Source organism: Gilliamella sp. CG22 (genome assembly GCF_046635725.1).
In the GTDB taxonomy this organism is placed as follows: domain Bacteria; phylum Pseudomonadota; class Gammaproteobacteria; order Enterobacterales; family Orbaceae; genus Gilliamella; species Gilliamella apicola_I.
The window spans coordinates 115,343-230,685 of the sequence record NZ_JBIDFK010000003.1; the positions used below are offsets into that span (position 1 = coordinate 115,343).

At 36.6% G+C, this 115,343-nt stretch carries 122 protein-coding genes and 1 tRNA gene (2 of these 123 running past the window's edge); 57 read left to right on the forward strand and 66 right to left on the reverse strand.

Annotated elements, in window-relative coordinates; genetic code table 11:
* Positions 1-1,638: the 5' portion of a thiamine pyrophosphate-dependent enzyme gene (locus ACGH46_RS03755; protein ID WP_411604254.1), read on the reverse strand. The gene continues 84 nt to the left of window position 1, outside the view; the window shows 1,638 of its 1,722 coding nt (coding positions 1-1,638); the start codon lies at positions 1,636-1,638; the stop codon falls past the left edge of the window.
* 272 nt (positions 1,639-1,910) lie between these two features.
* Here ACGH46_RS03755 and ACGH46_RS03760 point away from each other — a divergent pair, with 272 nt between their 5' ends.
* Together ACGH46_RS03760 and fmt are read left to right on the forward strand one after the other, a co-directional pair.
* The gene (locus tag ACGH46_RS03760; RefSeq protein WP_411604389.1) at positions 1,911-3,767 is read left to right on the forward strand and encodes an SLC13 family permease; all 1,857 of its coding nucleotides are present in this window, start codon (positions 1,911-1,913) and stop codon (positions 3,765-3,767) included.
* A 115-nt stretch (positions 3,768-3,882) separates the two neighbouring features.
* Positions 3,883-4,845: a methionyl-tRNA formyltransferase gene (fmt, locus tag ACGH46_RS03765; RefSeq protein ID WP_267358892.1), complete on the forward strand. Its 963-nt coding sequence runs from the start codon at positions 3,883-3,885 to the stop codon at positions 4,843-4,845.
* Positions 4,846-4,888: 43 nt separating this feature from the next.
* Here the strand turns inward: fmt and tehB are convergent, their stop codons facing one another.
* Positions 4,889-5,749 carry an SAM-dependent methyltransferase TehB gene (gene tehB, locus ACGH46_RS03770; protein ID WP_411604257.1) on the reverse strand — a complete coding sequence of 287 codons (861 nt, stop codon included), beginning with the start codon at positions 5,747-5,749 and terminating at the stop codon, positions 4,889-4,891.
* Between the two features lie 194 nt (positions 5,750-5,943).
* Between tehB and fabI the strand changes: the two genes are divergently transcribed.
* The 4 genes from fabI (at position 5,944) to ACGH46_RS03790 (ending at position 8,749) form a co-directional block, all read left to right on the forward strand.
* Positions 5,944-6,732, forward strand: a complete 789-nt coding sequence (gene fabI, locus ACGH46_RS03775; protein WP_065558597.1) for an enoyl-ACP reductase FabI — start codon at positions 5,944-5,946, stop codon at positions 6,730-6,732.
* Positions 6,733-7,083: 351 nt separating this feature from the next.
* A complete protein-coding gene (gene slyD / locus ACGH46_RS03780; protein ID WP_267350317.1) occupies positions 7,084-7,653 on the forward strand; it encodes a peptidylprolyl isomerase in 570 nt (189 codons plus the stop codon).
* Between the two features lie 165 nt (positions 7,654-7,818).
* On the forward strand, positions 7,819-8,487 hold the full coding sequence (gene radC / locus ACGH46_RS03785) for a RadC family protein (protein ID WP_267350315.1): 669 nt from the start codon (positions 7,819-7,821) through the stop codon (positions 8,485-8,487).
* Between the two features lie 58 nt (positions 8,488-8,545).
* A complete protein-coding gene (locus tag ACGH46_RS03790; protein ID WP_267350314.1) occupies positions 8,546-8,749 on the forward strand; it encodes a SlyX family protein in 204 nt (67 codons plus the stop codon).
* A gap of 382 nt (positions 8,750-9,131) precedes the next feature.
* On the opposite strand, the gene rplQ is transcribed toward ACGH46_RS03790, so the two are convergent.
* The 35 genes from rplQ to iscR all read right to left on the reverse strand — a co-directional run bounded on the left by rplQ (position 9,132) and on the right by iscR (position 28,475).
* Positions 9,132-9,518 carry a 50S ribosomal protein L17 gene (rplQ, locus tag ACGH46_RS03795; RefSeq protein WP_065558593.1) on the reverse strand — a complete coding sequence of 129 codons (387 nt, stop codon included), beginning with the start codon at positions 9,516-9,518 and terminating at the stop codon, positions 9,132-9,134.
* 29 nt (positions 9,519-9,547) lie between these two features.
* Positions 9,548-10,537, reverse strand: coding sequence for a DNA-directed RNA polymerase subunit alpha (locus tag ACGH46_RS03800; RefSeq protein WP_065558592.1), 990 nt, complete (start codon positions 10,535-10,537; stop codon positions 9,548-9,550).
* Between the two features lie 25 nt (positions 10,538-10,562).
* Positions 10,563-11,183, reverse strand: a complete 621-nt coding sequence (gene rpsD, locus ACGH46_RS03805; RefSeq protein WP_065558591.1) for a 30S ribosomal protein S4 — start codon at positions 11,181-11,183, stop codon at positions 10,563-10,565.
* 43 nt (positions 11,184-11,226) lie between these two features.
* Complete coding sequence (gene rpsK, locus ACGH46_RS03810) at positions 11,227-11,616, reverse strand: 30S ribosomal protein S11 (protein ID WP_034948028.1); 390 nt, start codon at positions 11,614-11,616, stop codon at positions 11,227-11,229.
* A gap of 15 nt (positions 11,617-11,631) precedes the next feature.
* The gene (rpsM, locus tag ACGH46_RS03815; RefSeq protein ID WP_065558590.1) at positions 11,632-11,988 is read right to left on the reverse strand and encodes a 30S ribosomal protein S13; all 357 of its coding nucleotides are present in this window, start codon (positions 11,986-11,988) and stop codon (positions 11,632-11,634) included.
* A gap of 170 nt (positions 11,989-12,158) precedes the next feature.
* Positions 12,159-12,272, reverse strand: coding sequence for a 50S ribosomal protein L36 (gene rpmJ / locus ACGH46_RS03820; protein ID WP_025314403.1), 114 nt, complete (start codon positions 12,270-12,272; stop codon positions 12,159-12,161).
* 26 nt (positions 12,273-12,298) lie between these two features.
* Entirely contained in the window at positions 12,299-13,639 is a 1,341-nt protein-coding gene (gene secY / locus ACGH46_RS03825; protein WP_065558589.1) for a preprotein translocase subunit SecY, read from the reverse strand.
* Between the two features lie 8 nt (positions 13,640-13,647).
* Positions 13,648-14,082: a 50S ribosomal protein L15 gene (rplO, locus tag ACGH46_RS03830; RefSeq protein ID WP_065558588.1), complete on the reverse strand. Its 435-nt coding sequence runs from the start codon at positions 14,080-14,082 to the stop codon at positions 13,648-13,650.
* A 5-nt stretch (positions 14,083-14,087) separates the two neighbouring features.
* Positions 14,088-14,267, reverse strand: a complete 180-nt coding sequence (gene rpmD / locus ACGH46_RS03835; protein WP_267350311.1) for a 50S ribosomal protein L30 — start codon at positions 14,265-14,267, stop codon at positions 14,088-14,090.
* A gap of 6 nt (positions 14,268-14,273) precedes the next feature.
* Positions 14,274-14,774 (reverse strand): 30S ribosomal protein S5, encoded by a 501-nt coding sequence (rpsE, locus tag ACGH46_RS03840; protein ID WP_025314399.1) that lies wholly within the window; start codon positions 14,772-14,774, stop codon positions 14,274-14,276.
* A gap of 14 nt (positions 14,775-14,788) precedes the next feature.
* On the reverse strand, positions 14,789-15,142 hold the full coding sequence (rplR, locus tag ACGH46_RS03845) for a 50S ribosomal protein L18 (RefSeq protein WP_025314398.1): 354 nt from the start codon (positions 15,140-15,142) through the stop codon (positions 14,789-14,791).
* A 9-nt stretch (positions 15,143-15,151) separates the two neighbouring features.
* Positions 15,152-15,685, reverse strand: coding sequence for a 50S ribosomal protein L6 (rplF, locus tag ACGH46_RS03850; RefSeq protein WP_065558586.1), 534 nt, complete (start codon positions 15,683-15,685; stop codon positions 15,152-15,154).
* An 11-nt stretch (positions 15,686-15,696) separates the two neighbouring features.
* Positions 15,697-16,089 (reverse strand): 30S ribosomal protein S8, encoded by a 393-nt coding sequence (gene rpsH, locus ACGH46_RS03855; protein ID WP_065558585.1) that lies wholly within the window; start codon positions 16,087-16,089, stop codon positions 15,697-15,699.
* A 17-nt stretch (positions 16,090-16,106) separates the two neighbouring features.
* On the reverse strand, positions 16,107-16,412 hold the full coding sequence (gene rpsN / locus ACGH46_RS03860) for a 30S ribosomal protein S14 (RefSeq protein ID WP_025314395.1): 306 nt from the start codon (positions 16,410-16,412) through the stop codon (positions 16,107-16,109).
* A gap of 11 nt (positions 16,413-16,423) precedes the next feature.
* Entirely contained in the window at positions 16,424-16,963 is a 540-nt protein-coding gene (gene rplE, locus ACGH46_RS03865) for a 50S ribosomal protein L5 (RefSeq protein WP_065558584.1), read from the reverse strand.
* A 17-nt stretch (positions 16,964-16,980) separates the two neighbouring features.
* A complete protein-coding gene (rplX, locus tag ACGH46_RS03870; protein ID WP_065558583.1) occupies positions 16,981-17,295 on the reverse strand; it encodes a 50S ribosomal protein L24 in 315 nt (104 codons plus the stop codon).
* A 10-nt stretch (positions 17,296-17,305) separates the two neighbouring features.
* Entirely contained in the window at positions 17,306-17,677 is a 372-nt protein-coding gene (gene rplN, locus ACGH46_RS03875; RefSeq protein ID WP_025314392.1) for a 50S ribosomal protein L14, read from the reverse strand.
* A 196-nt stretch (positions 17,678-17,873) separates the two neighbouring features.
* On the reverse strand, positions 17,874-18,134 hold the full coding sequence (rpsQ, locus tag ACGH46_RS03880) for a 30S ribosomal protein S17 (protein ID WP_025314391.1): 261 nt from the start codon (positions 18,132-18,134) through the stop codon (positions 17,874-17,876).
* Position 18,135: 1 nt separating this feature from the next.
* A complete protein-coding gene (gene rpmC / locus ACGH46_RS03885; RefSeq protein ID WP_034902373.1) occupies positions 18,136-18,327 on the reverse strand; it encodes a 50S ribosomal protein L29 in 192 nt (63 codons plus the stop codon).
* Complete coding sequence (gene rplP / locus ACGH46_RS03890) at positions 18,328-18,738, reverse strand: 50S ribosomal protein L16 (RefSeq protein WP_025314389.1); 411 nt, start codon at positions 18,736-18,738, stop codon at positions 18,328-18,330.
* Between the two features lie 12 nt (positions 18,739-18,750).
* On the reverse strand, positions 18,751-19,488 hold the full coding sequence (rpsC, locus tag ACGH46_RS03895; protein ID WP_065558582.1) for a 30S ribosomal protein S3: 738 nt from the start codon (positions 19,486-19,488) through the stop codon (positions 18,751-18,753).
* 14 nt (positions 19,489-19,502) lie between these two features.
* The gene (rplV, locus tag ACGH46_RS03900) at positions 19,503-19,835 is read right to left on the reverse strand and encodes a 50S ribosomal protein L22 (protein WP_034884235.1); all 333 of its coding nucleotides are present in this window, start codon (positions 19,833-19,835) and stop codon (positions 19,503-19,505) included.
* A 13-nt stretch (positions 19,836-19,848) separates the two neighbouring features.
* Positions 19,849-20,127, reverse strand: coding sequence for a 30S ribosomal protein S19 (rpsS, locus tag ACGH46_RS03905; RefSeq protein ID WP_065558581.1), 279 nt, complete (start codon positions 20,125-20,127; stop codon positions 19,849-19,851).
* A gap of 19 nt (positions 20,128-20,146) precedes the next feature.
* Positions 20,147-20,971 (reverse strand): 50S ribosomal protein L2, encoded by an 825-nt coding sequence (gene rplB / locus ACGH46_RS03910; protein ID WP_065558580.1) that lies wholly within the window; start codon positions 20,969-20,971, stop codon positions 20,147-20,149.
* Positions 20,972-20,989: 18 nt separating this feature from the next.
* Positions 20,990-21,292, reverse strand: coding sequence for a 50S ribosomal protein L23 (rplW, locus tag ACGH46_RS03915; RefSeq protein WP_065558579.1), 303 nt, complete (start codon positions 21,290-21,292; stop codon positions 20,990-20,992).
* Positions 21,289-21,891 (reverse strand): 50S ribosomal protein L4, encoded by a 603-nt coding sequence (gene rplD / locus ACGH46_RS03920; RefSeq protein ID WP_065558578.1) that lies wholly within the window; start codon positions 21,889-21,891, stop codon positions 21,289-21,291. The genes rplW and rplD overlap by 4 nt, the downstream gene beginning before the upstream one ends.
* Before the next feature lie 16 nt (positions 21,892-21,907).
* On the reverse strand, positions 21,908-22,534 hold the full coding sequence (gene rplC / locus ACGH46_RS03925) for a 50S ribosomal protein L3 (RefSeq protein WP_065558577.1): 627 nt from the start codon (positions 22,532-22,534) through the stop codon (positions 21,908-21,910).
* A gap of 31 nt (positions 22,535-22,565) precedes the next feature.
* Positions 22,566-22,877, reverse strand: a complete 312-nt coding sequence (gene rpsJ / locus ACGH46_RS03930) for a 30S ribosomal protein S10 (RefSeq protein ID WP_006120582.1) — start codon at positions 22,875-22,877, stop codon at positions 22,566-22,568.
* Between the two features lie 383 nt (positions 22,878-23,260).
* Complete coding sequence (gene fdx, locus ACGH46_RS03935) at positions 23,261-23,599, reverse strand: ISC system 2Fe-2S type ferredoxin (RefSeq protein ID WP_065558576.1); 339 nt, start codon at positions 23,597-23,599, stop codon at positions 23,261-23,263.
* Between the two features lie 14 nt (positions 23,600-23,613).
* Positions 23,614-25,473, reverse strand: coding sequence for a Fe-S protein assembly chaperone HscA (hscA, locus tag ACGH46_RS03940; RefSeq protein ID WP_267358896.1), 1,860 nt, complete (start codon positions 25,471-25,473; stop codon positions 23,614-23,616).
* 37 nt (positions 25,474-25,510) lie between these two features.
* Entirely contained in the window at positions 25,511-26,029 is a 519-nt protein-coding gene (hscB, locus tag ACGH46_RS03945; protein ID WP_267358898.1) for a co-chaperone HscB, read from the reverse strand.
* Between the two features lie 14 nt (positions 26,030-26,043).
* A complete protein-coding gene (iscA, locus tag ACGH46_RS03950; protein ID WP_267350302.1) occupies positions 26,044-26,367 on the reverse strand; it encodes an iron-sulfur cluster assembly protein IscA in 324 nt (107 codons plus the stop codon).
* Complete coding sequence (gene iscU, locus ACGH46_RS03955; protein ID WP_065558572.1) at positions 26,367-26,753, reverse strand: Fe-S cluster assembly scaffold IscU; 387 nt, start codon at positions 26,751-26,753, stop codon at positions 26,367-26,369. The genes iscA and iscU overlap by 1 nt, the downstream gene beginning before the upstream one ends.
* A gap of 15 nt (positions 26,754-26,768) precedes the next feature.
* Entirely contained in the window at positions 26,769-27,983 is a 1,215-nt protein-coding gene (locus tag ACGH46_RS03960) for an IscS subfamily cysteine desulfurase (protein ID WP_065558571.1), read from the reverse strand.
* A gap of 42 nt (positions 27,984-28,025) precedes the next feature.
* Entirely contained in the window at positions 28,026-28,475 is a 450-nt protein-coding gene (iscR, locus tag ACGH46_RS03965; protein WP_065558570.1) for a Fe-S cluster assembly transcriptional regulator IscR, read from the reverse strand.
* 163 nt (positions 28,476-28,638) lie between these two features.
* On the opposite strand from iscR, the gene sltY reads away from it, so the two are divergent.
* Positions 28,639-30,576: a murein transglycosylase gene (sltY, locus tag ACGH46_RS03970; RefSeq protein ID WP_411604260.1), complete on the forward strand. Its 1,938-nt coding sequence runs from the start codon at positions 28,639-28,641 to the stop codon at positions 30,574-30,576.
* Positions 30,577-30,587: 11 nt separating this feature from the next.
* Positions 30,588-30,869, forward strand: coding sequence for a trp operon repressor (trpR, locus tag ACGH46_RS03975; protein WP_218837341.1), 282 nt, complete (start codon positions 30,588-30,590; stop codon positions 30,867-30,869).
* A 61-nt stretch (positions 30,870-30,930) separates the two neighbouring features.
* Here trpR and robA read toward each other — a convergent pair whose 3' ends face one another.
* The 3 genes from robA to ACGH46_RS03990 all read right to left on the reverse strand — a co-directional run bounded on the left by robA (position 30,931) and on the right by ACGH46_RS03990 (position 33,292).
* Positions 30,931-31,845, reverse strand: a complete 915-nt coding sequence (gene robA, locus ACGH46_RS03980) for an MDR efflux pump AcrAB transcriptional activator RobA (RefSeq protein WP_267350297.1) — start codon at positions 31,843-31,845, stop codon at positions 30,931-30,933.
* A gap of 94 nt (positions 31,846-31,939) precedes the next feature.
* Positions 31,940-32,515 carry a Fe-S biogenesis protein NfuA gene (gene nfuA, locus ACGH46_RS03985; protein ID WP_065558691.1) on the reverse strand — a complete coding sequence of 192 codons (576 nt, stop codon included), beginning with the start codon at positions 32,513-32,515 and terminating at the stop codon, positions 31,940-31,942.
* Between the two features lie 105 nt (positions 32,516-32,620).
* Complete coding sequence (locus tag ACGH46_RS03990; RefSeq protein ID WP_411604263.1) at positions 32,621-33,292, reverse strand: phosphoribosyltransferase family protein; 672 nt, start codon at positions 33,290-33,292, stop codon at positions 32,621-32,623.
* Positions 33,293-33,602: 310 nt separating this feature from the next.
* Here ACGH46_RS03990 and ACGH46_RS03995 point away from each other — a divergent pair, with 310 nt between their 5' ends.
* Entirely contained in the window at positions 33,603-34,166 is a 564-nt protein-coding gene (locus ACGH46_RS03995; RefSeq protein ID WP_267379647.1) for a peptidylprolyl isomerase, read from the forward strand.
* A gap of 100 nt (positions 34,167-34,266) precedes the next feature.
* Here ACGH46_RS03995 and ACGH46_RS04000 read toward each other — a convergent pair whose 3' ends face one another.
* Positions 34,267-34,869, reverse strand: a complete 603-nt coding sequence (locus ACGH46_RS04000) for a tetratricopeptide repeat protein (RefSeq protein WP_267358907.1) — start codon at positions 34,867-34,869, stop codon at positions 34,267-34,269.
* A 153-nt stretch (positions 34,870-35,022) separates the two neighbouring features.
* Entirely contained in the window at positions 35,023-36,315 is a 1,293-nt protein-coding gene (gene pepB, locus ACGH46_RS04005; RefSeq protein ID WP_411604392.1) for an aminopeptidase PepB, read from the reverse strand.
* Positions 36,316-36,409: 94 nt separating this feature from the next.
* Between pepB and ACGH46_RS04010 the strand changes: the two genes are divergently transcribed.
* Both ACGH46_RS04010 and ftnA read left to right on the forward strand, forming a co-directional pair.
* Positions 36,410-37,183, forward strand: coding sequence for a tyrosine-protein phosphatase (locus ACGH46_RS04010; protein ID WP_411604266.1), 774 nt, complete (start codon positions 36,410-36,412; stop codon positions 37,181-37,183).
* A gap of 107 nt (positions 37,184-37,290) precedes the next feature.
* The gene (gene ftnA, locus ACGH46_RS04015; RefSeq protein ID WP_267358913.1) at positions 37,291-37,809 is read left to right on the forward strand and encodes a non-heme ferritin; all 519 of its coding nucleotides are present in this window, start codon (positions 37,291-37,293) and stop codon (positions 37,807-37,809) included.
* A 51-nt stretch (positions 37,810-37,860) separates the two neighbouring features.
* On the opposite strand, the gene ACGH46_RS04020 is transcribed toward ftnA, so the two are convergent.
* Positions 37,861-38,499, reverse strand: a complete 639-nt coding sequence (locus ACGH46_RS04020; RefSeq protein ID WP_411604268.1) for a 4'-phosphopantetheinyl transferase family protein — start codon at positions 38,497-38,499, stop codon at positions 37,861-37,863.
* A 77-nt stretch (positions 38,500-38,576) separates the two neighbouring features.
* Here ACGH46_RS04020 and metC point away from each other — a divergent pair, with 77 nt between their 5' ends.
* Together metC and tilS are read left to right on the forward strand one after the other, a co-directional pair.
* On the forward strand, positions 38,577-39,794 hold the full coding sequence (gene metC, locus ACGH46_RS04025) for a cystathionine beta-lyase (RefSeq protein ID WP_411589592.1): 1,218 nt from the start codon (positions 38,577-38,579) through the stop codon (positions 39,792-39,794).
* A 32-nt stretch (positions 39,795-39,826) separates the two neighbouring features.
* The gene (tilS, locus tag ACGH46_RS04030) at positions 39,827-41,107 is read left to right on the forward strand and encodes a tRNA lysidine(34) synthetase TilS (protein ID WP_411604395.1); all 1,281 of its coding nucleotides are present in this window, start codon (positions 39,827-39,829) and stop codon (positions 41,105-41,107) included.
* Between the two features lie 91 nt (positions 41,108-41,198).
* On the opposite strand, the gene ACGH46_RS04035 is transcribed toward tilS, so the two are convergent.
* Positions 41,199-43,388 (reverse strand): heavy metal translocating P-type ATPase, encoded by a 2,190-nt coding sequence (locus ACGH46_RS04035; protein ID WP_411604271.1) that lies wholly within the window; start codon positions 43,386-43,388, stop codon positions 41,199-41,201.
* Between the two features lie 240 nt (positions 43,389-43,628).
* Here ACGH46_RS04035 and ACGH46_RS04040 point away from each other — a divergent pair, with 240 nt between their 5' ends.
* Entirely contained in the window at positions 43,629-43,955 is a 327-nt protein-coding gene (locus tag ACGH46_RS04040) for a winged helix-turn-helix transcriptional regulator (RefSeq protein WP_411604398.1), read from the forward strand.
* A 108-nt stretch (positions 43,956-44,063) separates the two neighbouring features.
* On the opposite strand, the gene suhB is transcribed toward ACGH46_RS04040, so the two are convergent.
* Positions 44,064-44,867 (reverse strand): inositol-1-monophosphatase, encoded by an 804-nt coding sequence (suhB, locus tag ACGH46_RS04045; RefSeq protein WP_411604273.1) that lies wholly within the window; start codon positions 44,865-44,867, stop codon positions 44,064-44,066.
* A 425-nt stretch (positions 44,868-45,292) separates the two neighbouring features.
* Between suhB and ACGH46_RS04050 the strand changes: the two genes are divergently transcribed.
* The 5 genes from ACGH46_RS04050 to ACGH46_RS04070 all read left to right on the forward strand — a co-directional run bounded on the left by ACGH46_RS04050 (position 45,293) and on the right by ACGH46_RS04070 (position 50,221).
* Positions 45,293-46,243, forward strand: a complete 951-nt coding sequence (locus ACGH46_RS04050; RefSeq protein WP_411596745.1) for a tetratricopeptide repeat protein — start codon at positions 45,293-45,295, stop codon at positions 46,241-46,243.
* A gap of 306 nt (positions 46,244-46,549) precedes the next feature.
* Positions 46,550-47,545 (forward strand): peptidase U32 family protein, encoded by a 996-nt coding sequence (locus ACGH46_RS04055; RefSeq protein ID WP_255556881.1) that lies wholly within the window; start codon positions 46,550-46,552, stop codon positions 47,543-47,545.
* 152 nt (positions 47,546-47,697) lie between these two features.
* The gene (locus tag ACGH46_RS04060) at positions 47,698-48,576 is read left to right on the forward strand and encodes a U32 family peptidase (RefSeq protein ID WP_411596746.1); all 879 of its coding nucleotides are present in this window, start codon (positions 47,698-47,700) and stop codon (positions 48,574-48,576) included.
* Positions 48,545-49,756 (forward strand): cysteine desulfurase CsdA, encoded by a 1,212-nt coding sequence (csdA, locus tag ACGH46_RS04065; RefSeq protein ID WP_411604274.1) that lies wholly within the window; start codon positions 48,545-48,547, stop codon positions 49,754-49,756. Before ACGH46_RS04060 ends, csdA begins: the two co-directional genes overlap by 32 nt.
* 69 nt (positions 49,757-49,825) lie before the next feature.
* Positions 49,826-50,221, forward strand: coding sequence for a SufE family protein (locus ACGH46_RS04070; RefSeq protein WP_267350271.1), 396 nt, complete (start codon positions 49,826-49,828; stop codon positions 50,219-50,221).
* Between the two features lie 49 nt (positions 50,222-50,270).
* On the opposite strand, the gene dolP is transcribed toward ACGH46_RS04070, so the two are convergent.
* The gene (dolP, locus tag ACGH46_RS04075; protein ID WP_267358932.1) at positions 50,271-50,849 is read right to left on the reverse strand and encodes a division/outer membrane stress-associated lipid-binding lipoprotein; all 579 of its coding nucleotides are present in this window, start codon (positions 50,847-50,849) and stop codon (positions 50,271-50,273) included.
* 229 nt (positions 50,850-51,078) lie between these two features.
* Here dolP and ACGH46_RS04080 point away from each other — a divergent pair, with 229 nt between their 5' ends.
* Positions 51,079-51,777 carry a DUF1266 domain-containing protein gene (locus ACGH46_RS04080; RefSeq protein WP_267379613.1) on the forward strand — a complete coding sequence of 233 codons (699 nt, stop codon included), beginning with the start codon at positions 51,079-51,081 and terminating at the stop codon, positions 51,775-51,777.
* Entirely contained in the window at positions 51,774-54,449 is a 2,676-nt protein-coding gene (locus ACGH46_RS04085) for a hypothetical protein (protein WP_411604275.1), read from the forward strand. The genes ACGH46_RS04080 and ACGH46_RS04085 overlap by 4 nt, the downstream gene beginning before the upstream one ends.
* Positions 54,450-54,524: 75 nt before the next feature.
* Here ACGH46_RS04085 and ACGH46_RS04090 read toward each other — a convergent pair whose 3' ends face one another.
* The 3 genes from ACGH46_RS04090 to xthA form a co-directional block, all read right to left on the reverse strand.
* Positions 54,525-56,195, reverse strand: coding sequence for a molecular chaperone HscC (locus tag ACGH46_RS04090; RefSeq protein WP_267358938.1), 1,671 nt, complete (start codon positions 56,193-56,195; stop codon positions 54,525-54,527).
* Positions 56,196-56,380: 185 nt separating this feature from the next.
* A complete protein-coding gene (xseA, locus tag ACGH46_RS04095; protein ID WP_411604278.1) occupies positions 56,381-57,712 on the reverse strand; it encodes an exodeoxyribonuclease VII large subunit in 1,332 nt (443 codons plus the stop codon).
* A gap of 29 nt (positions 57,713-57,741) precedes the next feature.
* Positions 57,742-58,548 carry an exodeoxyribonuclease III gene (xthA, locus tag ACGH46_RS04100; protein ID WP_411596791.1) on the reverse strand — a complete coding sequence of 269 codons (807 nt, stop codon included), beginning with the start codon at positions 58,546-58,548 and terminating at the stop codon, positions 57,742-57,744.
* 115 nt (positions 58,549-58,663) lie between these two features.
* Between xthA and tyrA the strand changes: the two genes are divergently transcribed.
* The 22 genes from tyrA (at position 58,664) to lysS (ending at position 80,915) form a co-directional block, all read left to right on the forward strand.
* On the forward strand, positions 58,664-59,785 hold the full coding sequence (tyrA, locus tag ACGH46_RS04105; protein WP_411604281.1) for a bifunctional chorismate mutase/prephenate dehydrogenase: 1,122 nt from the start codon (positions 58,664-58,666) through the stop codon (positions 59,783-59,785).
* 118 nt (positions 59,786-59,903) lie between these two features.
* A complete protein-coding gene (glmM, locus tag ACGH46_RS04110; protein ID WP_267358943.1) occupies positions 59,904-61,235 on the forward strand; it encodes a phosphoglucosamine mutase in 1,332 nt (443 codons plus the stop codon).
* Between the two features lie 258 nt (positions 61,236-61,493).
* Positions 61,494-62,276: a F0F1 ATP synthase subunit A gene (gene atpB / locus ACGH46_RS04115; protein ID WP_065558537.1), complete on the forward strand. Its 783-nt coding sequence runs from the start codon at positions 61,494-61,496 to the stop codon at positions 62,274-62,276.
* 34 nt (positions 62,277-62,310) lie between these two features.
* Positions 62,311-62,538, forward strand: a complete 228-nt coding sequence (gene atpE / locus ACGH46_RS04120) for a F0F1 ATP synthase subunit C (protein ID WP_370632135.1) — start codon at positions 62,311-62,313, stop codon at positions 62,536-62,538.
* Between the two features lie 24 nt (positions 62,539-62,562).
* Positions 62,563-63,033, forward strand: coding sequence for a F0F1 ATP synthase subunit B (gene atpF / locus ACGH46_RS04125; RefSeq protein ID WP_065558535.1), 471 nt, complete (start codon positions 62,563-62,565; stop codon positions 63,031-63,033).
* Positions 63,034-63,046: 13 nt separating this feature from the next.
* Positions 63,047-63,580, forward strand: a complete 534-nt coding sequence (atpH, locus tag ACGH46_RS04130) for a F0F1 ATP synthase subunit delta (RefSeq protein ID WP_267350255.1) — start codon at positions 63,047-63,049, stop codon at positions 63,578-63,580.
* 11 nt (positions 63,581-63,591) lie between these two features.
* On the forward strand, positions 63,592-65,133 hold the full coding sequence (atpA, locus tag ACGH46_RS04135; protein WP_220216303.1) for a F0F1 ATP synthase subunit alpha: 1,542 nt from the start codon (positions 63,592-63,594) through the stop codon (positions 65,131-65,133).
* 14 nt (positions 65,134-65,147) lie between these two features.
* On the forward strand, positions 65,148-66,017 hold the full coding sequence (gene atpG, locus ACGH46_RS04140) for a F0F1 ATP synthase subunit gamma (protein WP_065558532.1): 870 nt from the start codon (positions 65,148-65,150) through the stop codon (positions 66,015-66,017).
* A gap of 49 nt (positions 66,018-66,066) precedes the next feature.
* A complete protein-coding gene (gene atpD, locus ACGH46_RS04145; protein WP_065558531.1) occupies positions 66,067-67,449 on the forward strand; it encodes a F0F1 ATP synthase subunit beta in 1,383 nt (460 codons plus the stop codon).
* Between the two features lie 26 nt (positions 67,450-67,475).
* A complete protein-coding gene (locus ACGH46_RS04150; protein ID WP_220216301.1) occupies positions 67,476-67,901 on the forward strand; it encodes a F0F1 ATP synthase subunit epsilon in 426 nt (141 codons plus the stop codon).
* Between the two features lie 412 nt (positions 67,902-68,313).
* On the forward strand, positions 68,314-71,508 hold the full coding sequence (recC, locus tag ACGH46_RS04155; protein ID WP_411604282.1) for an exodeoxyribonuclease V subunit gamma: 3,195 nt from the start codon (positions 68,314-68,316) through the stop codon (positions 71,506-71,508).
* Between the two features lie 8 nt (positions 71,509-71,516).
* Positions 71,517-72,302: a TatD family hydrolase gene (locus tag ACGH46_RS04160; protein WP_411604285.1), complete on the forward strand. Its 786-nt coding sequence runs from the start codon at positions 71,517-71,519 to the stop codon at positions 72,300-72,302.
* Positions 72,303-72,673: 371 nt separating this feature from the next.
* A complete protein-coding gene (locus ACGH46_RS04165) occupies positions 72,674-74,077 on the forward strand; it encodes an MFS transporter (protein WP_411604287.1) in 1,404 nt (467 codons plus the stop codon).
* A gap of 4 nt (positions 74,078-74,081) precedes the next feature.
* Positions 74,082-74,714 (forward strand): MBL fold metallo-hydrolase, encoded by a 633-nt coding sequence (locus ACGH46_RS04170; RefSeq protein ID WP_411604290.1) that lies wholly within the window; start codon positions 74,082-74,084, stop codon positions 74,712-74,714.
* A gap of 151 nt (positions 74,715-74,865) precedes the next feature.
* A complete protein-coding gene (locus ACGH46_RS04175; RefSeq protein ID WP_267358952.1) occupies positions 74,866-75,453 on the forward strand; it encodes a biotin transporter BioY in 588 nt (195 codons plus the stop codon).
* A complete protein-coding gene (locus tag ACGH46_RS04180; RefSeq protein ID WP_411604293.1) occupies positions 75,437-76,012 on the forward strand; it encodes a YiiX/YebB-like N1pC/P60 family cysteine hydrolase in 576 nt (191 codons plus the stop codon). Before ACGH46_RS04175 ends, ACGH46_RS04180 begins: the two co-directional genes overlap by 17 nt.
* 95 nt (positions 76,013-76,107) lie before the next feature.
* Positions 76,108-76,183: transfer RNA gene (locus ACGH46_RS04185), tRNA-Asn, on the forward strand.
* Positions 76,184-76,392: 209 nt separating this feature from the next.
* Positions 76,393-77,121: a type 1 glutamine amidotransferase gene (locus ACGH46_RS04190; protein ID WP_411596753.1), complete on the forward strand. Its 729-nt coding sequence runs from the start codon at positions 76,393-76,395 to the stop codon at positions 77,119-77,121.
* Positions 77,122-77,259: 138 nt separating this feature from the next.
* Positions 77,260-77,370 (forward strand): VanW family protein, encoded by a 111-nt coding sequence (locus tag ACGH46_RS04195; protein WP_411604399.1) that lies wholly within the window; start codon positions 77,260-77,262, stop codon positions 77,368-77,370.
* A 106-nt stretch (positions 77,371-77,476) separates the two neighbouring features.
* Positions 77,477-78,103 carry a Fe-Mn family superoxide dismutase gene (locus tag ACGH46_RS04200; protein WP_220216282.1) on the forward strand — a complete coding sequence of 209 codons (627 nt, stop codon included), beginning with the start codon at positions 77,477-77,479 and terminating at the stop codon, positions 78,101-78,103.
* 168 nt (positions 78,104-78,271) lie between these two features.
* A protein-coding gene (gene prfB, locus ACGH46_RS04205; protein ID WP_324169805.1) for a peptide chain release factor 2 occupies positions 78,272-79,370 on the forward strand; the annotation gives its coding sequence in 2 pieces (ribosomal slippage) (positions 78,272-78,346 and positions 78,348-79,370; 1,098 coding nt in all).
* 30 nt (positions 79,371-79,400) lie between these two features.
* On the forward strand, positions 79,401-80,915 hold the full coding sequence (lysS, locus tag ACGH46_RS04210; RefSeq protein ID WP_267350243.1) for a lysine--tRNA ligase: 1,515 nt from the start codon (positions 79,401-79,403) through the stop codon (positions 80,913-80,915).
* 621 nt (positions 80,916-81,536) lie between these two features.
* Here the strand turns inward: lysS and ACGH46_RS04215 are convergent.
* Both ACGH46_RS04215 and upp read right to left on the reverse strand, forming a co-directional pair.
* Entirely contained in the window at positions 81,537-82,805 is a 1,269-nt protein-coding gene (locus ACGH46_RS04215) for a uracil-xanthine permease family protein (protein WP_411604297.1), read from the reverse strand.
* 86 nt (positions 82,806-82,891) lie between these two features.
* Positions 82,892-83,518, reverse strand: a complete 627-nt coding sequence (gene upp, locus ACGH46_RS04220; protein ID WP_065558519.1) for a uracil phosphoribosyltransferase — start codon at positions 83,516-83,518, stop codon at positions 82,892-82,894.
* Between the two features lie 260 nt (positions 83,519-83,778).
* On the opposite strand from upp, the gene ACGH46_RS04225 reads away from it, so the two are divergent.
* A complete protein-coding gene (locus tag ACGH46_RS04225; protein ID WP_267350239.1) occupies positions 83,779-84,138 on the forward strand; it encodes a DUF805 domain-containing protein in 360 nt (119 codons plus the stop codon).
* A 130-nt stretch (positions 84,139-84,268) separates the two neighbouring features.
* On the opposite strand, the gene ung is transcribed toward ACGH46_RS04225, so the two are convergent.
* A complete protein-coding gene (ung, locus tag ACGH46_RS04230) occupies positions 84,269-84,946 on the reverse strand; it encodes a uracil-DNA glycosylase (protein WP_267350237.1) in 678 nt (225 codons plus the stop codon).
* 203 nt (positions 84,947-85,149) lie between these two features.
* Here ung and grcA point away from each other — a divergent pair, with 203 nt between their 5' ends.
* The gene (gene grcA / locus ACGH46_RS04235; RefSeq protein ID WP_220216278.1) at positions 85,150-85,533 is read left to right on the forward strand and encodes an autonomous glycyl radical cofactor GrcA; all 384 of its coding nucleotides are present in this window, start codon (positions 85,150-85,152) and stop codon (positions 85,531-85,533) included.
* Positions 85,534-86,044: 511 nt separating this feature from the next.
* Here grcA and dnaJ read toward each other — a convergent pair.
* Positions 86,045-87,181 (reverse strand): molecular chaperone DnaJ, encoded by a 1,137-nt coding sequence (gene dnaJ / locus ACGH46_RS04240; RefSeq protein ID WP_220216276.1) that lies wholly within the window; start codon positions 87,179-87,181, stop codon positions 86,045-86,047.
* A 123-nt stretch (positions 87,182-87,304) separates the two neighbouring features.
* Positions 87,305-89,224: a molecular chaperone DnaK gene (dnaK, locus tag ACGH46_RS04245; protein WP_065558514.1), complete on the reverse strand. Its 1,920-nt coding sequence runs from the start codon at positions 89,222-89,224 to the stop codon at positions 87,305-87,307.
* A 233-nt stretch (positions 89,225-89,457) separates the two neighbouring features.
* Between dnaK and satP the strand changes: the two genes are divergently transcribed.
* A complete protein-coding gene (satP, locus tag ACGH46_RS04250) occupies positions 89,458-90,036 on the forward strand; it encodes an acetate uptake transporter (protein WP_065558513.1) in 579 nt (192 codons plus the stop codon).
* Between the two features lie 91 nt (positions 90,037-90,127).
* On the opposite strand, the gene asnB is transcribed toward satP, so the two are convergent.
* From asnB to polA, 6 genes are all read right to left on the reverse strand, one after another.
* The gene (asnB, locus tag ACGH46_RS04255) at positions 90,128-91,801 is read right to left on the reverse strand and encodes an asparagine synthase B (protein WP_220216275.1); all 1,674 of its coding nucleotides are present in this window, start codon (positions 91,799-91,801) and stop codon (positions 90,128-90,130) included.
* Between the two features lie 232 nt (positions 91,802-92,033).
* Positions 92,034-92,378 (reverse strand): YdbL family protein, encoded by a 345-nt coding sequence (locus ACGH46_RS04260; protein WP_220216274.1) that lies wholly within the window; start codon positions 92,376-92,378, stop codon positions 92,034-92,036.
* Positions 92,379-92,490: 112 nt separating this feature from the next.
* A complete protein-coding gene (locus ACGH46_RS04265) occupies positions 92,491-92,676 on the reverse strand; it encodes a YnbE family lipoprotein (protein ID WP_411604300.1) in 186 nt (61 codons plus the stop codon).
* Positions 92,677-92,690: 14 nt separating this feature from the next.
* Positions 92,691-94,301, reverse strand: coding sequence for a YdbH domain-containing protein (locus ACGH46_RS04270; RefSeq protein ID WP_411604303.1), 1,611 nt, complete (start codon positions 94,299-94,301; stop codon positions 92,691-92,693).
* A 59-nt stretch (positions 94,302-94,360) separates the two neighbouring features.
* Positions 94,361-95,791 carry a glutamate--tRNA ligase gene (gltX, locus tag ACGH46_RS04275; RefSeq protein WP_411604306.1) on the reverse strand — a complete coding sequence of 477 codons (1,431 nt, stop codon included), beginning with the start codon at positions 95,789-95,791 and terminating at the stop codon, positions 94,361-94,363.
* A gap of 263 nt (positions 95,792-96,054) precedes the next feature.
* Positions 96,055-98,829: a DNA polymerase I gene (gene polA, locus ACGH46_RS04280; RefSeq protein ID WP_411604309.1), complete on the reverse strand. Its 2,775-nt coding sequence runs from the start codon at positions 98,827-98,829 to the stop codon at positions 96,055-96,057.
* 203 nt (positions 98,830-99,032) lie between these two features.
* On the opposite strand from polA, the gene folE reads away from it, so the two are divergent.
* From folE to ispH, 6 genes are all read left to right on the forward strand, one after another.
* A complete protein-coding gene (folE, locus tag ACGH46_RS04285; protein WP_220216270.1) occupies positions 99,033-99,692 on the forward strand; it encodes a GTP cyclohydrolase I FolE in 660 nt (219 codons plus the stop codon).
* A gap of 14 nt (positions 99,693-99,706) precedes the next feature.
* Positions 99,707-100,219, forward strand: a complete 513-nt coding sequence (locus ACGH46_RS04290; RefSeq protein WP_220216269.1) for a hypothetical protein — start codon at positions 99,707-99,709, stop codon at positions 100,217-100,219.
* Between the two features lie 199 nt (positions 100,220-100,418).
* Complete coding sequence (gene ribF / locus ACGH46_RS04295; RefSeq protein ID WP_267350226.1) at positions 100,419-101,357, forward strand: bifunctional riboflavin kinase/FAD synthetase; 939 nt, start codon at positions 100,419-100,421, stop codon at positions 101,355-101,357.
* Between the two features lie 38 nt (positions 101,358-101,395).
* Positions 101,396-104,203: an isoleucine--tRNA ligase gene (ileS, locus tag ACGH46_RS04300; RefSeq protein ID WP_411604314.1), complete on the forward strand. Its 2,808-nt coding sequence runs from the start codon at positions 101,396-101,398 to the stop codon at positions 104,201-104,203.
* Between the two features lie 105 nt (positions 104,204-104,308).
* The gene (gene lspA, locus ACGH46_RS04305) at positions 104,309-104,779 is read left to right on the forward strand and encodes a signal peptidase II (RefSeq protein ID WP_267358974.1); all 471 of its coding nucleotides are present in this window, start codon (positions 104,309-104,311) and stop codon (positions 104,777-104,779) included.
* A gap of 1 nt (position 104,780) precedes the next feature.
* Positions 104,781-105,728, forward strand: coding sequence for a 4-hydroxy-3-methylbut-2-enyl diphosphate reductase (ispH, locus tag ACGH46_RS04310; protein ID WP_065558502.1), 948 nt, complete (start codon positions 104,781-104,783; stop codon positions 105,726-105,728).
* A 4-nt stretch (positions 105,729-105,732) separates the two neighbouring features.
* Here the strand turns inward: ispH and ACGH46_RS04315 are convergent, their stop codons facing one another.
* Positions 105,733-105,987: a YfhL family 4Fe-4S dicluster ferredoxin gene (locus tag ACGH46_RS04315; RefSeq protein WP_220216264.1), complete on the reverse strand. Its 255-nt coding sequence runs from the start codon at positions 105,985-105,987 to the stop codon at positions 105,733-105,735.
* Between the two features lie 265 nt (positions 105,988-106,252).
* Between ACGH46_RS04315 and ACGH46_RS04320 the strand changes: the two genes are divergently transcribed.
* Positions 106,253-107,449, forward strand: coding sequence for an efflux RND transporter periplasmic adaptor subunit (locus tag ACGH46_RS04320; protein ID WP_220216263.1), 1,197 nt, complete (start codon positions 106,253-106,255; stop codon positions 107,447-107,449).
* Position 107,450: 1 nt separating this feature from the next.
* The gene (locus ACGH46_RS04325; RefSeq protein ID WP_411604317.1) at positions 107,451-109,421 is read left to right on the forward strand and encodes a MacB family efflux pump subunit; all 1,971 of its coding nucleotides are present in this window, start codon (positions 107,451-107,453) and stop codon (positions 109,419-109,421) included.
* A 156-nt stretch (positions 109,422-109,577) separates the two neighbouring features.
* Here ACGH46_RS04325 and ACGH46_RS04330 read toward each other — a convergent pair whose 3' ends face one another.
* Together ACGH46_RS04330 and ACGH46_RS04335 are read right to left on the reverse strand one after the other, a co-directional pair.
* Positions 109,578-110,279 carry a DsbA family protein gene (locus ACGH46_RS04330; protein ID WP_411604319.1) on the reverse strand — a complete coding sequence of 234 codons (702 nt, stop codon included), beginning with the start codon at positions 110,277-110,279 and terminating at the stop codon, positions 109,578-109,580.
* Positions 110,280-110,295: 16 nt separating this feature from the next.
* Positions 110,296-110,562, reverse strand: coding sequence for a YihD family protein (locus ACGH46_RS04335; protein ID WP_065558498.1), 267 nt, complete (start codon positions 110,560-110,562; stop codon positions 110,296-110,298).
* A 286-nt stretch (positions 110,563-110,848) separates the two neighbouring features.
* On the opposite strand from ACGH46_RS04335, the gene mobA reads away from it, so the two are divergent.
* Complete coding sequence (gene mobA / locus ACGH46_RS04340) at positions 110,849-111,433, forward strand: molybdenum cofactor guanylyltransferase MobA (RefSeq protein WP_411604322.1); 585 nt, start codon at positions 110,849-110,851, stop codon at positions 111,431-111,433.
* A 24-nt stretch (positions 111,434-111,457) separates the two neighbouring features.
* Here the strand turns inward: mobA and ACGH46_RS04345 are convergent, their stop codons facing one another.
* Positions 111,458-112,486: a threonine aldolase family protein gene (locus ACGH46_RS04345; protein WP_411604325.1), complete on the reverse strand. Its 1,029-nt coding sequence runs from the start codon at positions 112,484-112,486 to the stop codon at positions 111,458-111,460.
* Between the two features lie 85 nt (positions 112,487-112,571).
* Between ACGH46_RS04345 and mobB the strand changes: the two genes are divergently transcribed.
* On the forward strand, positions 112,572-113,078 hold the full coding sequence (gene mobB, locus ACGH46_RS04350; RefSeq protein WP_411604327.1) for a molybdopterin-guanine dinucleotide biosynthesis protein B: 507 nt from the start codon (positions 112,572-112,574) through the stop codon (positions 113,076-113,078).
* A 92-nt stretch (positions 113,079-113,170) separates the two neighbouring features.
* On the opposite strand, the gene grpE is transcribed toward mobB, so the two are convergent.
* Entirely contained in the window at positions 113,171-113,755 is a 585-nt protein-coding gene (gene grpE / locus ACGH46_RS04355) for a nucleotide exchange factor GrpE (protein ID WP_267350211.1), read from the reverse strand.
* A gap of 157 nt (positions 113,756-113,912) precedes the next feature.
* Between grpE and nadK the strand changes: the two genes are divergently transcribed.
* Positions 113,913-114,791: an NAD(+) kinase gene (gene nadK / locus ACGH46_RS04360; RefSeq protein WP_220216258.1), complete on the forward strand. Its 879-nt coding sequence runs from the start codon at positions 113,913-113,915 to the stop codon at positions 114,789-114,791.
* Positions 114,792-114,900: 109 nt separating this feature from the next.
* Here the strand turns inward: nadK and ACGH46_RS04365 are convergent, their stop codons facing one another.
* Positions 114,901-115,343, reverse strand: the 3' portion of a protein-coding gene (locus ACGH46_RS04365; RefSeq protein WP_411604330.1) for a phosphatidylglycerophosphatase A. The gene runs 61 nt beyond the window's last position; 443 of the gene's 504 nt are visible here — the last part of the coding sequence; the start codon falls outside the window, past its right edge; the stop codon is at positions 114,901-114,903.

Below are 115,343 nucleotides of genomic sequence, written 5' to 3' on the forward strand. Positions count from 1 at the left end.
CATTCCCATCACTTGAGACGCTTGAATTTCCGGTGGCATAACCAGCTCATTAGCACTTGTTTTGACATCTAATAAGGCAGGTCCAGAATGTGCTAAAAATGATTGCATCGCTGCTTCAAGTAAATCTGAATCTTCTACTCTGATCGAAAACAGTCCCATTGCACTAGCCACTTTAGCAAAGTCAGGATTGTGTAAATCGGTGTAATGATCCACAATTCCTTCTACTTTTTGCTCTAATTCGACAAAGTTGAGAGAGCTGTTATTTAATACAATAATTTTTATCGGTAACTGTTCTTGAATAGTCGTCAGTAAGTCCCCTAATAGCATACTAATGCCACCATCACCCGATAGCGTTATCACTTGTCGGTTAGGAAATGCTTTTTGTACGCCTAAAGCTTGTGGCATAGCATTAGCCATGGTGCCATGTTTTAAACTGATGACCGTGCGTCTTTTTCCATTAGTATTAAAGTGTCGACAAGCCCAAACCATTGCTGAACCCACATCAGCACATAGAACAGCATCATCATTAGCATATTTATCAACTAATTCCGTTAAATATTGCGGATGAATCGTTGATTTTGAAGGCATGGCTTTTTTGTTCAATTTATCCATTGCTTTCATATATAATTGGCGGCATTTTTCTAAAAATGCAGCATCTTGTTTTTCTTCAACTAAAGGGATTAAAGCCGCCAAAGTAGGTTGACTACTTCCGACAACACCTACACTCACTGGATGACGTCGACCAAGGTGAGTTGCATCGATATCAACTTGAATAATGGTGGCATCATTTGGGTAAAATTGAGACCATGCAAAATCAGCGCCCAACATTAGCAGCACATCACACTCTTTAATGGCGGTTAATCCTGATTCAACGCCAAACATGCCCGTCATACCGACATTGTAAGGGTTATTGTATTCGACAAAATCCTTACCTCTTGATGTATGCACAATGGGCGATTTCAATTTTTCGGCAAGTGCTATTAATTCATCATGAGCGCCATTTGCACCTTGTCCGGCAAAAATAGCCACTTTTTGATTTTTATTTAAGATTTCTGCAATTTGGGTAAGCTCTGTATCTGATGGGCGAATGATCGGATTAGGATGATAAATTTTATGCCCACTTTTATCTTCCACTTTTTCTAAACTAATATTATAAGGAATAACCAGAACAGCAACGCCACGTTGATTTATTGCGGCTTGAACGGCAGCCGTCGTAATCTGTCTTGCTTGAGTAGGATCGTTAATTTGACGACAAAAGACAGAACAATTTTTATAAACAGACTCAAAATCAACTTCTTGCGGAAAATCTGTTCCCTGTTGTGAGGTAACCAGTTGACTGGCTAAGAGAATAACAGGTGCTTTATTGCGCTGAGCTTCATAAATACCATTGATAAAATGTAAGCTTCCCGGCCCACAAGAACCTGCACATGCAGTTAGCTGATTAGTCAGATAAGCCTCGGCTCCTGCTGCAAAAGCTCCAACTTCTTCGTGTCGAACATGCACCCACTCAATGTCACTTTTTTTAATGGCACTGGTAATATAATTGAGTGTATCACCCACAATACCATAACAGTGTTTAACACCAGCTTCCTCTAAGACTTCGATAATAATTTGTGCAACTGATTTTTTTAATGACATACTGTCTCCTAGACACAATTAACAGATTAAATAATCTAAGTTAACTAAATTACACCTAAGTTTTAATAAAGCGAATAGGTTATGAAAAAAAAAGCAAAAAATGTTAAAAATGTAATGTTCGTTAATTTTTTTGAGAATAAACTTTTTTGGAAAATATTCCCTATTACAATAAATCAAGGTATTATGGTTAAAATCCAATCGTTCTCATAGAGTGACTTTTTGTGGAAAATTTGTCATCCGGGCAAAATTTATTAACCTCTTTAACTGCATTTTTGCCTCATTACTTTATCGAATATTATCCACTTATTACTGTTTGTTTATTGCTATTGATTGCAATTTTAATGTTTTCATTCAGCAAATTAAGAATGGATATTATTGCATTGCTAACCATTACAGCTATTTCAGTCACGGGTATTTTAACGCCTGCTGAAGCGTTTTCGGGGTTTAGCGATCCTAATATCATTTTAATTGCATTATTGTTTATCATTGGTGAAAGTTTAGTCCGTACTGGCATTTCGTTCAAAATGAGCGAATATATTCTTAAGGTATCCGGAAAAAATGATGTTCGAATTATTACCTGTATTATGCTCGGTGTGGCGTTACTGGGTTCAATAATGAGTTCCACAGGCGTTGTCGCTATCTTTATTCCTGTTGCCATCAGTATTGCCAATCATACGGGTATTCATGTTAAAAAATTAATGATGCCACTGTGTATTGCCGCTTTAATTAGTGGCATGATGACATTGGTTGCAACCGCACCTAATCTGGTGGTTAATAGTGAGTTAAATCGAGCAAATTTAACCGAATTCGGTTTTTTCTCTATCACCCCTATTGGGTTAGGCGTGCTTGTTGTTGGCGTCATTTATTGTATATTAACACGCAATTGGTTATTAACAGCTCAACAAGTTTCTCCGACAAATACCCAGCCACAAAGAAGAAAAATCACAGATTTAATCAGAGACTATAAATTAATTGGTCGGGCACATCGTGCACAAATATTACCAGGCTCGCCTTTTGTTGGTCGTACGATTGATGGTCTACATTTACGAAGTGAACACGGTGTCAATGTTATTGGTATTGAACGTTGGCGAAAATTTCAAAAAGTATTAATCCCCGTAAATGGGGCAACAGAATTTCGGGAAAACGATATTTTATTATTAGATATGTCCCACTCCGAAGCCGATTATCGAACATTTTTATCGACCAATAATCTTGAACCTAAAGTTTTACGAGGTGAATATTTTTCGGAACAAGTGAAAGAAGTTGGCATGGCAGAAGTGGCGCTATTACCTGAATCGTCACTTTGTGGCAAAACACTCAATGAAATCGATTTTAGAGAAAAATACTTTTTAACCGTAATTGGAATTTGGCGTAATCATGCCCCTGTTGATACCAATAACTTATTCCAAGAACGTTTAGAAATGAGTGATACTTTACTGGTATGTGGGGATTGGGGATCGATTCAAAAATTACAAACTCGTACCAATGATTTTGTTGTTTTAGATTATCCGTCGGATATTGATGATGTTGCACCTGCAAGTTCTCAAGCATTTGCAGCATTAATTAATTTGACCATTATGATTATATTGATGGTAACGGGGCTTGTTCCTAATGTCGTAGCTGCCCTAATAGCTTGTCTTTTAATGGGAGCAACACGCTGCATCGACATGAATAGTGCTTATAAATCGATACACTGGCCAACACTCATTTTGATCATCGGTATGATGCCGTTTGCTTTAGCACTGAATAAAACCGGCGGCATTTCGCTCATATCGGCATGGTTAGAAATTCATTTACGTTCTTTCAGTCCGTATATGGTGCTGACCTTCATTTTCTTATTATGTTCAACTGTTGGTCTCTTTATTTCTAATACGGCTACAGCAATACTCATTGCCCCTCTTGCAATTGATCTGGCAATAAAATTTGGTTATTCACCTTATCCGTTTGCAATGACTGTGGCTATAGCGACCTCTGCTTCCTTTATCACGCCGGTCTCTTCGCCGGTAAAAACCATGGTCGTTGCGCCAGGTGGTTACAGCTTTAGTGACTTTGTAAAAGTCGGTGTACCTTTAACCTTTCTCGTTATGGCGGTGAATATTGCATTAGTACCTATATTTTTTCCTTTTTAATTATTAATTCATCATCAGTTTGATAAAACCAACATATCGATTCTTTTTGATTAAAGATTCTTAATGAAAATTAAGTTATAATTATCCGAGTTTTTTGATGATGGATTATAGACATATGCCACAAACAGCCAAGCCATTAAATATTATTTTTGCTGGTACTCCTGACTTTGCCGCAACCCATTTAAAAGCATTAATTGATGCTAAACATAATGTCATTGCGGTTTTTACTCAGCCCGATCGCCCTGCCGGACGTGGTAATAAATTAACCGCAAGTCCGGTTAAACAATTAGCAATTGAAAATCATCTTCCTGTTTATCAACCGGCAACACTCAAAACGGAAGAAAATCAAAAAATCATTGCGGAGCTAAATGCCGACATTATGATTGTGGTGGCATATGGTCTTATTTTACCGCAAGCTGTGCTTGATATGCCTAAACTAGGTTGTTTAAATGTGCATGGTTCATTATTACCAAGATGGCGAGGCGCAGCTCCTATTCAACGCGCTTGTTGGGCTGGAGATACTTTAACCGGTATCACAATTATGCAAATGGATGCTGGGCTTGATACGGGTGATATGTTATATAAACTCACCTGTCCAATTGAACCTTCTGATACAAGTACAACGTTATATAACAAACTGGCGCAATTAGGTCCACAAGGACTACTTGATACTTTAACACTCATTGCTGAAGGGAAAATCCAACCTGAAAAACAGGATCCATCACAGGTCACTTACGCTGAAAAATTATCTAAACAAGAAGCTAAACTTGATTGGAATTTATCGGCACAGCAACTTGAACGTTGTGTTCGCGCCTTTAATCCTTGGCCTGTTAGTTATTTTGAAGTTAATGGCGAACCAGTGAAAGTATGGCAAGCAGAAGTGGTATCCACTCACCACAATCAACCAGTCGGTACTATTTTACAAGCAGACAAAAAAGGGATATGCATTGCAACAAGCGATGGTGCATTAAATATGACACTGCTACAACCTGCCGGAAAAAAACCGATGTCAGCTCAAGATTTATTAAACTCTCGCAAAGCTTGGTTCGTTGTTGGTGAAAAACTAAGTACCAACTAATTAATCAATGTAAAAAATTACAGGATGAATCATCCTGTAATGATTATCTTTTTTTAGCCAGCAAAGTCGCAAATCTCAATTTAATTCGATTACCATGACTATCGGTTTTATGTAATTCTCCAACATTTTCGTTATATTTCAGTATTTCCCAATCCTGATAATATTCCCGCAATTCATTTTCTTTAAACGTAAATGAAAAACCCACAGAACAAGGATAATCAGAAGTAGACATAGCGCTTACAATAAGATTATAACCACCCGATTTAGTCAATTTTTGCATATTATCAATAATTTTAGGGATTTTTTCAGGTTGTAAAAACATCATGACAACCGTTGAAAGAACAAAATCATACTCACCCTCTAAATTTGCTTGATTGATATCATATACTTTTGCATTAATGTGCTTTAGGTTTTCATCATTGATGATTTGATTTAAATTACCAATACTTAATTCGGATTTATCAACTGCATTCACATCAAAACCAAGTAGCTGTAAATAGAGCGAATTGCGTCCCGAACCACAGCCTAAATCCAATACCTTTCCTAACGGGATAATTTTGCTTGCCGCTAGCACTTCAGAATGTGTTTTGGTCATTTGATACTTTTTAAAAGTATAGTCTTCTGGTAAACAGTAAAATGATAGTTGGCATTGTAAATTTTCAGATACCTGAGCGATACGATGCCATTGCTGAGGCAAAATAAAGGGTGGCTGGTGAGAAACATCATAATGATGTTGCGATATGATTTCCCCTTGTTCAGATAATATCTCAAAATCGATACTGCCCACTAGGATATTGAGCTTAGCCCAAGTGCCAACTTGCGTATTATGTTTTTCACAAAATGATTGAGGTAATGATTTAGCATTCCAAACAGGTAATGTTTTATAACAAATTAGGTTTTTCAAAATTTTATCACGAGTTAACTAAATTAATAGTTGACTATTATAGTCAATTATTGATGAGATAAACAACGTTTTGTTGGTAACTCAGCAACCAAAACAAAATCATTAAAAGTAAATTTATAGTAGCGAAGTTGACTTTATCAACATATAATCTTCATCATCCTAGACTGTATAGTAAAATAATAGAGGAAAACTTTATGGGATTTTTAACAGGTAAACGCATACTCGTTACCGGTGTTGCAAGTAATCGTTCTATTGCTTATGGTATTGCACAAGCAATGCATCGTGAGGGTGCAGAATTAGCATTCACTTATCAAAGTGATAAATTAAAAGCACGCGTTGAAGAATTTGCGGCTGACTTTGGTTCTAAAATCGTGTTACCTTGTGATGTTGCTCACGATGATAGTATTACTAACCTATTTACAGAACTGGCAAAAACATGGGATAAATTTGACGGTTTTGTCCATGCTATTGCTTTTGCGCCTGGCGATCAATTAGATGGTGACTATGTTAATGCCGTCACGCGTGAAGGTTTTGCTATCGCTCACGACATTAGTTCTTATAGCTTTGTTGCAATGGCTAAAGCATGTCGTTCGATGTTGAATCCAAATTCAGCGTTAGTGACCCTTTCTTATCTAGGTGCTGAACGAGCGATCCCTAACTATAATGTAATGGGTCTTGCTAAAGCATCTTTAGAAGCAAACGTACGTTATATGGCAAATGCTATGGGTCCAGAAGGAATTCGTGTGAATGCTATCTCTGCAGGTCCAATTCGTACTCTTGCTGCATCAGGCATTAAAGATTTCAAAAAAATGCTATCACATTGTGAATCGGTTACGCCAATTCGTCGTACAGTTACAATTGAAGACGTGGGTAATTCTGCGGCATTTTTATGTTCAAACTTAGCATCGGGTATTACGGGTGAAGTTGTGCATGTTGACGGTGGATTTAGCATTGCTGCAATGAACGAGTTAGAACTTAAATAATGGGTATTATTTAAAAAATAAAAAAAGGGCATCAATATTGATGCCTTTTTTATTCGTCTATTTTCTAATTTTTTAGGATTAAAAAGGGCAGTCCATACATTCATTTGATTTCATCCTTTAATTTTTGAATCTATTCAGATATATCGTAAGTTCCACACCTTTCTTGTAAGAATTCTTTATCGACTGTTTTTATCGTGTTAACACTAACACGATGTTAATCATTATTCATTTCATGATCTTTTATCATTTCATTGGTCAGTTTTAGTCAAAAATAAAAATTATGAATACTTATCCTTCATTTTCCGTTAAAATCTTAAGATGTTTGCTCAATACAAGTTTGTTGGAGAAAAAATGAAAATAGCAAAAAATACAGTAGTCAGTTTGGCATACCAAGTTCGCACTAAAGACGGGGTTTTGGTTGACGAAGCAACAACTGTTGCACCTCTAGAATATTTACAAGGTGCGGGTAATTTATTACAAGAGCTTGAAAATGCACTAGAAGGCCATCAAGTTGGTGATAAATTTGATGTTGAACTTATCAATGCTTACGGTGATTTTAATGATGCACTGGTGCAAAATGTGCCACGTGATGTATTTGTCGGGGTTGATGAACTTGAAGTTGGCATGCGCTTTTTTGCAGATACCGACCATGGCGCTTTACCCGTTGAAATTACCGCAATTGATGGGGATACTGTGACAATTGACGGAAATCACATGTTAGCGGGACAAGATTTAAAATTTAATGTTGAAGTATTAGCTATTCGTGAAGCAACAGAAGAAGAAATTGCGCATGGACATATCCATAGTGAACATGGTCACGAACATGGGCATGGTGGTTGTGGCTGTGGCGGACACGATCATGAAGATGAAGAAGATAGTGGTTGTTGTGGTGGCGGTCATGGAAGCTGCGGTTGCCATTAAGTCATCATATTAATTTACAAAAAAGCGCTTGATAGCGCTTTTTTGTCATCATGTGAAATATTATTCATTTTTTTGAGAAACAGTTCACAGTTTTCTCAATTTTCAATTCTTTTAAGCCAATTTTCTAAGAATAATTAGTTTTTTTATGAGTGGAATACAAATACTATGCATCCTTCATGTCCAAAACTGATGCCGAGAGAAAAACTTTTACAATTTGGTGTTGAAATGCTAAGTGATGCAGAACTGCTTGCGCTATTTTTACGGACAGGTACACGAAAATTACCTGTTTTAGAACTAGCTCAAAATTTATTAAATGAATTTGGCTCATTTTATCATTTAATGAACGCTACTCATGAGCAGTTTTGTAAAAAACATGGATTAGGTACCGTTAAATATACTCAGCTCAAAGCTGTCGTTGAATTATCGCACCGATATTTGAAAGTAAAAATGACAAATGAAAATTATCTCACTTCACCTTCGTTAACTCACCATTATTTAGCTAGTCGCTTAGCTAACAAAGATCGTGAAATCTTCATGGTTATTTTTCTGGACAATCAAAATCACGTCATTACATCTGAAGAAATGTTTATTGGTACTTATAACTGTGTAGAAGTTCATCCCAGAGAAGTAGCCAGAAAAGCATTACAATATAATGCTGCCTCTTTAATTTTAGCCCACAATCACCCTTCTGGTTTAGCAGAACCAAGCCAAGCAGATCGGAATTTAACGCGCAAGTTGGATCAAGTTTGTGAATTAATCGATATCCGTATTATTGATCATATTGTAATTGGTAAAGGTGAATATGTCTCATTTGCTGAACGTGGATGGATTTAATTGTTATTTTTACTTACAATAGAGGTCAATATTTAAAAAGTCTAATTGTGAAAATAATATGAGACAACAAATTGAATTATTAGAAACCAAAGTTGCGTTTCAAGAAATCACCATTGAAGAATTAAACCAAGCAGTAACCAACCTTCAAGCCGATGTTAGTAAACTAAAAGAGCAATTAATGTTATTATCACAAAAACTACAAGCCACTCAAACATCGAATATTGCTAATTTATCTGAGGAAACCCCACCACCACACTATTAATTATGTTTATAGTCAGATATCTCAATGATGAAATAATAATGTAGCCTATTTTTAAAAAACTATTAATACTTATTTATTAGATGCTCTTAAATTAACATTAGAAATATCCAGAAGAGTTATAAAAACATCGATATCTAAATCTACTTAAAAATAAATTAACATTGAAATTTCAATTAAACTAATCCCTCTCAATAGATTTTCATGCCATATGTTTATTAAAAACAACATAAGCTTAATTTTTAATCAATTAAAGAATAGGAATATAGTAGATTTAGATACGATGAACTTAAGGATAAGGAAACCAAAGTTAAAGGATCTGTGATAGATATCATCAATAAAAAACCGGCGTATAGCCGGCTTTTGTATACAATGATTTAAAATCTTATTCAGCTGTTGCTTCTGCTTCTACTGCAGGGCGATCAACTAATTCAATATAAGCCATTGGAGCATTATCTCCGTCACGGAAACCACATTTCAAAATACGTACATAACCACCTGGACGGGTAGCAAAACGTGGACCTAGATCTGAAAATAATTTTTTCACTGTATCTTTATCACGGATACGAGCAAAAGCCAAACGGCGATTAGCTACGCTATCGCTTTTGGCTAGCGTAATTAACGGTTCAACAACACGACGCAACTCTTTTGCTTTAGGCAATGTAGTTTTGATGATTTCATGTTCAACAAGTGAACTAGTCATGTTACGAAACATTGCTTGACGATGGCTGCTATTTCGGTTCAGTTGACGACCACTTTTACGATGGCGCATAACTTTATCCTTCTTATATAAATTTTATTTTAGTCTTCAACAATACTTGCTGGTGGCCAGTTCTCAAGACGCATGCCTAAAGACAAACCACGAGATGCGAGCACATCCTTAATTTCAGTAAGTGATTTCTTACCAAGATTAGGGGTTTTAAGTAGCTCAACTTCTGTACGTTGTACTAAATCACCAATATAATGAACTGCTTCTGCTTTTAAGCAATTAGCAGACCGAACAGTTAATTCGAGATCATCTACTGGACGTAGAAGAATCGGATCAAATTCCGGTTTATCTTCTTTAACTTCAGGTTGACGTACATCACGTAAATCAACGAAAGCTTCAAGTTGTTCAGCCAAAATAGTTGACGCACGACGAATAGCTTCTTCTGGATCGATAGTACCATTAGTTTCCATATCAATAACCAGTTTATCTAAATCGGTGCGTTGTTCCACACGAGCTGCATCGACAGAATAAGCGATACGCTCGACAGGACTATAACATGCATCAACTAATAAACGACCAATTGGTCGCTCTTCATCTTCTGACTTAACGCGAGCAGAAGCAGGGACATAACCACGTCCTCGTTGTACACGAATACGCATACTAATTGAAGCATTTGCATCAGTAAGATGACAAATCACTAAATCAGGATTAACAATTTCAACATCACCATCATGAGTGATATCAGATGCAGTTACCGCACCAATGCCTGATTTGTTTAAAGTCAGCATAACATCATCTTTGGTATGTACACGTACTGCTAATTTTTTCAAATTAAGCAAAATATCAAGTACATCTTCTTGAACGCCTTCTTTAGTACTGTACTCATGCAGAACACCGTCAATTTCAACTTCGGTTACTGCATATCCAGGCATTGATGATAATAAAATGCGGCGTAGTGCATTACCTAAAGTATGACCAAAACCACGCTCAAGTGGCTCTAAAGTCACTTTCGCATGAGTTTGAGTGTATTGAACAACATCAACTAGGTGAGGTTTTAAAAACTCTGTTACAGAACCCTGCATTATGTCCTCTCTTAAGTGCTAAACTTTACTTAGAGTAAAGTTCGACGATCAAATGTTCGTTGATGTCAGCAGATAAATCTGAACGTTCTGGTAAGCGTTTAAATACACCTTCCATTTTGCTAGCATCAACTTCTAACCATGTAGGTTTTTCACGTTGCTCAGCTAACTCTAAAGCAGCTTTAATACGTGCTTGTTTTTTTGATTTTTCGCGAACGCTGATCACATCTTCAGGCGAAACTTGATAAGATGCAATGTTCACAACATGACCATTAACAAGAACAGCTTTATGACTAACTAATTGACGAGCTTCAGCGCGAGTTGCACCAAATCCCATACGATAAACAACGTTATCTAAGCGACGTTCTAAAAGACCTAATAGGTTTTCACCTGTATTACCTTTAATACGTGCTGCATTTTTGTAGTAATTACGGAATTGACGTTCTAAAATTCCATAAATACGTCTAACTTTTTGTTTTTCGCGTAACTGAACACCATAATCTGATAAACGCGGTTTACGCGCACCATGTTGTCCAGGAGCTTGTTCTAACTTACATTTACTGTCAACCGCTCGAACACCAGATTTAAGGAATAAATCAGTACCTTCACGACGACTTAATTTGAGCTTTGGTCCCAAATATCTTGCCATTTTATTTCTCCAATAATCCTAAACATTCAATGTTTAATAAACATTAAACACGACGTTTCTTTGGTGGACGACAACCGTTATGAGGAATCGGAGTAACATCAGTAATATTAGTGATGCGATAACCCGCTGCATTTAATGCACGAATTGTTGACTCACGACCAGGACCAGGTCCTTTTACCATAACTTCCAGATTCTTAATTCCGTAATCTTTTACGGCTTCTGCACAACGTTCAGCAGCTACTTGAGCAGCAAACGGAGTGGACTTACGAGAGCCACGGAAACCAGAACCACCAGCGGTTGCCCAACCCAACGCATTACCTTGACGATCGGTAATAGTTACGATTGTATTGTTAAATGATGCATGAATATGAGCTACACCATCAGAAACTTGTTTTTTTACACGTTTACGTGTACGAACAGGTGTCTTTGCCATTTATTATCACCTCAATTATTTCTTGATTGGCTTACGCGGTCCCTTGCGGGTACGAGCGTTAGTCTTAGTGCGTTGACCACGAACTGGAAGTCCACGACGATGACGGATGCCACGATAACAACCAAGGTCTAATAAACGCTTGATACTCATAGTTACTTCACGACGTAAATCACCTTCAACAGTAAATTTAGCGACTTGTTCACGTAACTTCTCAATCTGATCTTCAGATAGTTCTCTGATCTTAACATGTTCAGGAATACCTGCTTCAGCACAAATTGTCTTAGCGCGAGTATTACCGATACCATAAATTGCTTGTAACGCAATTACAGCATGTTGCTGATCAGGAATGTTAATGCCTGCTATACGGGCCACTATGCACTCCTTTATTGTTAATGTTTAACAAACTCACCATACTGAAAAGCCCGTTTTCAGGATACTCAAACAGTAAGTCTGCAAATAAAATTTAGGCTGGCTATTCTAGCCAGCTTTACTATACTTTGGCAAGTAAAATATGCAAAAGTTCAACTTTTAGGCTAAATAAATTAACCTTGACGTTGCTTATGTTTACCTTCAACACAAATAACACGAACGATGCCATTGCGTTTAATGATTTTACAATTTCTGCATAATTTCTTGACTGAAGCACGAACTTTCATTTTTTTCTCCGTAACTTCTGGCTAACTTATCGGCCGTAGCCTTTAAGGTTCGCTTTCTTTAACACTGACTCATAACGATTTGGCATCATTAAAGTCTGTACTTGTGCCATAAAATCCATGATTACAACAACCACAATTAATAAAGATGTTCCACCAAATTGAACTGGAACCTTCATTGCACTTGTCATAAACATTGGTACCAAACATACAAAAGTAATGTAGATTGCGCCTATTAATGTTAAACGTGTCATTACTTTGTCAATATATTTAGATGTTTGCTCACCTGGGCGGATACCTGGAATAAATGCACCAGATTTTTTAAGCTGATCTGCTGTCTCTCTAGGGTTGAAAACCAACGCTGTATAGAAGAAACAAAAGAAGATTATCGCTGCCGCAAAAAAGATTATGTATAACGGTTGGTCATGAGAGAAATATTGACCAATAAGTACAAATACATATCTCCAGCCTTCACCATTTCCTTGAAACCAAGATGCCATCATAGATGGTAACATAATAATTGTTGAGGCAAATATCGCTGGAATAACGCCAGCCATATTAATTTTTAATGGTAAATGTGATGTTTGCGCTGCATAAACGCGACGCCCTTGTTGACGTTGGGCATAGTTAACTACGATTCGACGTTGACCACGCTCAACAAAAACAACAAAATAAGTCACACCTATCACTAAAGCTGCGACAACTAATAATAGAATCGGATTCAATTCACCAGAACGAGCTTGTTCAATTGTTTCATATATTGCATGAGGAAGACCCGCCACAATTCCAGAGAAAATAATGATTGAAATACCATTACCTACTCCACGTTCCGTGATCTGCTCACCAAGCCACATAAGAAACATAGTGCCAGTAACTAAACTAACCGATGCAATGAAATAGAAAGAAAATCCTGGATTAGTCACAACACGCTCATAACCAGGAATATTTGGTAAACCAGTCGCAATACCAACTGCTTGTACAATAGCTAAAGCCAATGTGCCATAACGAGTGTACTGGCTAATTTTCTTACGACCTGATTCACCTTCTTTCTTCAATTCTGCCAATTTAGGGTTAATGGCCGTTAATAACTGCACAATAATCGATGCAGAAATATAAGGCATTATCCCTAATGCAAAAATTGAAGCACGGCTTAAAGCACCACCAGAGAACATATTGAACATATCCACAATACCATTAGATGATGCTTGTGAAAGTATGTCCGATAACGCTTTAGTATCAATGCCAGGAACTGGAATATAAGAACCTAAACGAAAAACAATCAGTGCTAAAAGCACAAATAGTAAACGCTTCTTAAGTTCACCCCCACCACCACGGGCACTTTGAAAATCTAATCCTGGTTGCTTTGCCATCTTTCTAATTATTCCTCAATTTTTCCGCCAGCAGCTTCAATTGCAGCTTTAGCACCTTTCGTTACACGAATACCACGAACTGTTACTGGTTTTGTAACTTCACCAGATAACATGATTTTTGCGTATTCGATTTGTGAATTAATCACATTTGCAACTTTTAAGCTATTTAGGTCAACAACATCACCTTCAACTTTCATTAAATCTGAAAGGCGAACTTGTGCTGTAACTAGAGCTTTACGAGAAGTAAAACCAAATTTTGGTAATCGACGATATAAAGGCATTTGACCACCTTCAAAGCCACGACGAACGCCGCCACCTGAACGTGATTTTTGACCTTTGATACCACGGGTACCTGTTTTACCTAATCCAGAACCGATACCTCGGCCTAGACGTTTTGGTGCATGCTTTGAACCTTCAGCAGGAGATAAAGTATTTAAACGCATTACTATTACTCCTCAACTTTGACCATGTAATAAACTTGGTTTACCATACCACGAATAGCAGGAGTATCCTCGCGCTCAACAGTATGACCAATATGACGTAATCCAAGTCCGACTAACGTTGCTTTATGCTTCGGTATGCGTCCAATAGAACTACGAGTTTGTGTAATTTTAATTGTCTTTGCCATGGTTAATTACCCCAAAATTTCTTCGACGGTTTTACCACGCTTAGCAGCAACCATTTCTGGTGATTTCATATTTTCTAAGCCATCAATCGTTGCACGAACCACATTAATTGGGTTTGTTGAACCATATGCTTTAGCTAGAACGTTACGAACACCAGCAACTTCTAATACAGCACGCATTGCACCACCGGCGATAATACCAGTACCTTCTGATGCTGGTTGCATATAAACACGAGAACCTGTATGAGCACCTTTAACAGGATGCTGTAAAGTATCGTTATTTAAAGCAACATTAATCATATTACGACGTGCTTTTTCCATTGCTTTTTGGATTGCTGCTGGCACTTCACGTGCTTTACCATATCCAAAACCTACGCGGCCATTACCGTCACCAACAACTGTTAGTGCAGAAAAACTAAAAATACGACCACCTTTTACGGTTTTAGAAACTCGGTTAACTGCGATTAGTTTTTCCTGCAGTTCACCAGCTTGTTTTTCGATGTTTGACATCTTTAACTCCTACCTTAGAACTGTAGGCCAGCTTCGCGAGCAGCATCTGCTAGCGCCTGAACTCGACCATGATATTGGAAACCCGAACGATCAAAAGAAACTTCTTTGATATCTTTCGCTAATGCGCGCTCTGCGATTGCTTTACCAACTGCAGCTGCTGCATCTTTGTTTCCGGTGTATTTTAAACTTTCACTGATAGCTTTTTCTAATGTAGAAGCAGCTGCCAGTACTTCTGATCCGTTTGGTGCGATAATCTGCGCATAAATATGACGCGGAGTACGGTGAACCACTAAGCGAGTTGCAAGTAGTTCATGCATCTTGCGACGCGCTTTAGTTGCACGACGGATACGAGCTGATTTCTTATCCATAGTGTTACCTTACTTTTTCTTAGCTTCTTTAGTACGCACAACTTCATCTGCGTAACGAACACCTTTACCTTTATAAGGTTCAGGACGACGATAAGCACGGATATCTGCTGCCACTTGTCCAATTAACTGCTTATCAGCACTTTTCAGTATGATTTCAGTTTGTGATGGACATTCTGCGGTCACACCAGCAGGTAATTGATGCTCAATTGGATGTGAATATCCAAGAGATAGACCAATAGCATTACCTTTAACTTGTGCACGATAACCGACACCAACTAGCTGAAGTTTTTTAGTAAAACCTTCAGTAACACCAATAACCATTGCATTAATCAACGCACGTGCAGTACCAGCTTGAGCCCAAGCATTCGCAAAGCCGTCACGAGGAGCAAATTTAATTTGACCTTCTTCTTGATTAATAACAACAGCATTATTAATTGTACGAGTTAACTCGCCATTTTTACCTTTAATCGTAATTACCTGACCATTGAGTTTTACCTCTACGCCAGCAGGAACAACGACAGGTGCTTTTGCAACACGAGACATTTTTTTCTCCCTTACGCTACGTAGCAGATAATTTCACCACCAAGACCTGCTTGGCGTGCTGCTCGATCAGTCATAACACCTTTAGAAGTAGAAACAACTGCGATACCTAATCCAGCCATAACTTTTGGCAATTCGTCTTTACGTTTATAAATACGTAAACCTGGACGGCTAACACGTTTAATACTTTCTACTACAGCCTTACCTTGGAAATATTTTAATGAAATTTCCAATTCTGGCTTAGTGTCACCAACAACTTTATAGTCTCCGATGTAACCTTCTTCTTTTAGCACATTGGCAATTGCCACTTTTAGCTTAGAGGAAGGCATGGTGACTGCAACTTTATTCGCAGCTTGACCGTTACGAATACGGGTCAACATATCTGCTATAGGATCTTGCATGCTCATCTATAACACTCCCCTGATTACCAACTTGCCTTTTTAAGACCAGGAATCTCACCACGCATGGCTGATTCACGAACCTTAATACGGCTTAAACCAAACTTACGAAGGACGCCATGAGGACGACCTGTTTGACGACAACGACGACGTTGACGTGATGGACTAGAATCACGAGGAAGCGTTTGCAATTTAAGCACTGCATTCCAACGATCTTCATCTGATGCATTAAGATCAGAGATAATCGCTTTTAATTCTTGACGCTTTGCAAAATATTTTTCTGCTAGCTTTACGCGTTTCTTATCGCGTTCAATCATTGATTGTTTAGCCATTATGCCCTACCTTACTTACGAAATGGGAAGTTAAAGGCAGATAATAAAGCTCGGCCTTCTTCATCTGATTGTGCACTTGTTGTGATAGTAATATCTAAACCACGAACACGATCAACTTTATCATAATCGATTTCAGGGAAAACGATTTGTTCACGAACACCCATGCTATAGTTACCACGACCATCGAAAGATTTTGCGCTTAAACCGCGGAAATCTCGAGTACGAGGAAGCGCAATATAAACTAGACGTTCAAAAAATTCCCACATACGTTCGCCACGTAAAGTGACTTTACAACCAATAGGATACCCTTGACGGATTTTAAAACCAGCAACTGATTTGCGTGCTTTTGTGACAAGTGGTTTTTGACCACTGATTGCTGCTAAATCTGCAACCGCATTATCTAATAATTTCTTATCAGTAATTGCTTCACCCACACCCATATTCAAGGTGATCTTTTCGATCCGAGGGACTTGCATGACAGATTTGTAGCCAAACTGTTCTTGCAGTTTATTTACTACCTGTGCTTTGTAGTAATCATGCAGTTTCGCCATCGTACACTCCAAATTACTTAATTAATTAATTCATTAGTAGACTTATAAAAACGGACTTTTTTACCATTTTCAATTCTAAAGCCTACGCGATCTGCTTTGCCTGTAGCTGGGTTAAAAATTGCCACATTAGAAACATTAATAGCTGCTTCTTTTTCAACAATTCCACCTTCTTGATTTAATGCAGGTACTGGTTTTTGGTGTTTTTTCACCAAATTAATACCTTCAACAATCACTTTGCCTGTAGACAAAACACTTTTTACTTTACCGCGTTTACCTTTATCTTTACCGGTTAACACGATAACTTCATCTTCTCGACGGATTTTCGCTGCCATTACCCGCTCCTTACAGTACTTCTGGTGCTAATGAAATGATCTTCATAAACTTCTCAGAACGAAGTTCACGAGTGACCGGTCCAAAAATACGCGTACCAATCGGTTGCTCACTGTTATTGTTTAAAATAACACAAGCATTGCGATCGAAACGAATGACAGATCCATCAGGACGACGAACACCTTTTCTAGTGCGCACGACAACAGCTTTAAGTACATCACCTTTTTTTACTTTACCACGTGGAATTGCTTCTTTAATGGTAACCTTGATGATATCACCAACCGCTGCATAACGACGGTGCGATCCACCGAGAACCTTGATACACATTACACTACGTGCGCCAGAGTTATCGGCAACATCTAGCCTAGTCTGTTCTTGGATCATTTTAATGCTCCGTATAAATAAATTATTGTCTAATCTACCTTCATCCACCTCAACTACCATGGATAAGAATAGACAACCAAAAACCCACATATGTGAGGGCGCATAGTATAACACCACTCAAATAAAATGGATAGCATAAAATAAACGGCTGCATTTAGCCGTTTATTATATTATGTACAGTTTTTAATCGATTAGATTAACTAACTGCTTTTTCTACGATTCGAACAAGAGTCCAAGATTTGGTTTTTGATAATGGACGACACTCTTTAATTTCTACAGTATCACCAATACCACACTCGTTGTTTTCATCATGTACATGCAATTTAGTCGTACGTTTAATGAACTTACCATATAACGGATGCTTCACTTTACGTTCAATAGCTACAGTAATAGATTTATCCATTTTGTCGCTAATAACACGACCTTGCTGAGTACGAATTTTTACTTCAGTAGTCATATTACGCACCCGCCTTTTCAGTTAATAACGTTTTAACTCGTGCAATATTACGACGCACTTGTTTTAACATATGAGTCTGTGTCAACTGACCTCCAGCTAATTGCATACGTAAGTTAAATTGCTCACGTAATAAATTAAGAAGTTCAGTATTTAACTCTTCAACGCTTTTTTCGCGTAGCTCTTTTGCTTTCATTTACATCACCGTCTTAATCACAAAGGTGGTTTTAATTGGCAGTTTTGCAGCTGCCAACGCAAATGCTTCACGAGCAACTTCTTCCGGTACTCCGTCCATTTCATAAAGGACTTTACCTGGTTGAATCTGAGCAACCCAGTATTCAACGTTACCCTTACCTTTACCCATACGCACTTCAAGTGGTTTTTCAGTAATTGGTTTATCAGGGAAAACTCGAATCCAGATTTTACCTTGACGCTTAACTGCACGAGTCATTGCACGACGTGCTGCTTCGATCTGGCGCGCAGTCAAACGACCACGACCCACAGCCTTAAGACCGAATGTACCGAAACTTACGTCAGTACTCACAGCTAGACCACGATTGCGGCCCTTGTGCACTTTACGGAATTTTGTACGCTTTGGTTGTAACATCAGCGACGCTCCTTATTGTTTTCGGCCTTTGCGCTGCTTTTTCGGTTGAGCAGCAGGTTGTTTTTCTGCTTGTTCAACGGCAGCCATACCACCAAGGATCTCACCTTTGAAGATCCACACTTTAACACCAATAATACCATAGGTAGTTAATGCTTCAGACACTCCGTAGTCGATGTCAGCTCGTAGTGTATGTAGAGGTACACGACCTTCACGATACCACTCTGAGCGAGCAATTTCAGCGCCGCCTAAACGACCACTTACTTCAACTTTGATACCTTTAGCACCCGCTTTCATTGCGTTTTGTACCGCACGTTTCATTGCACGACGGAACATAACACGGCGTTCTAACTGAGAAGTAATGCTGTCAGCAACTAATTTTGCATCAAGTTCAGGTTTACGAACTTCAGCAATATTAATTTGTACTGCAACATCACGTTTTTCTCTTTTGTCTTTATACTTATTGACAATAGAAGCTACGGCATTACGTAATTTTTCAACGTCCTCACCTTTTTTACCAATCACGATACCTGGACGAGCAGTGTGAATAGTAATGCGAACGTTAGTTTCTGCTGAACGGTCGATTACAATTTTAGAGATTGACGCTTGTGCTAATTCTTTATTTAAGAATTCACGCACTCTAAAATCACTTTCTAAATTATCAGCGAATGTCTTTGTACCCGAATACCATGTAGATGTCCAAGGCTTGACAATGCCTAATCGGATACCATTTGGATTTACTTTTTGACCCATTGCTATTCTCCAGCCTAGCGATCTGAGACGATCACGGTGATGTGACTCGTACGCTTCAAAATTCGATCTGCACGACCTTTCGCACGAGGCATAATACGCTTCATGGTTGGGCCTTCGTCTACGAAAATTTTCGCAACTTTTAGATCATCAATATCAGCACCATCGTTATGCTCTGCATTAGCAATAGCAGACTCTAATACTTTTTTAACAAGTACAGCCGCTTTTTTATTGGTGTACGTTAAAATATCAAGTGCCTGAGACACTTTTTTACCGCGAACAAGATCTGCAACTAAGCGAACTTTTTGTGCAGAAGAACGAGCGTGGCGGTACTTTGCAATTGTTTCCATCTCTTTCTCCTACTTATTTCTTCTTAGCTTTCTTATCCGCAGCGTGACCGCGATAAGTACGAGTCGGCGCGAATTCACCCAATTTATGACCAACCATTTCGTCGGTAACATAAACTGGAACGTGCTGACGACCATTATGGACAGCGATGGTCAAACCGATCATGTTAGGAAAGATCGTTGAACGACGGGACCAAGTACGAATTGGTTTCTTGTCCCCGCTTTCCACCGCTTTCTCTACCTTCTTCAGCAAGTGTAGGTCAATAAAAGGACCCTTCTTGAGAGAACGTGGCATAGCTAATCCTCTATATTAATTATTTCTTATTGCGACGGCGAACAATATACTTATCAGTACGTTTGTTGCTACGCGTTTTCAATCCTTTGGCTTTTTGACCCCATGGAGACACAGGATGTTTACCAAAGTTACGACCTTCACCACCACCATGTGGATGGTCTACCGGGTTCATTGCTGTACCACGAACAGTAGGACGAACACCACGCCAACGCGTTGCACCCGCTTTACCTAGTACGCGAAGCATATGTTCTGAATTACCGACTTCACCAATAGTGGCACGACAATCAGATAATACTTTACGCATTTCACCTGAACGTAGACGTAATGTTACATATGCACCATCACGCGCAACGATTTGAACATAGCTACCAGCTGAGCGAGCAAGTTGTCCGCCTTTACCTGGTTTCATTTCAATGTTATGCACGGTAGAACCGACTGGAATATTGCGCATTGGTAAACAGTTACCTGTTTTAATCGATGCATCAACACCAGATTGGATCTGATCACCTGCTTTTAAGCCTTTAGGCGCTAAAATATAACGACGTTCACCGTCTTTATATAAAACCAATGCAATATTTGCACTACGGTTTGGATCATATTCCAAACGTTCAACAACTGCTGGAATACCATCTTTGTTACGCTTAAAGTCAACAATACGATAATGTTGTTTATGACCACCACCGATATGACGGGTAGTGATACGACCATTATTATTGCGACCACCAGTTTTGCTTTTTGAATCAAGCAACGGTGCATAAGGCTTACCTTTATGCAACTCTGGGTTAACCACTTTAACAACGTGGCGACGACCCGGAGATGTAGGTTTACACTTAACAACTGCCATTGTTCTTACTCCTCCGAATTACTCAGCGACGCCAGCAAGGTCTAAGTTTTGACCTTCTGCTAAAGTTACGTAAGCTTTTTTCCAGTCGCTACGGCGACCAAGTTGTTGACCACGACGTTTTACTTTGCCTTTAACAACAAGTGTATTAACGTCATCTACTTTAACTTCAAATAGTTGTTCAACTGCGGCTTTAATCTCTCTCTTAGTAGCATCTTTAGCAACTTTCAATACTAATGTATTTGTTTTTTCCATTGAAATAGATGCTTTTTCAGAAACATGTGGTGCTCGCAGGACTTTAAGCAGACGCTCTTCACGAATCATGCTAACATCTCCTCTACTTGTTTAACGGCATCAACAGTGATAACCACTTTGTCAAATGCAATCAAACTAACTGGATCAATACCTGCCACATCACGCACATCAACTTTATGCAAGTTACGTGCTGCTAAGAAAAGATTCTCATCAACTTCAGTTGTAATGATAAGGACATCATTAAGATTCATATCATTTAATTTCTGAGTTAATAATTTAGTCTTAGGTGCTTCAACAGTAAATGTTTCAACCACAACTAAACGCTCTTGACGCACTAATTCAGAGAAAATACTCTTTAATGCACCACGATACATTTTACGGTTAACTTTTTGGCTATGATCTTGTGGTTTTGCTGCAAATGTTACACCACCACTACGCCAGATTGGGCTCTTAATAGAACCTGAACGAGCACGACCTGTGCCTTTTTGACGCCATGGTTTTTTGCCTGAACCAGCGATTTCTGCACGAGTTTTTTGTGCGCGTGAGCCTTGACGAGCAGCAGATGCATAAGCAACAACTACTTGGTGAACTAACGCTTCATTAAACTCACGTCCGAAGGTAGTTTCGGAAACAGAAAGCGCTTTCGCGTCTTTTACTACTAATTCCATCTCTATCTCCTCGACGTTAAGCCTTGATTGCCGGTTTAACAATTACGTCACTATTGATTGCGCCTGGAACTGCACCTTTAATTAATAAAAGGTTACGTTCAGCATCAACACGTACAATATCTAAGTTTTGAACAGTTACACGTTCATTACCTAGGTGACCTGCCATTTTACGACCTTTGAACACTTTACCTGGAGTTTGGTTTTGACCGATAGAGCCATGACCACGGTGTGCCAAAGAGTTACCATGAGTTGCATCTTGAGTACGGAAGTTCCAACGTTTAGTTACGCCAGCAAAACCTTTACCTTTAGATGTTCCAGTAACATCAACTTTTTTAACGTCTGTGAAAATATCAACGTTAATACTTTGCCCTACAGTAAATTCGCCTTCTTCAAAACGGAACTCCCATAGACCACGACCAGCTTCAACGCCAGCCTTAGCAAAATGACCTGCTTCAGGTTTATTTACACGGCTTGCTTTTTTGCTGCCAGTAGTAACCTGAATAGCTTGATAACCATCGTTCTCTAAAGTTTTAACTTGAGTAACGCGGTTGCTTTGAACTTCAACTACGGTGACAGGAATAGAAACACCTTCTTCGGTGAAGATTCGTGTCATTCCTACTTTACGACCGATTAAACCAATCATTGTTTAGACCTCTCAATCATTCAGCTTAGGATTAACCTAAACTGATCTGCACATCAACACCGGCAGCAAGATCTAGGCGCATTAAAGCATCAACTGTTTTTTCAGTTGGCTCAACAATATCAACTAGACGTTTATGAGTACGAATCTCATATTGATCACGCGCGTCTTTATTAACGTGCGGAGAAATCAATACGGTGAAACGCTCTTTGCGTGTCGGTAATGGAATAGGACCACGAACTTGCGCACCAGTGCGCTTCGCAGTTTCTACAATTTCAGCAGTTGATTGATCAATCAAACGATGATCAAACGCTTTTAACCGGATACGGATTCTTTGGTTCGACATGAGACCAGAGCTCCACTATTTAAAAGTTATAACAAAAGACTACTCCTCTTACCCTGTTTCGATTGACAGGAGAGTGTAATCCGTTCTTTTCGTAACCCCCAGATCGGGAGTATTGTTGATATAATTCAATATTATTAAATAAGGATTATATCTTCATACGCATTTGCTTATTAAAAATTCAACAAACAAAGTGGCGATGATTATACGTAAATTATTAACTAATGCAAGAAATAATTAATAATAGATGCTTTATTAATCAGCTTAAAAATAATGATAAACCCTTTTTATTGATTAAATTTCAAGCTAATCAAACAAGTTGTAGTGATTACTTAAGAAAATGATGATAATGAGGAATCTGTCGCCATGAAGTGATGGCGACAAGGCTAATGATCTTCTTTGGCATGATTAAGACTATATCTTGGAATTTCAACTTCAAGATCTTCATCGGCAACACGAGCCTGACAACTTAGCCGACTATGTGGTTCAACGCCCCACGCTTTATCTAACATATCATCTTCTTGTTCATCACTCTCTTCAAGTGAGTCAAAACCTTTACGGACAATACAATGGCAAGTTGAACAAGCACATGACATTTCACAAGCATGCTCAATTTCAATATCGTTACGTAAAGCGACTTCTAAAATAGATTCACCTTCTTGCGCTTCAACCGTTTTCCCTTCAGGGCAAAGTTCAGCATTTGGTAAAAATGTAATTTTTGGCATAATAATCTCGTTAGTTAAATATCATCAACTTTATGACCGGTTAAAGCTTGACGAATGGATCTATCCATACGCTTAGCCGCAAAATCCTGCGTCACGTTATCAACAATTTTAATTTGCTTTTCAATTTCGTATATATCATTGGATTCGCTTACCGCTTGTAAACGATGTTTAGCATTTAAAATTTGATTAAGCTGATGCTCATTCAATAAGTCAGCATCTTTATCTAATGCATTTTGTAAGCTTTCAAGGACTCTTGCTGCTTCAACTTTTTGTTCAGCAAGCATTCTAGTTTGCTTATCTTGTTGAGCGTAATTGATGGAATCTTGAATCATAGTTGCAATTTCTTTATCAGTTAGCCCATAAGATGGCTTAACTTGTATTGCGGCTTCAACACCTGTTGATTTTTCCATTGCCGTTACGCTTAGCAATCCATCAGCATCCACTTGGAAAGTGACACGAATATGTGCGCCACCAGCAGGCATTGGCGGAATGCCACGCAAGATAAATTGCGCCAACGATCGACAATCGGCTACATTTTCACGTTCACCTTGTAAAACATGAATCATCATAGCGGTCTGACCATCTTTAAACGTTGTAAATTCTTGCGCCCTTGCACAAGGAATCGTACTATTACGAGGAATGATTTTTTCAACCAATTCGCCCATTGTTTCGATGCCTAAAGATAAGGGAATTACATCAAGCAACAACATATCGGAATCGGGTTTATTACCCACTAAAATATCCGCTTGAATGGCAGCCCCAATAGCGACTACTCTATCTGGATCGATAGAAGTTAAAGGTTTTGTTTTGAAATAATTACCGACCGATTCACGCACAAACGGAATTCGGGTAGATCCCCCCACCATGACCACTTCAACAATTTCATCGATATCAATATCAGCATCTTTTAATGCACGCCGACAAACAGCTAAGGTTCGTTTAACTAGCGGTTCAATAAGTTGTTCAAATTGATGTCGGGTTATAGTTAAGACCTGATTATCAAATGTTATCGTGACAGAATCTTGATGGCTGAGTGCAATTTTAATGTCAACCGCTTGATGAATCATTCTCTGATTCAACTGTGCATCATGATGATCAATCAACCCTAATTCGTTTTTAATATACTCCGCAAGTAAACGATCGAAGTCATCACCACCAAGAGCAGAATCTCCCCCTGTTGATAGAACTTCAAAAACGCCTTTATGTAAACGCAGAATAGAGATATCAAAAGTTCCACCACCTAAATCATATACAGCAATGATGCCTTCTTTTCCAGAATCAAGGCCATAAGCGATAGCTGCAGCAGTAGGTTCATTCAACAAACGTAAAACGTGTAAACCAGCTAATTTAGCAGCATCTTTTGTTGCCTGTCGTTGAGCATCATCAAAATAGGCGGGAACGGTGATGACGACACCATCGATTTCACCATTTAAACTCGCTTTAGCCCGATCTGCTAGAGCAATCAAGATTTCAGCAGAGACTTGTATAGGATTAACTTGCTGATTCGGTAAATTTAGTAATGGCACACCATTTTCTGTCATGGATAATGGATAAGGGAAATGAGATGTGTCTATATCAGAAAGACGTCTTCCCATTAATCGCTTAACTGAACTTACTGTATTTTTTGGATCAGAAGTAGCGCTGTTTTTAGCATTTTTACCAATTGTGATAATAGTATTATCATCATGATCAACACCATAATGTACAACTGAAGGCAATAAAAAATCGCCTTCTAAATCTGGCAGAACTTCAGATTTACCGCTTCGAACAGTTGCAACTAGTGAATTGGTCGTACCCAAATCAATGCCAACCGCAATCCGACGTTGATGTGGTTCTGGTGTTTGACCTGGTTCACTAATTTGTAATAATGCCATTTAACTTATCTCTACTTGATGTGTTATTTATCTTAAATTATAAAGCATATTGCTTTTCTTGTAACTTTTCGATCTGTTCTATTAATCGAGTAAGATAACGAATCTTGTAGATTTGATTTAGGGCGGATTGCCAATCTTGTTGCGATATATTGTTCAACAATTGATTATAAATATCTTTTTTGCGGCCTGATATTTCAGCCCCAAAGCTATCTAATAGTTCAAAGTTTGACTGACTTTCAATATCATCTAGCTTTTCACGCAAAACAAATTGCTCCATTAAAAAATCTGCATCATGAATAATATGTTGTTCCGTTGCCACATCAAAGCCTTGCAAAGATAGGAAATATTCAGCTGCTTTTATAGGATTTTTTAATACTTGATAAGCATCATTAATCATGGCTGATTTTTGAATAATCGCCATTTTTTCACTATCCGATGCCGTTGCAAAATTATCAGGGTGATACTGTCTTTGTAATTGTTGATATTGTAATGTTAACTGCTGCGTATCGACAGGTAATTGAATAGGTAGATGAAATAACTCAAAATAATTATTCACGCTTGATGCCTCAGTTAAACATTAAAGCTTTCGCCACAACCACACTCATTATGCGCATTAGGATTATTGAATTTAAAACCTTCATTTAATCCTTCTTTAACAAAATCAAGTTCAGTGCCATCAATATAGACTAAGCTTTTTTTATCCACGATAACTTTAACATTTTTGTCTACAAATACACTGTCATCGTCATTAATCGTATCAGCAAACTCTAAAACATAAGCCATACCCGAACAACCAGATGTTTTAACGCCTAATCTTAGACCGATGCCTTTTCCACGATTAGTTAAAAAAGCTTGAACACGATCAGCTGCACTAGTGGTTAATGTAATAGCCATTAACTTTGCCCTTTTTTAGTCTTATAGTCATCAATTGCCGCTTTGATTGCATCTTCAGCTAAAATTGAACAGTGAATTTTAACTGGCGGTAAAGCGAGTTCTTTAGCAATATCCGTATTTTTTATTGCTTGTGCTTCATCTAAAGATTTACCTTTAATCCATTCGGTAACTAACGAACTTGAAGCAATTGCGCTACCACAGCCATAAGTTTTAAATTTCGCATCTTCAATAATGCCATCATCATTCACTTTAATTTGAAGTCGCATGACATCGCCACAAGCTGGTGCACCAACCATACCACTACCAACATTCGGATCGTTTTGATCGAACGACCCGACATTGCGAGGGTTTTCGTAATGATCGACTACTTTTTCACTGTATGCCATAATTTACTCCTAATTTTAATGGGCTGACCATTTTATCTTTGATAAATCAACACCATCTTTAAACATTTCCCAAAGCGGAGATAAGTTTCTTAATTTATCAATAGAGTTTTTGATTAACTCAATAACATAATCCACTTCTTCTTCAGTACTAAATCGACCTAGTGAAAAACGGATTGAGCTATGTGCTAATTCATCATTGAGGCCTAGTGCCCGCAATACATAAGAAGGTTCTAAACTCGCTGACGTACAGGCAGAGCCAGAAGATACAGCCAAATCTTTTAATGCCATCATTAACGATTCACCTTCAATATAAGCAAAACTGACATTTAAAATATTTGGTGCACTGTGTTCTAAAGATCCATTTAGATAAACTTCTTCTATATCTTTTAAACCATTCCATAACCGATTTTTGAGTGCCAATAGACGTGGCATTTCAGTAGCCATTTCTTCTTTTGCTATCCGATATGCTTCACCCATACCAACAATTTGGTGCACAGGTAGCGTTCCAGAGCGCATGCCTCGTTCATGACCACCACCATGCATTTGGGCTTCGATACGAACACGTGGTTTACGTCTTACATACAGCCCACCGATACCTTTTGGACCATAGATTTTATGACCTGAAAAAGACATCAAGTCTACTTTCAATTTGGTTACATCAATCGGTAATTTACCAACAGCTTGGGTTGCATCCACGTGGAAAACAATGCCTCTTTCACGACACATTTCACCAATTTTTTCGATATCTTGTATGACGCCTGTTTCATTATTAACGTGCATGATTGATACCACTGTCGTATCACTACGCATTGCCGCTGCGAGTTTGTTTAAATCTAATATTCCATCAGATTCAGGTGCTAAATACGTTACTTCATAACCTTCTCGTTCTAGTTGGCGACAAGTATCAAGCACGGCTTTATGTTCAGTTTTACACGTAATAATATGTTTACCTTTAGCTTGATTAAAGTGTGCTGCACCTTTAATGGCTAAATTGTCCGCTTCAGTCGCGCCAGAAGTAAAAACGATTTCTCGTGAATCGGCACCAATAAGATCGGCTATTTGATTTCGTGCAATATCAACCGCTTCTTCAGCTTGCCAACCAAATTTATGAGAACGAGAGGCGGGGTTACCGAAAATACCATCCAAGGTTAGATACTGCATCATTTTTTCAGCAACTCTAGGATCGACAGGCGTTGTTGCTGCATAATCCATATAAATAGGTAGTTTCATTAAATACTCCCAATGACAAAATCTGTGTACAAATTTTATTGCTTAATTTATTGATATTAGATTGCTTTGTCGACTAGCCACTTCTTTAACTTCTTTATTATTGACTAATTCGCTTAAAGTGATACTTGTTAAAAACTCATCGATACGTTCACTTAGGTCATTCCACAAAGTGTGAGTTAAACATCTCACGCCACCTTGACATCCATCATGACCATAACATTTTGTTGCGTGAACCGTTTCATCGACGGCTTTAACAATTGAACTAATCGCAATTTGATCCATGCTTCGACTAAGCACATAGCCACCACCCGGCCCCCGAACACTAGAGACCAAACCATGTTTACGTAAACGGGCAAATAGTTGTTCAAGATAGGAAAGTGAGATTTGTTGACGTTCTGAGATATCTGCAAGTGATACGGGCCCTAAACCAGAATGTAATGCAATATCCAACATTGCAGTTACTGCATATCTCCCTTTTGATGTCAATTTCATTATTTATTCCCCTTTATATATGGAAGGTATTTTATATATCCTTCAATTTTAGTCAAGTATTTAGTTGACTATTTTAGTGGGAATTAAACCTTAAGTTCTTTCATCGACGAACAATGGTGAAATATGCTAATCTAGTAAACTAATTTGATATAGGAGTTGAGCAATGAAATCACTATTAAAGTGTATTTTAATAATAGGATTACTCTTTACTAAAAGTGCAATCGCGGTTAATACGCAGCAAGATTTACGAGCTAATTACAAAAAATGGCTTAACTCATATCAATCACTCAATCTTAATGAACAAACCGCTCTTTTAAAAGAGCTAAAAGATTACCCACTGTATCCTTATGCTGCAGTACAATATTTTCAAAAAAATATCAAAACGGTTTCCCCAGACATGGTGAGCAATTTTGTCACTCAGTATAGTAAATTTCCGTTAACAGCATCATTAAGTCAATCTTTCTTATCAGAATTGACCAATCGTCAAGATTGGGCTGCTATTGTTGACTTTCCTAAAGATAACTCAATTCAATCTAACTGCCGTTATCAATACGCTTTGTTACAACAGGGTAATCAATCTGTTATAGAGACAATAGAATCATTGTGGCTAACAGGAAAAGAATTACCTTCTGCCTGTGATCCTCTTCTTAATGCATGGAAAGATGCAGGAAAACAAACAAACAATATCATTTTGTTACGAATTGAACTTGCCATAGAAGCGAATAATTTAAAATTAGCACGATATTTAATCAACCTATTAGATAATGACTATAAAACAACCAAAAGTAATTTATATGCTTTATTAGATAATCCGAAAAAATTAGAGGATTTCTCTAAAAATATTAAAACCAGCAATTTTACTAAAAAAATTGTATTGGCTTCTTTTCCTCGAGTAGTTAAAGCGGATATGAATTTTGCGCAAATACTATTGCAAAAACTGGTACAGCAGCAACATCTAAGCGAAACCGAACTCATTGCATTACAAAAAAATTTAGCAAACAGATTTTTCAGTGATTCTGCGACAAATGAGCAAATTAAATGGCGTGATGATTACATTTCCAAGTATCATGATACAACGTTAGTTGAAAAACGCATTCGTGTTGCGATTGATGAAAATAATTATAAAGATATTGCTTATTGGTTATCACAATTAACACCCGAAGATAAATTAAAAGAAGAATGGCAATATTGGCAAGCTCGCGTCTATTTAGACCAAAACAAAAAAAATGAAGCCAATACCATTTTGAAAAAATTATCGGCTAATCGTGGATTTTATGGCATGGTCAGCGCTCAATTGCTTAAGCAAAAATATTCTCTTAACAACCAATCCAGAAAAATTACGCAAGCCGAGATAGCAAATTTAAAATCTAAGTATGATAATCAAACTGTTATAAAACGAATTAAAGAATTACGTTTCTGGAAGAAGTTAACAGAATCAACACGCGAATGGCGCTTTATGTTGAATAATCACGTTGAAAATAATGAATATTTAGATTTAGCTCAATATGCTTATCATAAAGGTTGGGGAGATCTTAGTATCCAAGCAACAATATCTGGAAAACTTTGGAATAATTGGACAGAGCGCTTACCTATTATGTATGAAGATATATATAAACAGGCATTAAAAGGTAAAGAGATATCTCTTTCTTATGCGCTGGCTATATCTCGTCAAGAGAGCGCTTTTGATGCCACGATACAATCACCAGCTGGGGCAAAAGGTTTAATGCAATTAATGCCTGCGACAGCAAAAGAAACAGCAAAAAAAGTTAGCTCAATTAGTTATACATCAACATCTCAGCTATCTGATCCCATGACAAACATAGAATTAGGGACATATTTTCTTAATAATGTTTATCAACAAAATGCTAAAAATCGTATTTTGGCGTCAGCAGCCTATAATGCTGGACCAAGTCGAGTTAAACGATGGTTGAATAATAGTGATGGTAAACTTGATGCAGTAGCTTTTATTGAAAGTATTCCTTTTACTGAAACACGTAATTATGTTAAAAATGTTTTAGTTTATGATTATATTTATCAAAATTTGTTAGGTCAAAAAAGGCATAATATTTTTACCGCAAACGAATTTAACAGAACCTATTAATGGTGGGCATTATGAAAACTCAAGAATGGAAACAAACAGTTGAAATACTACACCAAGCATTTAATGATGGTTATTCACTGGATATATTTAAACTGCTGCTAACCGCAGATGAACGTGATGCTTTAATTACCCGAGTGAAAATAATTCACTCTTTACTTGATGGTTCAATAAATCAAAGACAGCTTAAAGAACAATTAGGTATTGGTATTGCCACTGTCACACGTGGATCAAATAGTTTGAAAGAAGCATCACCAGAATTTAGACAATGGTTAGAAAAAACATTGTTAAATTGATTATAATGCTAGGTTATTACAATTAGTCACAAGATTGATTACAGATAACAACTTAGAATTACTACGAATTTTTCTTTAGAAGAACTTCATTTTCTGTTGCAACTGGCACACAATAATCGCATTCCATACGTTGGATATCTTTTGCCGTTTCAACCGTATTTTTATCTCGATTATGATGGATTTCAATTAAACATCCGGCACGTAAATGAACTTTTAAAGCTGGCATCGCAGCTAAATGCACCTGAGAAATAAAATCTTTAAAGTTTTCTGGTGTGCCAATATATTTGAAACAAAGATACAGACCACCTTCGCTAACAAACTGTTCAATATACTCAAGATGATTATTGTGTTCTAACGCTATAGTATAAAGTAACTCTTGTTCATTAGCATTTTCTTTACTTTTCAAGATACGGTTAAAAGCATAAATTTTATCCGGCAGAATTTCATTTTTATGGGTATAACGAGAAAGATAATTGTGAAAAAATTGCCCTCGCAACTTATTTTCTTCCTCTAATAATTTACTTAAATTACAGTTATTTTTATAAGTAATACCCCAAAATGTCTGTTTTGGCATATTAACGAATTTGGGTTCGGGTAATGTAAGCTGAGTTTTATTAAGTTCAATTGCTGGCGTTAATCCTGTCGGATCCCAAAATTCAGCACGTCGATAACTTGCTGGAGTTTCATTGAACTGTTTTTTAAAAGAACGGGTAAATGTCTGCTGAGAATCAAAACGATATTGCATGGCAATATCTAAAATCGGTTTACTTGTCATTCGTAAAGAAAGTGCAGCATAAGTTAACCTACGATGACGAATGTAAGTACCAAGTACCTGACCGGTTACTTCTTTAAACATACGTTGTAAATGCCACTTTGAATAACCTGATTTTTGAGCAACATGATCAATAGACAAAGGCTGCTCCAGATTTTTTTCAATCCAAACGATAAGATCTGAAATAATGCTGACTTGATTCATAAAACCCCATCATAAAGTGAACTGGCAGACATCATGCGATTATGACTTAATCTTAGCAATAAGCAAGATTTAAATCCAAATTATTTAGTTTTTCTTAACAAAAAGAGTGTGTTCCTGCTTGATGCTCAGTCACATCTTTTACGCCTGCAAGTTCAGGAAATTCCATTAATAATTGTTTTTCAATTCCTTCTTTCAACGTATAATCAACCATTGAACAACCGTTACAGCCCCCCCCAAATTGAAGGACAACATAATTGTCTTCCGTTAGTTCAATTAAACTTACCATACCGCCATGACTAGCAAGTTGAGGATTAATTTGAGTTTGAATCGTATAATTGACGCGTTCAATTAAAGGTGCATCATCGCTGACTTTTCTCATTTTGGAATTTGGCGCTTTTAACGTCAATTGCGAACCCAATTCATCAGTAACATAATCGATAACGGTTTCTTCTAAAAATGGTGCACTCATTTCATCAATGTATACCGAAAAATCTGCAAACTTTTCTTCTATATCACTATCTTCTACAGTATCAGCAGGACAATAAGAAACACCACACTCTGCACTTGGCGTACCAGGATTCATGACAAAGACACGAATTTGTGTATCTTGTGGTTGATTGGCTAGTAGTTTTTTGAAATGTTGCTGAGCTGATTCAGAAATGGTAATAATAGACATAACCCCTCACTTTTGATGCAATTAGGTAATAAACTAGCTAATTGATTTGTTGTAATAGTTGACCAACTATGTTGGTTATTATAGGGACTGTTTACAATTTTACAATACTGTGCGACATAAACAAATCACTTGAATATTCATTGCCCCGCATTTTTTTAGTTGCTGACTAACAGCATTTATTGTGTTTCCCGTAGTGACAATATCATCAATAAGCATTACCGATTTTTGAGAAAGATTTTTTCGACATTCATAAAGTGTTTCTACATTTTGTTTACGTTCTTTTAATGAAAGCTTTTTCTGATCTATTGCTCGTTGATGTCGATAGAGTAAATGAGGATAAAAATCACAATTTAACCATTTCGCTATCACTTTTGCCAACAATTCTGCTTGATTAAATCCTCTTGACCAATAACGTATATGATGTAATGGAACGCAAGTGACTAAATCCGGTTTTATGATTTCATTTGCAAGTCGTTTTTTATACCATGTTAAAAACATTAATCTTGCCAGAGCCAATGTCAGTTCCGTTTTATGATAAAACTTTAATTGCTGAATTAATTTTTTTAACGGATTAATGTATTCGCTAGTCCCAATTAATGTATCCCAGTAGGGTTTATTTTCAAGACAACGATAACAAATCTGAGTGGATAAAGAATGCGGTAAACAACATTGCGGACATACCTTGTTTAATTTCGGTATGTTTTTTGAACATTGATAACAAATTCCATGATGTGCCAAATATAATGGCATATTGCATAAGAAGCAACGCATAATTCTCCAACTTTAAAAATAATGTCATCCAAAAATTTAAAACAATCATTTAATAAAGGATAAAACGTCAATACTAAGAGTTTGTTTTCAGACCATCGCATATCGTTCAAAAAATACTTTTTTCAGCCATAAAAATAGTACTCAAATGCAAAAACTTACTTATAATATCTTGTTTAACATGTTGAAAAATATTAAATAAACAATAACTCGAACTATTTCACAAAATTTTTTTGTATTTTGCACAATTGTTATTTAAATAAATTTTATATTCGGTATAATCAACAAACAAATGGACTAAGGAACAAATATAATGAATAAAATCAGATCATTAATCATCACATTGTGCTTAATTTTACTTTCACCCATTGCATTAGCAGATACAAAAGTATTGTTGCAAACCAGTATGGGGGATATTGAAATTGAATTAGACAATGAGCATGCACCAATTACGACCAAAAACTTTCTTGATTATGTTAAAAGTGGTTTCTATGAAAACACCACTTTTCATCGTGTGATCCCTAATTTTATGATTCAAGGTGGTGGAGCAGACGGTGAATTAAAATTTAAAGAAACAAATGCCCCAATTAAAAACGAAGCAGATAATGGATTAAAAAATGTGCGTGGTACGATTGCAATGGCCAGAACCGGTGTCATCGATAGTGCAACGAGCCAATTTTTTATTAATGTTGTCGATAATCATTTTCTCAACCACGATCCATCCAAAGATTATGGTTACGCAGTATTTGGAAAAGTGATAAAAGGAATGGATGTTGTTGATAAAATTGTCAATGTGCCAACTAAACGGATGGGCCCACATCAAAATGTACCGATTGAGCCAATTTATATTAAAAAAGCAATTATCATAACAGAATAAATGATTTTATTTATTCTACTTCATTTATTCAAAAGAACTGTCTTAATGATCTAAGACAGTTCAGTTTTAACATATTTTAATTAGTTCTATTTGTTTTATATTATCGCAAGCTTTTATTATCACAAGCTTCATCTATGCCAAGACTACAGGCTTTCTTAAAGTACTTAATGGCTAACAGTCTATTTTTTTCTACTCCTTCACCATTGTAATACATGACACCTAAATTATTTAACGCTTCTGGCGAATCTTGCTCCGCTGCTTTCTTATACCAGAACACAGCTGTTTCTTTATTTTTTTCGACACCTTCCCCTTCATCATACATTATCGCTAAATTATATTGAGCATCAACTAAACCTTGTTCGGCAGCTTTTTTATACCAATAAACAGCCTTTTGATCATCTTCTTCAACACCTTCACCTTCATCATACATTAGTGCTAAATAATATTGTGCCTGATCATATCCTTGTTCTGCTGATTTAGTTACCCAATGTAATACCTTATCGAAATCTCCCTCAACGCCCAAACCTTCCTCATAAGCTTGAGCCAAATAAAATTGAGCTTTTTTATCACCTTGTTCGGCTTCTTTTTGGCAAGCATCAAAAGCTTTATCATACTCTTCTGAATTCCAATATTTCTCACACTCGCCAGCGTAGGTTGCATTTGAAAACAATACTGTTAACAAAATAAAAAATACTTTTTTCATATCTTTCCTTATATCTCTAAATTATAAACATTTGACAAATTTTAAACTCTGCCTATTGTAGGAAAAAAACTCAAATTAGCAATAACAAAAATTATTAAGAATTATTAAACTAATCGGTTTTAATAAATAGATATTACATCCCTTAACAATGAATCATGCTTTTTTTAATTTACTCAATAAGTGAGCAATAGTTCTGACCCCAACACCTGTTGCTCCCGTTGCCCATAATGCAGTTGCACTTTTACGGAAAGTGGCTGAGCAATCGATATGTAACCAGTTTTGCTGATAATTTTTAATAAAATGTGATAAAAATGCCGCTGCAGTACTTGCCCCTGCTGTGTTAGGTAATCCAGAATTGGACATGTCTGCAAATGATGAAGGAAATTGAGAGCGATGAAATTCGGCTAACGGTAAACGCCAAAATGCTTCATGCTCAATATCGCTACTTGCCAATAACAATTGAGCAAATTTATCATCAAATGAAAGTAGTGATTGATAATCATTACCCACCGCAATTTTTGCTGCACCCGTCAATGTTGCACAATCGATAATATAATGTGGTTTATCATTATCGGCACAAATTAACCCATCGGCTAACACTAAACGACCTTCAGCATCGGTATTATCAATTTCAACTGTTTTACCATTACGATAACAAATAATATCCCCGAGTTTAAAAGCGCTACCACTCACTAAGTTATCTGCACAACATAGATAAAGTTTAATACGGTGATTTATGCCTCGTGCAATAGCAAGCGCTAATGCACCAGCGACTAGCGCTGCTCCGCCCATATCTGAGCGCATCGACTCCATAAAACTACTTGGTTTTAAACTATAACCTCCAGAATCAAATGTGATCCCTTTACCCACTAAACAAGCAATAATCGGTGTTGTTGGATTTTTACCCGGATTATAATCAAGTTCAAGTAGCGCTGCCGGTCTATCTGAGCCTTTGCCAACAGTATAGATCCCCATATAATCATGCTCTTTTAATGCTTCGCCTGAAATAATTTTGTATGTTACGTCTGTCGAATATTGACTGATGAGTTTGGCACTTTGCGTAGCTAATTCAAGTGGGCTCAATGTTTCCGCTTGCTGGTTAACAATATCTCGACACCAATCAATAATGGTCAGACGATGTGTTAATTCTGCTTTATCTTTCCTATCCAGCTTTGCCCAAGTGACTTTATTGTTGTTTTTTGCATTACGATAACCCAACCAAAAATGCCAACAAGCTTCTAAATCCCATCCTTGACCACTAAGTTTAACCGATTTAATACCTTGATTATCGAGTTTACGCCCTGCACGTTGAATTGCCCCTAAACGATGCTCAGTTTTATAATGAATGGTAATTGATTCATCTGAAAAACTCAGTAGTGCATCTTTACCCCATTGCGAGGGTGCAGGTTTTTCAGAAAGTACAATAGATAACATCGACATAAGCAGAACTCCAATTATTGATAAAAATAAAACAATGGCTTAATTCTAATCAGAAACATGCTAATATAGCAAGCAGGTTAAGAATAAATAAGGATTCGTTATGACATCTGCTGTACCAATAAAAAATGGAATTAATTTTCGTGATTTAGGTGGAATTAAAACACAAGATGGACGTCAAATACGTAAAGGAAAATTATATCGTGCAGGTGAATTTTCACGTATTAGCGAACAAGAAAAAGACTTCTTAGCGAATGAATTAAAATTACACTTCATTTTAGACTATCGAGATCCGAACGAAATCAATCGCTATCCCGACAATTTATGGCGTCATGCCAACTATATTAATGTTCCGGCAAATCCATTAAGTGATGAAGTGACAGCTAGTTTAACCTCAGAAATTGAAGATGATATTTTTACCATTAAAAAAACGTCACCCTTTGATTTTATGATCAAACTTTATCAATTATTACCTTTCAATAATCCTGCTTATCAAAAACTCACTGACATTTTATTAAATGGTAATGGGCAGCCCTTAGTTCAGCATTGTGCTGTCGGCAAGGATAGAACGGGCATTGGTGTCGCTTTAACACTGTTTGCATTAGGCGTGAGTGAAGACGTTGTCATGCAAGACTATCTACTTACCGAACAATTATTAAAAGATTTTCGTGACACCATTCTTAACCAGAATAAAAACCAATTAACGGCAACCGAACTTGAAAATCAAAAAGTGATTTTTGCTGCTAAAGAAGCATACCTAACCGCCGCAATAACGGCAATTAAACAGCGTTATCAGACTATTGATAATTGGTTAGCTCAGGAATATCAATTAGATAATAACAAAAGAAAGGTACTTCAAGACCTTTATCTAATTTAGACAATATTAACGATATAGATAATTAATCTATACATAAATAATAATCACATCAACGATGTTATCGATTGAAATGTGAAGTCATAAAATAGCAATGTGAGGAAATAAAAATGTTAACCGATCAAATGGTCAAAAAACTTAATGAGCAATTAAATTTAGAGTTTTACTCTTCAAATCTGTACCTACAAATGAGTGCTTGGTGTGATGACCAAAATTTTCCATCTTTCGGAAAGTTTTTAAGAGATCATGCGGGTGAAGAACGCCAACATATGGAGCGTTTATTTGATTATGTTTTAGATTGTGGCTCCTTAGCTTTAATTGGCAAAATTGAAGCCCCTGAATCACAATATCCTTCTTTACTTGAATTATTTAAAGTGGCTTATCAGCACGAACTTAAAATTACCAAAGCAATTAATGCGCTGGTTGATTATGCGTTAACACAAAAAGATTTTTCGACATTTAACTTTTTACAATGGTATGTTTCTGAACAACATGAAGAAGAAAAACTCTTCAAAAGCATTGTCGATAAACTAGAATTAGTCGGTGAAAATAAGCGTGACCTATTCTTTATGGATAAAGATTTTAACAAAACGTTAAGTGAATCAGGTTTATTAACGACCAACGAATAATTAATACAACATGTTAATCTGCTTCATTTTTGATGTGGCAGATTAGCGTCTTTAACGTTGTAAGATAAACCTTGTTATCGGCACACTACTATTGACCGCCAAATGGACATCATCAATCTGCTGATATTGATAATAAAAATGACTTGCAAAAGGAGCATGAATCAATTGGTGATTAAGGTCAATTTTCACAGATTTCATTTGCCAAACACCTTTCGCATACAGCTTTAAAGCAGACTCTTTTAACGTCCATAGTTGCCAAAAAGCCGATAATGTATCGGTTTGTGCTATCATCCATTGATATTCATCACCATCAAAAAAGTTTTCTGCTACTTTTAAATAGTGTTTACGCTGGCGAGCCAGTTCAATATCTAAACCTACTTTACCGTTTAAAGATATCGCGACAGCTACCCTATCTTGGCTATGGCTGATATTAAAATCAGGAAGAGTTCGATCTAAAAAACATGGGCGACTATTTTCACCGATTACGATTGTTGGCAAGGTAGAGTAATGGCAATACTGATTAAGCAAATCTGCTAATATCGAACGACAGATTAAAAACTGTTTTTTACGTTGCCCATTCATCTGATTGGCATCGTTGATAATTTGCTCTGATAACAACGCATAATTAATTGTCGCCGTATTTAAATTGGCTAGTTGGACGATTAGCATAATTGAAAAGCCAGTATTCATAAAAATTATTTTTTACTATTTTAACAGCATGCTATGCTAACTGTTATTAAAATTTCTCAGATAGCTAAGGATACATCATGTCATTACAAACCAAATTAGTGAATGCTGGTCGCAAAAAACGCTATACCCAAGGCGCTGTAAATTCGGTAATTCAGCGTGCTTCTTCATTAGTCTTCGACACTGTCGCTGCAAAAAAAGAAGCAACAGAAAATCGAGCCAAAGGGGCACTATTCTATGGACGCCGAGGCACATTAACCCACTTTTCACTTCAAGATGCCATGATTGAAATTGAAGGCGGAGCCGGATGTTATCTTTATCCATGTGGTGCAGCTGCAATTGCTAATGCCATTTTAGCTTTTGTAAAAACCGGGGATCATATCCTTGTATCCGAAGCCAGCTACGAACCAACTCAAGAATTTTGTAATCATATTTTAAAGGATCTTGGCGTCGAAACCGATTACTTTTCACCTTTAGTTGGTCGCTATATCACTAACCATATTAAACCGAATACCAAAGTCGTATTTTTAGAATCGCCAAGCTCCATTACCATGGAAGTGCATGATGTACCGGCCATCGTTAAAGCGATTCGCCATGCAAATCCTGATATTATCATTATGATGGATACGACTTGGGCTGCTGGTGTATTATTTAAAGCCTTAGATCATGATATTGATATCTCAATTCAGGCAGGCACAAAATATTTAATTGGTCATTCTGATGCAATGTTAGGTACCGCGGTTGCTAATGAAAGATGCTGGGATAGACTACGAGAACGCTCTTATTTAATGGGACAAATGTGCGATGCCGATACGGCTTATATGGCAGCACGAGGGTTACGCACCTTAGCTATCAGATTAAAACAACATCATGAAAGTGGATTAAAAATAGCAAAATGGTTGGCTAATCACCCGCAAGTTGCAACAGTGAATCACCCAGCATTAGAAAGTTGCAAAGGACATGAATTTTTTAAGCGTGATTTTACGGGAGCAAGTGGACTATTTTCTTTTATACTTCATGATCGCCTAAGTGATGTTCAACTTTCCGATTTTCTGGATAATTTAACCCATTTTTCTATGGCTTATTCATGGGGCGGATTTGAGTCATTAATTTTAGCCAATCAACCGGAAGAACTAGCTAAAATTAGACCTGTTTCGGGTATTAGTTTTACAGGCACACTCATCCGATTACATATCGGTCTTGAAGACCCTGAAGATTTAATTGCTGATCTTGCTGCTGGTTTAGAAAGAATCAATCAGCATAATCATAAAGCAAATGCACTACAAAGCTTAGTATAATCGGGAAAAACATGGATAATCAAAGTCAACTCATGATTGATCAAACCATCACACAGACCATTTCAACATGTTTAAAAAAACACCGTAAGCTATTGGTAGCTTATAGTGGCGGGGTTGATTCCACTGTATTGTTACATGCACTAGTCAAATTGAAACAACAAGCTGATCTAGCAGTACGAGCCATTTATATTCATCATGGTTTAAGTCAAAATGCAGATAATTGGGCAAGCCATTGCCAACAACAATGCCAACAATGGGAAATCCCTTTTATTATTGAAAAGGTTAAGCTTGATATCTCGGCAGGCAATATTGAAGAACAAGCTCGACATGCTCGTTATCAAGCGATTTATCGTCATTTGAAAAGCGATGAAATGCTATGCACAGCACAACATCTTGATGACCAATGCGAAACGTTTTTGTTAGCTTTAAAAAGAGGAAGCGGTCCATCAGGGTTATCAGCCATGCCCGTTGAAAACCAACAACATCTTCGACCGTTACTCACTATTTCACGTAAACAAATAGAAGCGTATGCCAATTGGCATCAATTAACTTGGATAGAAGATGAAAGTAATCAAGATGACCATTATGATCGCAATTTTCTTAGATTAAATGTTTTGCCAATTATTGATCAACGTTGGCCTCAGTTTTCACAAATGGTTGCCCGAAGTGCATCGCTTTGCCAACAACAAGAAGCTTTAATTAACGAGCTGTTACTTAACGATTTTCATCAAGTATTAACCCAGCAAGGTCAGCTACGCTTGTCGCCATTACGCGATTATTCAGAATATAAACGCAATGCCATTTTACGCATGTGGCTACGACATCAACACGTTATGATGCCTAGCCAAAAACAACTAGCACTTATTTGGCAAACCGTTGTTCAAGCAAAGAACGATGCTAATCCGCAATTCGTTTTACACCATAAGCAAATTCGCCGTTATCAAAATTTACTTTATCTATTGCCACTCTATAAAGATACTGAACAACAAGTCATAAATTGGGATCTGACTTCGCCTTTAGTTTTACCTGATCATATCGGTGAGTTACATGCTCTTTATCAAGATGATTTAACGTGTCGTCTACCGAACAGAGACGAACATGTTACCGTACGCTTTCATGCTCAAGGACAGCTTCAAATCGTTAATCGTCAAGGCTCAAGAGCAATCAAAAAACTATGGCAAGAAAACCATATTCCACCTTGGATGCGAACACGCATCCCTTTGATATATTATAATGAACAACTTATTTGTGCTGTCGGCGTGTTTGTGACTGAGCAAGGAAAAGGTTCGCAAATTGATTTTCGTGTCACTTAGGAAATAAGCCACTTGCTCATTATCAATCAGCTATCAAACCATTAAGGGACATTATCCATTGCCCCTTAAGTTAAAGGTTAACAAGCTAATTTTATTTTGTTTCTGCTCTTGGCTTCCAGCGTTTTAGTAATAATGCATTAGTCACCACACTAACACTACTTAAAGCCATAGCAGCGCCAGCAATCATTGGGTTTAAAAAACCAAATGCCGCTAATGGAATACCAATTAAATTATAGAAAAACGCCCAAAATAAGTTTTGTTTGATCTTATTATATGTTCGACGAGAAATATCAATAGCATCAGCGATAAGGTATAAATTACCTCGCATTAAGGTAATACTTGCCGTATGCATTGCCACATCAGTACCTGTTCCCATGGCAATGCCGATATCAGCGGCAGCCAACGCTGGCGCATCATTAATGCCATCCCCTACCATTGCTACTTGATTATTGGTATTGGTATGGCTCTCTTTTTGCAATTGATAAATATAGTTGGCTTTATCTTGGGGTAACACTTCGGCTATCACTTTATCTAAATTTAATTGTTGACCCACATAATTTGCCACTTGTTGATTATCACCAGTTAGCATGACAGTATTAACATGCAATTGATGTAATGCATCAATTGCATTTCTCGCTTCAGGTTTAATCACATCAGCAAAGCCAAATAAAGCAAGTATCACGACACTATCTTCAGCTTGTTGTTTAGCCAAAAATGAAATAGTGTACCCTTTACTGGTTAGCTCATCTATTTTATCATCCATGTTTACAAAATAGGCGTTTAACGATTTCATCCAACGCAAACTTCCTAAATAGTATTCGGTATTATCAATCGTTGCCATGACGCCCGATCCTGTTACTGATGTGATATTTTTCGCATAATCATACTTTTTAGCTTTAGATAACATAGCTTTTGCTAATGGATGTTCACTACCAGCTTGCATCGATGCAGCAAGTGACAAAATCTGATCGGGTGTTTCAGTTCCAACGACATCGATTTCCACCAAGTCAGGTTTACCTTCTGTTAAGGTGCCTGTTTTATCAAATGCGACAGTGTTAACATTATGCAATATTTCTAAAGCTTCAGCATCTTTAATCAAAATACCTTGACGTGCAGCCACACCCGTGCCAACCATAATCGCTGTGGGTGTTGCCAATCCTAAAGCACATGGGCAAGCAATCACCAATACAGCAACGGCATGAAGTAATGCTTGTTGCCAATCATGATAAATAATTCCCCAAGCCAATAAGGTAATCAAAGCAATGATCAAAATGACTGGGACAAAAATTGCGCTGATACGATCGACAATTCGCTGAATAGGTGCTTTTTTAGCCTGTGCAGATTCGACCATTTCAATAATTTTAGACAGTTTTGAATCAGATTGGATAGCGGTAGTTTTGACGATTATCAGTCCTTCACCATTAATGGTGCCACCCGTGACCACATCATTAACAGTTTTATTAACTGGAAAACTTTCTCCGGTTAACATCGATTCATCACTACTGGATGTGCCTTCCATAATAATACCGTCAACTGGAATACGTTCACCGGGTTTAATCACGACAATATCGTTCACTTTAACTTGGCTAATCGGTAAACTAATTTCGTGATCCCCTTGTCTGACTAATGCGACTTCAGGTCTTAATGCTGAAAGTGCTTCGATCGCTTGTGTGGTTTGATGTTTCGCTCTTGACTCTAACCATTTACCCACTAAGATTAAAGTTATAATTACAACAGATGATTCGAAATAGAGATGATCATAATGCCCTGTAATTAATTGATATAACGATAAACCATAAGCTGCACTGGTACCTATAGCCACTAATAAATCCATATTACCAGTGAAAGCTTTTAAAGCACTAAAACCACTTCGGTAAAATTTAGCACCAAGACCGAATTGAACAATCGAAGCCAGAATAAATTGTAACCATGCAGGCATCATTAAATGGAAACCAAATGGCTCTAATAACATTGGTAAAACAAAAGGAATAGCGAATAAAATGGACACCACAATCGGCCAAAGTGATGCTTGTTTTTCAGTATCTTTTGCATGTGTTTGCTGATCCGTCATTTTCACCGCATGATAACCTGCTTTATCTACCGCTGACATCAGTGTTGCTAAATTAACATTTGAATTTGCTTTAACGGTTGCTTTTTCAGTTGCTAGATTCACGCTAACATCAATTACTCCATCAACCTTTTTAATCGCCTTTTCAACACGACTAACGCATGATGCGCAGCTCATATCTTCAACATAAAAATTATATTCAACTGTTTTCATTTGACGCATCCTTTGGTGAGAGGGTTGTTAAGATTAAAAAACGTTCTCAACAAATTTTTTTGATTACTTAACAAATATTTTAATACTAATTATTCGAATAACAAGAATGCACTTTTTTGATATATACTATCCAAAAAGATACTATTGAGGCATTAAGTGAAAAATCATTTAGTTAAAACCTATAACAACGAGCAAAGCTTGGAATCTGTTATTCACTGTCCGGTTGAAACAACAATCAATATGATTGGAGGTAAATATAAATCATTAATTTTATGGAAACTGATGACAAACAAAACATTAAGATTTTCTCAGTTACAAAAAGAAATTCCTTGCGCCACACCAAAAATGTTAACTCAGCAGTTACGTGAACTCGAATCCAATCAATTAATCAACCGAAAAGTGTTTCCTGTCGTCCCACCAAAAGTAGAATATTCCTTAACAGATTTTGGCAAAAGTATTAAACCTGTATTAGAAGCAATGTATCAATGGGGAAGCCATTGTTTAAATCGCCAAGGGCTGAATATCAATTGTACAATGGCAGCAATAGCTGACCATCCTAAACAATAATCACTTTAATACAAGATGCTTTGCATCAATTACTTTTCCTTAGTGATCAAAAAGACAAGCAATAAATAAGAGGAAACAGCGTTATTACAACGCTGTTCATAATAGAAATTAATTACGTAATTTTTCTGGCCAATCGTTTTGAGTAGACACTAATAAATCTTTCACGACTCGTGGATTACCAGCCACAACATTACCAGATACCATATAATTATTACCACCGGCAAAATCGGTAATGACACCACCAGCTTCACGTAAGATGAGTTCACCTGCCGCAATATCCCAAGGTTTTAAACCGATTTCGAAAAATCCATCTAAACGACCTGCTGCCACATAAGCCAAATCTAATGCTGCTGAACCAGTGCGACGAAAATCACCGCATTTAGTAAATAGTTTTTGTAAAACTGCAAAATAGCTATGGCTATATTGTTTCGCTTTAAATGGAAATGCGGTTGCCAGTATACTTCCATTTAAATCTTTAGCATTGCTGACACGAATACGATAGCCATTTAGCTGAGCACCTTTACCTCGTGCAGCAGTATACAATTCATTGCTCATTGGATTATAAACCACTGCTACTTCGGTTTTACCTTTTACTCGAGCAGCAATAGACACAGCAAAATGTGGGATATTCTTAATAAAATTGGTGGTACCATCAATTGGGTCGATTATCCACTGCGTATCGGCATCGCTACCTTTAGCAAGACCACTTTCTTCAGCGATAATAGTGTGATCTGGATACGCTTTTTTAATTGTTTCAATAATTAAAGCTTCAGCAGCACGATCTGCGTTGGTTGCAAAATCGTTAGCACCTTTAGTATCAATTTCGATTGAACTAGGATTTTCATAAGCCTTAATGGCAACATTACCTGCTTTGCGAGCAGCACGAATAGCAATATTAAGCATCGGATGCATAATTTTCTTCCAATTGATGATGTTAAAGAACGGGTTGTTTTGGCAAACTTTAAAAGTGATACCAAAATTTACGGCATAGTATAAAGGTTTTATCAGCTTATTGCCAGATTATGTTGGGAATGTCAGCGATATTATTGATTTTGAGAAAAATAACGCAACATCCCAAATTCACCGCATTAAATAATGTTTTGATACGTTAATAATTTATCAAAGAGACTAGCTGCTACATAAATAATTCCTATCAACATATCATTCACTTATCACTAACATTATTTTTGATTTTCACCGTATGCATTGCTAAATAATTTTCACATATTACAAACTTATTTAATAAAACTTTATTAAAAGACGATACTTATAAACCATTATCGATGTAATTTGATACAATATATTTGCTATAAATTGTTATAAATAGGAAAAAATGGATGAAGAAATTAATATTAATTTTATGCTTATTTTTTTCAGTAAACAACCCCATTTTTGCTGATGAAAATCAAGAACTTAATTATAAGGATGAGTACAGAAAAGCCACTATCCAAAATGATGCAGAAGCACAATTTCATGTAGGTTATATGTATGAAAAAGGCATTGAAGTTGAGCAAAGTTATACCAAAGCAGCTCAATGGTATGAAAAAGCCGTAAAACAAAATAATGAAAATGCCTCAGTTTATTTAGGTTCCTTATATTTGAATGGTTTAGGCGTCACTCAAAATTTAGATAAAGCAAAAAAACTGATTGAAAAAGGCGCATTGAACGGTAACAGTAGTGGCGAGTTTTATATGGGACTTTTTTATGATTTAATTGCTCAAAAGCCAAAAGCAAAAGGAATCGAATCCAATTTAAAAAATGACGCAATCAATCAAAATTATATCATGGCTAGAAAGTGGTATGAAAAAGCATTAAAGCATGGAGAACCAGCTGCGGCCGGAAATCTTGGTGTTTTGTATGAAGCTGGAAGAGGTGTCAAACAAGATGACGTCAAAGCAAGAAAGTATTATGAACAAGCCGTAAAAGGAAATGCCATTGTTTCAAATAATAATTTGGCTAACTTTTATTATCTTGGAAAAGGTGGATTGAAACAAGATTACGTAAAAGGTAGAAAATTAGATGAAAAAGCAGCGAAAAAAGGTTACGTTGAGTCACAATTCAAATTAGGTTGGCTATATTTTAACGGAAACGGCGTTAAACAAGATTATCGGCAAGCCCAAAAATGGTTTGAACTGGCTGCTGAACAAAATCATGGTGAATCACAATACTATTTAGGACTTATTTATCAACAAGGACTGGGACGAGAAAAAGACATTAACACAGCTAAACATTATTTTAAGCTGTCTTGCCAAAATACTGGCGATGAAGACGCCTGCCAATTACAATAATCATACGTTGTATTGTTATTCAGTCGATAAAATCACCTTGATTTTTCTCTTCATCAGTCGTTATCGTTAAGGTGATTTTGTCCTATTTTAAGTACAAAATAAAAGAATATTTATCATGATTGACCAACTGCAATTTGTGAGCAATAGAGTTAGTATTCTGGCAATTTTCCTGACAGTTAGTTAATCTATTTAATCCACACTATTGTTACTTTTTTCATCGCATACTTGGCTTTCTAGTCGCTTTAAATTGGGAATTATTGCATAATACACGACGTATAAATTACCGAACTTAACTTAGGAATTATTATGGAACTTCTTTGTCCAGCAGGTTCATTGCCATCACTTAAAATAGCCATCGATAATGGTGCTGATGCCGTTTATATTGGTTTAAAAGATGATACCAATGCGCGTCATTTTGCTGGTTTAAATTTCAATGAGAAGCGATTAATTGAAGCCGCTGATTATGTACATAAACGTGGTAAAAAATTGCATATTGCGATAAATACTTTTGCACATCCTGAAAATTTTCAGCGTTGGCAACATGCGGTTGATACCGCGGCTAACATTGGTGCTGATGCGTTAATTATTGCTGATCTTGCTATGCTTGATTATGCTGCCGAAAAGTACCCTAATCTTGAACGCCATGTTTCCGTTCAGGCCTCATCAACCAATGAAGAGTCAATCAAGTTTTATTATAATAATTTTCAGGTTCATCGTATTGTATTGCCTCGTGTTCTGTCTATGCATCAAGTTAAACAGTTATCAAAAGTTTCTCCCGTCCCTTTAGAAGTTTTTGCCTTCGGTAGTTTATGTATAATGGCTGAAGGTCGTTGCTATTTATCGTCTTATTTAACAGGTGAATCACCTAATACGGTTGGGGCATGTTCTCCAGCTAAATTTGTGCGATGGGAAGAGACTGACAAAGGTCTTGAATCTCGTTTGAATAACGTATTGATTGATTGTCATAAAAAAGGTGAAAATGCCGGTTATCCAACCCTATGTAAAGGACGTTATTTTGTTGGAGAACAGCTTTATCATCCAATTGAAGAACCAACCAGTTTAAATACCATTGAGCTATTACCCGAGTTATTTGCTGCCAATATTGCATCGGTCAAAATTGAAGGGCGTCAACGCAGTCCAGCTTATGTTGAGCAAGTAACCAAAGTATGGCGACAAGCAATTGACCGTTATAAAGCAAACCCACAATCATTTCAAGCTGAACAACATTGGATGGATACATTAGGCTCTGTGTCGGAAGGAACACAAACGACATTGGGTGCTTATCACCGTAAATGGCAATAATTGAATATTTTAGACTTTAAATTCATATTATTGGAAAAGACACTTATTAAAAATAAAGTGGCATTAATTTATATTATTGAATTTATTTAATAAAATATCATTTAAATGATTTGATAAATGATCTAACATAAATCAATATAGTGAGCAAAACTATGAAATATGCATTAGGCCCAGTGCTTTATTATTGGCCTAAAACCGAAACAGAAGCTTTTTATCATGCGGCAAAAGAAAGTGAAGCCGATATTATTTATATGGGCGAAACAGTTTGTACTAAACGCCGTGAAATGAAAGTCCCTAACTGGCTTGAATTAGCTAAAGAAGTCGCTAAATCAGGAAAACAAGTGGTGCTTTCAACGTTGGCTTTGCTTGAAGCTCCATCTGAATTAAATGAATTAAGATTACTCGTTAATAATGGCGATTTTTTAATTGAAGCCAATGATTTAGCTGCAATTAATATCGCTCAAGAAAATAAATTACCTTTTGTTGCCGGCCCTGCAATTAATTGCTATAACGCATACACGTTAAAATTATTACAAAAACAAGGTATGGTACGTTGGTGTATGCCCGTTGAACTTTCTCGGGATTGGTTAGCAAATGTACTAAATCAATTTGATAGTCTCAATATCGAGCGAAATTTTGACGTTGAAGTTTTCAGTTACGGTTACCTGCCGTTAGCCTATTCAGCTCGTTGTTTTACGGCACGTTCAGAAGATAAACCCAAAGATAAATGCGAAACATGTTGTATCAAATACCCTGTTGGGCGTGAAGTGTTTTCACAAGAACAACAAAAAGTGTTTGTTCTAAATGGGATCCAAACACAAAGCGGTTATTGCTATAATTTAGGTAATCAACTCAAAGAGATGAAAGGATTAGTTGATATTGTTCGTATTTCACCACTTGGGTTGGAAACATTGGATATTGTGAAACAGTTTAGAGCGAACGAAGAAGGATTAAATCCGCTACATATAGAGCATAAACGAGACTGTAATGGGTATTGGAATGGAATTGCAGGACTTGAACTTAACCAGTAAAAAGTTTTCTTATCAAAAGTTTAGAGCAGAATTTCCTGCTCTGAACAATGAAAACGTGTATCTTGATTCAGCCGCAACATCACTCAAGCCCCAAGCGATGATCGATGCGACGCTGGAATATTATGCACACAATACTGCAACTGTTAAACGCAGTTTGCACCCTAATGCCTTACAAGTGACTGAAATAATAAATCAAGCTCGGCAAAATGTCGCTGATTGGATTAACGCTTCAACGAGCAGTGAAATTATTTGGACAAGTGGTACGACCGAATCCATTAATCTTATTGCACAAAGCTATGCTCGACCTTTGCTAAAAGCAGGTGATGAGATTATTGTCAGTGAATTAGAGCACCATAGCAATTTATTGCCATGGCTAATTGTTGCAGAGCAAACGGGAGCCAAAGTAATTAAATGGTCATCGGTTATTGATGATCTGACTTCACTTCTATCAGAATGCACAAAAATTGTCGCCATTACACAAATGTCCAATGTGACAGGATTTTGTCCGGATTTAGCAGCGATTAGCCAAATCGTTCACCAATATAATGCCATTTTAGTGGTGGATGGTGCTCAAGGTATTGTTCATCATCCCATTGATGTTGATAAACTTGATATTGATTTTTATGTATTTTCAGCGCATAAATTATATGGTCCAACAGGACTCGGTGTATTATATGGTAAACAAATTTTGCTTGAGACTATGCCCGTTTGGCATGGTGGAGGTAAAATGCTAAAAAGTGTCTCTTTCGATCACTTTATACCTGAGCAACATCCGTATAAATTTGAAGCAGGCACACCCAATATCGCCGGAATACTAGGCTTTAATGCAACGTTTGAATGGCTAAAACGTTGGGATTTTAATCAAGCACAATTATATACCGAACAATTAGCCGATTATGCAAAATCACAACTTAGTAAACTAACCAATATTCAATTTTACAGTGTAAATAATAGTTCAATCATCACATTTAATATCCACAATATTCATCATAATGATATTGCTATCTTATTAAGTGAACAAAACATTGCAATACGCACTGGTGAACTTTGTGCTCAACCATTAATGCAAAAGCTAGGTTGCCAAGGTGTCATTCGTCTTTCATTGATGCCTTATAATAACAAACAAGATATCGACCGTTTTATAATTGCATTACAACATGCTATACAAATCTTGGATTAATTGTATTATCACCAGCTTTTGTTAACTTTAAATATTTATCATTATGTAAACGACAAATAGGTCTATATTATGCTATCGCAGCAAACATTAACGGAATTATTATTGAAACAACAAAACTGGCAAGATCGTTATCGGCAAATCATTGCGTTATCAAAACAATTGCCTGACTTTCCAGCCGATTTAAAAACAGATAGTAACCAAGTCAATGGTTGTGAAAATCGAGTTTGGCTTACTTTTCAAAAACAAGCTGATGATACTTTTATTTTTCAAGGTGATAGTGAGGGTCGAATTGTTAAAGGGTTACTCGCAATTTTACTTATCATTGCAAATCATAAAACAGCGAAGCAAATTCAGGCTATCGATTTTCAGTTTGAATTAAGTAAACTTAAAATTACCGACGAGCTTAGTCAATCTCGCCTAAAAGGATTAGATAAATTAATAGAGCGAATTCAATCAGTTAATTAGAATAATAAAAGGGCGAAATATCTTTCCGCCCTTTCATCGATTTCACTTTTTACTTATCTAAATAAGTAAAAAGTGTGATAACTTTTTTAACACCAGCTACTTTACTGGCAACAACTGCAGCAGCTTTACCCTCTTCAGGTTTGACAATACCAATTAAAAAGACTTCGCCATTTTCGGTAACGACTTTAATATTTCTGGCTTTTGTTGCCGAATTTAAGACTAATTGTGATTTAACTTTGGTTGTAATCCATGCGTCATTGGTAATGGTTCCTGCACCAACAGACTCACCGATACGAATTTGATTAAATACTTTTTTGACACCTTCAACTTCATGAGCAAGATTTTCGGCTTTCATACTCTGTTCATTATTTGCTTGTCCGGTTAAAAGAATATTACCGTCATAAGCACTCGTTGAAATACGTGAACCAATAAAAGCTGATGTATTTTCTTTTAATTTCATACCCATTCGTGAATTCAGCGTTGTATCATCAACTTGAGTCCCGGTTGTACGCGGATCTGAAGCAACTTTGGCTGTAGCCGTTGCACCGGCTCCAATTACCGCAGCAACACAGCCTTGTAACATCAATGAGCCAGACATTAATATTACCGTTAAGGCAATTTTTCTCATTATAACTCCTTCATTTATGGCTTAGTAATGTGTAACTTATGACAAAATAAATTGATTTTATTATGCCTTGCACAAAGTAATTTGCAAAACAATTTTACTGTTATTCATAATAATTATTGTTTATTTTTTTAAAAATAATAAACGAAAAACAGTAAAACAGACTGACGTCTATTTAAAAAATCTGTTATCTTTATACACTAAACTATGTATTGATATTTTATAGGCTAATATGGAACAGGATTATATTGATTGGCTATATGGTTTGTCAGCGCCAATGGTAATATTAAATAAAAGATATGGAGCAAGCTATACCTCACCTTTTTTTTATCCTAACGATGATTTTATAGATTTGAAAGAGAGTTGGGAAATAGATTCTCGGGAAACTTTACTTGATTGCGTTTTCACCATGATTGATGATGGACATGCACCATTATTATCTGAATTCTATTCTAAATATTCTCAATTGTCTGAATTTGATTGGCTCAGCTTTTATGAACGTCAAACTGATTATCATAAAGTGATACTTAAATTTGTTGAGCAAACATTTCCTATCTGTAATATTGCAGGAATTCGTAGTTGGGATTATGCTCGGATGGCCTATCTTCTACGACTTGGCACGACGAATAAATATGTCACTGAAGAAGAATGTTTATGGATTTTGCATAGAATTGGGTTACGTTCAACATACTTTTATCAATCTTGGCAACACTACCTTGTTAGTTGGTTTATTGGTTTACAATATTGGAATAATTTACAGATTAAAGACGATTTAGAAAAATTACGCTGTGAATTATCCCGTCCATCTAACGTCACATCCATGGCAAATTTATATGAAGACAAACAAGCACCCTTTAACCGGTTACCATGGTTTATTGATATTGAGAAATTTGAAAAGCCAGAATCATTAAGGGAGTATGATTGGTTATGAATGAACATATTTGGCAACTACTCGAAATAGAAAAAACGACGGATACTGTCGCAATACGTCAAGCCTATCGAGCCAAGTTACCCTTTTATCATCCCGAAACAGACCCGATTGGATTTAAAGCTTTACGTGAAGCTTATGAGTTTGCAATACAGTATGCACAGTCAACCGAACAAATGGATGGGCAATCACAACAAGAATCACAAGAGCAAGCAGTCACTCACCCCCTTACAGAAAAACAAATCAAAGAAAATGAAATTTATACTGCTTATCAAGCACTTTTGAACGATCCACAACGGTGTTTTAACGCCGATGAATGGCAAAAATTTATTAGTTCATTTTACGATTACCCAATGGCAATCATTGATTCGGTAAAATGGCGTCTATTAGAAATAAGTTATGAAGCAAGCAATGTATCAAACGCTTGTATCAAACTGTTAGCGGATAATTTGCGTTGGCGCCAACAACTGAAAATACAATCTCCCAATCAATCTGAAAGGTATGATATCTTTTTAAATCATATTGAGAGTGAAGATTTATTTGACTATACCCTGTTACCCCCCACAAACAGAGCTCTGCAAGATGCAACGATAAATTATATCGATTATACCAAATGGTTATTTTACGAACGTAGAAGTAGTGATCTTTATGACTTTTTATCACAAGATACCGTCATCTATTTACCCAATGATAAAAGCTTAATGCTTCAATTTGCTAATTGGCACTGCGTTGCAAGAATACCTAATCAAACCTTATTAGATTATGCGTTGAAATGCATCACTCAAGATGATCAAGATGAACATATCAATATCGAATGGAAATATATTGCAGCAATTCAATATACTATGCTTGATAAAAAACATGAGTCTTTACAGGCTTGGCTTGATCTTTATAACTCAGGTCATTATCAAGAAAAAGCAGCCAGTTGGATAGCGGGCTGGTGCTCACATTATGCTAGTGATTATTTTCCATTGTTAATTATCGCATTGAATAACTCTTATTGTATCGCTGCAGAAACATCAGAAACTTACCTTTACGCAGTTCCTCAGTTAACAGCAACAACGGTTGCACGACTAGCACAAATTGATCCTGATGAGTATTCCCCTGAAATTGCAAGTTTTATCAAATGGTCGTTAAATGTGAGTTGGAATTATCGTCAAATTCTTGCACTGTTGTTACTTGATGACGGTACTAATCGTTTATATCGCTTATATCGTCATGCCATTATGTTACGACATGGTAATCAAACTTTATTACAACAAATTATTGATGAACAGAGTAAAGATGACTTTGAGTATTTTATTCTACAAAATTTACAACGCCAAGCTCGGCAACATTTAACATGGCTTGAACAAATTCCACCCGTCAAAGAATTTAAAGCTTGGTTGTATGATAGTGATGAAAATACGCCCATTCCAGATAAATTTGATCCTAACTTGAATGGGTACGAACAATACTATGGTCGTTTATGGTTGGATAGATTCGATGCCATTCCGGAGCGTGCCAAAAAACATCTTGATAATTTTTCGCGTTATGCAAATATAGAGATGTTTGACTGGTTTATTTTCTTAGAATCTGAACATTATTACCAGTTTCCAACTCCACCTGATTCATCGTGTGATAAAAACGTTTATTGGGAGTGGTATCGTCAATTTATTTTGACGATGGCTATAATTAATCAACCCTACGAAACAGCAAAATATCTTCGAAAAGAAAATAATACGTTTAAATTAACCGATGATGATCAAATGCTTCCAGTGATTAATATTTTCAAATATGGAAACTGGCAAAATAAAACTGAGCTCTATAATTTAATGGATAATAATAGTGGGTTAATCAATAGTATTTTAATCAATTACCCAGATTCAATCGAATCTGATATAGACTATCCTGAAAAAATTGATTTAAAAGATATCGAAAATAAAATCGAACAATTGTGGCAAACCAAATTTGCCAATCAAAACCCTTATTATTTAATGATATTAAATGCCATTTTGTTATATAAACCTGAACAAAATCTGAAATTACAACAAACGTTAAATAAAATTGCAGGTGATAATGGTGATTTACAAAAAATCGCAAATTCGCTCGAAAAACAGTGGTTATTTCCATCTTCAGTAAATAAAGATATATATCAACATAATGATCTAACGGCTAGAATAATATATCTTAAAGAATGTTTAGCCAACTACTGTGGTCTAATTGAAGAAGATGATATCGAGATGTTAGAAGGGCTAAAAAATCATTCAGACAATAATATGATATTACGCTTATGTGCCGCCTTACTTTTAGCTAGAAATCGTGAAAATCAAAAACAAGTTGATGCATTATCTCTACCTGAAAATAAATGGTGGCAATTTTGGCGTTTAAATGGACGAACAAATCGTAAAGGATTTTGTAAACAAATTTTTTATAGTCTGTTAATTATTGGTTTTTCTACCTTATTTCTTGATAGATATTTGTCCGAAGCATCAATATATAACGAAGTTTCAAAATTTGCTTATATGATTTCGGGAATAAATATTATTTTCGCATTAAAACGACGTGCAAATGATAATTATTTAGGTGAACCAAGTTACTTCATTATTTATACCCTATTTTTACTGATATTATTACCTTTCTGGAAACCTAGTTATAAAAAAAATAACCGATATGGACCGCCTGTGAAGGAATAGATAAACTAGTGTATAAACTTCCCCTTTTATATCAATAATAAAAGGGGAGAAGTTTATAAATACTACTTTGAATAATTATCTATCAAGATCTTTAAGTTCAGACTCAATATCACAACGAAACTCATTAATTTCATCTGGATTTTGACGATTTAATACATCAAGAAATGCTTCAAGATAAGATCCAATTAAATGACGTTCATCACCAAGTGATTGCGCCCATGCACGTTCCAATCTAGCTAATAATGTACGATTTTGCATTTGATCTCGGGGATGAATTTTCAGTGATTTTAAACGTTCATGACTTTCCTGTTTTTGTTGTTCTGTTAACCCTATCGGGCTATGATCGATTACCTTGCCGTGTTGCTTACCTGTTTCAAGTACCACAACATCGACCTCTAATAATCCATTTAAATCATAACTGAAACGAATATCAATCCCTTGTATTTTTTCCATAGGCGTTAAAGGAACTTCAAACTCATCAATTAACACATTGTTTTCAACACGTGGATTTTCGCCTTGATAAACGGCTATAGAAATCAATTTTTGTTGTGGACGACTAGTATAAAAAGTCTTCACTTTGGAAGTTGGTACAATTGTATTGCGTTCAATAATGGGGGAAAATAAGCCATGAACATTATCCGACGCACTTTCAATACCTAATGTGTAAGGACAAACATCGGTCAAAATAACTTCTTCCACATCTTTATTACGCAATCGACAAGCTGCTTGTACTGCAGCACCTTGTGCCACAATAGTGGTCGGATTAATATGGCGATAAGGTAATTTGCCAAATAATTTGGTAACCAGTTCACGCACAACGCCCAATTGAGACGAACCACCCACTAACACAATATGTTCTAGTTGATTCGGCTTCAACCGAGCGTCACTTAACGCTTGCTCGATCGGTGCTCGAAGGCGATTTAATAATGGCAACCAAATCATTTTAGCTCGATTTTCGTTAAGCTCAAATTGCCACTCTTTATCTTGCCAAAACCAAGTTAAGTGTTGCATCTGTTCGCCGTTTAACTTGCATTTTAACTGTTCAGCTAAATCAAGTAATCTGGCATAATCATCGGCTGAAACATCTTGCTGTTTAATATTCCATTCACTTAAGCAAGCTTTAACAATATCATGAGTAAAATCTTCTCCACCTAAATAATTATCGCCCGCCGAAGCATGGACTTCGATTATTGGCATAGAGTATTCAAGTACGGTGACATCAAATGTTCCCCCACCCAAATCAAAAACTAATGTATTACCGGATTGTTCATCATGCAAGCCATATGCCATGGACGCTGCAGTTGGTTCATTAATTAAACGTACCGCGTTTAATCCAGCAAGTTCAGCTGCAAAACGGGTTTGTTTGCGCTGCTCATCATTAAAATAAGCAGGGACAGAAATCACCACATCATGAATGTTTTGTTTTAGAAAAGCTTCAGCATCAGCTTTTAAAGATTTTAGGACAATTGCAGAAAGTTCTGTTGGCGTAAACTTCTTATCGCCTAATTCAAAAACTTTATTTGATCCTAAAAAACGTTTAAATGCTGATGCACTTTGATTGGGATGAGTTGTTAATCGTGATAACGCTGCTCGACCAACTAAAATGGATCCATCTTCATCAATACTTATTGCTGATGGTGTTACCACTTCTCCAATTGCGTTGGGAATCAGCGTCGGTTTACTATCTTGCCAAACACAAATTAAGCTGTTTGTTGTACCTAAATCAATACCTATTGGGGGATGCATAAATCGTCTATTCTCTTATGTACTTAAATATTATTAGTTATTAGTTATTAAAAAAATTTTAAACGCAGTATTATATACTGTATTACTATTTTAATGACAATTTTATTTGATTAAAATAATCAGTATACTTTATTGTATAAAATTGAAGTTTAGTAATATGATTTTTATCGTAATAATTAATTATTTTATTTCACCTCAGTAATTTGACTGACTAAAATCCCTTCTTTTAACTTTGTTGTGATACATTCACCCACTTTCACTTGTTGACTATTACAAATCACATCATCATGTTGGTTAGTGGTAATTGAATAACCCCGCTCTAACGTTGCCAGCGGACTTAAGTTATTAAGTTGTGATGTTTGTAAAACAAATTGATGTTGCGACATTGCTAATTTTTGTTTAATCATATTAATCAGTTGCTGTTGCTTTTGATATAATGTCTGACCATAAAACGTGATGTGATATTCTGGCGAAACACTCAATAACTTTCTATCTAATCGATTATATTGATTAGTAAGTTTAAGCAAATATTGTTGAATATTTTCATATAACGCATGTCGATAAGTAATGAGTCGATTTAATTGTTGAGATAGCTTTGCTTGGGGATGTTCCGCTTGAAGTCGATGAAACCATGTATTCAATATTTCGCGTTGTCTTGTTAAGTAATAATCCATCGCCATCGATAAATGTTGTTCTTGTATCAAAATTCGCCGAATCTGTTCTTTATTGTCATGACTAACAAGCTCTGCGGCAGCGGAAGGCGTCGCTGCTCTCACATCAGCAACAAAATCAGCTATTGTGAAGTCAATTTCATGTCCAACTGCACTTACAATAGGTAGTTGACTAGCAAATATCGCTCTTGCAACCACTTCTTCATTGAATGACCAAAGATCTTCAAGCGATCCACCTCCTCGCCCGACAATCAACACATCACACTCTTGACGTGCATTTGCTATTTGGATCATCTTGGCAATTTGACCAGCAGCTTCTGTACCTTGAACTTGGGTCGGATAAATAATTACCTGTAAACTGGGATCTCGGCGTTTTAAAATCTGACAAATATCATGTAATGCTGCTCCAGTAGCTGAGGTGATGATACCGACAGTACGAATATTTTCCGGTAAACTTTTTTTATAGATAGGATCAAATAGCCCTTCATAAGATAGTTTTTGTTTTAATTGCTCAAATTTTTGTTGCAGTAATCCTGCACCAGCCGGTTGCATTTTATCAATGACTAATTGATATTCTCCACGTGCTTCGTACAATGTCACCATCGCTCGAACTAAAACTTGTTGTCCATTTTGCGGTGTAAATCCTATTCGAAAATTACTATTTCGAAACATCGCACAACGCACTTGGGCAGCATCATCTTTAAGCGTAAAATACCAATGCCCTGAAGATGGACGAGAAAAATTCGAAATTTCGCCAACTAACCAAATTTGACCAATCGCATCAGAAAGTAGATCTTTGACCATTTGATTAAGATCTTTTACCGATAAAATCGAATTATTCAACATGTACTCATCCTTCTTAATGACACTAAAATTTATGTTAAATCGAATTCTGCCCAAATTGGCGCATGATCAGACGGTTTGTCCATGGCTCGAATATCATAATCAATGCCAGTTTGTTGACAATAGGATAACAATTTTTGACTAGCTAAAATTAAATCGATGCGCAGTCCAGTAAAGGTATCAAAACCTTTAGATCGATAATCAAACCATGAATAGTCTTGTTCAGTTGGATGTGCATGACGGTAAGTATCGATAAAGCCTAGTGACATTAAATTATCCATCCATTCCCGCTCTTCGGGTAAAAATGAACATTTACCAGTTCGTAACCAACGTTTACGACTATCATCAGAAATACCAATATCTAAATCGGTTGGGCAAATATTCATATCTCCCATTATCAAGGATAACTGATTACTCAATTGATGTTGCCGTAAATAATCAATCAAATCATGATAAAACTTACGTTTGGCAGGATATTTAACTTCATGATGCATACTTTCACCCTGCGGAAAATAGCCATTTATCACGGTTAAATTTCCTTGGTTGGTCGGTAACTCTGCCATAATTAAACGGCACTGAGCATCATCACTATCGGTTGGAAAGCCACACTGCACTGATATTAGTTTTTGTTTGGTTAATAACGCAACACCATAATGTCCTTTTTGACCATGATAATGTAAGTGATAACCAAATTGCGCTAACTCTTCGACAGGAAATTGATCATTATGAACTTTGGTTTCTTGTAAACCAATTATGTCGGGCTGATGTTTATCGATAATTGCGGCTAACTGATGAATGCGTGCACGCAGACTATTAATATTAAATGAGATAACTTTCATGATAAATTTATTATATTCGATTTGATGTTTAGATTTAACCATGCTATCAAAAATACGATATACTGTTAAGCTATTACAGTAAAAGCTACCATTTGTGATAAAGGAATCACCGAATATGTCCACGGAATTACTTGAACTACGCAATAAAATTGATGAGGTCGATAAATCAATTTTATCACTCATTACTCAGCGATTAGCCTTAGTCGCCGAAGTTGGTGAAGTAAAAAGCAAATATGGTATTCCAATTTATGATCCTAAGCGTGAAGCTGAGATGTTAGCGAAAAGACGGCAAGAAGCAGAAAATTTAGGTATTTCTCCAGCGCTAATCGAAGATATATTACGACGACTAATGCGAGAGTCTTATATTTGTGAAAACGACAAAGGTTTTAAAAAAGTTTACACAGGTAAAGGATCAATTGTCATTATCGGTGGTAATGGTCAAATGGGGCGGTTGTTTGCACAATTATTCACCCTATCTGGCTATGAAGTTAAAACATTAGGTTCCAAAACTATGAACCAAGCCTCGCAGGTAGTTGCCGATGCCGCTGCAGTCATTGTGACCGTACCAATTAATAAAACCTGTGAAATCATTCGACAATTACCGACTCTACCTAAAAATTGTATACTAACCGATTTCACTTCTATCAAAGTAAAACCGCTTCAAGCCATGTTAGAAAAACATCCTGGCCCTGTCGTTGGCTTACACCCTATGTTTGGTCCTGATGTACCTAATTTAGCAAAACAAATTATAGTGTATTGTGAAGGACGAGAGCCTGAAAAATACCAATGGCTTATTGATCAAATGCGCATTTGGGGTGCAAATTTATGTGCTATCAGTGCCAAAGAGCATGACAAATGCATGTCATTTATTCAAGCATTACGCCATTTCACCTCTTTTTCTTATGGTGTTAATTTACAGCAAGAACATGTTGATTTAGAAAAACTAATTGCCCTTTCTTCTCCTATATATCGCCTTGAACTGATGATGGTTGGCAGATTATTTGCTCAAGATCCTGAACTTTATGCCGATATCATTATGGCATCAGATGATAATATCGAATTAATTAAACGCTATTATCAGCGCTTTGGACAGATGGTTGAATTGATTGAGCAACGCGATAAGGCAAAATTTGTTGAGAATTTTAATGAAGTCACCAAATGGTTTGGTAGCTATGCACAACGTTTTATCAAAGAAAGCCAAGTTTTATTAAAATTCGCTAATGATAATAGAGAATAATTTTATTATGCATAAATATAACATCCGACATCATTAATTATAATTAGCACAAAAATCTTATGTAATTATTTATCAATAAAATTATTATTAGAAATAAAATTTAGTATGAGGAAATAAAATGTCTAATCGAAAATATTTTGGTACTGATGGGATACGAGGTAAAGTTGGACAATATCCTATCACTCCCGATTTTGCTCTTAAATTAGGTTGGGCAGCTGGACGCATATTAGCTAAAGATGGTGTGAAAAAAGTCTTAATCGGAAAAGATACGCGTATATCAGGCTATATGCTTGAATCAGCACTTGAAGCTGGTTTTGCGTCTGCCGGTGTTGCTACTGCCTTTACCGGACCAATGCCAACGCCTGCTATCGCTTATTTAACTCGTACTTTTCGAGCTGATGCCGGTATTGTCATTTCTGCTTCACATAATCCTTTTTACGATAATGGTATTAAATTTTTTTCTACCGAAGGAAAAAAACTTGCTGATTCGATTGAATTAGAAATTGAAGCAGAATTAGAAAAAGATATAGATTGTGTCGAATCCAAACAATTAGGACGTGCTAGCCGTATTACTGATGCAGCAGGCCGTTATATCGAATTTTGTAAAAGCACCTTTGATCATGAGCTAAGTCTATCGGGTCTGAAAATTGTAGTCGATTGTGCGAATGGCGCAACCTATCATATTGCGCCAAAAGTATTGCGTGAGCTCGGCGCAAAAGTCATCAAAATTGGCTGTGAACCTGACGGCGTTAATATTAATGAAAATTGTGGTGCTACTGATGTTAGAGCATTGTCAAAACGAGTTATTGATGAACAAGCAGATTTAGGTTTTGCATTAGACGGGGATGGTGATCGCATTATAATGGTTGACCATGAAGGTCGAAAAATTGATGGCGATCAGATTATTTATATCATTGCTCGCGAAGCACTCAGACAAGGTCAACTAAAAGGTGGCGTTGTCGGTACATTAATGAGTAATATGGGACTGGAAATAGCACTTAAAAACCTTGGCATACCTTTTGCTCGTGCTAAAGTTGGTGACCGTTATGTTCTTGAAAAGCTTATTGAGAAGAAATGGCGTTTAGGGGCTGAAAACTCAGGTCATGTTTTGCTATTAGACAAAACAACAACTGGCGATGGAATTATTGCTGGTCTACAAGTTTTAAGTGCTATGGTTCGCAACGATATGTCTTTATCAGATTTATGTAGTGGCATGATAATGTTACCTCAAGTATTAATTAATGTTCACTATACCGAAAAAAGTGATCCATTAAAAAATTCAGCAGTAAAACTAGCAATAGAGCAAGTTGAAAAAGAACTAGATGGTAACGGGCGGGTATTAATTCGCAAATCTGGAACAGAACCTCTCATTAGAGTAATGGTTGAAGGCAGTGAAGAAGCCGAAGTACAAAAATTGGCAGAACGTATTGCACTAGCTGTTAAAGCTTAAAAATAATATTTTTTATATGTAATAATAAGTTTTTAATAAGTCAATACGTTTAATGAGTTTATTAAGCAAGCTCTGTTTATTTACAATTTTTTAGTAAAAAGTGTTGAATTTATTTATTTTGTTAATAATTTGTTGACTTTATATAGGTAATTGGGTTTAAAATACTAGCTTAGGGTTATTACAGCGATTGTCTATACCTTTTAATATAGATAAAACATTGTAATATTTTTTATTTTTAGGAATAAGTAAGAAGGTTATATGGCAGTTTCCTCTCCGGCTTCGCCACAGGCTTATATCAAGCACCATCTTGAAAACTTACAAGTAGGTTCAGGTTTTTGGACCTTTAATCTTGATTCATTGTTTTTTTCAATTTTTCTTGGTGTTATTTTCTTGTGGATTTTTCATCGTGTTGCCAAAAAAGCAACAAGTGGGGTACCAGGTAAATTACAATGTGCTGTCGAGATGATCTTTGAATTTGTTAATAATACTGTCAAAGACATGTTCACTGGTCAAAACAAGCTCATTGCACCGTTAGCATTAACGGTATTTATTTGGGTCTTTTTTATGAATCTCATGGATCTTATCCCGGTTGATTTCCTCCCTTACGCAGGACAATACTTAGGTTTATCTCATTTAAGAGTAGTGCCAACAGCAGATGTCAGCATTACTATGTCAATGGCTTTAGGCGTCTTTATTTTAATTATTTTCTATTCTATCAAGTACAAAGGAATTTCAGGGTTTATCAAAGATTACACCCTTCATCCTTTTAATCACTGGGCTTTTGCACCAATCAATTTAGTACTTGAACTTGTCGGTCTATTAGCTAAACCACTATCTTTAGGTCTACGACTTTTCGGCAATATGTATGCAGGTGAACTTATTTTCATCTTAATTGCGGCATTAATACCTTGGTGGTCACAATGGGTATTATCTTTACCGTGGGCCATTTTCCATATTTTAATTATTACGTTACAAGCTTTTATTTTTATGGTGTTGACGATCGTTTATTTAGCAATGGCATCGACAACGGAAGAACATTAATTTCAATATTTTTTATATTAAACTGGAGTATATAATGGAAATTTTATATGTAGCCGCAGGCATAATGATGGGATTAGCTGCTGTAGGAGGCGCAATTGGTATCGGTATACTAGGTGGTAAATTCTTAGAAGGTGCAGCACGTCAACCGGAATTAATCCCTATGTTACGAACTCAATTTTTCATTGTTATGGGGCTAGTGGATGCGATCCCAATGATTTGTGTGGGTATTGCGCTTTATATCATCTTTGCTGTTGCCGGCTAATAAAAATCTAAGAGGAATCGTCTCATGAATATGAACGCAACTCTCCTCGGCCAAGCAATTACATTTGTATTGTTTGTTTGGTTCTGTATGAAGTTTGTTTGGCCTCCTGTTATCGCTGCGATTGAAAAACGTCAAAAAGAGATAGCTGATGGACTTGCTTCAGCAGAAACAGCAAAAAAAGATTTGGAACTAGCCAAAGCAAATACATCTGACTTAATGCAACAGGCTAAGGTTGAGGCTAATGCAATTATAGAGCAAGCCAATAAACGCAAAGCAATTATTCTTGAAGAAGCACAACAAGAAGCAATTCGAGAAAAAGAACGAATTGTTGCGCAAGGATTTGCTGAAGTAGAGGCTGAACGTAAACGAGCTAAAGAAGAGCTTAAACAACAAGTCGCTACACTTGCTATTGCTGGTGCAGAAAAAATTATTGAACGCTCTGTTAATGAAGCCGCAAATAGCGACATCATTGATAAACTCGTAGCTGAATTATAAGGAGACTAGAGCAATGGCAGACTTAATTACAATTGCTCGCCCTTATGCTAAAGCTGCTTTCGAGTTTGCGGTAGAAAAAAACAATATCGAATCATGGCATAAAATGCTAATGGTAACATCTCAAGTTAGTCAAAACGAACAAATACGTAGTATTTTGACATCTGACATGAAAGCCGATTCGGTTGCAAACTTACTCATCAATATCTGTCAAGATGTATTAGATGAGTTTAGTACAAATTTTATTAAGATTATGTCTGAAAACAAACGGTTATCTCTTCTTCCCGAAGTGCTTACACTGTTTGAACAATATTGTTTAGAGAGAGAAGCGCAAGCAGATGTCGATGTCATTTCGGCACAAGCACTGTCTAACGAACAACTTGATAAGATTTCTATCGCTGTCGAAAAACGTTTATCACGAAAAGTAAAACTAAAATGTCATATTGATCCATCGCTCATTTCTGGTTTTATTATTCGTACGGGCGATATGGTTATTGATAGTAGTATCAGAGGGCGTTTAACAAGATTAAATGACGCTCTACAGTCTTAAGGGGACTGATAATGCAGCTAAATTCAACTGAAATAAGTGAACTAATTAAAGAGCGTATTGCTCAGTTCAATATTGTGAGTAACGCTCACAATGAAGGAACGATCATATCGGTAAGTGATGGTATCCTTCGAATCCACGGATTAACCGATGTCATGCAAGGTGAAATGATTTCACTACCAGGAAATCGTTACGCAATGGCGTTAAACCTTGAAAGAGATTCTGTCGGTGCAGTCGTTATGGGACCATACGAAGATCTATCCGAAGGGATGAAAGTACAATGTACTGGTCGTATTTTAGAAGTACCTGTCGGCGATGGTTTATTAGGTCGGGTTATTAATACCCTTGGTGAACCAATCGACGGTAAAGGTTCAATTCAAAATGATGGGTTTTCTCCGGTTGAAGTCGTCGCACCTGGTGTTATCGACCGTCAATCGGTTGACCAAGCATTACAAACGGGTTATAAAGCCGTTGACTCAATGATTCCTATCGGACGTGGTCAACGTGAACTTATCATCGGAGACCGACAAACCGGTAAAACCGCATTAGCAATCGACGCAATTATTAACCAACGTAACTCAGGTGTTAAATGTATCTATGTTGCCATTGGTCAAAAACAATCAACCATTGCCAATGTTGTACGTAAACTTGAAGAACATGGTGCACTAAAAAATACCATTGTTGTTGTTGCATCCGCTTCTGAATCAGCGGCATTACAATACTTAGCGCCGTACGCAGGTTGTGCAATGGGCGAGTACTTCCGTGATCGTGGTCAAGATGCATTAATTGTTTATGATGATTTATCTAAACAAGCGGTTGCTTACCGTCAAATTTCATTGTTACTTCGTCGTCCACCTGGACGTGAAGCTTATCCGGGTGATGTATTCTATTTACATTCTCGCCTACTTGAACGTGCAGCACGTGTTAACGAAGCGTATGTTGAAGAGTTCACCAAAGGTGAAGTGAAAGGTAAAACAGGTTCATTAACGGCTCTACCGATTATTGAAACCCAAGCTGGTGACGTTTCAGCGTTCGTACCAACTAACGTAATTTCAATTACTGACGGTCAGATATTCTTAGAAACCAGCTTGTTTAACTCTGGTATCCGTCCTGCGGTTAACCCAGGTATTTCGGTTTCTCGTGTAGGTGGTGCTGCACAAACTAAGATAATGAAAAAATTATCTGGTGGTATTCGTACAGCCCTTGCACAATATCGTGAATTAGCTGCGTTTTCTCAGTTTGCATCTGATTTAGATGAAGCAACAAGAAACCAATTAAGTCATGGTGAAAAAGTAACTGAATTATTGAAACAAAAGCAATACTCACCAATGACAGTTGCTGAACAATCAATTGTTCTTTATGCGGCAGAGCGTGGTTATCTTGAAGATGTTGAACTCGCTAAGGTTTTACCATTTGAAGCAGCACTACTAGCTTATGCGCATAGTCAATATGCCGATTTTGTTAAACAGATTGACGAGACAGGCAATTACAATGATGAGATTGAAAGTAAGTTAAAAGCAATGCTTGATAGCTTTAAATCAACTCAAACTTGGTAAGGGTGAGGTAACAAATGGCTAATGCAAAAGAGATCAGAACGAAAATTGCCAGTATCCAAAGTACGCAAAAGATCACAAAAGCAATGGAAATGGTTGCCAATTCCAAAATGCGTAAAACGCAAGATAGAATGGCATCTTCTCGTCCATATGCCGAAATGATTCGTGAAGTAATTGGACATTTAGCGTTAGCTCAAATAGGTGCCAAACATCCTTATTTAGAAGAAAGGGATGTAAAACGAGTTGGTTATCTTATTATTTCAACCGATCGTGGTTTATGTGGTGGTTTAAATATCAATCTTTTTAAAACTGTCGTTGCTGATATGTCAGCATGGCAGGAAAAAGGTGTAGAAGCAGATGTCGCATTAATTGGTTCACGAGGGGTTTCGTTTTTCTCATCAGTAAAAACAAATATTTTAACCCAAGTGACTAATTTAGGTGATGAACCAGAATTATCTGATTTGATAGGTCCAGTAAAAACGATGCTTGAGTCGTATGACAATGGGAAAATTGATAGATTATATATCGCAACGAATAGATTTATTAATACCATGTCGCAAAAACCGACTATTCAGCAATTATTACCATTACCGCATTCAGAAGATAAAAAACTCACTGCTTCAACATGGGATTATATTTATGAGCCTGATGCTAAATCGCTTTTAGATGTGATTTTACGTCGTTATATTGAATCACAGGTTTATCAAGCTGTGGTAGAAAATCTAGCGAGTGAACAAGCAGCAAGAATGGTGGCCATGAAAGCAGCAACCGATAATGGTGCAAATTTAATCAATGAATTACAGATTGTGTATAACAAAGCACGTCAAGGTGCGATTACCAATGAATTGATTGATATTGTATCGGGCGCAGCTGCTGTTTCAGGTTAATGCTAAATATATTGGCTTATAGTTAAGAAAAAGACGTAGAGGAATAAAAATGGCTACTGGAAAGATTGTCCAGATCATCGGTGCGGTGGTTGATGTCGAATTCCCAGAAGATGCAGTACCAAAGGTATATGATGCATTAGAAGTGGAAACTGGCGCCGAAAAATTAGTTCTGGAAGTTCAGCAACAATTAGGTGGTGGCGTTGTTTGTTGTATCGCAATGGGATCATCTGATGGTTTAAGACGTGGACTTAAAGTCGTCAACACAGGGCACGGCATTGAAGTACCGGTAGGTACTAAAACACTAGGTCGTATTATGAACGTACTTGGTGATCCTGTTGATAAAGCAGGTCCAATTGGCGAAGAAGAGCGCTGGGCTATTCACCGTGCAGCGCCAACCTATGAAGAACTGGCTAACTCAACTGAGTTACTTGAAACCGGTATTAAAGTTATCGACTTAATTTGTCCATTTGCAAAAGGGGGCAAAGTCGGTCTTTTCGGTGGTGCAGGTGTAGGTAAAACCGTTAACATGATGGAGTTAATCCGTAACATCGCTATCGAACATTCTGGATACTCTGTATTTACAGGTGTTGGTGAGCGTACTCGTGAGGGTAATGACTTTTATCATGAAATGAAAGAATCAAACGTACTTGATAAAGTATCGCTTGTTTATGGTCAGATGAATGAGCCACCTGGAAACCGTTTACGCGTAGCGTTGACAGGATTAACGATGGCTGAAAAATTCCGTGATGAAGGTAAAGACGTACTCTTATTTATCGATAATATTTATCGTTATACCTTAGCCGGAACAGAAGTATCGGCACTATTGGGTCGTATGCCATCAGCAGTAGGTTATCAACCAACATTAGCCGAAGAAATGGGTATCCTTCAAGAACGTATTACATCGACTAAAACTGGTTCAATTACATCAATTCAAGCCGTATACGTACCAGCCGATGACTTGACAGACCCATCACCAGCAACAACCTTTGCTCACTTAGATGCAACAATCGTATTAAGTCGTCAAATCGCTTCATTAGGTATCTATCCTGCGGTTGATCCACTTGATTCAACCAGTCGTCAATTAGATCCATTGGTTGTTGGTCAAGAACACTATGATTGTGCACGAGGCGTGCAATCAATTTTACAACGCTATCAAGAATTAAAAGATATTATCGCTATTCTTGGTATGGATGAGTTATCAGAAGACGATAAATTGACCGTGGCTCGTGCACGTAAAATTCAACGTTTCTTATCTCAACCATTCTTCGTTGCCGAAGTGTTCACTGGTTCACCAGGTAAATATGTGCCATTAAAAGATACAATCAGTGCTTTTAAAGGTATCATGAACGGTGATTATGATCACATTCCTGAACAAGCATTCTATATGGTTGGTTCAATCGATGAAGCGATTGAAAAAGCGAAATCTCTGTAAGAGATTCATTGAACGGAGATAGTATTATGGCACTAACTTCCTATCAATTAGAAGTTGTTAGTGCTGAATCTCACCTATTTTCGGGTGATGTTCAGCGAATCAGAGTCACAGGTATTGAAGGTGAACTCGGTATTTACCCGGGTCATACGCCACTGCTTACTACCATTAAACCAGGTATGGTGGGTATTGTAAAACCCAATGGTGAAGAAGAATTTATCTACCTATCGGGTGGTATATTAGAAGTTCAACCTAATATAGTAACAATCTTAGCTGATACGGCTATTCGAGGCGAAGATTTAGATGAAGCCAGAGCACAAGAAGCAGTCAGACGTGCCCAAGAACATATTAATCACCCAAGTGATGATATGTCATTTGCACAAGCCTCTGCTGAATTGTCAAAAGCTTTAGCTAAAATGCGTGTTATCGAATTAACACGCCGTATTGGACAATAGTTTCGTTATTAAAATCTAAAAGATTACAAAAATTAATTTTGTAATCTTTTCTGCTTTTCCAATAGTCCTGTTCAGTACCCCAATAACAACAAGTCTTCATATTCACACTGTGAAGTAAAACCGTTTATTACTTTTATAATTGAATTGAATAATTAATTCATCTTTTTTTATATTGTTAAATTTTTATGTCGTAAATAAAAAAAATTAAAAATGAGAATACTGCTAAGCAAACTGCAAAATTTACTTTGAGTAAGATAAATTATGAACGTTTTGTGTGTGTTTTTCTTTGATGATCCCCATTACGTTTAAAATTATACAGCCCCAAAATCTGTTTTCTATGAAGATAGGCTACTAGATTTATTACTCACTATCAGCGATAATTTTGAATAATCTTTTCGAATTTAAAGCGACTATGTTTACCATTTATCATTCAAATCAAGTCGATCTGCTCAAATCATTGGTGAGTGAATTGATGCAAAGACAACCATTAGAAAATGTGTTCATGCCCGATATGGTGATCGTACAAAGCCAAGGCATGGCGCAATGGTTGCAGATCGAGCTTGCAGATGCACTCGGTATTGTGGCAAACATTGCTTTTCCTTATCCAACTCAGTTTATCTGGCAAGTTTATCAAGCTTTATTACCCGATTCGCCTATTGAAAACAGTTTTAATCCTGAAGCCATGACTTGGCGTCTATTTTATTTGCTGCCTCAACTCATTGATAAGCAGGAATTTAGCGCACTCAAACATTATCTCAATATAGATAAAACAGAAAGAAAGTTATATCAACTGGCAACACGTATTGCTCGTTTATACGATCAGTACTTAGTTTATCGCCCTGACTGGCTAGCAAAATGGGAATCGAATAAAACCGTGGTCGAATTAAATCATCATCCCGATGAAATTTGGCAAGCTGAGCTGTGGAGACAATTAATAGCCATTAGTCAGCCGTATCACCGTGCAAATATCTACCAGCAAATGCTTGATATCCTACTGGATGACCATTTTGATAAAAAACGGTTAAATACGTTACCCGACCGTATTTTTATTTTTGGTATTACTTCCCTTCCACCCATTTATCTTTCGCTACTCTCAGCACTTGGAAAACATATCGATGTACATTTAATGTTTAACAATCCTTGCAAATGGTATTGGGGAGATATTGTCGAAAAACAGCTAACTGACATACAAAATACACCCGATAAAATCCCAAATCCACTCTTAACGTCATGGGGAAAACTAGGTCGGGATTGTCTGTTTTTATTACAAGAATTCCAAAACAAACAAGATATTGATGTGTTTGCTGATCACGATCGCACTTGTTTATTACATGCTATTCAGCAAGATATACTGGAGCTATATCCATCATATAAAACTGCACTTCACATTGACTCAAACGATAAATCAATTTCGTTTCATGCATGCCATAGCGAACAGCGTGAGGTCGAAGTACTCTATGACTATTTACTATCTGTCTTTGATGCTGATCCAACCATAGAGTTACGTGATTGCATTGTGATGGTTTCAGATATTGATAAATACATCCCTTATATTCGTGCCGTTTTTGGTAATGCTGAAGGTCAACGTTATCTACCTTTCACTATTTCCGATCAGAAAGCTCGAAATATTGATCCCATTGTGCAAGCATTTTTTGCGATTTTAAATTTTCCTCAAAGTCGATTTACGGCAGAAGAGTTATTTAATTTACTGGAGATCCCAGCAATTTCGGAAAAATTTTCGATCAATGAATCACAATTAACGCTTTTAAGGACATGGATCATTGAATCGGGTATTCGTTTTGGTCTTGAAAATGCCCATAGTTGGTTATTTGGACTTGAACGTTTGTTGCTTGGTTATACGATGAGCAGTGAGCAAGGAAGCTGGCAGCAAATACTCCCGTATGATGGTGCGACTGGTTTGGATGCTGAACTTATTGGTCAATTAGCTGAATTTATTAGTATAGTCCGTAAATGGTCAACATTGTTAAGTCAAGCCAAACCATTAGTTGAATGGCAAAGTTGTTGCCTTGAATTACTCAATGATTTTTTTATTAGTAATGAACAACGTGAATCTATTTTATTGATGATTCAAGACGAGTGGCAAAAGCTGATTGACAGTGGGCTGTTAGCAAATTTTGCGGATAACATATCGATGACTATTTTGCATGATGCGATGCAATCACGTTTAGAACAAAATCATTTAGCTCATCGTTTTTTAGTGGGCAAAATCAATTTTTGTACTATGATGCCAATGCGTTCAATTCCCTTTAAAGTGGTATGTTTATTAGGCATGAATGATGGTGATTATCCTAGAACATCGCTACCGCTTGATTTTGATTTGATTGCTCAGTACCCAAGACGAGGGGATCGAAGTCGTCGCACAGATGATCGGTATCTGTTTTTAGAAGCAATTTTATCGGCTCAAAAACAACTCTACATGAGTTATATTGGGCGAGAAATTAAAGATAATACTGAACGTTATCCGTCAGTATTAATTGATGAGTTATGGGATTATATCGTTCAATACTATGATAATACCAAGGATAGTACAAACGGTTTCGATAATTTACGTGTCATCCATACGCGCACACCATTTAATCCTCAAAATTATTTAAATCCGCCTAAAAGCTATGCCAATGAATGGCTACCGGCAGCACTACAGCAAGGTGAAAGTCAATCCTTCATTAGTGATATTTCGGCGATGACGATTGATAACATTAGTCTTGATGAATTAAAACGATTCTATCAACACTCCATACGATTTTTTTTACAAAAACGATTCAATTTCTATATTAATTATCTTGATGATACTTTACCGGATGCTGAAAATTTTAATCTGGATAATTTTGAACGATACCAGCTTAATGTAAAAATTTTAAATCAATTGATTGATCACACTATCCAAGAATCAGATTTGTATCATCGATTAGCATTAACCGGCGAGTTACCAGACGGCGCCTTTGGTCAGATTATTTATGATGAACAAAATGAATCTATGCAATCGTTAGCGAATAAAATTTGCCAAGAACGCCTGATACAAACTGCCGAAGAGGTCAATTTAACCCTTTTTGCTAATGGACAACATTACATACTGCAAGGCTGGTTAACCCATGTTCAAGAGGATGGAATTTTAACATGGCGACCATCGAAACTTTCGATCCGTGATGGCATGACATTATGGATCGATCATCTTATTTATTGCATCTCCAATCCTGAAAACACGAATAGCTATAGTCGCATCTATGGTCGGGAAGAAAGTGAATGGCGTTTTAAATATTTAAACCCTGAGCAAGCACAAATTATTTTAACAACTTTAATCGAAGGCTATTTACAAGGTATTAATCAACCGTTACTCTTCCCAATTCAAAGTGCGTGGAATTGGTTAGTATCTGCGTATAATTCTAAAACAAATGAGATTGAAATCAGTCAAAAAGCTATCAATCAACTTAAAAACACCTGGCAAGGAGGGGGATTCAATTCAGCAGAATGTGATAATTATTATGCCCGATTATATCCTGAATTAACCAATCCACTTATTGAGCAGATTATTTATTCGGCTCGACAATTTTTATTACCCATTTTATTACATCAAGAAAAGGTAAAATAGGAGGCATTATGTTTATTGATACACATTGTCATTTTGATTTTCCCATTTTTACCGCAGATATCGCTGATTCTATCGACAAAATACAGCAAGCAAAAATTGATGCGCTCATTGTGCCAGCTGTCTCTGCGAATCATTTTCATACAATATTACACCTTGCTGAACAATATAATGAAGTTTATGCAGCACTTGGTTTACATCCCATTTATCAACACACAGAATCAGATTTAGAAAAATTATCCGATATTATCAATAAAAACCCAAAAAAATTAGTAGCAATGGGCGAAATTGGTCTGGATAAATACAATCTTACCGTTGATTGGCAACAACAACTATTTTATTTTCGTTCACAGCTTACCTTGGCTAAAAAATATGATTTACCCGTTTTGATTCATTCACGTAAAACGCATGACATTATGTACCACGAACTTCATCAAGCAAATTTACCTTGTCGGGGTGTCATACATGGATTTTCGGGCAGTTATCAACAAGCGATGCAATTTGTGAAACTCGGTTATTATATTGGTGTCGGGGGAGTAATAAGTTACGCACGCGCTAATAAAACTCGCCAAACCATTGCCCAACTGCCTTTAGAAAGTCTTGTACTTGAAACCGACGCCCCCGATATGCCATTAAGTGGTCGACAAGGTCAAATCAATCGCCCAGAATATCTCATTGAAATATTTCATTTTTTAAGTCAGTTACGCAAAGAACCCCAACCAGAAATACTTCGTACAATCTTATCTAATACCTTAACGCTATTTAGTCGAATCAATCAAAAAGCATTGAAGCATTGATTATAAATAGCTTTATAATTATATGTGCATTATCACCGTCAAACATTAGCGATACAAGGCAGTTTTTTTGACTGGTTAAAATCGATTTTTAGACTTTGCAATTGTGTCTCTTACCCGCTTAATTTCATTATGAATATTACACAATGCGTAATCGCTATCTATTACTTGCCAAGTATTGATAAGATAGACCAATCAAATCCAAACCGACAAGTATCACCAATTCACTGTAAAGAAAACTTAAATAAATTATGCTTTCTGGTTTATTTCATCGACGACAAAGTCGTTTCGAGGTAATATGAGATAAATTGTCTTCTATCATCTTATTGATAGCCTTAAAACTATCATCGCAACAATAATAGGTAATCACTATAATGAGCAATGATATTCAATTATCCCCTATGGTATATCGAATGTTGCCGTGGATTGCGGCAGTCGCATTTTTAATGCAATCACTCGATACATCAATTTTAAATACGGCACTCCCCTCGATTGCTAAAGATCTCCATGAATCCCCCTTAAATATGCAATCTGCGGTAATCTGTTATGCATTAACTTTAGCATTGTTTATTCCGATTAGTGGTTTATTATCCGATCGCTTTGGAACAAAAAATGTTTTTGTGACTGCCGTGTTTCTTTTTACAGCGGGATCGCTGTCTTGTGCCCTATCAAATACCCTTATTTTTATGGATATTTCGAGGGTTATACAAGGTATTGGCGGTTCAATGATGGTACCTGTTTCCAGATTAGTCTTAATTAAATCTTATCGGCGTAATGAATTTTTATCAGCGCTAAATACCTCATCCATTTTAGGACTGGTAGGCCCTGTAATTGGCCCTGTTCTTGGCGGATATTTAGCTGAAATGTTCAGTTGGCATTGGGTATTTTTAATCAATATCCCTGTTGGTATTGCCGGCATCATTATTGCTTGGAAATATATGCCAAACCTTAAAGGTGAACGCATCTATTTTGATTTTTGGGGCTTTGTTATTATTGCCATAACATTTATTAGTGCCACGTTAAGTTTGGAGCTGCTAAGTGAGGGACAAAGTAGTTATATTTCACTATTTTTGGCAATAATAAGTTTAATCTTTCTGTTTGGTTACCGATTCTACGCTCAAAAAGCAACTACCCCTCTATTCCCATTATCTTTATTTAGTATTCGCACTTTTAAAATCGGTATTATCGGTAATTTGATTAGTCGATTAGGTATTTCAGGGGTTCCTTTTTTAATTCCATTACTATTACAAGTTGGCTTTGGTTATTCAGCAATTGAAGCAGGAATGATATTAATTCCTATGGCGTTAGCTTCAATGGCAATTAAATCGTTTATTCCTACAATTTTAGCTAAATTAGGGTATCGAAACGTCTTGATTGGCAATACTATATTGGCTGGAACGTTCATTTTATTAATGTCACAATTAAGTTTATCCACCCCGATCATCCTGATGTGTCTATTACTTTTTTGCATTGGTTGTACCAATTCATTACAATTTACGGCAATGAACAGTATCACTTTAGCTGATTTACAAGGTGAAACAACCAGTAGTGGGAATAGTTTAATGGCGGTAAACCAACAACTTGCTATTAGCTTCGGTATCGCCTTAGGTGCTGTGCTTGTTAGGTTAGTCGGTGAGGAAACCGCTACCATTAAGTCTTTTCAAATTACTTTTATGATATTAGGAATTATCACAATACTTTCTAGCATTGTGTTTGCAGCTTTAAAAAAACAAGATGGGCAAAACTTAACCGCTCATCATCAAGAAACAAGGAGATAACAATATGTTTCAATACCAAATCATTCCGGTTACTGCTTTTCAGGAAAATTGTAGCATTATTTGGTGTGATGAAACAAAGGAAGCAGCCTTTATCGATCCAGGTGGTGAACCCGAATTACTGAAAAAAGCCGTGGAAAAACTGAGCGTGAATATTAAACAAATCCTATTAACGCATGGACATTTGGATCACGTTGGCGCGGCTGTAGAATTAGCAAAACATTATGATGTAAAAATCATCGGCTCAAATCAAGAAGATGAATTTTTATTTAGTGGATTACCTCAGCAATGTATTCAATTTGGTTTTCCTTATATTGAACCCTTTTTACCGGATCATTGGTTAAAAGAAGGAGATAAAATCAAAGTCGGCAATATTTCACTCGATGTACTTTATTGCCCAGGTCATACACCCGGTCATATCGTTTTTATTAATCATTCTGATAAAATCGCTTTTGTTGGTGATGTGTTATTTAACGGTAGTATAGGAAGAACAGATTTTCCGAGAGGCAATCATGCCGATTTGATTTCTTCAATTAAACATAAATTATTACCACTTGGTGATGATTTCGTTTTTGTTCCCGGACATGGCCCTATGTCTAGCTTTGGCCATGAGCGCATGAATAATCCTTTCTTAGTTTAATCAAAATATTGCGGTTGTTATCACGTTCATTTTTCATAGAGTGTGATAACCCTCTCAAAAGTAAACCTTTCTATAAAAAATAAGTTTACATAATAAAACTTTGCTATATTATTAGCAAAATATTAACACATAAAAGCAAGGTATAATTATTATGAAACATCAAGTTACCCCATATTATCCAACCTTTATTACAACGCTATTTAAGCTATCCTCTTGGCAACGAAAACTCTTTGTAACAACAAGTGCGGCATTATTATTAGGACTAGCCGCTAACATTAGCATTCCAACTTATCCTGTTCCTTTTACTTTACAGTCTTTAGCAATACTCCTTATTGGTGCGTTTTTAGGACGTAAATTAGGTGCATTAGCGATAATTCAATATCTTTTTTTAGGTGCAATAGGATTACCATTGTTTGCCAACGGAAGTAGTGGCATGATAGCTTTACATTCCCCTTCTGCCGGTTATTTATATGGGGCGGTATTTAGTGCTTATTTAGCCGGCTTTGCCGCTGAAAAAGGTTATGATCGCCATTTTATTTTAGGATTAATCGCATTCGCTTGTGCACATTTATTAATCTTTGTATTTGGCGTTCTTTATCTAGCTGGTTATTTACATATTAACCTCATTGAAGCAATAAAACTCGGATATCTCCCTTTTGCAGGATTTGATGCACTGAAGTTTATCATAGCAACTTCAGTCATGTTCCTTTTATGGCGTTACCGTGCTAAAAATCACTGATTTAAAAAAAGGCGATATTATTTTCCAGTGTCTGAACGAGGTTAATGACTTTAATGATGCTGTCATCTGTTCTGGTGCAACACGTAACGTGGATGAGTTAACCAATAATATCAATCATGTAGGATTATATATTGGAAATAATATCGTTATTGAAGCAACGCCAAAATACGGGGTCATTAACCAAACACTGACGCATTTTATCAATGCAGCACAATTTAATATCATTGGTCGAATTGATAATTTAGGGTTGATTAAAAATGCTATTAAACGAGCTAAATCATGTATTGGTCTACCTTATAACCCTAGCTTTCGTCCAAATACAGCTGGACTTTATTGCAGTGAACTCATTACCTACGCTTTTCGAAATGAACACAATGAAAGTTATTTTGCTTTATATCCGATGAATTTTAGAGATTTAACGACCCATCAAGTTTTACCTTATTGGATCGATTATTATCATTCGCTAAAAGAGAAGATCCCAGAACAACAGTTTGGATCTCATCCTCAACAACTCTTAAGGCAAACGGAATTATTCAAGACAATCCTAACACTTGAATAAAATAAAGGGAGGTTATTAAAACGAAAAAGCATTTAATACAATTTAACTATTGACATAGCGCCATTTAATCTATAATATGCGCGCTACATTTCGGTTCCTCCATAGTTCAGTCGGTAGAACGGCGGACTGTTAATCCGTATGTCACTGGTTCAAGTCCAGTTGGAGGAGCCAACTTACCGAATTATTAAAACCTGCTTATAGCAGGTTTTTTTATTTCCGACAATTACACTCCTTTTCAAATTTTAATATTGTGTTTAAAGTAAAATGGTTAATAATATTTTAAAAAAATTATTACCCATAATACTTTTGATAACACTTTAAATGTTTAAAATTTATCTATAATGTTATTGTTAAATTAATAAGAAAGGAAATTTTTATCCATGCATATCCATTTTATTCTTCATGAAGAGTTTGAAGCACCAGGTGCTTATGAACAATGGGCTAAGTTACATCTTCATACGGTTACCTATTCAAGAGTTTATCTGGGCGAGCCACTTCCTGAAAGGATAGATAATATTGATTTTCTTATTATTATGGGCGGTCCACAATCCCCTGCTACAACGAAACAAGAGTGTGCCCATTTTGATTCATTAGCAGAGCAAACCTTCATTTTATCAGCAATTAAAGCGAATAAAATCGTGATTGGCGTTTGTCTTGGATCCCAATTAATTGGCGAAGCACTTGGTGCACATTTCGAGCATAGTCCTGAAAAAGAGATCGGTAAATTCCCCATTACCTTAACGGAAGCAGGCAAAAAAAATCCGCTTTTTTCTCATTTCGGCGATACGCTAGCAGTAGGTCACTGGCACAATGATATGCCAGGTTTAACGCAAAATGCGCAAATTATTGCTTATAGTGAAGGCTGTCCTCGGCAAATTATTGCTTATAGCAAATTGGTTTATGGTTTCCAATGTCATATGGAGTTAACCCATGAGGTAGTTGAAAAGTTGATTGCCCATTCGCAAAATGACCTTAGTCAAGCGGCTAAATATCGTTTTGTTGATACAGAGGAAAAATTACGCCTACATGATTATAGTAAAATGAATTATAAACTCTTTGTTTTTTTGGATAAGCTAAGTCAATACTATCTGTCTGCTTCTACAAATTAAATTCTATTATCGTTCATGGTTGGTTGTTCGAAATTATGCAAAATATTAAAAGTAGACAACCCCGAAAAATGAAGTAAATTGAGGTTAAAATTAGGTTAAGAGTATTTTATCTTAAAACGTAAAATTAACTGATGGAAAATCGTAAGTTTTTTAGAAGGTCTTTCTTTGCATAATGGTAAGATTGAGAAAGATATTGGTGGAGGGCTTTGTCAATTAGGCAATTTGATTTATTGGTTATCCAATCATTAAATAGTTCTGAACTATTCAAATAATAGATTGTGAGATAAGCAATTTGACCGTATACTCTGTAAAATATAGCAATAACGAATATCTAATTTTTGAAAGGAGTATCTTCATGGCTTACACTCTTGCACCTCTACCTTATGCTTATGACGCATTAGAACCGTATATTGACTCGGAAACGATGCATCTTCATCATGACAAACATCATCAAACTTATGTCAATAATGCAAATGCGCTCTTAGAGACTTTACCGGCAGAACTTAAAGAATTATGTCCTGAAACTTTACTTAAAAATTTAGATAAAGTGCCAGCTGATAAACTAACAGGTATCAAAAACAATGTGGGTGGTCACGTTAATCACACCCTATTTTGGGAATTACTTAAAGTTGGTACCGAGCTTAAAGGTGAACTTAAAGCAGCTATTGAAAAAGATTTCGGTTCTGTAGACGCATTCAAAGAAAAATTTTCAAACGCAGCAGCCACTCGTTTTGGTTCTGGTTGGGCTTGGTTAGTGTTACAAAATGGTAAACTTGAAGTAGTTTCAACCGCAAACCAAGATTCTCCTGTCATGGGCGAAAAATTCTCAGGTGTTTCAGGTACGCCTATTTTAACATTAGATGTCTGGGAACACGCATATTACTTAAAATACCAAAATCGTCGTGTTGATTATATTGGTGCATTTTGGAATGTAATTAACTGGGATAAAGTTGCTGAGTTATACGCTCAAGCAAAAAAATAACTGTTTTTAGTATAGTTACTCAATTATCAATGACGCTTAATGCGTCATTTTTATTTATTGGTATTATTTACCAATCATCGTATCTGCAAATTGGCAATTGCTAAATTATACTTAAATCCGCTACAATGGGCGATTAATTGAAAATCGCAAAACCGAACTAAATAATACATGTTTGAAATTAATCCGATAAAATCCAAAATAGCCGAACTTACCGAGCGCACTGAAGTGATTCGGGGGTATCTTTGACTATGATTTAAAAAAAGAGCGACTTGAAGAAGTTAATGCCGAATTAGAACAATCTGAAGTCTGGGCAGATCCCGAAAAAGCACAAGCGTTAGGCAAAGAGCGGGTAACGCTTGATGAAATCATCAATACAATAGATTCTTTAACTCAAGGCCTTGACGATGTTGAAGGTTTGCTTGAACTTGCCATTGAAGCCGACGATCAAGATACGTTTGATGAAGCAAATCTAGAGCTTGAACAGTTAGAAAAAAAACTGGCTGGGCTAGAGTTTCGTCGAATGTTTTCAGGCGATTACGATAGCGCAGATTGTTATTTAGATATTCAGTCAGGTTCTGGGGGGACTGAAGCACAAGATTGGGCTGAAATGTTACTGCGAATGTATTTACGCTGGGCAGAATCTAAAGGGTTTACAACAGAAGTCATGGAAGTATCTGATGGCGATGTTGCAGGAATTAAATCGGCGACCATTAAAGTAACTGGCGACTATGCTTACGGTTGGTTACGTACCGAAACAGGCGTCCACCGTTTAGTACGAAAAAGTCCTTTTGATTCGGGTAATCGCCGTCATACATCATTTGCTTCTGTTTTTGTCTATCCAGAAATTGATGATAATATTGATATCGATATCAATCCTGCCGATCTTCGTATTGATGTCTATCGGGCATCAGGTGCTGGTGGACAGCATGTCAATAAAACCGAATCTGCTGTTCGAATTACGCATATACCAACGGGAATTGTTACCCAGTGTCAAAATAATCGTTCTCAGCATAGTAATAAAGATCAAGCAATGAAACAGTTAAAAGCGAAACTGTATGAGCTTGAAATGCAGAAGAAAAATGCTGAAAAGCAACAGATGGAAGAGAACAAATCGGATATCGGTTGGGGTAGTCAAATCCGTTCTTATGTGCTTGATGATTCAAGAATCAAAGATTTGCGTACCGGCGTTGAAACACGCAACACTCAGGCCGTTTTAGACGGTGATTTAGATCAATTTATTGAAGAAAGCTTAAAAGCAGGTTTATAAACTGCTTGGTGATAAATAAAAGGTAAAATTATGTCAACACAGCAAGAGCAACAAAACCATATTGAAGAGTTAAATAACGAGCTAACTATACGTCGTGAAAAACTAGCAAATATTCGCGAGCAAGGCATTGCTTTCCCAAATGACTTTCGTCGTGATGCTATTTCAAGTGATCTTCATAAATTGTATGACGATAAAACCAACGAAGAATTAATTGAGAATAAAATTACTGTCACTGTTGCCGGTCGAATGATGATGCGCCGTATAATGGGTAAAGCTTCTTTTGTCTCTTTACAAGACGTTGCTGGGCAAATTCAACTTTATGTAACGCGTGATGATCTTCCCGAAAATTACTACAACGAGCAATTTAAAAAATGGGATTTAGGGGATATTGTCGGTGCTAAAGGTTATTTATTTAAAACTAAAACTGGCGAACTTTCTATTCACTGTGAAGAAATTCGCTTATTAACTAAAGCACTTCGTCCATTACCGGATAAATTCCATGGGCTTGCAGATCAAGAAATGCGTTATCGTCAACGCTACTTGGATCTCATCACAAATGAAGAATCGAGAAATACATTTATCGCTCGTTCAAAAGTGGTAACTGAAATTCGCAATTTCATGCTTGAAAATCACTTTATGGAAGTTGAAACACCGATGATGCAAGTTATTCCTGGTGGGGCGTCAGCGAAACCTTTTATTACGCATCATAATGCCCTTGATTTAGATATGTACTTACGTATCGCACCAGAACTTTACTTAAAACGTCTGGTTGTCGGTGGTTTTGAGCGTGTCTTTGAAATTAATCGTAACTTCCGTAATGAAGGGGTATCGCCAAGACATAATCCAGAATTTACCATGATGGAAATGTATATGGCGTATGCTGATTATAAAGATTTGATTGTGCTAACTGAAGCATTATTCCGCCGTCTGGCAATCGCTGTAACGGGTAATACCGTTGTTCAATATGGTGAACATACCTTCGATTTTGGTAAACCTTTTATTAAAATGACTATGCGTGAAGCTATATGCCATTATCGTCCAGAAACCAATAATGCTGATTTGGATGATTTTGATAAAGCATGTGCCATTGCTAGCGCAGTAGGTATCAAAATTGAAAAAGGTTGGGGACTTGGTCGAGTTGTGACTGAAATTTTTGAAGAGGTTGCTGAAGCCAATCTGATTCAACCGACATTTATTACCGAATATCCTGCTGAAGTATCACCACTGGCTCGTCGAAATGATGAAAATCCATTTGTTACAGACCGATTCGAGTTCTTTATTGGTGGGCGTGAAATTGGCAATGGCTTCTCAGAACTTAACGATGCGGAAGACCAAGCTCAACGTTTTGCTGATCAAGTGTCACAAAAAGATGCCGGTGATGATGAAGCAATGTTCTATGATGAAGATTATATTACGGCTTTAGAACATGGATTACCACCGACAGCTGGATTAGGCATTGGTATTGACCGAACGGTGATGTTATTTACGAATAGTCATACTATTCGTGATGTCATTTTATTCCCAACCATGCGTCCAATAAAATAAGATACTCTACTATTGAAAACTCACTTATCTCAACAAATAAGTGAGTTTTTTATTGTAATGCAAATATCTTTTATACAACTAAAAATAATTCTAGTTTAGCTTTCCACCATACCAAAAATTCGTAAAATATTTTATGTTTATCAATTTGTTAACAATTAAGTAAGCCATTACTGACTTTTCTATACAAACTGAATAATGTTTTTCAAGCGACTAAAAATGTGAGTTCATCTTAATCAAGCGTATTTCAACAATTCAACATTTTTTAAATTGAATCAGTATAAATAATATACAGAGAAATAATGATATTTTCTTAAAATCTACAAACTTAAATAAGTTATCGCTTACCAACCACAGAAATGGGACTCAACATAGTTATTCATCGTGAAAAAATCAGGACTAAAAATTAAACTTTATTTAATGTAAAATTAGGATAAGTTTCTTATCCATTAAGAAAAACGACGAATAACATGTCATTAGTCATTAACCAGAGACTAAAAAAAGTGAGTGTCTACTCACTTTTTATTGATAAATAAATGATATATTTTATGAAAATATCGCGCCCTTTCTTTAGTTTAATTTATCACAGTTAACGATTGATTCGTTAACCGTGATATCTTAATCTTAATCAGTTTTTACTGTTTTGCTCGGATAAGGTAAGATTAAATTTAATAAAATAGCTAAAATGCCACATAAACTTATCCCTTGCAATGCGTAAGAACCAAAATCAAAAATCATCCCACCAATACCAAACACCAACACTAATGAAACAATACACATATTGCGCGAAACGGAAAGATCAACTTTATGTTTGATTAATATATTAATGCCAACGGATGCAATCGAACCAAATAAAAGCACCATAATTCCGCCCATAACAACAATTGGGATAGTACTCAAAAATGCGCCGATTTTACCAATAAATGACATTAAAATCGCCCAAATTGCTGCCCATGTCATTACACGAGTTTTGAAATTTCGTGTTAAGGTGACGGCCCCAATCACTTCTGCATAGGTAATACAAGGCGGGCCACCAAAAAAGCCTGCGGTCGAAGTTGCTAACCCATCCCCCAAAAGTGTGCGTTGTAATCCCGGTTCACGAGTATAATCTTTGCCAGTAACAGAACTAATCGCCATGATATCACCAACGTGCTCAATCGTTGGTGCAATAACAATAGGTATCATATATAAAATAGCTTGCCAATGAAATTCAGGAAAAGTGAAATCCGGTATCTTAAACCATGGTGCATCAATAACCGGTTGAAAGTTGACAATACCCATTATCCAAGACATCACATAACCAACGACAATACCTGCAATAATTGGAACAAGTTTGAAAAACCCTTTTGCCCAAATTGCCACAATCAGCGTAGTCAATAATGAGGACATTGAAATCATAATTAATTGATAATCCTTAACCTGAAGACCACTATCTTTACCCATTGCCATACCCACTGCGACAGGCGCAAGAGATAAACCAATGACCATTATAATAGGGCCAGTTACCACTGGCGGTAAAATACGATCGATAACATGTTTGCCATTTAGTTTGACTAATAAAGCAAAAAACATAAACACAAATCCTGCTGCAACCAATCCCCCCAAAGTTGCAGGAATCCCCCATTGAGCTACACCAAAAGAGATCGGTGCAATAAAGGCAAATGAGGAAGCTAAAAATACCGGTACTTTGCCTTTCGTGGTGAGTTGAAACAATAATGTGCCTATACCCGCTGTAAACAATGCGACATTAGGATTTAAACCCGTTAATAGTGGCACTAACACTAACGCACCAAAAGCAACAAAGAGCATTTGTGCACCAGTAAAAATATCTTGCCAAGCAGGTTTCTCCTGTGATGTTTTAGATTTTTGTTTATCATTTATTTTATTTGACATGTTGATCATCTCCACTTCAACTTAATCTTTTAAACTCATTTTTTAAGCATAAAAAAACCGGCTAAGCCGGTTTAAAAAATGAAATTTTATTTAGTGCCGAATATTTTATCTCCAGCATCGCCAAGTCCTGGTAAAATGTAACCTTGTTCATTTAACCGTTCATCAATGGATGCAGTATAGAGTTCAACATCTGGATGGGCTTTTTCTAATGTTTTGATACCTTCAGGTGCAGCCACTAAAACTAATACTTTAATGTTTTTACATCCTGCTTGTTTTAATAAATCAATCGTCGCCACCATTGAACCACCCGTTGCTAGCATAGGGTCAACAACCAAAGCCATTCGTTCCGCAATGTCCGACGTTAATTTTTGGAAATAAGGCACTGGCTCAAGGGTCTCTTCATTACGATAAAACCCAACGACGCTAATACGAGCACTAGGCACATGCTCAAGCACACCATCCATCATACCTAAACCGGCACGCAGGATTGGTACTACAGTTATTTTTTTACCTTTGATTTGCTCAATTTGAACAGGTCCACACCAACCTTCAATGGTCACTTTTTCAGTAGGTAAGTCAGCCGTGGCTTCATAAGTTAATAAACTACCAACTTCGCTGGCAAGCGCACGAAAGTCTTTAGTACTAATATCATGTTCGCGCATTAAACCGATTTTATGACGTACAAGAGGGTGTTTAACTTCAACTATTTTCATGGGGGGCCTCAGTGTTATTTTGCTGAAAGATTTTGGTCACTTTAAATAACCACTGAGGGGTGATTTTAACATAGATAGAAGCGAGAGAAAACTCAAATTAAATTGCTAAGTTTTATAAAACTAAAAAAGATAATAATATGTAAAAAGTATAAAATTGATGAAAAATTTGTTTTATGTAATTTTTTTGATTAGAATAACCAGCCGCCTTAATAAGGTGGTTTTTAATTGTTAATTATTAAATTTTATAGGAAAGAAATAGGATGAATTGGTTTATTAATTGTTTTACAAAAAATTATGTTAATTTTAATGGCCGTGCTCGTCGTCAAGAGTACTGGATGTTTATTTTATTCTTATTAATTATACAAGCTGTGAATCTTAGTGTGATAGGTTTTATTTCTGAAACTTTAAGCGCTATCTTATATCTTATTGTTGCATTTGGGAGCTTATTACCTAATCTTGCTGTAACTGCTCGTCGTTTACACGATACAAATAAATCAGGCTGGCTCATGTTGATCGCTCTTATTCCTCTTGTTGGTGGTATTATTTTAATCGTCTTTTTAGCTACAGATTCAACACCTGGTAGCAACCAATATGGCGAAAATCCTAAAGGGATTCAGTAAGTTTTTTTATTCTCATCAGCTAACCTGATGAGAATATTAACAACACATTATCGTATTGACTATTTTTAGTTTAACTTCACTTCTAAATCGCTTTAAAAAAACCCAATAATTTATATAATTATGTCTAATTTCAAGGTAATTTAGGTTGCCAGTCAATAGCTGCTTTACCTTGTTGCACAATAAGATCATTAGCTTTGGAAAAATGTTTACAACCTAAAAATCCACGATGGGCTGATAAAGGTGAAGGATGCACAGAAGTTAATACATGATGCTTTTGCCGATTAATAAATTGCCCTTTTTTTTGCGCAGGTGATCCCCATAATAAAAACACCACTCCCTCAAGATGTTTGTCTATAGCCGCTATAACATTATCGGTAAAAGTCTCCCAACCTATTTTGGCATGTGAATGAGCTTGACCAGCTTCCACCGTTAATACTGTATTAAGCAAAAGTACCCCTTGAGTCGCCCAAGATGCTAAATAACCATGAGAAGGGATCTGAAAACTAGGAATATCGGTAGATAACTCTTTATAAATATTTAATAATGAAGGAGGAGGTTTAACTCCCGGTAACACGGAAAAGGAAAGTCCATGTGCTTGATTCGGTCCATGATAAGGATCTTGACCTAAAATGACAACTTTGATGTCATTAAAAGCAGTAAAACGAAATGCATTAAATACATCGTGTTGAGGAGGATAAATGATTTTACCGCTATTACGCTCAGCGGTAACAAATTGCATGATTTTTTGAAAATAAGGTTTATCTTTTTCAGTACCAATAACATCATGCCATGTTAATTGTGTTGTCATAGTTTGTCCACGCCGTAAAAATTACTTAATATATCTTGCTAAAAAATTCTCATTTTTACTCATCATAACCTATAGTGCTCTAAAAGTTAAATAAAAGGTACAGCTTATCGTATTAATAGCTTTTTTTGACTTTAATCAAATTATATAAGTGTTATATTAACCCTAATATTTTAGGGGCAATAACGCTCATAGGAGGTTTTAAAATGATTACAGGTATCCAAATTACTAAAGCTGACAACTCAGCACTTCTTAATTCTTTTTGGTTATTAGATGACTCGACTAATGAAGCGCGTTGTGTCGCAGCTAAATCAGTATATAAAGAAGATCAAGTTATTCCAACAGCTGAACTTGGTCAGTTTGAATATCGTGAAATTCCTTTAGATATTGCACCAACTATCAAAGTTGAAGGTGGACAACATTTAAATGTTAACGTACTTCGTCGTGAAACACTTGAAGATGCCGTACAACACCCAGAAAAATATCCACAATTAACTATTCGTGTTTCTGGTTATGCTGTACGTTTTAACTCATTAACAGCAGAACAACAACGCGACGTTATCGCTCGTACATTTACAACTAAAATGTAATTTTTTGATAACACATTATAAAACCCAGTACTTACTGGGTTTATTTTTATCTGTTATTCATAAGCTCAATCAACCCAGCCTCAATCGTGTGATCAAACTGGAACGAAATCACACTAAATATATAGAAAGCATCTTATTTTGTCTTGCGATATACTGAGCAAGATAAATGGCTAATACCTCATCTTTACCAAGCCACAACCTACTTCTAACAACTGTTAACTATATTCTAGCAATGAATTCTGTTTTTATTAGTTTCTAAAGTTGCATTAATTGCAACTTCTATTTAATCAGATCGATATCTCAATAGATTTCCTTCTTGAAGATACCTATTAATAGCATTTATACAGCTGTACTACTAAATTTGAGAAGATAGATCGCTTAAAACAGCTAAAAGTAGATAATAAAGAGTATGTTTAAACATTATGGTAATAGCATCTAATAAAATCAAAGATAAAAGCATAAAAAAACGAGATTAGCAAAACTAATCTCGTTTATAGCTAAATCCGTCTTTTTAACCAAAAAACTTCTTCACTTTATCAAAAAAGCTTTTTTCTTTTGGACTGTGCTTAGAGCTTTTATCGGCTTTAAAACTTTCACCTAACTCTTTAAGTAATTCCTTCTGTTTACTGGTTAAATTAACTGGTGTTTCAACAACCACATGGCAATAAAGATCACCAATTGAACTTCCACGTAACGATTTAACGCCTTTACCTCGTAAGCGGAACACTTTACCTGTTTGTGTTTCAGCAGGAATAGTTAAGCTTACTTTACCATTAAGTGTTGGTACTTCTACTTCTCCACCTAGCGATGCTAAAGCAATGTTAATTGGAATTTCACAATGTAAGTTAGTACCATCACGTTCAAAAATAGCATGTGGTTTAATTTGCATTTGAACATATAAATCACCAGCTGGTGCGCCATTTAAACCTGCTTCACCTTCTCCAGAAAGTCGAATACGACTACCGGTATCAACTCCGGCAGGAATCGTTACAGAAAGCGTTTTAGTTTTCTGAACTCGTCCTTCACCATGACATTTTTTACATGGATTTTTTACTACTTTACCCCGACCATGACAGGTTGGACACTCTTGCTGCACAGCAAAAAAACCTTGTCGCATTTGTACAACACCTGCACCATGACAGGTTTCACACGTCATTACATCTGAAGCTTTTTCAGTTCCTTGTCCGTGACATACATCACAAGTTACCCAAGTCGGTACTTTTATCTCTTTGCTGACGCCTGCAGCAGCTTCTTCCAGTGTTAACGAGATATTATATTGCAGATCCGCACCGCGTGAGGAAGTTTGACTACGTCCACGACCACCACCAAAGAAATCACTAAAGATATCATCAAATGCAGAACCTCCGCCAAAACCACCGAAGCCACCAAAACCACCGCCGCCTGCGCCGCCATGCCCTTGTTCAAAGGCTGCATGACCATATTGATCATAAGCCGCTTTCTTCTGCGAATCGGTTAATACTTCATAAGCTTCCTTAACTTCTTTGAATTTCGCTTCTGCTTCAGCTTTATTATCCTGATTTTTGTCAGGATGATATTTCATGGCTAGGCGTTTATAGGCTTTTTTTATCTCAGCTTCACTGGCACTTTTACTCACGCCTAATGTTTCATAATAATCTTTCTTCGCCATAATTAACCTTTATTTTTTATTGCATAAACAACTAAACGGGCTTGAGTTACCTCGCGCCCGTTTAATGTGTTACATGTCTAAAACTCGTTGAAATAACTCATTAAAAAACATTTTAGTTAACGATTATTTTTTATCATCATCAACTTCTTTGAAGTCAGCATCAACAACATCATCTTGTGCCGAAGCGCTACCATTATTTGCTTGACCTGCAGATTGATCTGCTTGAGCTTGTTGTTGAGCTAATTCAAGTAATTTTTTTGATGCTTCCATTAAAGCATTGATTTTAGCTTCAATTTCAGCTTTATCTTCACCACGAGCAGCATTTTCTAATGCAGTTACCGCATCTTCAATCGCTTTTTTATCATCAGCAGATAATTGATCGCCTGCATCAGTCACTTGTTTACGAGTTGAGTGAACAAGGTGATCCGCTTGGTTACGTACTTGTGCTAACTCTTCAAACTTACGGTCAGCTTCAGCATTCGCTTCCGCATCATTGACCATTTTTTGGATTTCTTCTTCACTTAAACCTGAAGAAGCTTTAATGGTAATGTTTTGTTCACGACCAGTATTTTTATCTTTTGCTGATACATGTAAGATACCATCGGCATCAATATCAAAGGTCACTTCAATTTGTGGCATACCACGTGGTGCAGCTTGAATACCATCAAGGTTAAATTGACCTAGTGATTTATTATCACCAGCACGTTTACGCTCACCTTGTAACACATGAATTGTTACCGCAGATTGATTATCTTCAGCCGTTGAGAACACTTGACTATGTTTAGTTGGAATAGTTGTGTTTTTCTCAATCAAGGTAGTCATTACACCACCCATTGTTTCAATACCTAATGATAATGGGGTTACGTCAAGTAATAATACATCTTTAACATCACCACCTAATACACCACCTTGTACCGCAGCACCTACTGCTACTGCTTCGTCAGGGTTAACGTCTTTACGAGGTTCTTTGCCAAAGAAGTCTGCAACGGCTTTTTGTACCATTGGCATACGTGTTTGACCACCAACTAAAATCACATCTTTAATATCAGAAACAGTAAGACCTGCATCTTTTAATGCTGTTTTCACTGGTTCCATAGAGCGTTTAACTAAATCTTCGACTAAAGATTCAAGTTTAGCGCGTGTCACTTTGATATTTAAATGTTTAGGGCCTGATGCATCAGCTGTGATATAAGGTAAGTTGATATCCGTTTGTTGCGCTGATGACAATTCGATTTTTGCTTTCTCTGCTGCTTCTTTTAAACGTTGCATTGCAAGTGGATCATTTTTAAGATCGAAACCTTGTTCACGTTTAAACTCATCAACTAAATAGTTAATTAAACGAGAGTCAAAATCTTCACCACCTAAGTGAGTATCACCATTAGTTGCTAATACTTCGAAAGTTTTTTCGCCATCGACATCATCAATTTCGATAATTGAAATATCAAATGTACCACCACCAAGGTCATAGACTGCAATTGTGCGGTTACCCACATCTTTATCTAAACCATAAGCAAGTGCAGCGGCTGTTGGTTCGTTAATAATACGTTTAACATCTAGACCAGCAATACGACCCGCATCTTTAGTTGCTTGACGTTGAGCATCATTAAAGTAAGCTGGAACGGTAATAACCGCTTCTGTTACTGGCTCACCAAGATAATCTTCTGCAGTTTTCTTCATTTTCTTTAGTACTTCAGCAGAAATTTGTGGTGGCGCAATTTTTTGACCTTTTACATCTACCCACGCATCGCCGTTATCAGCTTTAACAATTTTATATGGCATAATACCCACATCACGTTGTACTTCAGCATCTTCATAACGACGACCAATTAAACGTTTAATGGCAAATAATGTATTTTGTGGATTGGTTACTGCCTGACGTTTTGCTGGTTGACCAACTAAAATTTCACCATCTTGTGTGTAAGCAATAATCGACGGGGTTGTACGGTCACCTTCAGCATTTTCTAAAACTTTAGCTTGACCATTATCCATTACTGCAACACATGAATTTGTTGTACCTAAATCGATACCAATAATTTTACCCATAATCTTTTCTCCTCAAAACCTGTATTTTATTTCTTATATATAAGACTGAAATTGTGATTTTCAAGTCTTTAATTTAGTCAAAGAAATGTTAGTGTTTCCACATAGATGGGAACATTATTATTAATATCAAGGGGGGGAATGAAAAATTATTTTTGCATAAATCTTGATTATAAAGTTTTCTACACTTATTATTGCCGCTCTTTTTTTATTAAGACACATTTTATAGGATCCTTATGGAACAAACTAAACTTGCAAATCCAGGTCCACTAGGACTAATGGGATTTGGTATGACAACCATTTTATTGAATATTCATAATGCGGGATTTTTCCCTGTGATGACAGCAATCGTCTCTATGGGTATTTTTTATGGTGGACTAGCACAAGTGATCGCTGGAATTTTAGAATTTCGTAAAGGTAATACTTTTGGGACAACAGCGTTTACTTCATATGGTTTCTTTTGGATTGCGCTTGTTGGCATTTGGTATTTACCAACCTCGCCAGCAACAGCACCAACCGATGCAACCTTCGTTGGTATCTTCCTCGCATTATGGGGGATTTTCACCGCATTCATGTTTATCGGTACGTTAAAAGGTAATCGAGTATTACAATTTGTTTTTGCTAGTTTAACTGTCCTGTTTGCTTTATTAGCAATTGGTAATATTTCTGGTAATCACAGCATCATTCATATCGCAGGCTTTGAAGGGATTATTTGTGGTGCAAGTGCGATTTATTTAGCAATGGCTGAAGTACTTAACGAACAATACGGACGCACTATTTTACCAATTGGTGCACCTAAAGGCGCTGCTCACTAATTGTCGCTGTTATTAAAACAAGTGATGAGAGCAATAAAAAACGGGGTAATTTCCCCGTTTTTTTATATCAATGAATAACAACATTTAACGCTTATTTTTTATAAGCATCATTATGTACACCTACTGCCGCACGACCTGATGGATCATTAAGATTTTTGAATGACTCATCCCATTCAATCGCTTTTGCCGTAGAACAAGCAACAGTTGGACCACCCGGCACACAATGTGCTGCACTTTCAACGGGGAATAGCTCATCAAAAATTTCTCGGTACATGTAAGCTTCTTTCGACGTTGGCGTATTATAAGGGAAACGGAATTTTGCATTTTCCAATTGTTGATCCGTAATTTTGCTTTCTGCAATCTCTTTTAAAGTATCGATCCAACTATAACCAACACCATCAGAGAATTGCTCTTTTTGACGCCAAACCACAGACGCAGGTAAATAAGATTCAAATGCTTCACGAACAATGTGTTTTTCCATTTTTCCGTTACTACCACACATTTTATCTTTCGGATTAAGGCGCATTGCCACATCTAAGAATTTCTTATCAAGGAATGGAACACGAGCTTCAACGCCCCATGCCGCCATCGCTTTATTAGCACGTGCACAATCATACATGTGTAACGCGGCTAATTTTCGCACCGTTTCTTCATGGAACTCTTTAGCATTTGGCGCTTTATGGAAATAGAGGTAACCACCAAATACTTCGTCTGCACCTTCACCAGATAACACCATTTTAATACCCATTGCTTTAATTTTTCTTGCCATTAAATACATTGGCGTAGAAGCACGGATAGTTGTGACATCATAAGTTTCAATAAAATAAATGACATCACGAATGGCATCAATACCTTCTTGAATAGTAAAGTTAATTTCGTGGTGAACGGTACCAAGATGATCGGCAACCGCTTGTGCTGCTTTAAGATCTGGCGCACCTTTTAAACCCACTGCAAATGAATGCAATTGTGGCCACCAAGCTTCAGATTTTTCATGATCTTCAACACGACGCGCTGAGAATTTTTTAGTGATTGCCGAAATAACGGAAGAATCAAGCCCACCAGATAATAAAACGCCATAAGGCACATCTGACATAAGATGGCTTTTAACAGACTCTTCTAATGCTATACGAAGCGCATTAATGTCTGTTTTATTATCTTTGACATTTTCGTAATCCATCCAATCACGTTTATAGTAGGTTTTAATTTCACCTTCAGTGCTCGATAAATAGCATCCAGGAGGAAAAGCTTCAATCGTTTTACAAACGGGTACTAACGCTTTCATCTCAGAGGCGACATAGAATGTACCATTTTCGTCGTGTCCCATATACATCGGGATAATACCAATGTGATCACGACCAATAAAGTAAGTGCCTTTATTAATATCATAAAGAATAAAGGCAAACATACCTTGTAGTTCATCAAGACAATCAATTCCTTTTTCTTGATAGAGCGCTAAGATAACTTCACAGTCAGAACCTGTTTGGAATTCATAGCGATCTTTGTACTGATTTCGGAGTTCTTGATGATTATAAATTTCGCCATTCACCGCTAAAACGAGAGTTTTATCTTTATTATAAAGCGGTTGAGATCCTGTATTAACATCTACAATTGATAAACGTTCATGAGCAAGAATTGCTTTATCAGAAGCAAAAATACCAGACCAATCCGGCCCACGATGACGCTGTAGACTTGATAGTTCTAATGCTTTTGTTCGTAGTTGTTCCGGATCTGATTTAATATCAAGAATACCTAAAATCGAACACATTGATTTTCTCCACTTAAAATCGCAAACGCGATACTATTTGTACGTAAAAATAACTATATGAAAATTTGAAAAATTTTTTTAATTTTAAATTACTTTGCCCTTTATTCTTACCCAGCTTAAAGCGCAAATAATAAAGGTAGACAGCATACACACTATTTATAAACAATTAAAGTCCCAAGTCGTGATACTTTTCCTATCGTTGCAAAAAGAACTTAACGACTTTATGACATCATCACTTTCTTTTCCATTGACCTTGTTGTTTTATAAATTGTCCAGCAGGTGTTTTTTCCTGAGCTTTTGTTCCTGCTCTCACTTCAACTTCGTTCAAAGGAACGTTACTTTCAGCAGAAACTTTTTGATATTCTTGTTTACGCGCTTGATTAATGAGTTGCGCTATTTCACTTGCATTGCTTTCGTTTTTAACTACACCTAAATAGCCATCCTCTTGTTCGCCCACTAAACCACTTGCTTTTGCTTGACTTAATGCGTTAATCGCTTGATCTAAATTTAATGCAAACACGGGTAAAGATAAAGCTGCTGTTAATAATGCAATCGTTAACTTTTTATAAATAGTCATAATAACCCCTTTAATAAATACTTTATATTTCATTAACGCCAAAGTGATTTACACTTTTAATTCACTTTTGACAACGCCAACCAAAATATAACCGTGAATCTTTAATAAATAATTAATATAAACCAGATTTATTAATTACATTGTCTAACGCTTTATCAACCTTTATGTTGATTTCATGGTCTATTTTAACATTTAGATTTATGTTTATTGGTTCATTGGGAGCCTGAACTCTAACCGTCGGTGAGCATCCCATTAATACGCTACTCACTACCATGACTGAAATCACATTCCGTATCATAAAAATAGCCTCTTTCATTTATCATGATTTTTTTTCAATCGTGCTTCAATTCGTTTACGAATCGGTTCACTAATTTGGTCTGATAAGAGTAAACTGGTCATTAATTTAGCGATATTTTCTTCAAGCGTGATATTTAAATTCACCGCTTTACCATTTTGCACCTCTAAATTATTTCCTTGAATAGTCAGGCCCAACTTAGCAATATCATTAGCGTAATCAACTTTACTCGATAGCTTAGTATAATGAAAATTTTTAAGAATATCAGTGAGTATTTTCATATTTGGATTATTTTTTACATAATCTTTTAGCGCTGAATTTTCAAACTGTAATTCACCCTGATTAGTTGAAACTAGTTGACCATTTTTAATTACCAACTTATATGATAGCTCATTGTTGTTTTTAACTTCGCTTAATGTAATTGGTAAGATGCCATCTATCGCCCCATTACCGGCAAGCCCTTCAACCGGATATTTGGCTAACACATCTTTTAACTGTATTTGTTTTAATCTGACATTAATTTGTTGAGGCAATCTGGTTAAATTCAATTTTCCTTTATCAACCGACAGCTGACCAGAAAATAGCCTCGCTTGTAATTTTTTCCACGTAATGATACCTCTTGTCGGAGCAGTTAAAGTTGATGAATAAGCGCCAGCAACATTAACTTTTTCAAAACCGATACCAAGATTGATTTCTTGGATATGTAAATCAGATGTGGAAAGCGTAAAATTATTGTTATTAACCGAAAGATTAATATTACCTGTTGCCGATTTAATCTCACTATTTTTATAAAGACCATTGAACTGACTAATCGTTAATTGACCTGTCGCTGAAGTTTGATTCAATTGAAATGGAAGCGGTGACTGAATTTGAAAGCGGATATTTCCTCTTAGATCATTAACAATGAAATCTTCCGAAACATTCGCTTTTTTTAAGCGAAATGACGCATCATTCAAATTGGTTAGTGTAAGCTGTTTTTGAGTTATCGATCCTTTAAACGGTAAGGATAAATCGCCATTTTGTATGCCAAATTGAGCTAATGAGGTCGTTAACATGCCATGTTGAATCTCAATACGGGAATCGGCTTCATTAAATTGTAAAACAGTCGATAACTTTGCAGCATATTGGGTATTGGTGGATAACTCAAGCTGTATAGCTTGTGGCTGTTTATTCATATCTAGCTTGATATCAAACAAAGGCACTTTGTTTTGATAAAATCGCAACGAATGAATATGAATAGCTTTAGGTAACCAATACAACATTGATGAAAAAGATGAGGCATCAAATTCAGATCGATCAAGATGATCAGCCTCGCCATCAACTCCATGATCGCTAATATTCTCTACTTTAGCGTTAACGGGCTGCCAATAGATATCTACATTTTCTGCTGATAGATTTGACCACGAAACATGCAAATTTTTTGCCGTTAAGGATAATTGTGATTGCTGAGAAACGGTAAAAGTATCAAATGATACCCCATCAAAACCAATATTGAAGCCATGCCAATCTAAGGTTAACTGATTTTTTTGCTTAAAAGACAACCAATAATGCCATCCAATCAGACCTAGCAATGAAATAATCAGCATAAAAATAAATGAAAACCAATAGCGTTTTTTCAAGCGAGCCATAAATAAACTCTCTACTTAGCAAGGTTTATTGCCGAGTGTTGCTCGGCATTGAAATAATATTACGCTGGTGACTGTTCTCGCTGTGCGATATAAGCTAATGCTTTATCAATTCTAGATAATGTTCGTTTTTTGCCAATGGCAAATACCGTTGCATCCACGGATGGCGATTGCCCAATTCCTGTGACTGCAACACGCAATGGCATCCCCACTTTACCCATTCCAACATCAAGTTCAGTCGCCGTGGCTTCAATAGCATGATGAATTTTATCAATTTGCCAGTCAAAATCAGCAATTGCACCAATTTTAGCTTTGATGAGTTCTAACGACTCTTTAGCTACGGGGCGCAAATGTTTTTTAGCGGCATCAGCATCAAAATCATCAAAATCTTGATAACAATAACGGCATGATTCCGCCATTTCTTTAAGTGTTTTACAACGTTCACCAAACAATTTAATAATTGTGATTAAATCCGGGCCTTGTGTTAAATCATAGCCTTGATGATTCATATGCCAAACTAAATGTTGAGCGACATAATCAGCATCTAAATGATTAATATAATGATGATTTAACCACAATAATTTTTCAGTATTAAACGCACTAGCTGATTTGCTTACTGCATCTAATGTAAAATAACTAATCATCTCAGGCACGGAGAATATCTCTTGATCACCATGTGACCAGCCTAAGCGTACTAAATAATTGAGTAAAGCTTCCGGTAAGTAGCCATCATCACGGTATTGCATAACACTCACCGCACCATGACGTTTAGATAATTTTTGCCCGTCATCTCCTAAAATCATGGATACATGACCATATTCAGGAAGCGGTGCGCCTAATGCTTTGAGAATATTAATCTGACGAGGTGTATTATTGATATGATCTTCACCACGAATCACATGCGTAATTTCCATATCCCAATCATCCACCACAACACAAAAATTGTAAGTTGGTGAACCGTCTGTTCGTCGAATAATTAAATCATCAAGCTCTTTATTGGCAATCTCAATAGGGCCACGGATTAAATCGTTAAATACGACAACACCGTCAATCGGATTGGCAAAACGGACAACATGCGGTTCACTATGGTTATGTTGTTTTTGGACTTCATCACAACGACAATGACCATCATAACGGGCTTTTTCGCCTTTCGCCATCTGCTCTTCACGCAGTTTTTCTAAGCGTTCTTTTGAGCAATAGCAACGATAAGCTGTTCCTTTAGCGAGCATTTCATCAATCACTTGATTATAGCGATCAAAACGTTTAGTTTGGAAATAAGGACCTTCATCCCATGATAATTCTAACCAATTCATTCCCTCCATGATCGCTTCAATGGCTTCTGGCGTTGAACGCTCTAGATCAGTATCTTCAATACGCAAGACAAATGCACCTTGTGCATGACGGGTATAAAGCCAAGAATAGAGCGCAGTACGTGCTCCTCCAACATGTAAATAACCGGTTGGGCTTGGTGCAAAACGGGTTTTAATTTTCATGAAATAATCCTAATAATAATAAAAAAGAGCACGTAAACGAAAAAAGCGTTAACAGCGCTCTTTTATTCAATTCGGTTAACTAACTAACCAGAATAATAACATTTTGATATAAATTCAGTTTCGTTACTTATTCTAACACGCTAAAAGGTTTGAGCAATAGCCTATTCACGCCTTAAAATCGATCACAAATTTTCAAGATGTTTAAGCTTGCATTTAAATCTAAAACCGTAAACATCTTATAATTTACTAATGCTGATGAAAAATTAGTGTGCTTCATCCCAATTATCACCGACGCCAACATCGACTTTTAATGGCACAGATAATTGATAACAATTTTCCATAATGGATTTGATTTGCGCACTGTACTTATCAACCAATTCTTGTTTGACTTCAAACACTAATTCATCGTGTACTTGCATCACCATTCTAATGGTGCCAGACGGTTGGTTGTTAATCCAATCACTCATTTTTATCATCGCAGTTTTAATAATATCCGCCGCTGTACCTTGCATTGGCGCATTAATTGCTGCTCGTTCGGCTCCTCGTTTTTCAATGCCATTAGTCGAGGTGATTTTAGGCAGATATAAACGTCGACCAGATAAGGTTTCGACATAACCTTGCTGTGCTGCCAATTGACGGGTCTCTTCCATGTAAGTTTGTACCCCCGGATAACGTTCAAAATAGCGATCGATATAAAATTGCGCCTCTTTTCGAGGAATATTGATTTGTTTTGATAAACCAAAAGCACTCATTCCATAAATCAAACCAAAATTGACCGCTTTAGCGCGTCTACGTTCTTCCGACGTCACATCTGATTCAGGTTTACTTAACACTTCACTCGCCGTCACTCGGTGGATATCTTTGTCATGGGCAAACGCGTTGAGTAAACTTTTATCTTGCGATAGATGTGCCATGATGCGTAATTCAATTTGTGAATAGTCAGCAGAAATAATCTTATACCCTTCTGGTGCGATAAATGCCTGGCGGATTCGACGCCCTTCTTCATTGCGTACCGGAATATTTTGTAAATTAGGATCATTGGAAGATAAACGTCCTGTTACTGTCCCAATTTGATTGTAATTTGTATGAATACGATGATCGATTGGACTAATCATTAAAGGTAATTTATCTGTATAGGTATTTTTAAGCTTGGCCAGTCCTCGATAAAATAGAATCATACGCGGTAATTCGTAGTCATTAGCCAATTCACTCAACACATCTTCACTGGTTGACGGATCACCTTTTGGCGTCTTTTTCAAAACAGGCAATTGATGCTTATCAAATAAAATTGCTTGAATCTGCTTTGGCGAAGCAGGATTAAATTTTTCACCAGCCAATGATTGAAGTTCGGCCTCCGTCGCCATTAACTGTTTGGCAAGTTCATGGGAATAATCATTTAACTGTTTAGCATCAACCAATACCCCTGTTCTTTCCATTTCAGCCAACACAATGGCTAAAGGCATTTCAATATCAGTAAACAGTTTAGTTAATTTTGAATCTTTTTCTAACTCTGGCCACAGTTTTTCATGTAATTGTAACGTGATATCTGCATCTTCTGCTGCGTATTGAGTCGTTTTTTCAACATCAATAGCATCAATGGTCACTTGTTTTTTATCCTGCTTGGTTAGCTCATTATAAGTAATGGTTTTATGATTCAAATAACGACTAGCCATGCTATCCATATCGTGTCTTTCTGTACTATTTAGTACATACGATTCAAGCATGGTATCAAAGGCAATACCTTGTACTTTAATACCATAGTTAGCCAGTACGCTGTAATCAAATTTAGCATTTTGCGCGATTTTTTTAATCTTCGGATTTTCTAGCACTGGCTTTAATTTCGCCAACACGCTATCAAGCGGTAACTGCTCGGGAACACCCAGATATTGATGAGCAAGTGGAATATAAGCAGCTTCATGCGGCGTGATACTGAGCGAAATCCCGACTAATTTAGCATGCACATGATCGACATTATCCGTTTCAGTATCGAATGCAAATTGTTGACTTTGGGATAATTTGGTTACCCACTGATCTAATTGTTTATCAGTCAAAATGCATTGATAATCAGTCTGCTTATTTTTGGCGGATGAATGTTCTTGCGCCAATAACGGCATATTCTGATTCACATTGACCGCTGATGCTTTTTGATTTTTTAAAAAACTGCCCGATATCAACTCTTTTTGCCAACGATGAAAGCCATAATAAGCAAATAATTCGTTTAATGCATTAACATCCATATCGCTCGACATGAGCTGTTCATTAGTAAAATCTAATTGCACATCGGTTTTAATCGTTGCCAGCAAATAAGACAATTCGGCTTCTTTTTGATTATCAATCAATTTTTGTTTTAACGATTTTGCACCACGGATTGATAATTTTTCAATATCATCTAAACGCTGATAGATATCTTTAACACTGTTAAATTCAGTTAATAAACTTTGGGCCGTCTTTTCACCTACTCCCGGAACCCCTGGGATATTGTCAGACGAATCGCCTCTTAATGCTAAATAATCAATAATCTTTTCGGGTGGCACACCAAATTTTTCCATCACGCCTTTCGGATCAAGCACCGTATTATTCATGGTATTAATCAGGGTAATTTTATCACTGACAAGCTGTGCCATATCTTTATCACCAGTACTGATTAAAACGTCCAGATTCTCTTTTTCAGCCTGCCTTGCCAGTGTACCAATCACATCATCCGCTTCCACACCTTCAATACAGAGTAAAGGCAGCCCCATAGCTTTTAAAATAGTGTGAATTGGTTCAATTTGCGGACGAAGATTTTCCGGCATTGCTTCACGTGTGGCTTTATACTCGCTGTAGATTTCGTTACGGAAAGAGCCGCCTTTAGCATCGAAAACAACAGCAATATGTGTCGGATTGTACTGATTAATCAGACTACGGATCATATTGATGACACCAAAAATAGCCCCTGTTGGCTCACCTTTGGCATTGGTTAACGGCGGACATGCAAAAAAAGCACGATAGAGATAAGAAGATCCATCAATCAGGATAATTGGTGTTTTATTTGGCATTAGTATTACCCAAAGGTTATTCGCTATAATGGTTAACAGTATACCCCAATTAACAACAATATTCTTATTATCTACAACAATAAAATGTAAAAATCTTTCATATTTACACAATGTTTTAATAGAAAGTTTTAACTTAAAAAACTGTATATTGCAAAATGAGTATTATATAATACTGTATCTTTTTTAACCTGAGTATACGATTAATGACACAGTTAAGTCTTGCTGCACAAAAAGTTAAAGATGCACTGGCAGCTAAAAATCTTGAAACCCCTTCTTGTCGTTTAGCAATGGATAATAGTGAGCGCAAGGCAAAAATTGAAGAACATTTTCGTGAGATCATGAAATTAATGGAGTTGGATCTCACTGATGACAGTCTTGCCGAAACACCACATCGTGTCTCTAAAATGTATGTTGATGAGATTTTTTCTGGGCTCTATTATGAAAATTTTCCCAAAATCACGCTCATTGAAAATAAAATGCAAGTCGACGAGATGATCACCGTTCGTGATATTACCTTAACCAGTGTATGCGAACACCATTTTGTCACCATTGACGGCAAAGCCACCGTCTCTTATATCCCTAAAGATAAAGTTATTGGCTTATCCAAAATTAATCGAATTGTTGAATTTTTTTCACAGCGACCACAAGTACAAGAAAGATTAACTCAACAAATACTTGTTGCCCTTCAAACCTTACTTGGCACGGTAAATGTGGCGGTCTCAATCGATGCGACTCACTATTGTGTGAAAGCCAGAGGCATTAAAGATTCAAGCAGTATGACAACCACGACCGCACTGGGTGGCGGATTTAAAACCAATCCAAGTACCAGACAAGAATTTTTAAGAGCATTACATCACTATTAATATAAGGATATTCAATGAAATTTTTATCACTCATTTTTATGATATTATTGATAACAGCATGCTCTGAACAGGAGTCTAATAATTCTAATAATAACGATAAATTTATTGGTTTTTGGGTAGAAGGTGGTCCCGATTTTAAATATACTGCAACCTATGCCAATCTTGTTGAAATAAGTAAACAAGGGGATAATTACTTTATCAATGAAAACTATGTTTATGGTAATGATCAAACCATTGCGATGCGAAAAGTCACAAAACCCCAAGACAATTTCGATGGACTCGCTTATCCATCAGAAAGAAATTTTGGTTTAGAAAACAGAGTGACTTTCCATGGTGATAACTATTCAAAAATCGGTATATTTAATACAGTTTTCTTTCGAATTTCAAAAGAAGAAGCAGAACAAATTAAACGTGATGTAAAAGAGTGCGAAGAGATAGAAAAAAACCGTTTTTTTATTCCTAAAGCGCAACAAGCTGAATATAAAAAACGGGCAAATGAGCTGGCTTATTGTCGGATTTTTTGGTAACAATCAAAATTGACGTAAACCTAAATTCAGCGGATTTTTGTAACAATCGTATGGGAATTGAATATTTAACAATAATCAAAACCTAAAACTCAAATACAAAACAACCGAAAATCAGCTTTATATTACGTGCATCTTCAAGAAAGATTGGTATAATTCTCGGCTACTTGAGTTAAATTACACAGTTAAATAACACATTTTCATGAAGATCATTCGCGGTATTGCTAATTTAAAAAATCAATTTTCCCAGTGCGTACTGACATTGGGCAATTTTGATGGCGTACATTTAGGACATCAGCAATTAATTAACCATTTAATCACCCAAGGTAAAAAATTAAATCTACCAACCGTGGTTATGCTATTTGAACCGCAACCGTTAGAGTTTTTTTGTTCGGAAAATGCCCCTTCCCGATTAACCTCATTTCAAGAAAAAGTGATTTTTATTGAAAAACTCGGTATCGACTATATTATTGCTGTTCCGTTTACTCAAACCTTTGCCAAAATGTCTGCTGATGACTTTATTCAAGCGTGGTTGATAAATCAGTTACGGGCCAAATATATTATTATTGGTGATGATTTTCGGTTTGGGTTTGAACGTAAAGGGGATATTCATCTTCTTGAACATTATGCACAAAAAAATGATTTTACTGTCGAAAGCATGCCAACCTACGTTTGGAATCAGTTACGAATTAGTAGTACCGCGGTGCGTAAAGCTTTACTCAACAATGATTTTGAATTAGCACGTTGCCTATTAGGGCGTCCGTATAGCATTCAAGGGCGTGTTATTCATGGCAATGCATTGGCAAGGCAATTAGGTTTTCCTACGGCAAATATTCAGCTACACCGCAAAAAACCAGCCTTACACGGTGTCTATTTAGTTAACGTCAAAAATTGTTGTAGCCAACAATCTTATTATGGCATTGCTAATATTGGTATAAGACCAACTATTCAAGGAAAAAAAGCCATTTTAGAAGTGAATCTATTTGACTTTTCGGGTGATATTTATGGACAATATTTAGACGTAACCTTCCTCGAAAAATTACGAGACGAGAAAAAATTTGACTCTATAACAGCGTTAAAAGAACAAATTACACAAGATGTTTGCACTGCGAAAAAGATCAGTGCACAATTAACCAATTAAGAAAGTAGTATCAACAAAATTAACTGGAATAAATCAGCATGACAGATTATAAAAATACATTGAATTTACCGGAAACCGGTTTCCCAATGCGAGGTGATCTTGCCAAACGTGAACCGGCAATGTTGCAAAACTGGTACGATAAAGAACTTTATCGCAAAATCCGCCAAGTAAAAAAAGGGAAAAAAGCCTTTATTTTGCATGATGGCCCTCCTTATGCAAACGGCAAACTTCATATTGGTCATGCAGTTAATAAAATTATCAAAGATATTATCATTAAATCAAAAGGTTTAAGCGGTTATGATTCCCCATATATTCCAGGGTGGGACTGTCATGGTCTGCCAATCGAACAAAAAGTTGAAGAACAAGTTGGCAAACCAGGCGTAAAAGTGACACCGGCTGAGTTTCGTCAAATTTGTCGTGACTATGCTGCTTCTCAAGTTGAACTACAAAAAGCTGATTTTATACGTATGGGTGTATTGGGTGATTGGCAAAATCCCTACCGCACAATGAATTACGATACGGAAGCGAATATTATTCGAGCGTTAGGCAAAGTCATCAAAAACGGGCATTTAGTCAAAGGGGCAAAACCTGTTTACTGGTGTACAGATTGTATGTCTTCGTTAGCAGAAGCAGAAGTAGAATATTATGATAAATCTTCACCCGCTATAGATGTAAAATTTAAAGCGGTGGATAACCAAGCTGTTGCGAGTAAATTTGGCGTTCATACCGATTTAACTATTTATGCCGTGATTTGGACGACAACACCTTGGACATTACCCGCTAGCCGAGGTATTGCCTTAAATGCTGAGTTTGAATATCAACTGGTACAAATAAACGATAAAGAATGCCTAATTTTAGCCACTGATCTGGTCGAATCCGTCATGAAACGTGCCGAAATTTCAGAATGGAAAATTCTTGGCAGCTGTAAAGGTGATGCGCTTGAGCTATTACGCTTTAAGCACCCTTTCCTTGATTTTGATGAACCCATTGTACTTGGTGAACATGTTACGGTTGACGCTGGTACTGGTGCGGTGCACACTGCGCCCGGCCATGGTGCGGAAGACTTTTTAGTTGGTCAAAAATATGGGCTTGAAGTTGCTAACCCTGTTGGTGGCAATGGGTGCTATTTACCGGGCACAGGTGCAGGTTTAGATGGCTTATTTGTATTTAAAGCGAATAAAGTTGTGATCGACATATTAAAAGACCACAATGCGCTACTTCATTTTGAAAATATTGAACATAGCTATCCATGTTGTTGGCGTCACAAAACACCGGTTATTTATCGTGCAACACCGCAATGGTTTATTAGCATGGATAAACAAGGTTTACGTGCCCAATCATTACAAGAAATTAAACAAGTTCGCTGGATTCCGGATTGGGGACAAGCACGAATTGAGACAATGGTTGCTAATCGCCCTGACTGGTGTATCTCTCGTCAACGCACATGGGGCGTACCGATGACGTTATTTGTCCACAAAGAGACCGAAGAGCTACACCCCGATACCCTAGCACTGGTTGAAAAAGTCGCTAAATTAGTTGAACAACACGGTATCCAAGCGTGGTGGGATGCAGATATCAAAGATTTGCTTGGCCCCGATGCAGACGATTATCGCAAAGTGCCAGATACCCTTGATGTCTGGTTTGATTCAGGATCAACTTTCTTTTCGGTAGTCGGTGTACGCCCTGAGTTTGAAGGGCACGAAGCTGACATGTATTTAGAAGGTTCAGATCAACATCGTGGTTGGTTTATGTCATCATTAATGCTATCAACAGCGATTGATAACAAAGCCCCTTATAAGCAAGTGTTAACGCATGGTTTTGTGGTTGACGGTCAAGGTCGAAAAATGTCTAAATCGTTAGGCAATATCGTTACCCCACAAGAAGTTATGGGTAAACTCGGAGCAGATATTCTACGTCTATGGATTGCTTCGACTGATTATTCGGGTGAAATGAGCTATTCTGACGAAATCATCAAACGTGCAGCGGATAGTTACCGTCGTATTCGTAATACAGCTCGCTTTTTACTGGCTAACTTAAACGGCTTTGATCCAGCTAAAGACATGATCAAACCTGAAGATATGGTGGTACTGGATCGCTGGGCGGTCAGCATGGCAAAAGAGGCACAAGATCAAATTATCCAAGCTTACGAAAGCTATGATTTCCATAAAGTCGTACAACGTATTATGCAATTCTGTTCAATTGAAATGGGATCATTCTATTTAGATATTATTAAAGATCGTCAGTACACTGCAAAAAGTGATAGCGTTGCTCGTCATAGTTGCCAAACTGCCTTATATCATATTGCTCAAGCAATGGTACGTTGGATAGCGCCGGTACTATCTTTTACCACGGATGAAATTTGGCAATATTTACCTTCAGCCAAAAAATCAGAATTTGTATTTGAAGATGAATGGTATAACGAACTATTTAGTTTATCCGATAATGAAACATTAAATAGTGAGTATTGGGCGCAAATTCTAGCAATTCGTAGCGAAGTAAACAAAGTGCTAGAACAAGGTCGTAACGATAAAGTGATTGGTGGTTCTCTTGAAGCCGCTGTTACCCTTTATGCAGACGATCAGATTGCCACAGCACTCGCTAAATTAGAGAACGAATTACGCTTTGTACTACTCACGTCACAAGCCAGCGTGAAACCACTAGACAGTGCGCCACAACAGGCAGTACAAAGTGATATAGCCGGTCTTAAAATCGAGCTCACTAAAGCGCAAGGTGATAAGTGTCCTCGCTGTTGGCATTACACCATTGATAATGAACCAACAACACACTTATGTAAACGCTGTGAAGAAAACATTCATGGTAAGGGTGAAGTTAGACATTTCGCCTAGCAATAGAATGACAGATAAACACGGCTATAAGACAATAGCTTATAGCCACTTATTACATTAAGCGCCGACAACAGTCGGCGAAATATCATCATGAGCATGAACTTTATGAAAAAAGAGAATGGACTTTACTGGTTAATTATTAGCACAATTGTGTTCTTTGTTGATATTGCTAGTAAATTTTGGATCCTAACTAAATTCAACCTTTATGAATCAATCAACGTGTTGCCTTTCTTCTCGATTACTTATGTACAAAATATTGGCGCTGCATTTAGTATTTTTGAAGGTCAACGTTGGATGCTTGCAGCCGTTGCTTTACTCATTAGTGGTGCCATTGTGTATATGCTTTATCGTAACAAACGACAGCAAAAATTAGAAAATTTTTCACTATCACTTATATTAGGTGGTGCTCTAGGCAACCTATTTGACCGCCTTTATCATGGATTTGTGGTTGATTTTCTAGATGTAAATTTCGGTAGCTGGCACTACCCAACCTTTAATATTGCTGATTGTGCGATTTGTATCGGTATTGGATTATTTATTTTAAGCAGTTATAAAAAACCCCAAAAGACCGAATAACATGCAAATTATTTTAGCTAACCCTCGAGGTTTTTGTGCTGGTGTTGATCGAGCTATCACGATCGTTGAACGCGCACTTGAACTCTTTGGCGCACCTGTTTATGTTCGCCATGAAGTGGTGCATAACCGCTATGTGGTTAACAACTTGAAAGAGCTAGGCGCAATTTTTATTGAACAAATTGACGAAGTCCCTGACGATAGTATTCTTATCTTTTCTGCGCATGGTGTATCTAAAGCGGTGCGTGAAGAAGCAAAAAAACGAAAACTTCGTATCTTTGATGCAACTTGCCCATTAGTGACTAAAGTTCATATGGAAGTGGCAAGATCCAGTTATCGTGGTGAAGAAGTGGTCTTAATCGGTCATGCCGGGCATATTGAAGTGGATGGTACATTAGGTCAATACAATAATCCTAATGGTGGTATTTATTTGATTGAATCGATAAATGATGTTCAAACATTACAAGTCAAAAACGAAGATCACCTATGCTTTACCACTCAAACAACCTTATCAGTGGAAGATACGGCGGAAATCATTGCTGCCTTAAAAGTACGATTTCCTAAAATCCGTAGCCCGCGTAAAAATGATATTTGTTATGCCACAACCAATCGACAACAAGCCGTAAAACAACTTTCATCCCAAGCAGATGTGATACTTGTCGTCGGTTCAAAAAATTCATCCAATTCCAACCGATTAGCTGAACTTGCCAGACGCAACAGTAAAAATGCCTATTTGATTGATTATGCCACCGATATTGAACAAGAATGGTTAACTAATGCTCGCACGGTGGGCGTAACAGCAGGCGCATCTGCGCCCGATATTTTAGTGCAACAGGTTATTGAACATTTGAAAAGTTTGGGTTGCACATCACTGATCGAAACAGACGGAATTTTAGAAAATATTACCTTTGAAATTCCTAAAGAATTGCGTATTGAAGTAAAAGCAAACTAACGGGTTAATTTGTGTGTTTTAGTTGCTCAAATTTTGCCAATAGCTGATCATGGGTCTCGATATGCTCAGGATCAGCAATAATAGCATTTTGAATGGGGCAAACACGCTGACAAGTTGAATGATCATAATAACCGACACATTCAGTACATTTGTTGGGATCGATTTCATAAGTATCAAACCCCATAGAGATAGCCTCGTTAGGACATTCAGGCTCACACATATCACAATTAATACATTTACTGGTTATTTTTAATGCCATTGCTCAATTAACTTTATCATCTCCAAAAAATTTGCGCCATTATAGCGCAATCCTTCCTAATTTCTAAAAAAGAATACAGCTATCATGTTCGTGATAGACCAAATAAGTTTGAATTTATTGAAATATTTCAATATAAATTAGATAATTTAGCCTGTATTATTTTCATAATAATTACAATTTATTAAGAATAGTTATCAATAACATTTATATTATTACGCTACAATGCTAAAACGATTAAAGAATAGAATAAAAGGATGAAAAGATATTGTTAAAGTTAATTAAATTCAAAAATATAGTGATTGCTATTTTTCTGTTTGTGCTTCTCTATATTATCAAGCTGATCGTTTTTCCGTCACAATCGCCAGTGAATTATATTACCTCACCCGTGACTAAAGTTAATATTGAAAAAACGGTACTGGCTGATGGAACAATTAGCGCCTTCAAGCAAGTCAGCGTGGGTGCGCAGGTTTCGGGTCAGATCAAAAAGTTATATGTTGAATTAGGTGATCAAGTTAAACAAGGAGACATGATTGCTGAAATTGATGACTTAAAACAAAGCAATGATTTGAAACAAGCCGAAGCTTCGCTTAGTAGCCTTGAAGCACAACGTAAATCAAAACAAGCCAACTTAATTAATTACCAACTGACTTATAATCGCCAATTAAAACTCGTCAATAAAGGGGTCGGCGTTCAATCCGATTTAGATTCAGCCAAAGCCGATCTCGATGCAATCAAAGCCGATATCGCTGCCTTAGATGCAAATATCATCAGTGCACAAGTCGCTGTTGATACAGCCAAAGTGAATCTTGGTTATACCAAAATACGATCACCTATTGATGGCGTGATTGTCGCCATACCCGTTGATCAAGGTCAAACCGTTAACTCTGTGCAAAGTGCACCAACCATTGTGAAAGTTGCACAATTAGATAAGATGACCGTTGAAGCACAAATTTCAGAAGCGGATGTCATTAATGTAAAAAAAGGAATGCCCGTCTATTTCACCATATTAGGCGAACCTAATAGACGTTTTGACGGTTTAACATTACGCGCCATTGAACCTGCGCCAGATTCGATTAATACGGAAAGTTCATCAAGTTTAAGTTCTTCGTCATCCACCACCAAAACAGCAATTTACTATAATGGATTATTCGATGTTGATAATCCTGATCATATTTTACGAATTTCGATGACAGCCCAAGTTTATATTGTTTTATCTGAAGCAAAAGATGTATTGGCAATCCCATCTCAAGCAATCCAAAAAAATTTGGCAGATAATAAAGCAATTGTCTATGTACTTAACCAACAAAATAATGCTGAAGAACGAGAAGTCAGTTTAGGTATTAATAATAATATTAATGTGGAAATCAAATCCGGACTTAAAGAAGGGGAAGTCGTCATTATTGGTAGTGACAATGGCGCATTATTCAATCCTAATGGACGCACGCCGAGGATAAGATTCTGATATGACAAACACTAATAATCCGCTGATCAAACTTGAAAACATTGTTCGTGAATTTCCAGCTGGCGATTCAACCATACAAGTGCTTAAAAGCATCAATCTAACGATTAATGCTGGCGAAATGGTTGCCATTATTGGTGCGTCTGGTTCGGGCAAATCAACATTAATGAATATTTTAGGTTGTTTAGATAAACCAAGCTCTGGCGTCTATACCATTGGAGGACGAACCACCAATCAATTATCACCTGATGAATTAGCTGAATTACGTCGTGAACACTTTGGTTTTATCTTTCAACGTTATCATTTGCTAAACGCCTTAACGGCACAAGGTAATGTTGAAATCCCTGCTATTTATGCCGGAATCACCAATGAACAACGGAAAAAACGAGCTATTGAAATATTAACCCGTTTAGGGCTTGAAGATAAGATTAATAATAAACCCAGTCAATTATCTGGCGGTCAACAACAGCGTGTCAGTATTGCTCGAGCCTTAATAAACGGCGGACAAGTTATTTTAGCAGATGAACCGACGGGCGCACTTGACCGTAAAAGCGGCTTAGAAGTCATGGCTATCTTGCGAGAACTTCATAAACAAGGGCATACCGTCATTATTGTGACACATGATAGCAATATTGCCCAAAGTGCAGAACGGATTATTGAAATCAGTGACGGAAATATTATCTCTGACTCAATCAATCCTAACTATCACGCAGAAGAAGAGGATCATCGCCAAGTCAAACAGATCGAAACGACTAAAACCCAAGACAACTTTCAAGCTAAGTATAATCGTTTTCGAGATGCCTTTAATATGGCAATATTGTCGATGCTTTCTCAACGATTACGAACTTTTCTTACCATGCTTGGTATTATCATTGGTATTGCCTCGGTGGTTTCAATGGTTGCCTTAGGCGAAGGCACAAAACAAAAAATATTATCGAATATAAATTCGTTAGGGACAAGCACACTCGAAATTTATCCCGGAAGCGGATTTGGGGATCGCAACGCAGATAAAATTACCACCTTACGCTCATCCGACGCCGACTTTTTAGCAAAACAAAGTTTTGTACATAGCACGACCCCAAATCTGGCAACATCAGTCTATTTTCGGGTTAAAAATTTGGCTGTAACGGGGACTGTAAATGGTGTGGGAGAGCAATTTTTTGCCGTTCGTGGCTATAACATTACCCAAGGTATTGCGTTTGATCAGACCAGTGTTGCTTCGTCAGCACAAGATGCCGTTATCGATGAAAATACCGTTAAACAGCTATTTAAGAATGAAAATCCAATCGGCAAAATTCTGATGGTGGGTCAATTACCGGTACGAATAATTGGCGTTGCCACAAAACAACAACAAGGTTTTGGTAATAATGAAAGCCTTAACATCTGGCTTCCTTACACCACAGTCATTAATCGCATGGTGGGACAAACCTCGTTAAGAAGTATAACGGTTCGGGTCAATGATAATGTTGATTTATCGATTGCAGAACAAGCGATTAATAAAATCATGATACAACGGCATGGTGTTAAAGACTTTTTTATTTTTAATTCAGATAGCATTCGTGACACCGTTAACTCCTCAGCTTGGGTATTAACATTATTAATTTCGACCATTGCATTTATCTCACTGTTAGTGGGGGGGATTGGTGTTATGAATATCATGTTGGTCTCTGTCACTGAAAGAACACGAGAAATTGGCGTACGCATGGCAGTGGGTGCACGTTCAAGTGATATACTGCAACAGTTTTTAATCGAAGCGGTATTAGTATGTCTTATCGGTGGTACATTAGGCATCTTATTATCATTTGTGGTTGGTGGGATTTTCAATTATGTTGTCACATCCTTTGCGATGCGTTTTTCCATCATTTCAATTATCGCTGCCTTTAGTTGTTCAAGTGTCATTGGCATAATTTTTGGTTATTTTCCAGCTAAACGAGCCGCCAAACTTGATCCGATTTATGCTTTAGAACGAGAATAACGTTTTTAAAACCTCACCAAAAATTAAAATCCCTCTGCAATCATGATATTGCAAAGGGATTTAAAATAACAACCTTAAAAATTGTCATCATGTTACATTCAAATACTATGACAATTTATCGCACTCAAAACAGATGTTTTAATCAATGACACTCGCTTAATTTTTGGATTTCGGATCTAAGCCGACTAAGAACGAAGTCACTCTTAAATAATCATTAATAAATGCTTGTTCATCAGATATATTAAGTCCTTTGGAATTGACATAAAACTTGCGATTAACGATAACAGAAGGTATTGAGTTTGGTTTCAATTCTTTAATGGCATCGGTTTGTTGTGCCATAAAAGCTTTAACCAAAAAATTGTCTTTCGTTTCATCAAACGTTTTACTATCCACACCTAACGTTAAAAATACCGCTTTGATGTCTTCAGCAGTTTTTATGCTACGCTCTTCTTGTATTGCCTGATAAAAAGCGTCTGAAGCTTTATCTTGAATACCAAGTACATTCGCTATCGCCCATGCTTGAGCAAGTTCCTTGGCAAGTGGCCCAAAATCCTCTAAATGATAACGTTTAAATTTTACCCCTTCTGGTAAATCCTTGCTGATAAGTTGTGCACCATGATATTTTGTTTCAAATCGGTAGCAACTAGGACAATTAAATGAAAAAAACTCAATCACTTCTTTGTCTGGTGATGGATTAGTCGGTAGTACAACATACTGAACACCTTTTTCAATCGGTGCTAATGGTGCCGTAATAGTCGGTGTTTGATCTTCCTTAGAGTCAATACTTGCGGGGGCTTGCTCTGCAAAACTATTTACCGAAAAAAGTAATACTCCCAAAGCAATAAACGTCTTTTTCATTAGTCAATTCTCCTTATTATTTAATAATGCCACGCGCTTTTAACAAGGCACTTTTAAAATCATCTTCATAATCTTTTTTCAGGCCGGGGATAGCTTCATTTTTATCAGCGTCACGCATTTTTAAATGATAAATCAGAACCTCATCACTTAACTCTTTTAAGTCGCCTTCAAAACCTGCTTCTTGCCCTAATTGTGCAAGAAATTGTAACAGATTCAGATCTGAGTCTTTTTCCCAGGCTGCCTGTAATAACTCCATTAATTCATCAATACGATGACATTTCATAATTCATACCTTTTTGTATACTTCAAATTAATTGAAGATGATGAGATAAAATTAATGTTAAATATTTAACGCTATAAATTCTGTCACAGAAACATAAACAATAGTAGCGATTCTTTTTACTAAATACAAACGACACGTTAAAAGTCATAGGTATCGACTTATCTTTCAATACCATTTAATGTTTATGAAATAATTGTGATAAGTCTATTTTCCCTTATAACTTAAATTAATTTTGCTATATAGTAATGCTATTTAGATTTTTCGCAATGTGAAACAGAGACATTTTATGGGCAAACTACCTATTACAACAATTATCTTAGCTGGCGGAAAAAGTACCCGAATGAATGGTAACGATAAAGGATTATTACAGCTAAATGGTAAACCGTTTTATCAACATGTCATTGATCGTATTGAATCACAAACAGATTTCATCATGATTAACTGTAATCGCAATCTAAATCAATATCAAAAGGCAGGCTATCCTACCTTCATTGATGATTTAGCGGGTTATCATGGCCCCCTTTCCGGCATTTACAGTGGATTATTACGTAGCACTACCGACTGGAACTTATTTGTCAGTTGTGATACGCCTTTTTTACCTGACGATTTAATCTTTCGTTTAACCCAACACACCACGACAAATTACGCTATTTATCCCTTTGACGGGCGGTATCATCATCCAACCATTTTATTGATTCATAAAACCATCATTACCCCACTTAAAGCTTATTTGGCACAAGGTGAACGTAAATTGATGTTATTTTTACAACAAATCAATGCTTATGCTGTCGATTTTAGTGATAAACCATCATGTTTTACCAATATTAATACCCCTGAGATACTTGAGCAACTCACTCAATCAAAAAAATAAATCTCTTATTTTTAGATTAAACTGCTATTTATTCCATTTTGTTAAGTGTTTAGCAAAATCGTCTATTTCAACATCCTGTGTTGCCCAAGAAGTACAAAAACGTAACCCGATATGCGCCTCATCAATTGCCCCAAGATTATCGACCGAATAATGTGCAAGGATTTTCTTGGCTAATCGTTTTGGCACACTAACAAATAATTGATTGCTTTGTGGTTTACTTAAGAATGAAAATCCAGCATTTTCAAACAGTGTTTGCAGTTTATCTGCCATATAATTACTATGCTTACCCAGTTTGATATACAAGTTGTTTTGCATCAACGCATTCATCTGTACGGCAACAATCCAACTTTTAGCTAAAATTGCGCCTTTTTGCTTCATACTAAATCGAAAATCTTGGTTAATCGTCAGGTTATTAAACACCAATGCTTCACCCGCAAATGCCCCCACTTTCGTGCCACCTATATAAAAAACATCGGTATATTTAGCTAAATCCGGAAAGGTTAGATCATTATCTTTTGCGGCTAATGCCATTGCCAGACGTGCACCATCTAAATACAGATAAAGTTGATTATTTTGACAAAATTGATATAGCTTTTTAAGCTCTTGCTTACTATAAATAGTACCAAGTTCGGTGGTGTTTGAAATATACACTAATTTAGGTTGTACCATATGTTCATCACGATGATGTGCCAAAACGGGTTTTAGCAATTCAGGCGTCAATTTTCCATCTTGGCTTTTCACCGTTAATACTTTATGTCCTGTTGCTTCAATCGCCCCTGTTTCATGCACATTAATATGTCCACTTTCGGTCGCAATAACCGCTTGATAAGGTTTTAAAATATGTGAAATAACTGTTAAATTCGTGATAGTTCCACCTGGCATAAAATGTATATCTGCCTTCGGCGATTTTAGACGCTTTTTGATATTTTCTTTAGCTTGATGACAGCACTCATCTAAACCATAGCCACTTAACTTTTTATTGGTCGTTTCAACAAAGCTTTTTAACAAGCTTGGATGCACTGTTTGGTTATAATCATTCAAAAAATCATACATATCATTACCTTTATTCCGCCTTCATTTTTTAATATGATGTTATATTAATCGCATCTTCAATATAACACGATAAAGCAGAGAGTCTATGAACAATACAAAAATGATTGGAATTAGTGGCTATAGTGGCAGTGGTAAAACGACCCTACTCAAAAAAATAATTCCTTTATTGGTCGAACAGGGTTTTCGCATTGGCTCGTTAAAGCATGCGCATCATAATATTGAACTAGATATTCCCGGAAAAGATAGTTATGAACTGCGAAAAGCCGGTTCTTTACAAACCATTATTGCTTGTGATAACCGCTATGCATTTATTGAAGAGACCCCAAACAATCCTGTCGATTTATCGACACTGATTAACCAATTTAGCCATGTCGATATCGTTTTGATTGAAGGATTTAAAGAAGAAAAAATACCTAAAATTATTTGTCATCGGCATACAAATCAATCTGAATTGTATATTGACGAATATACCCTAGCCATCGCCAGTGATGAGCCATTAGAGAGTCATCTACCAGTATTTGATATCAATCAAGCCGATCCAATCGTTGAGTTTATAAAAGGATATTTATCATTGCCAAAACAGCATAAATAAAAAATAAAGGGTGTATTAACCTATCTTTTAAACAAACCGAAACAAAAAAGGGAAATACTTCATTTCCCTTTTATTTCAACATAATCGCTTATTTATTTCGCAACAATCACCATTGCCGGACGAATTAAACGACCATTTAAGGTATAACCTTTTTGAATGGTATTGACGATTTGACCTGATTGATGATCTGGCGATTCAACCATGCTAATCGCTTGGTGAACATCAGGATTTAATTGTGAATCTACTGTGTTAATCACTTCAATCCCAAACTTTTTGACGGTATCTAAAAATGATTTTAAGGTAAGCTCTAATCCTTCAACAGTTGCTTGATGTTCAGGATTATTTTTATCGGTAGATTCTAAAGCTCGCTCTAAATTATCGATAACTGGCAACAGTTCATTCGAAAATTTTTCTAACGCAAATTTTCGTGCTTTATCAACGTCTTGTTCAACACGTTTACGAACATTATCAATCTCAGCACGGGCACGAATCATCGCCTCACTCTCATTTTTTTTAGCAATTTGTAATGCCTGTTCTAATTCAGCAATACGTGCATTTTTCGCTTTTAATTGCTCCTCGTAATTCGGTTCAGCTGGCGCTTCTGATTCTTTTGGTTCTTCTACCGCTACATCAATGTTAGGTTCATTTTCTGACATGTTCTTGTCTTGCTCTGTCATAAGGTACTCCAAATATAGTCGAAAACTTAGTGAATTAAGGTTATTATGGGGACGATTTTTGTTATTGCAAGGTTATCTCTATAGGTTAATATATATTTTTTTATTTTTAATTAAAAAAATCAATGATACTTAAATAAAAAAATGACAAGGATATTTTATGGGTGCACCATTTAAATGTATTGGTTTAGTTGGCATTCCACGCAAATTAGACGCTATCGAAACCCACAGAGTGCTTTATGATTGGTTAATCAAATTAGGTATTCGTGTTTTAGTTGAAGACCGATTAGCGGAATTTATTAAATTTCCAGCCAATGTCTATGCCAATTTGGATACGATTGGAGAACAAGCTGATCTGGCTATTGTTGTTGGTGGCGATGGCAATATGTTGCGTTCGGCTCGCTATTTATCACACTATAAAATTAGAGTAATCGGCGTGAATCGGGGTAATTTGGGCTTTTTAACCGACATTTCGCATGAGCAAGTCGTGGAACAGTTAAGTCCAGTTATTGCCGGAGAATATGACGATGACCCTCGCTTTTTACTTGAAGTTTCAATTTATGATAATGGCAATCTCATCAATTCCGGTTTTGCCGTTAATGAAATTGTCGTTACGCCCAACACGGTTGCGCATATGATTGATTACGATGTGTATATCAATGAACGCAATGCATTCTCACAGCGTGCGGATGGTTTAATTATTGCAACCCCAACCGGCTCTACCGCCTACTCCTTGTCTGCTGGTGGACCAATTTTAGCGCCTCACTTAGATGCACTCATTATTACACCAATGTTTCCACACTCATTGGCGGTAAGGCCATTAGTCATCAAAAGTGATAACCCTATCCATCTTAAGTTTCCAACCACTGCATTAGATTTGAATATTGCTTGCGATAGCCAAATTATTTTACCGGTCAAACCAAGCTATGATGTTATTATTCGACGTTCTGGATATGAATTTAATTTAATTCATTCTAAAGATTATGATTATTTTAATAACCTTTCCAGTAAATTGGGTTGGTCACAAAAAATGTATTAAATCATTTAGCTAACCACTTTTAGACAGAAAATCATTATCGATTATGGCTCGCAGGTAATCATTTTAACCTGCGAGCATACCAGGAAGGTAAAAATGCTGTTATTTTAAATCAGTAGGGAATCACATAAGCCAACACATAAACAGTCAGGGATGAAAAAATCGCTGCAATCACATCATCCACCATAATACCAAAACCACCGGGCACACGCTTATCAAACCAACGAATAGGCCAAGGTTTTGCCATATCAAATACTCGAAAAGCAACAAAAGCAATCGCAATCCATAGTAATGAATATTGTGGGATAAAAAATAGCGTTATCCACATACCAACAAATTCATCCCAAACGATATGCCCTGAGTCATGTGTATGTGTATCATCTGATGTCTTTTGACAAAGAAAACAGCCAAACATAAATGTCACAATAATAAAGATCCAATATAAAATCGGTTGTAACTCGTTAAATAACAACCACAGCGGAATCGCCATTAATGACCCCATTGTGCCAGGCATAATTGGGGATAAGCCACTTCCTAATCCCACCGCTAAAAAAT

Coding starts and splice junctions, on each gene's coding strand:
- ACGH46_RS04170 (WP_411604290.1), top strand. CDS start 74,082: ATGTTTCAATACCAAATCATTCCGGTTACTGCTTTTCAGGAAAATTGT.
- ACGH46_RS04000 (WP_267358907.1), bottom strand. CDS start 34,869: ATGAAAAAAGTATTTTTTATTTTGTTAACAGTATTGTTTTCAAATGCA.
- fmt (WP_267358892.1), top strand. CDS start 3,883: ATGCCACAAACAGCCAAGCCATTAAATATTATTTTTGCTGGTACTCCT.
- gltX (WP_411604306.1), bottom strand. CDS start 95,791: ATGAAAATTAAAACCCGTTTTGCACCAAGCCCAACCGGTTATTTACAT.
- atpH (WP_267350255.1), top strand. CDS start 63,047: ATGGCAGACTTAATTACAATTGCTCGCCCTTATGCTAAAGCTGCTTTC.
- ACGH46_RS04290 (WP_220216269.1), top strand. CDS start 99,707: ATGAAATTTTTATCACTCATTTTTATGATATTATTGATAACAGCATGC.
- dolP (WP_267358932.1), bottom strand. CDS start 50,849: ATGAGAAAAATTGCCTTAACGGTAATATTAATGTCTGGCTCATTGATG.
- rplC (WP_065558577.1), bottom strand. CDS start 22,534: ATGATTGGTTTAATCGGTCGTAAAGTAGGAATGACACGAATCTTCACC.
- rpsC (WP_065558582.1), bottom strand. CDS start 19,488: ATGGGTCAAAAAGTAAATCCAAATGGTATCCGATTAGGCATTGTCAAG.
- ACGH46_RS04190 (WP_411596753.1), top strand. CDS start 76,393: ATGCATATCCATTTTATTCTTCATGAAGAGTTTGAAGCACCAGGTGCT.
- ACGH46_RS03960 (WP_065558571.1), bottom strand. CDS start 27,983: ATGAAACTACCTATTTATATGGATTATGCAGCAACAACGCCTGTCGAT.
- mobA (WP_411604322.1), top strand. CDS start 110,849: ATGGGCAAACTACCTATTACAACAATTATCTTAGCTGGCGGAAAAAGT.
- ftnA (WP_267358913.1), top strand. CDS start 37,291: ATGTTAACCGATCAAATGGTCAAAAAACTTAATGAGCAATTAAATTTA.
- ACGH46_RS04260 (WP_220216274.1), bottom strand. CDS start 92,378: ATGACTATTTATAAAAAGTTAACGATTGCATTATTAACAGCAGCTTTA.
- ung (WP_267350237.1), bottom strand. CDS start 84,946: ATGACAACACAATTAACATGGCATGATGTTATTGGTACTGAAAAAGAT.
- ACGH46_RS04085 (WP_411604275.1), top strand. CDS start 51,774: ATGAATGAACATATTTGGCAACTACTCGAAATAGAAAAAACGACGGAT.
- ribF (WP_267350226.1), top strand. CDS start 100,419: ATGAAGATCATTCGCGGTATTGCTAATTTAAAAAATCAATTTTCCCAG.
- ACGH46_RS04010 (WP_411604266.1), top strand. CDS start 36,410: ATGACATCTGCTGTACCAATAAAAAATGGAATTAATTTTCGTGATTTA.
- atpA (WP_220216303.1), top strand. CDS start 63,592: ATGCAGCTAAATTCAACTGAAATAAGTGAACTAATTAAAGAGCGTATT.
- dnaJ (WP_220216276.1), bottom strand. CDS start 87,181: ATGGCGAAGAAAGATTATTATGAAACATTAGGCGTGAGTAAAAGTGCC.
- rpmJ (WP_025314403.1), bottom strand. CDS start 12,272: ATGAAAGTTCGTGCTTCAGTCAAGAAATTATGCAGAAATTGTAAAATC.
- ACGH46_RS03990 (WP_411604263.1), bottom strand. CDS start 33,292: ATGCGTTGCTTCTTATGCAATATGCCATTATATTTGGCACATCATGGA.
- iscA (WP_267350302.1), bottom strand. CDS start 26,367: ATGGCTATTACATTAACCACTAGTGCAGCTGATCGTGTTCAAGCTTTT.
- ACGH46_RS04070 (WP_267350271.1), top strand. CDS start 49,826: ATGCTATCGCAGCAAACATTAACGGAATTATTATTGAAACAACAAAAC.
- atpE (WP_370632135.1), top strand. CDS start 62,311: ATGGAAATTTTATATGTAGCCGCAGGCATAATGATGGGATTAGCTGCT.
- rplN (WP_025314392.1), bottom strand. CDS start 17,677: ATGATCCAAGAACAGACTAGGCTAGATGTTGCCGATAACTCTGGCGCA.
- ACGH46_RS04060 (WP_411596746.1), top strand. CDS start 47,698: ATGAAATATGCATTAGGCCCAGTGCTTTATTATTGGCCTAAAACCGAA.
- grcA (WP_220216278.1), top strand. CDS start 85,150: ATGATTACAGGTATCCAAATTACTAAAGCTGACAACTCAGCACTTCTT.
- lspA (WP_267358974.1), top strand. CDS start 104,309: ATGAAAAAAGAGAATGGACTTTACTGGTTAATTATTAGCACAATTGTG.
- trpR (WP_218837341.1), top strand. CDS start 30,588: ATGAAAACTCAAGAATGGAAACAAACAGTTGAAATACTACACCAAGCA.
- ACGH46_RS04270 (WP_411604303.1), bottom strand. CDS start 94,301: ATGGCTCGCTTGAAAAAACGCTATTGGTTTTCATTTATTTTTATGCTG.
- ACGH46_RS04225 (WP_267350239.1), top strand. CDS start 83,779: ATGAATTGGTTTATTAATTGTTTTACAAAAAATTATGTTAATTTTAAT.
- ACGH46_RS04265 (WP_411604300.1), bottom strand. CDS start 92,676: ATGATACGGAATGTGATTTCAGTCATGGTAGTGAGTAGCGTATTAATG.
- ACGH46_RS04315 (WP_220216264.1), bottom strand. CDS start 105,987: ATGGCATTAAAAATAACCAGTAAATGTATTAATTGTGATATGTGTGAG.
- rpsS (WP_065558581.1), bottom strand. CDS start 20,127: ATGCCACGTTCTCTCAAGAAGGGTCCTTTTATTGACCTACACTTGCTG.
- ACGH46_RS04200 (WP_220216282.1), top strand. CDS start 77,477: ATGGCTTACACTCTTGCACCTCTACCTTATGCTTATGACGCATTAGAA.
- glmM (WP_267358943.1), top strand. CDS start 59,904: ATGTCTAATCGAAAATATTTTGGTACTGATGGGATACGAGGTAAAGTT.
- xthA (WP_411596791.1), bottom strand. CDS start 58,548: ATGAAAGTTATCTCATTTAATATTAATAGTCTGCGTGCACGCATTCAT.
- rplF (WP_065558586.1), bottom strand. CDS start 15,685: ATGTCTCGTGTTGCAAAAGCACCTGTCGTTGTTCCTGCTGGCGTAGAG.
- nadK (WP_220216258.1), top strand. CDS start 113,913: ATGGGTGCACCATTTAAATGTATTGGTTTAGTTGGCATTCCACGCAAA.
- ACGH46_RS04215 (WP_411604297.1), bottom strand. CDS start 82,805: ATGTCAAATAAAATAAATGATAAACAAAAATCTAAAACATCACAGGAG.
- ACGH46_RS04175 (WP_267358952.1), top strand. CDS start 74,866: ATGAAACATCAAGTTACCCCATATTATCCAACCTTTATTACAACGCTA.
- tyrA (WP_411604281.1), top strand. CDS start 58,664: ATGTCCACGGAATTACTTGAACTACGCAATAAAATTGATGAGGTCGAT.
- rplR (WP_025314398.1), bottom strand. CDS start 15,142: ATGGATAAGAAATCAGCTCGTATCCGTCGTGCAACTAAAGCGCGTCGC.
- rpmD (WP_267350311.1), bottom strand. CDS start 14,267: ATGGCAAAGACAATTAAAATTACACAAACTCGTAGTTCTATTGGACGC.
- atpD (WP_065558531.1), top strand. CDS start 66,067: ATGGCTACTGGAAAGATTGTCCAGATCATCGGTGCGGTGGTTGATGTC.
- radC (WP_267350315.1), top strand. CDS start 7,819: ATGCATCCTTCATGTCCAAAACTGATGCCGAGAGAAAAACTTTTACAA.
- ispH (WP_065558502.1), top strand. CDS start 104,781: ATGCAAATTATTTTAGCTAACCCTCGAGGTTTTTGTGCTGGTGTTGAT.
- rplE (WP_065558584.1), bottom strand. CDS start 16,963: ATGGCGAAACTGCATGATTACTACAAAGCACAGGTAGTAAATAAACTG.
- rpsD (WP_065558591.1), bottom strand. CDS start 11,183: ATGGCAAGATATTTGGGACCAAAGCTCAAATTAAGTCGTCGTGAAGGT.
- iscU (WP_065558572.1), bottom strand. CDS start 26,753: ATGGCATACAGTGAAAAAGTAGTCGATCATTACGAAAACCCTCGCAAT.
- metC (WP_411589592.1), top strand. CDS start 38,577: ATGTCATTACAAACCAAATTAGTGAATGCTGGTCGCAAAAAACGCTAT.
- atpF (WP_065558535.1), top strand. CDS start 62,563: ATGAATATGAACGCAACTCTCCTCGGCCAAGCAATTACATTTGTATTG.
- asnB (WP_220216275.1), bottom strand. CDS start 91,801: ATGTGTTCGATTTTAGGTATTCTTGATATTAAATCAGATCCGGAACAA.
- iscR (WP_065558570.1), bottom strand. CDS start 28,475: ATGAAATTGACATCAAAAGGGAGATATGCAGTAACTGCAATGTTGGAT.
- rpsJ (WP_006120582.1), bottom strand. CDS start 22,877: ATGTCGAACCAAAGAATCCGTATCCGGTTAAAAGCGTTTGATCATCGT.
- satP (WP_065558513.1), top strand. CDS start 89,458: ATGGAACAAACTAAACTTGCAAATCCAGGTCCACTAGGACTAATGGGA.
- ACGH46_RS04325 (WP_411604317.1), top strand. CDS start 107,451: ATGACAAACACTAATAATCCGCTGATCAAACTTGAAAACATTGTTCGT.
- mobB (WP_411604327.1), top strand. CDS start 112,572: ATGAACAATACAAAAATGATTGGAATTAGTGGCTATAGTGGCAGTGGT.
- ACGH46_RS03800 (WP_065558592.1), bottom strand. CDS start 10,537: ATGCAGGGTTCTGTAACAGAGTTTTTAAAACCTCACCTAGTTGATGTT.
- ACGH46_RS04165 (WP_411604287.1), top strand. CDS start 72,674: ATGAGCAATGATATTCAATTATCCCCTATGGTATATCGAATGTTGCCG.
- rplO (WP_065558588.1), bottom strand. CDS start 14,082: ATGCGTTTAAATACTTTATCTCCTGCTGAAGGTTCAAAGCATGCACCA.
- tilS (WP_411604395.1), top strand. CDS start 39,827: ATGATTGATCAAACCATCACACAGACCATTTCAACATGTTTAAAAAAA.
- suhB (WP_411604273.1), bottom strand. CDS start 44,867: ATGCATCCGATGCTTAATATTGCTATTCGTGCTGCTCGCAAAGCAGGT.
- ACGH46_RS04335 (WP_065558498.1), bottom strand. CDS start 110,562: ATGAAATGTCATCGTATTGATGAATTAATGGAGTTATTACAGGCAGCC.
- rpsK (WP_034948028.1), bottom strand. CDS start 11,616: ATGGCAAAGACACCTGTTCGTACACGTAAACGTGTAAAAAAACAAGTT.
- ACGH46_RS04035 (WP_411604271.1), bottom strand. CDS start 43,388: ATGAAAACAGTTGAATATAATTTTTATGTTGAAGATATGAGCTGCGCA.
- ACGH46_RS04050 (WP_411596745.1), top strand. CDS start 45,293: ATGAAGAAATTAATATTAATTTTATGCTTATTTTTTTCAGTAAACAAC.
- rpmC (WP_034902373.1), bottom strand. CDS start 18,327: ATGAAAGCAAAAGAGCTACGCGAAAAAAGCGTTGAAGAGTTAAATACT.
- rpsE (WP_025314399.1), bottom strand. CDS start 14,774: ATGTCAAACATCGAAAAACAAGCTGGTGAACTGCAGGAAAAACTAATC.
- polA (WP_411604309.1), bottom strand. CDS start 98,829: ATGCCAAATAAAACACCAATTATCCTGATTGATGGATCTTCTTATCTC.
- ileS (WP_411604314.1), top strand. CDS start 101,396: ATGACAGATTATAAAAATACATTGAATTTACCGGAAACCGGTTTCCCA.
- rpsH (WP_065558585.1), bottom strand. CDS start 16,089: ATGAGCATGCAAGATCCTATAGCAGATATGTTGACCCGTATTCGTAAC.
- xseA (WP_411604278.1), bottom strand. CDS start 57,712: ATGTTGAATAATTCGATTTTATCGGTAAAAGATCTTAATCAAATGGTC.
- csdA (WP_411604274.1), top strand. CDS start 48,545: ATGGAATTGCAGGACTTGAACTTAACCAGTAAAAAGTTTTCTTATCAA.
- rpsQ (WP_025314391.1), bottom strand. CDS start 18,134: ATGACTACTGAAGTAAAAATTCGTACTCAGCAAGGTCGTGTTATTAGC.
- rplP (WP_025314389.1), bottom strand. CDS start 18,738: ATGTTACAACCAAAGCGTACAAAATTCCGTAAAGTGCACAAGGGCCGC.
- sltY (WP_411604260.1), top strand. CDS start 28,639: ATGAAATCACTATTAAAGTGTATTTTAATAATAGGATTACTCTTTACT.
- ACGH46_RS04330 (WP_411604319.1), bottom strand. CDS start 110,279: ATGAAAAAGACGTTTATTGCTTTGGGAGTATTACTTTTTTCGGTAAAT.
- fdx (WP_065558576.1), bottom strand. CDS start 23,599: ATGCCAAAAATTACATTTTTACCAAATGCTGAACTTTGCCCTGAAGGG.
- ACGH46_RS04160 (WP_411604285.1), top strand. CDS start 71,517: ATGTTTATTGATACACATTGTCATTTTGATTTTCCCATTTTTACCGCA.
- rplW (WP_065558579.1), bottom strand. CDS start 21,292: ATGATTCGTGAAGAGCGTCTGCTTAAAGTCCTGCGAGCACCACATGTT.
- slyD (WP_267350317.1), top strand. CDS start 7,084: ATGAAAATAGCAAAAAATACAGTAGTCAGTTTGGCATACCAAGTTCGC.
- ACGH46_RS04090 (WP_267358938.1), bottom strand. CDS start 56,195: ATGCATCCCCCAATAGGTATTGATTTAGGTACAACAAACAGCTTAATT.
- atpG (WP_065558532.1), top strand. CDS start 65,148: ATGGCTAATGCAAAAGAGATCAGAACGAAAATTGCCAGTATCCAAAGT.
- ACGH46_RS04020 (WP_411604268.1), bottom strand. CDS start 38,499: ATGAATACTGGCTTTTCAATTATGCTAATCGTCCAACTAGCCAATTTA.
- lysS (WP_267350243.1), top strand. CDS start 79,401: ATGTCAACACAGCAAGAGCAACAAAACCATATTGAAGAGTTAAATAAC.
- fabI (WP_065558597.1), top strand. CDS start 5,944: ATGGGATTTTTAACAGGTAAACGCATACTCGTTACCGGTGTTGCAAGT.
- ACGH46_RS04040 (WP_411604398.1), top strand. CDS start 43,629: ATGATTGGAGGTAAATATAAATCATTAATTTTATGGAAACTGATGACA.
- folE (WP_220216270.1), top strand. CDS start 99,033: ATGACACAGTTAAGTCTTGCTGCACAAAAAGTTAAAGATGCACTGGCA.
- hscA (WP_267358896.1), bottom strand. CDS start 25,473: ATGGCATTATTACAAATTAGTGAACCAGGTCAAACACCAGAACCACAT.
- rpsN (WP_025314395.1), bottom strand. CDS start 16,412: ATGGCTAAACAATCAATGATTGAACGCGATAAGAAACGCGTAAAGCTA.
- rplX (WP_065558583.1), bottom strand. CDS start 17,295: ATGGCAGCGAAAATCCGTCGAGAAGATGAAGTTATCGTGTTAACCGGT.
- upp (WP_065558519.1), bottom strand. CDS start 83,518: ATGAAAATAGTTGAAGTTAAACACCCTCTTGTACGTCATAAAATCGGT.
- ACGH46_RS04150 (WP_220216301.1), top strand. CDS start 67,476: ATGGCACTAACTTCCTATCAATTAGAAGTTGTTAGTGCTGAATCTCAC.
- dnaK (WP_065558514.1), bottom strand. CDS start 89,224: ATGGGTAAAATTATTGGTATCGATTTAGGTACAACAAATTCATGTGTT.
- atpB (WP_065558537.1), top strand. CDS start 61,494: ATGGCAGTTTCCTCTCCGGCTTCGCCACAGGCTTATATCAAGCACCAT.
- rplB (WP_065558580.1), bottom strand. CDS start 20,971: ATGGCAGTTGTTAAGTGTAAACCTACATCTCCGGGTCGTCGCCACGTT.
- robA (WP_267350297.1), bottom strand. CDS start 31,845: ATGAATCAAGTCAGCATTATTTCAGATCTTATCGTTTGGATTGAAAAA.
- ACGH46_RS03790 (WP_267350314.1), top strand. CDS start 8,546: ATGAGACAACAAATTGAATTATTAGAAACCAAAGTTGCGTTTCAAGAA.
- recC (WP_411604282.1), top strand. CDS start 68,314: ATGTTTACCATTTATCATTCAAATCAAGTCGATCTGCTCAAATCATTG.
- ACGH46_RS04055 (WP_255556881.1), top strand. CDS start 46,550: ATGGAACTTCTTTGTCCAGCAGGTTCATTGCCATCACTTAAAATAGCC.
- ACGH46_RS04080 (WP_267379613.1), top strand. CDS start 51,079: ATGGAACAGGATTATATTGATTGGCTATATGGTTTGTCAGCGCCAATG.
- ACGH46_RS03995 (WP_267379647.1), top strand. CDS start 33,603: ATGAATAAAATCAGATCATTAATCATCACATTGTGCTTAATTTTACTT.
- rplQ (WP_065558593.1), bottom strand. CDS start 9,518: ATGCGCCATCGTAAAAGTGGTCGTCAACTGAACCGAAATAGCAGCCAT.
- rplV (WP_034884235.1), bottom strand. CDS start 19,835: ATGGAAACAATTGCAAAGTACCGCCACGCTCGTTCTTCTGCACAAAAA.
- ACGH46_RS04345 (WP_411604325.1), bottom strand. CDS start 112,486: ATGTATGATTTTTTGAATGATTATAACCAAACAGTGCATCCAAGCTTG.
- grpE (WP_267350211.1), bottom strand. CDS start 113,755: ATGACAGAGCAAGACAAGAACATGTCAGAAAATGAACCTAACATTGAT.
- rplD (WP_065558578.1), bottom strand. CDS start 21,891: ATGGAATTAGTAGTAAAAGACGCGAAAGCGCTTTCTGTTTCCGAAACT.
- secY (WP_065558589.1), bottom strand. CDS start 13,639: ATGGCAAAGCAACCAGGATTAGATTTTCAAAGTGCCCGTGGTGGTGGG.